The sequence below is a fragment of the Pseudoalteromonas sp. SMS1 genome (genome assembly GCF_021530565.1).
Lineage (GTDB): Bacteria > Pseudomonadota > Gammaproteobacteria > Enterobacterales > Alteromonadaceae > Pseudoalteromonas.
Map to the genome: position 1 here is coordinate 1 of NZ_JAKGBI010000003.1, position 115343 is coordinate 115343.

Below are 115343 nucleotides of genomic sequence, written 5' to 3' on the forward strand. Positions count from 1 at the left end.
AAATAGCGCCGATGATAGTGTGGGGTTTCCCATGTGAAAGTAGGACATCGCCAAGCGCCAAATAAGAGAAAGCCCGATTTGAAAGAGTCGGGCTTTTTTCGTCTAAGTCTCTCGGCAACAGCTAAACGAGCTCAATTCACCTTGCGCAAAAGAAGCGTACTCACTGTGTTCGCTGTCGCTAACCTTTTGCACGATAGCCAATGATAGTGTGGGGGCGGCCAGCGGTGGCTTTCCCATGTGAAAGTAGGACATCGCCAGGGCCCAATAAAAGAAACCCGTTGCAGCAATGCGACGGGTTTTTTGCGTTTAAGTCCCTCGGCAACAGCTAAACGAGCTCATTTCACCTTGCGCAAAAGAAGCGTGCTCACAGTGTTCGCTGTCGCTAACCTATTGTGCTTAATTCATCCCTGAAGCTGGGTTCCATCGCGCATCCATGCGCTCATCTCTTCGAGCTGTGAAGCTGCGCTTCGGTCTCATTTCGTCCATATGAAAGTAGGACATTGCCAAGCGCCAAATAAAAGAAAGCCCGATCCGAAAGAGTCGGGCTTTTTTTCGCTGCGATGCTGCGCTTCGAGCTCATGAAAGTAGGGCGAACGCCAAGCGCCAAATAAGAGCAGTCTAGTCTGAGAGGTCTTTTTCTGTGCTTTGATTTAGTAATACAAGAACACTGTATTTTGTCGCCTAAAGGCATGATAGAGAGGCTTAAGAGCCAAAAGGTGTAGATATGTAAGATAAGCTTGTCGTACTCTCTAGAGAGGTTGTAGGGAGCTTTTTAACTCCCTACAAAACGTAATTACAGGTCGAAAGGTGCTACGCCCACAGCTTGCATTGTATAGCTAGTCTGCGCTAGCTCGCTTTTAAAGGTCTCAACTTTTATCGTGCCCGTGACCGTAATGGCGTCGTAAAGGCTGTCGATCGGTACCCCATCTTTGATTTTTACATGTACTATTTGATTCGGTGGTGGAGGTGGTACATGAATACATGCGCCAAAATAAGGTACCAGTAAAAACTCGGTAATGACTTCACTATCGCCTTCTAATGGCACTACAAAGCCCGGGAGACTAACACTTTTTCCATCTAACGCCTTAACAACCGGTGCATCTAGATCGGGTTGCACCCAATCGCTACTATCATGGTTTGTGGCCTCCTGAGTGAACTTTTGAGCATAGTCGGCAGGCATAAGGTCATCCCAAAAGATTTCTTTTGGAGGCGCGGCTATGGCGGTACTAGCTATTAATAGCATCATAGCTATGGATACGCACCATGATACCAATCGAGTTGAAAACATAAATAACCTCTTAAACTTTGATACTCATACCATCGTTGAGCGAGTAAAAATATGCACGAATTGCAGGGATTGCACCTATCACTGTGCCTGACACCATGATAACGCTAAGTAGTATTAGTTCATAGCCGCTGAGCAGTGATAAAGAGATGGCAATACCAAATTGGGCTTGCAACATCCCCTTACTTACCAAGATGAGTAAATAAAACATCGCAATTCCAATTAAGCTTCCCAGCGCTGTGATTAAAATAGCCTCACTGCACATTAAAGTAAAAATATGTTTTGGTCTTGCCCCTACAGAGCGCAAAATTGCTAACTCTCTGCGGCGTTGGCTAAGCGAAGAGAGTAGGGTGGTAAGCATGCCCAATAGACTTATCAATACGACAACCGCAGAAAATAGCATCAGTATTTTCTCTACGATATCTAACATACCCCAGAGCTCTCTGAGAGTGACGCCAGGCATAATGGCTGATAATGCCTCTGGTTTATATGTATTGATGTTTCTACGCACTTGAAGCGTATAGAGAGGTGAATCAAACCCCATCAAAAATGCGGTCAGTTGTGTCGGCTCACCAATGAGGTCTCCAGGTTCACTTTCTCGTACGTTGTGATCATGATGTCCGTGTTCATGGTGTTCATGGTGTTCATGGTGTTCATGCTCGTCGTGTGATGAATCATTGTTGCGAACAATGGTCGTCGTGTTCACACGATGGGTGGGGCCATGCATCAACTCGATTGCTTTGAGTGGCACATGCAGTGTTTTATCAACGGGTGTGCCTGTGGGCGCTAAAATGCCGACAATCGTTAGCGGGTTGTCGTCATGATTGTGAAAGCTCGTATTTCCCATGCCATGTGCAATGACGACTTGTTGCCCAAGGTGGTAGTGGAGTTGCTTTGCCACTTCGCTACCTATCACAACCTCTTGTGCATTATGATAGGCTCTACCGTGTGTAAATGTAAGGCTCTGCTTTTTCCCATAGCGAAAATGTTGAAAGTAGTTCTCGTCACTTCCCAGTACTGCAAACCCTTTATGGCTGTCACCTAAGCTAATAGGGATAGTCCATGCAACCCCTTTTTGTTGTTTAATGTATTGGTAGCTTTGCCATGATAAACCATTTGTGGCATGACCGATTCGAAATACGCTAGAAAGCAGTAGTTGAATATCCCCAGTGCGTGCTCCTACGATTAAATCTGTGCCGGAAATGGTATTACTAAAACTTTGCTTAGCTTCTTGGCGTACTCTTTCAATCGATAACAGCAACATCACACTGATTGCAATGGTGAATAATGTGAGCAATACGCTGGCTTTGCGATTTGAAATACTTTTGAAGGCTAGGGTTATTAACTTCATAGGGCTGCCCCATTTATGTCTAACAGGCTAACTTTGCGGTTGAATAAGTGGGCTAAACTCGCATCATGACTTACAAATAGAATCGTCGCTTGGTAGTGGGTCGCCTGTTCAAACAGTTGGTTAATAAACACATCGCGGTTATCAGCATCGAGCGCAGATGTTGGTTCATCGGCAATGATAAGTTCTGGCTGACCAATAAAGGCGCGAGCTGCTGCAACCCTTTGCTGTTGTCCAATACTAAGTTCGCCAACCGAACGACTACGTGTTTGTGCGTCGATACCGAGCTCCTCAAGCAGTGTGTTTGCTTGATGCTGGGCGGTGGTGTTGGAAAGGCGTAGTTTCTCAACTCTGCGCTTTGAAAAGTTACAGCCTAGCATGACGTTTTCAACTGGGCTCAAATAGGGAAGAAGGTTAAAGTTCTGGAAAATCGTACCTATGTGGTCTGCCCTAAATCTATCTCTTTTGGTATCGCTTAGTTTGCCCAGCTCTTGATCTAGCATCTTAATGCTCCCCTTTTGAGGAATTTGGATGCCCGCCAATAGGCCCAAGAGGGTTGATTTCCCACTGCCACTTGGGCCATGAAGAAAAAGCCGTTCGCCTTTTGGTATACTGAGGTTTGCGATATCTAACGTGGGTTTTGACTGGCCCGGCCAGCTGAAGGTGAGATCTGAAATTTGGATCATGTAATCATCTCTTTGTACCGAGTTTCAATTATGTTATCTCAGAATGCCTTTAGACTAAACTAAGTTACGCTCGGATTGCGATGTGATGCGGTAAACAATTGTGATTTTGATTGCGCTCGACTATTATACACCCCTCTAACCCCCTCTGTATTTTGCGTCCTTTAGCAAGACGCAGCCGTTCTCTATGGAGATACAATGAGTAGCTACAAAGTTCTAGACGTCAATGACGATCTACCAATTCGCACTAAAGGTGCAGTTCATAGTGGTAAAGTACGTTCGGTTTATTGGTTAACCGACCAAGACAGTGCCAGATTAATCACTGAAAAAGGCTATGATGTTCCAACAGGAACTGAACTTGCGATTATGGTTATATCAGATCGCATTTCTGCTTTTGATTGCATCTGGCAAGGTGAAAATGGATTAAACGGTGTGCCAGGTAAAGGCATTGCATTAAATAGTGTCGCCGCTCATTGGTTTAAATTATTTGATGATGCGGGCCTTGCCGGAAATCACATTGTCGATATTCCCCATCCATATGTTTGGATTGTGAGAAAAGCGAGCACCGTGCGCGTTGAAGCCATTGCCCGCCAATATATCACTGGCAGTATGTGGCGTGACTACAGTAAAGGCGTACGCGAGTTTTGTGGTATTCAATTACCAGAAGGTCTTAAGGCCCATCAAAAGCTTGATGATGTATTGATTACCCCCTCAACGAAAGGCATTATCTCAGGCGTTGACGAAGTACCTGAAGTCGATGATGTAAATATTACTCGCAGCAACATCACTGATAATTTAGCAGCATTTAACTTTAAGTCTGAAGATGATGTTGCACGATATGAGCAACTATTGAGCGAAGGTTTCAGCCTTATTTCGGCCCAGCTAAGCAAGTTGGACCAAATCTTCGTAGATACCAAATTTGAGTTTGGCTATGTAGAAGATGCTGATGGCACTTCTCGCCTTATTTACATTGACGAAGTTGGGACGCCGGATTCTTCGCGTATTTGGGATGGGCCTGCATATCGCGATGGGAAAATTGTGGAAAACTCAAAAGAAGGGTTCCGTCAGCTATTAATTAATAATGTCCCAGATAGCGATGTCTTACTGAACAAAGATCGTATGCCTGAGCGAGAGGCACTTGCTGAGTCATACAAACTGCCACAAGCGGTTATGATGTCTGTATCAGAAACCTACGTTGGTATTGCGAGCAAAATAGTGGGTCAATCTTTAACGATTCCACAAGATCCGCGCTCAGAAGTGATTGCAATCTTAGATCAAAAATACGGTCTTATCGATTAAGCTAACTCACTAAAATGCCTAGCAGTCAGTTATTTAAAGGATTGTTAGGCATTGCGTCATGAATTCCTTGCATTTCCTTCCCAAGTCACTTTTACTTAGTATAAATACACGTACGCTCAATGCGATTGGACTGACGACACTCGATACCAAAACTTATGAATAGGTACAGAAGAATAAGGTATTCATTGGTTTGTTTAGGGGGTCATTGCTGGTCAAAAGGCGATGTCTGTGTTTGGTTATAGTCAGCAGAGAATGGCGACGTGTTATCAAAGAGTCTTCTCATTGATTGTATTGGTATTGAAATTTTATGCCTGACAGCAAGGTCTGTCATGTAGGGCATACTGATAATGATCAAAACTGAACAGTGATAGGGTTGGTTAAGGTAAGTTTATGTTGTTTTTCAGGGGCACTCTCGTGCAGCGTAAACTGAATAATTGCAGTATTAAAGGATCGCTATGGGCACGAGTTTTAAAAACCGCATTATAGTGCTGTGTGTTGGATTGGTACTGATTACCGCCATTGCAAGTTTGGCTGGTTTTTGGTGGTCAACTAGTCAGTTCAAAGAGCGCCAAGTTCAACAAGACATTCAAAAAGCACAGAGTGTTTACCAACAGTACCTTGTTGCAAGAGAGCGACTTTTAGTGACAGCAGCGTCAGTTTTGACACAGGATTTTGGCTTCAAACAAGCTGTTGCGACCAGAGATGCGTCTACCATAAGCAGTGTACTATTTAATCATAGCCAGAGAATTAATGCAGAATTGATGTTGCTATTAGATATGCGTGGCAAGCTCATTTCTACCAATCAAAACCAGTTAGACTTACCACAAGATATGCGGCCATTGGTTAAAGAGTTACTGGCACATCAAGAGCGTTCAGCCTTTGTTGTGTTAGACAAAAAACTTTATCAGGCCATTATTTTACCCGTCAAAGCCCCCAGAACGATTGCCTTTACCATCGTTGGGTTCGTGGTTGATGAGCCCATAGCAGAACAGCTTAAGGGGTTAACTGGCATGGAAATGAGCTTTATTAGCCTTGGTGAAAAAATGAAGGCGAGCTCTATCCTGTTGCCTGAAGATAGAGATCTGTTCGCTTATTTACATGAACAAAAAATCAATCGATGGTTTGGTGAATACCCGCTATATATAAATGCGGAAGTGGCATTGCCTTCTTTGTCCCAGGTCCCTGTGAGCCTTATTTTGAGTGCCGACCTCAGAAGTGAATATGAAGAGTTTGATCAGCTGGTACTGACAATTGTATTTTTGTCCTGCATCACGATGTTGTTTGGTTTTCTTGCAAGTGGCTTCTTAGCGAAAAATTTGGCGACACCATTACAGCAATTAACAGTGATGGCCAGACGGTTTGCAAAAGGGGATTACAATGCTGAAATTCATGAGTCACGTCCGACAGAAGAAATTTGCCAGTTGGTAGATGCCTTTCATGAAATGGGAGATGATATCCAAGCGCGTGAAAAGCAAATCCGTTATCAGGCGAGTCATGATGCACTAACAGGTTTTTATAATCGTACTTCAGCATTACCAATTTTGGATGCTTTGGTATCTACAGAGCAGGTTTATTACCTGCTTGCGCTGGATATCAAGGGGTTACGGCATATCAATGATAAACTTGGTCCTCGTATTGGTGACAGTTGCATTGAAGCTGTCGCCAAACGTATCGAAGTTGTCACCTCGAGTTTTCAAGGGCTTAATATCCGGTTAGGTGGCGACGAATTTTTAACAGTATTACAAGCTAAACCAGATTCAACCATGGAAAACTGTGTAGATAGTTTCCTCGCTGAGCTAAACCAAAGTTATACCATCCATAACTTTGAGATCAATTTACGTTTTAGTGTTGGTGTGGTGCATAGCCCACAGCAGGCGGACAATGCGGATGATAGCATCCGACGCGCATTAATTGCCGCTGATAATGCTGCACATGGTGTTGAGGATGTATATTTCTACCAAACGGGTGAAGACGAAGCTTATCTAGAGCGGTTAGAAATCATTGACGAACTAAAACAAGCTTTGGTCGACGATGATGGTCAGCTTTTTATGACGTATCAACCGAAATTGAATATGCGTTCTGGTATGGTGGATAAAGTGGAGTCACTGATCCGTTGGAAGCGTAAAAATGGCGATTGGGTATCGCCAGAGTTATTTATTGATTTAGCAGAGCAATCTGGGCTGATTGTGGATTTAACACAGTGGGTGCTAAAAACGGTCGTTTCCCAAGTTGCCCTGTGGGAAGCTCAAGGCGTTGCGATGAAGGCGGCCATTAATGTGTCAGCTCAAGACATTGCTGATGCAGATTTTATTCCTCACTTACAGCAAATGTTAAATGAGTTTGCTGTTGCACCTAGCCTAATTACAATTGAATTAACAGAGCGGGACATGATTGAAAATGAGGAAAAAGGTATCGCGTCATTGTTGGCATTAAAAGCGCTGGGGGTACACATTTCATTGGATGATTATGGGGTAGGACAAACCTCTTTGGGTCGTCTCAAAATGCTTCCAATAGATGAATTGAAATTAGATAAAGTGTTTATACTCAAGCTGGCGGCGTCTCACCAAGACCAATGTATTGTGCGATCTACTATAAGCTTAGGGCATCAACTAGGTTTCTCTGTGGTTGCTGAAGGTGTGGAAGATGCCGAATCATTGCAGCTGCTCAAAGAAATGCAGTGTGATTATGCGCAAGGATACTACTTGAGCCGGCCTTTAAAAGCGCCTGATTTAACTCAATGGTTGGGACAGTATCACGAGGCTGGTTGAGCGCGTTGGGTTACAGAGCAATGAGCTCGGTTAACGCGTTGTAAATTTTGTCAGGCGCAATATCTTGGATCATCTCTACTTCATCCAACGACATAGACTGATGTGTCAATGCAATAAGTTTACTGGTTTTAGGTGCAACGAGAGACCATGGCGAAGTGCCGTGGCCAACGATGGCGACACACGGTACTTGGCAAGCTGCTGCAATATGCATCGGACCTGAATCTATTGATACTACCGCATCCATTGCACCTATGTTATCTACTAATTCAGCTAAGCTCATCTTGCCTGCGAGGTTGTGAATGGCAACATCTTGATGCTGTGTCATTGCTGCGAGTTCGTCCATTTCAACCTGTTCCGATTGGTCTCCCAGCAAAAAAATCGCGATATTATTGAGCTCTGCAATCAGAGTTATAACTTGTACAGCCAAATTTTGTGGATAGTATCGAGTCCCTTTTACTTTACCGCCCAAATAAAGGGCGACATTTTTCTGTTTGCTAGACAAAGTGAGTTTAGATGTCTTGGCAATGAGCTGTGGGGCATTGAAACGCGTAAACGGTCTGCCATGCGCATCATTGACAAGTTTACAGTAGCGATAAATGTAATGATGGCATTGATTCAGCTTAAAGGCATGGCTTAAAAGGGGTCGACGAGCATTTTGCGCGTAACCGATGACATTTTTAATGCCTGCTAATCTGGCCAACAATGCATCTGTTAGTGAACCTCGGAACAAAACTGCCAACGTGAAATTCTGCTGTTTCAACTGGCTGGCCATCCCGTAAAGGCCTCGATGTTTGTTATGGCAATAGCGGTCATCGGAGATAACTTCTAATCCATAATGTTTGGCGCGTGAAAATAACGCGATGAGATGAGGCCTGATGAGAATGCAAACGCGTTGGGTCGGATAGAGTTGTTTGAGTAATGCTAAAGCTGGCAATGTATTGATAGCATCACCGATAAACTTGGGCAAAATTGCTAGCACAGCCCCATCTAGTTTATTTGAAACAATAACTTTATTACCCATTACATTGACTTGAGATACATGTTTATCCTATCTAGTATAACGTCAGCAGATTGAGAAATTAACCGGAAGCAACGAAATAAGTGCCTGAATATGACAAAAAATTTGAAAAGCTGTCAGTGGCTCGCTGAAAATGCAACCAAAGTAACTGTGCTTGATGCGGGTATCGTTAAACCAGGAGAAGAAGGTATTTACAGTCCACCGGGGGTGATCCCGGGGGCATTGCGGTTTGATATTAGCAATGTGTTAAGTGAAGCCAGCGCCACACTGCCGAATATGATGTGCTCGGCGCGTGTCTTTCAAACTGAAATGCGCCAACTGGGCATCAATGCATCAGATACGGTGGTCGTTTATGACGATAAAGGCCTTTTTAGCGCGGCAAGAGCTTGGTGGATGTTCAAATCGATGGGATTTGATCAGGTCTTTGTACTTGATGGGGGGTTGAAGCAGTGGCAGAAGCTAGGTTATGAGGTTGTGCCGCATTATGCACAAGCTACGCAAATAGGCAGCTTTACTTCTTTTGCGCGTAATCACTACTTTGTTGATAAAGAACACGTACTCGCAAGTATTGAATGCCCCGATATCCTATTACTAGACGCTCGTGGGGAAACGCGCTTTTCAGGTATTGGGCGTGAGCCTCGAGCGGGCATGCGCAGTGGACATATTCCTAACAGTGCTAACATGCCCTACACCAGTGTATTGACTGAGGAAGGCAAACTCAAACCTATCGCAGATCTAAAGATATTATTGAAAAAAGCAGGTGTTACAGAGGGCGTTACAACGCTTCAGTTTAGTTGTGGCTCAGGTATAACGGCATGTATTTTGGCACTCGTTGCCTTAGAGTGCGGATATTCGGATCTGCAAGTATATGATGGTTCTTGGAGTGAATGGGGGCAATTGTCAGATTACCCTGTGTCGGTTGGCAGGGCTTAAAAGCCAAGGACGATCATTCAGTGTGCATGTATATCAGTTTTTGTAGTCGGCTCGGAATAAATGTGGGAGAGAAATAAAGGGTTTGCATGCTTTTTTCATTGAGCGATGCATGTAAGGGGAGTGTTGAGATACCTGCTAAGACAGTGAGTTCCTGGTTTGGTACTTTAATGAGGCGCACGATGCTTCTTTCACCAAGTTGTGCAATAGAAGGAATAAAGGGTCTAAGTTCAGAAATTAATCCATCTAGGCACGCTTCACCCAAATCGCCTCCAATAATGATTGATTGTGTGTTCAGTAGTGATTCCAGTGTATGAATGGCAATGCGCAGTGGTTCTGTGGCTCTGGCTATCCAGCGTTTACATACTGCATGTTCTCTCGGATCTAGCAATTTTAAATGTATTCCACTCACTTTACTTTGCTGTTCAACATATTGCTTTAGCGAAGTGACAGAAGCGAATTGGTTGAGCGTGCCTAATTCGCCGGTTGTTTGGTTTGTTTCTGGTGTCACAAAGATCTCACCGAGTGCACCAGTGAGGCCATTTTGTCCCAGCATGATTTGGCGGTCATAGACAACTGCGGCTTCAATTTTGTGACCGATATGAATATAGGTAAAGCTGTGAAGGGTTTTTGCCTCACCGAAGAGCATTTGATAGGCGGCACATGCTGATGCTGTGGTTTCACTTGCAATGGGCATCGCTAGTTTTTGACTGAGTGCGCTTTGTAGGGCGAGGCTGCTTTGATATTGCATTAGGGTGTCACCCTCAGAGGGGTGAACACACAGTCCAGCTGCCAATATCATTTTATGCTCAATGTTATGCTGATTGATAAAATGGTTAAATTCATGTGCTATCTGCTCTGGTGTCCAGCCTTGGAGGAGATTGATAACTGACTTGGTTAAGCACTCTCCATTCAAATAGTGCACACTCAATTCCAGCGACTGCGCAGTGATGCGGATAGCCAGCGTGTAAGCTGCATGTTTGTTAAGACACAGCATTTTAGAGGGTTTGCCGGCTCCTTCTGAGCGTTTGATGCCTACCTCTGCAATTAGGTTTACACTCAGCAGCGCTTCAACCATATTGGTGATAGTTTGTTTGGTGAGTTGTGTATTGCGCGCGATTTCTGCCCGTGAGATAGGGCCTAAGGTGACGATTTGTGACAATACTAAACGTAAATTGGTTGCTTTATTCTGTTTAGCATTTGACCCTTTCAATCTAATTCTCCAGATAATGAACACGTTAGCTTTGGTTTTTGGCAAGCATCTATCTTATTACACATATGAAAAATATCGAATAGTTTATGGTATTCGATAGCATCAGTCGTAATGGCTTGATTAAGTAAAACCGATTGACAAATAGAGTGTTGCTGATTAAATGTACGAAAGTCGGTTTTGTTTAAGGAACATGCTGTGTCAAGGAATAGGCCCATTGTACGCGCCTCTCAGTCTGTACTTTTCTATATTAAAGCACTTCGCCAAGGCTTGCTGATATTGCTTGTGATGACACCTTGTTACGTACTTTCACAGGATAAGTTTGCACTTACTGTTGAGCAGTTTGACGAAATTAAAGGGGCAAAGTTGAGTGCGGCAATGGCATGGCATGGTTCAAGCCCTTGGATCCAGGCCGTGACTGCAGGTGCTAGGGAGGAATTTGAGCGCTTGGGGATAAAAGTTGTTGCGGTTACCGAAGCGCATTATGACCCGGCTAAACAGGTATCTGACTTAGAAACATTGAAAATACTGCACCCCGATATTTTATTGTCATTGAGCGTGGACGGCTTAAGTACCAAACCCAGCTACCTTCAAATGGTGGGGGCGGGTACTCGATTGGTTTTGTTGAGTAATCCAATCTCAGGGTTCCGTCATGGAGTGGACTTTGCAGGCATCGTAGAGGATGACGTAGAGAGCATGGGTAACGCGGCAGCGCAGCTAATGGTAGATGCGATATCGGGAAAAGGGCGTGTGGGTATAATTTATCATGAAGCGGATTATCCCATTACCAACCGGCGTGATGCGGCTTTTCGGCAAGCTCTTCGTCGACACGCAGGCATTAAAATCGTCAGTGAAAAAGGGTTCACAAAGAAAAGTCACACTGCTCAGCTGACCGCTGCCATGCTCATTCAAAACCCCAAGCTTGACGGGATTTATGTTTCTTGGGATGCCGCTGCGGAAGGTGTTATTGAGGCACTCAGAATGAGTGGTCACAAAGAGGTTAAGGTGATCACACATGATTTAGGTGTCAATAACCTTATTGACATGGCGCTTGGTGGCAATATGTATGGTACCGTGTCAGATCGGCCCAATGAAATGGGTAAATTAATGGCAAGAATCGGCGCAGGAGCTGCGATTGGATTAAAAACGCCATTGACCACTCAGGTTGACTTTAATTTAGTGACACGCGTAAATATCGCGGATTCTTGGCGATTGGCATTTGCTACTGAGTTGCCGGCTATACTCCAACAAGCTGTGCAACAGGGCAGCCAAGGTGGGGTACCAAGTTTATGAAGGCCATCGCACCGGTGACAGCCAAAACCTTAGTGTATTACGCATTTGCATTGACGGTACTGGTGTTCGCGTTTGTGCTTCGTGAACCGGCATTTTTTTCTGTTGAGAACTTACTTAATATTGTGCGTCAAACGGCGCCGATAGTGATCATGGCAATCGGACTTAATTTTGCACTTTCTGCGGGCTTACTTGATCTGTCAATGGGAGCCGTGGTGGCCTTGACTGGGCTGGTGGCCGCGACGCTGTTACCTCACTATGATGTGGCGATTGCGGTGTTAGCTTCTTTGACCCTAGGTGCCCTGATCGGCGCGTTGAATGGATATCTCACGGTCCGGCTGGCCATTCCTTCATTGATTGTGACGTTAGGCTCGCTGATGTTTTTAAGTGGTTTAGTACGTCAAACCTTTGGTTTGGCATCTACACCAATTTTAAATCACTCTTTTCTGGTGTTGTTCGGAAGTGGCAGTTTGTTGGGGGTACCTACGCTGCTGTGGTGGGTTGTGGGGATTGCTCTCAGTGTTTTTTGTGTATTTAACAGCTTACAGCTAGGCCGTCATTTGTTGGCAAGCGGCGCAAATATCAGTGTCGCAAACGCGGTTGGCATAAACACTGACAAGATCCGAATAATGGCCATGTCGCTGTCAGGTTTGTGCGCTGCTTTGGCCGGGTTACTTTATGCGGGCAGAATGCAAAGTGCCAGATATACGATGGGGGAATCCGAATTAATGACGGTGATCGCTGCCGTCGCTATAGGTGGCAGTAGTATATTCGGTGGTCAGGTTAATATCTGGGGCACAGTTTTGGGTGTATGGCTTATTGGGATGCTCAATAATGGGTTGATACTCGCGGGGCTCTCAAGCAATGCGCAATGGATGGCAAAGGGCCTTATTTTGATTGGCGCGGTTGGCATCACCGTTAAGGCACGCAAGCAATGATACGTACAGCGTTAGATCAAGTTGCATTAAAGGTCGTGAACTTACACAAACATTTTAGCGCATCCGCCGTATTGCAAGGGGTCGACTTTACGGCTAATCGGGGTGAAGTGATCGCTTTATTGGGGGAGAACGGTGCTGGTAAGTCGACTTTGGTGAACTGCATTGCTGGTAAATTACAACCTACGCAAGGGCAGATCCAAATACAGGGCGATACGCAATTAATCGCTTCGCCAAGCGACGCGCAAGCTGCGGGGATCGCAGTGGTCTATCAAGATTTAGCCTTAATAAACACGTTGACGGTTGTTGAAAACTTGTTTCTTAACAACGAAATAAAACATCGTAATGTGATTTTGAACCGCTTGGGGTGGTTAGACAAAGCTGCGATGCTAAAGCGTGGTAGTAAGCTACTGCAAAGGCTCACCAGTGTGACGCTTGATTTGCACGCGGCCGTATCCAGTTTATCTGTAGGAGAGCAGCAAATAGTGGCGCTTATTCGAGCGGTCAATGTCGGTGCAGACATTATTGTCATGGACGAACCGACAGCCGCATTGGGCAATGAGCAATGCAATCATGTTACTGATCTAATACGTTTATTAAGCTCTCAAGGTGTCACTATTCTCTTGGTTAGTCATAATTTGGTGCAGGTAAAGGCTTTATGTGACAGAGCTGTGGTACTATTTCAAGGTCAGTCTGTGGCTGATGTGTCAGTGTCTGATTACACTGAAGTGGAGTTGTTGTCGTTTATGAATGGTGTCACACCTGATGTCGACTCAGTAACGGTAGCCAGTTAAGTATAGAGGTAAAGGCGTGGAGTATCATGATGCATTAAAAGCATTTGCGCAGTGCTGTGGTGAGACAAAAAACGAAGCGTTATCTGTTTTGGCGAACATACCTGAGGGGCAGGGACATTATCGATTGACCGTCAAGACGTTTAAAAAGGTTTTGCAGTTGGCATTGGAAGACCAAATCGATGCAGACGATTTGGAATTTTGGGCGACGGTCTTATTGCAGCGTAATGACTATGAAGTTACCGAGTTCGAAGGCAGTTTATATGCGCTTTCAGACCCCGAAATAATGGGCGGACTGGATAAGGTCAAAATAGCTCGCCTATTAGCGTTGCTAGATTGACCTTTTTTGGTGGTTGTTACTTGTGATATGTCAAACAAGTCTCAACTTCATTTTTAGACCCTAGGATGACTGCAACACGTTGGTGAATCTCACTGGGTTCAATGTCCAAAATTCTTGCTTCACCAGTATGAGCAAGGCCTCCGGCTTGCTCTACGAGCATTGCCATTGGGTTCGCTTCATAAAGTAATCTAAGTTTGTACGGCTTTTCTGGGTTTTTGGTATCTGCGGGGTAAGTAAATAGGCCGCCGCGACACAATACTCTGTGCACGTCTCCAACCATGGCCGCTATCCAACGCATGTTGAAGTTTTTCTGGCGTGGTCCTTCATTACCAGCCAATAGGTCTGCAATGTAGTCTTTCATCGCAGGTTGCCAATGACGCTGATTAGAGGCATTAATAGCAAATTCTTGTGTATCTTCAGGAATTTTCGCAAAGTCTTCGGTTAACAAGAAGCTGCCATGGGTTTTGTCTAACGTGAATATACGAGTGCCTTTACCTGTAGTCAGTGCCAATGTCGTTGAAGGGCCATATAACACGTAACCTGCGGCAATTTGGTTTTTACCTGGTTGCATGAAGATAGCTGGATCTGCAGCATCGGACCCTTCAGGTGCTTCCATAATTGAGAAAATGGTGCCAACTAAAGAGTTGATGTCAGTGTTTGATGAGCCATCTAATGGATCAAATGAGACAATAAATTTTGCATCTGGATTACCCGCGACGGTGTAATCTTCTTCTTCTGAGGCAATCGCTTTAACATAGCCAGATTCAAGTAAAATGTCTTTGATAAGTTGATTGGACAGTACATCTAGCTTTTTTTGCGTCTCACCTTGAATATTCTCATCCAAAGTTGAACCCAATACACCAGACAGTGCACCCTGTCCTACGCGAAAAGAGATTTCTTTACAAGCGGCTAAGATAGTACGGATCAGAGAGACTAATTCTCTAGAACACCCATCTTCAAATAACACCGGCGGTAATCTACGCATATTTTAAATCCTGATAACGTTTGTCGGGCCGCAGTGAAGTGTATGTGAGAGAGTCACTGCAGGCTGCGCTGAATTTCGTCTTGATTCACTGTTTTTTGTATACAATTTTATATACTAGGTAAAAACAATCACAAAACATAAAGAACAAAGACACAATTATGATAAAGAGACGTATGACACCTTATCTCGTTTCGACTTTGTTACTGCCTATGATAACGCATGCTCAGGCAGCAATTAAGTCCATAGACGAATTTACTGATAAGTTTAATCATTTTCCGGGCTATTATTCGTTTTACAGTGATAAAAGCAACGGCAAAATTTATTTAGATGTAGATAAACTTTCACAGCCATTCTTATTACAGCATAGTTTGCCTTACGGGGTTGGTTCAAATGACATTGGTTTAGATAGAGGCCAATTAGGCGGAACCCATCTCGTTCAATTTGAACGATTCGGCGATAAAGTGATGCTTAGGGCAAACAACACTTATTACCGCGCCAGTGCCGATAACAGCGCAGAGCAACAAAGTGTGAAAGAAGCGTTTGCTTCAAGTATTTTGCACGGGTTTAAAGTCGTCGCAGAAGATTCAGACAGTGTACTGATTGATTACACGCCATATTTATTGTCGGATGTTCACGGTGTTAGTCGCAGATTAAAGGCCACCAAGCAAGGGAGTTACAGTCTAGACCAAAGCCGTAGCGCTGTGTATTCACCTCGCTCAAAGGCGTTTGTAAAAAACACCGAGTTAGAGGCTGTATTAACGTTTAAAGGCAACGATCCTGGCAAGTATGTTCGTCAAGCCGTTGCCGATCCATATGCAATTACCGTGCACCAGAGGCATTCATTAATTGCATTACCGGATGAAAATTACACACCACGTCAATTCCATCCTCAATCTGGATTTTGGAGTATCGAGCACAAAGATTACTCTGCACCGTTAGGCGAGTCGATGTATGTGCGCTATATCCCACGTCATCGTCTAGAAAAGAAAGATCCGACTGCCAAAATATCTGAAGCCGTAAAACCAATCGTGTATTACTTAGACCCCGGTGTTCCAGAGCCGGTTAGAACGGCGTTACTTGATGGTGCACGCTGGTGGGAGCAAGCCTTTGAGGCTGCTGGGTATAAAGATGCATTTCAGGTTAAAATGTTGCCAGAGCATGCTGATCCGATGGATGTGCGCTATAACGTGATCCAGTGGGTGCACAGAGCGACCCGTGGATGGTCATATGGTGCCTCGGTGGTAGACCCGCGTAGTGGTGAAATTATTAAAGGCCACGTCACTTTGGGCTCGCTTCGTGTTCGCCAAGATATTCTTATTGCAGAGGCACTTGCCGCGCCATTTGTCAAAGGCGATGAAGTGACACAAAGGTTGCACGAGATGGCTTTAGATCGTATTCGCCAATTGAGTGCTCATGAAATAGGTCACACATTAGGTATTGCGCACAACTTTGCAGCCTCAGGTGATGCGCGTGCATCTGTCATGGATTATCCGCACCCTCTGGTGCAATTCGACACACAAGGCAAACTAGATGTCAGTGAAGGCTATGCCAAGGGGATGGGGGCGTGGGATATTCAAGCCGTAAAATATGGTTACAGTGATTTTTCTGCCATCAACGAAGCAGAAGCACTGGCTAAGGTTATCCAACAGACCAAAGAGCTGGGTTTAGGTTATATATCGGATGCCGATGCAAGGCCTAAGGGGGGCGCGCACCCTAACGCTCATTTGTGGGATAATGGTGCTGATCCAGCGACAGAGTTGCGCAGAGTGTTAGGCATTCGCAAACAAGCGCTGGCACAATTTGGTGTAAACAACATTCAAAATGGTGTCGCTCTGTCTCAGTTGGAAGAGAAACTTGTACCGCTGTATCTCTTCCATCGTTATCAAGTAGAGTCAGTTGTGAAGCTTATTGGTGGTGTTGATTATCACTATGAAGTACGTGGTGAGGGGCCATTGCAAGGGGCTGAAGTGGTTGCCAAAGCAGAGCAGGCTGATGCGCTGAATGCGCTACTCGAAACATTATCTCCAGACACTTTGTCTATTCCGGAGTCAGTGCTGGCGGTGATACCACCCAAAGCCTATGGAGAGTCTCGCAACCGCGAAAGCGTACATGGTCGAACTGGGTTACCGTTGGATGCCATGGCTCTGCCTGAAATGGCGAGTTTGCACACGCTCAATCTGCTATTAAACGCCGAACGATTAAATAGAGTGGCGCAGCAGTATGCGAGAAATACCAAGCATTTTGGTAGCAATGAGTTGCTAACAAAAGTGCACTCTGCCGTGTTTAAAACGAATCCAAGTTCAGAGATGGCTAAAAAGCTGAATGAACGCGTACAGTATTTAACGGCACACAGAATGGCCACGCTCAGTGCCAGTACGAACGTCGATCCTGAAGTGCAAGCTCAGCTTCGTTTTTACTTACAGCAAATTGCTGATACGTATACCGAAAAGTCGATGTTCTCGAGTGCAGACCAATCAAAAGCGTTTGAGCAATATCTTGGAGAGCATATCCAATACTTCCTTGAGCAAGGGCAGTGGCCAGCGAGCTTTAAGCCGCTAGCAATGCCACCTGGCTCACCGATTTAAGGCACAAAAAAGCCCCGTAAATGGGGCTTTTCGCTACGAATTATCGTCAGCTAATAGTTAAGCAATTTGTTTTTCTGCCAATTGTAGTTCCATGATGGCTTTTAAGAGACGGTACAAGCTAATTGATGCGTCAATCTCTTCTTTACGGTTCGTCAAACTTTCAATATTCAAACCAAGTGGCACATCAAGTTGTGCGCAACTTCTGAGAATTAAATCTAAGTTTTCACGACAGATTTTAATCGACTCTTTTAAGGTATTGTCAGCATCTAGCATCCGCCATTTTGTGGCTTCTGGTACTGAAATGCCCAACCATTGCATAAACTCGAGTGTTTTTTCTCCACCACATGGTGTAAACGTTAAAATGATGCGTTTTGGTTCAATGCCTTGCTGACGGCATGTTCTCGCATAGCTCGTCAGTAGGTCAATTGTAGCTTGTGCATCATACACTGCTTGAGAAATAAAAAACTCACAACCTTGGGCCGTTTTATCAATGAGACGCTCATGCTCGTTGCGTTTGCTTGCATGGCGCTCAGCAATGGTGACACCACCAAGAAAAAACTCGTCTTGGTGTTCTTTGAGTGCTTGGTAGGCATCTGGAAGACCTAACTTAATAGCGCCCTTAGACGACGGGCTGCCAACCAGCACAAGGTTATTTAAACCAAAGTCTTGTTTTGTTTTGTGCAACCATTGAGTAAATTCGCCACGATCTCTTTGTGCCACACTTTTGTAGGTGATCACATCTAACTTAGATAGTTGGCTCACTACTTGGCTATATTCGCATGGATCAACAGTTTGTTTAAACGGGAATGGACGAGGCACTTCTGTGCGACTACTTTCATCTTGAATATCGTAGATAACAACACCGTCATATTCTATTTCATGCAATCGATTCAATAACTTAGTAGCAATTGTTTGCACTTGTTCTTTATCTGTTCCTAACTTCGGTGGTGTGGTTCCGATTAAATATACCCCTTGATTTGGGTCTAAGATTTTCTCTTGCAGTGATAATGCCATGGTCCTCATTCCTGCCAATTCGTCGCTTATGGTGTAAATATAGCAGCCATTTAGACGTCTAGATAGATCTTATTGATGAAAGAAATTCAATTAACTTGAGATTTATTCATGTTTGACGCTGTGGAAAGTGACTTTCTACTTAGTTTTCCAACACTTGCTTCTTGTGGTTTTTTTTCGAATATTTGTCGTGATTGTGCAGATTTATTTGGCCTTTAATGCATAATTGTGTCACTAGCAAGCGCTCACAAAAATGCGTGCATTTAAAAACATGAAAAAAAGACTAGGGACACATATGAAATTTAAGCTTTTAGCGACCAGTCTAGCGGTGACGTTAGCACTGACAGGTTGTGCATCAAACAATGCATCACATGCTTCGCCTCAACAAGGTCTTGCTGCGGTGCAACAGGAGAATAACAAAGTTTTCTCTCATGACTATGTACTAGAAGAATTAGACAATGGTTTACGTGTCATGGTGGTTAAAACTGATTACCCTGATGTTGTGTCGTTGCAGATCCCTGTGTCTGTTGGTTCAAGAAATGAAGTCGAAGCCGGCAAAACAGGGTTTGCACATTTCTTTGAGCATATGATGTTTAAAGGGTCAAAAAAGTATCCGGAGCAGGTTTATAAAGACATTATTAAAAACTCAGGTGTTGATAACCGTGCATACACGACCAATGACTACACCAATTATTACCTGAGCTTTTCAAAAGAGCATTTGGATCAGGTTTTGGAAATACAAGCTGATATTTTCCAAAACTTACACTTCAGTGAAGAGCAATTTCGAACAGAAGCATTGACGGTAAAAGGGGAGTACCTGAAGAACAATGCGAATCCGCTGCGAAAGTTACTAAGCGCTGTGCGTGATAACGCCTATAACGAGCATACCTACAAGCATACGACGATGGGCTTCTTCGAAGACATTGAAGCCATGCCCGATCAAATGGCTTACGCAGACTTATTTTTTGAACGTTTTTATAAGCCTGAATATGCAACCATCATTATCGTGGGTGACGTAGAGCCGCGATCAACGATGGACATGGTTAAAAAGCACTGGGGCGAGTGGCAGCGTGGTGACTTCCAAGCTGATATCCCAGTGGAACCTAAGCAACAAGCCGCAAAATATAAACACGTAATTAATGAAGGTCAGCCAGGCCATTGGTTGCTTGTATCATATAAAGGTCCAGCTTGGGAGCCGAGCAAAAAGGATCGCGCTGCAGTTGATTTGATTTCAGAGCTTTATTTTTCAGAAAACTCAAAGCTTTATCAGGAACTTGTGGTAGACAAACAAATTGCAACCCAGCTGATCACTTATAATGCTGAAACGAAAGACCCAGGTTTGTTGCATGTTTTTGTCAAAGTGGAAGATGAAAAAGACTTAGCAACAGTGCGAGATGCTGTAAATCGCACTTACGCGAGTGCACGCACTGAATTGGTGGATGCAGAAAAGCTCGCTGCACTGAAATCAAACCAACGATATAGCTTTGCAAATAGCATGGATTCTTCCAAAGCAATTGCTTCAACACTGGCAAGCTATGTTCACTTCGAGCGTGATCCTGAAGTCATTAATCAGATGTATGCCACAGCGGATACCATTACCCCTGAAGATATTCGCGACATAGCAAATCAATATTTTACGGATAGTGGTCGTAACACCGTGACTATGTCGGCATTGGAGGCAATAGAAGGCTTTGATAAAGAGGTTGAACTTGATGCCCTTGCTGCTGAAATGGCGAAGCCAGCAACACAGTACTTTACGGTGCTTGATAAAACCTCAAACTCACCGCTAGTGGACGTAAACTGGTTATTTTATACAGGTGCTGCGGCAGATCCAGAAGGCAAAAAAGGCCTAGCAGCATTAACCGCTGCAATGTTGGCAAAAGGAGGCAGTGCAACTAAGTCGTACAAAGAAATTCAGAAAGCCCTTTATCCGTTGGCTGGCAGTTTATCTCATCAAGTAGACAAAGAGATGATTTCATTGCGTGGCCGCGTCCATAAAGATAACGCTGAGCAGTGGTATGCATTAGTTGGCGAGCAATTACTAAACCCTGGCTTTAGAGAAGATGACTTTAATCGTTTGAAAAAGGAATTGATTGATGGCATTAAGTCGGGTCTGAAATCGTCGAATGACGAAGAGTTGGGTAAAGAAGTGCTGTATCACAAATTGTATGAAGGTCATGCTTATGAGAGTTTAAATCTGGGTGATTTAACAGATTTAGAAGCTTTAACGTTGCAAGATGTCAAAGCGTTCTATGCAGGTCAATTTACCCAAGCGAAATTAAACCTCGGCTTAACTGGTGCACTGAGTACGGAGCTAAAGACAAAGCTGATAAAAGATTTGACCAAACTACCGAAAGGTGGCCAAAAGCGCCTTGTCGTAGATGATGCCCCTAAATTGGCTGGGCTCCACGCTACCGTCGTAGAAAAAAGTGCAAAATCAACGGCTGTTTCTTTCGGTTTCCCCATTGATACGATCCGCAGTAGTAAAGATTGGACGGCGCTGTGGTTAGTGCGTTCATACTTTGGTGAACACCGAAATTCAGGTGCATTCTTGTTCGACCGTATTCGTCAAACTCGCGGTATGAACTATGGTGACTATGCGTACATAGAATACTTCCCTCGCGGTATGTTCCAAACCATGCCAGATGCTAACTTAGGCCGTTCAGAGCAGATTTTCCAGGTTTGGTTACGCCCACTTCGTTCAAATAACGATGCGCACTTTGCGACGCGCGTAGCGGTATATGAACTGGATAAGTTGATTAAACAGGGGATGACGGAGAAAGATTTTGAAGCTACGCGCAATTTCTTAAATAACTATGTGCCGCAGCTTGTCGCCAGCCAAGATAGGCAACTAGGTTATGCGCTAGACAGTCAATTCTATAACACAGATGAGTTTGTAAACTTAGTGCGTTCTCAGCTGGCGTCACTGAGCTTGGAAGACGTTAACCGTGTTATCCGTGAAAATCTCCAAACACAAAACATGCACTATGTCTTTGTTACAGGGGATGGTGAAGATATGAAACAGCGCTTGGCGAATGAGCAAATGTCACCTTTAAAATACAACGTGACTAAGCCTCAGGAATTGTTGGACGAAGATAAAATTGTGGAAAGCTACAAGTTAGCTGTACCAGCTAAAAATATTGAAGTAATTAAAGCTGAAGATTTGTTTCAGTAAGTGCTTCTAATACGTTTAAACGCCCCTTACGTCGGGGCGTTTTTTTCAATCCTGTTGTTATTCCTCTTCCCCGTTGTCGCTTATAAATATTGTTTCTAATGATATTTGTGTCCTTATTTTATAGCCAGAGACTTGGCTTATGCTCATAAATACACCATTATAGGAACCTTAGGTTATATTTAATAACGATAAAATTGCCTGAGGTGAGTGCGTTTGAGCGAAAATGCGCGTTAAGATAAGTATGAGATCGTAAATGATAGGCATGTGGTAATTATGAGACACGAAATTTGGCAGCAACTAAGAGATGAAGCGCAAGAACTGGTAAAACGAGAGCCGTTATTGGCAAGTCATGTTTATTCGAGTGTATTAAACCATGATTGTTTGGGCGCAGCGCTAAGTTTTATAGTGGCAAATAAACTGTCAGATGCCGTGGTTTCTGCGTTTACAATCCGAGAGTTATTCGATCAGGCATTTGTTGATTGTGACCGAATGCTTACGCACGTTGCCCATGATATAAAAGCCGTTAAAGATCGAGACCCAGCTGCCGATAGTTATCTTAACGTGATATTAAATCTGAAGGGTTTCCATGCATTACAAGCACACCGCCTCGCTTACTGTTTGTGGCGACAACAACGCAAAGAGCTCGCCCGCTTTATCCAAAGTCGCACCTCTGAGGTATTTGGTGTTGACATCCATCCTGCTTGTAAAGTCGGTCATGGTATTATGCTTGACCATGCGACTGGTATAGTCATAGGTGAAACTGCGGTTATCGAAGATAACGTTTCAATTCTACAATCGGTCACATTAGGTGGGACAGGGAATGAACAAGGCGACCGTCATCCTAAGATTAGAGCGGGTGTATTAATCGGCGCGGGTGCCAAAGTTTTAGGCAATATTGAGGTCGGTGAAGGCGCTCGAATTGGCGCAGGTTCTGTGGTACTCAAAGCCGTCGCACCTCACACAACCGTGGTTGGGATCCCAGCCAAGGTCGTTGGCAAGCCAAACTGTCCTTGTCCAGCTGAAAGCATGGACCAGAATTTTTTAGATGATTCAATTAGCCGTATCAACGATTCTCATACCAGTGCGATGCTGTAGCATGGCCGAGGTTTGATCTATGTTTCGCCAATTAAGCTTAATAATCGGCGCTTTTTTCCTAGGAGTGGCAGTGACACATGGCTACCACTCACAACAACTTATAGACCCCCCCACGGACTTCAAAGCCACTAACAAGCAGGTTGCTCAAGTACGGTTAGGTGACACCCTGGAAGCGCCTGAGCTGGACGCTCCACATGAGACATCGGTACAGAACATTGACGATGAGCCCACTGCCCGCGATGGCGCATTACAAGGACTCGAACAGGAAAACGAGCAGTTGCGAATGCAGTTAGTACAACTACAGCAACAAACTCGGCGAGCGAAAGCAACAGGAAATGTGGCGAAGCAACTGCAAAGGATTTTTGAATTTCAACAACGCGACGAAATGTGGGCCAGTGACGTGGAAATCCAACTTGCCGATTTTCTTTTTGTCGCCGAATTGCAGGACCTCGTTGAGATGTCTGAGGCCCAATGTAAAGCGCATGTGTGTCAATTGAATTTTCAAGCGAGCGAGATTGAAGATGGCAATAAACATTGGCAACACGTTCACAATGCTTTAATAAAAATGCCTTGGATGCGGCAATTCAAAACCATTACCGCCGTACAGAATGGCCCTTCAATGCAAGTTCATTTGAGCGTCAAGCGCAGTGATGAGCTCAAGTACGAATATTAAATTGTCTACTATTTTTTTTCTATGCTTGTCACCGTAGAGTGAATTTGACCATCATTTAGCTGCGTTGTGAGGGTATCTCCAGGTTTTGTTTCTGTGACAGAGTTCAAAACCTGTTGATTAATTTGGGTGATACTATAGCCACGAGACAATACAGCCAAAGGGCTCACGCTATCCAGTCTAGCTGCGAGTAGGGCAAGGTGATTTTGACGCTTTTGCTGGTGGCTTTGCATGTTGTTTTGCAATGCAACTTCCAACCGTGACAATTGAGACTTGGCCATATTGAGACGCTTTTCAGGGTGAAATTGCAAAAGTCTTTGATGCAGAATGTTTAGGCTATTGTGATGCTTATGTTGTTGATATTGAAAAGCACGTGCTAACCTTTGTTGCAGTTCGTCAACGCGTTGTCCTTGCTGCATTAACTGGCTTTTCGGGTGCTGTAAACTCAAGCGTTGTTGTAATCGCGCAATGTGTTGCTGTTCATTGAGTATCTTGCGGTGGAACGCTTGTAAGAGTCTGTGCTTTCTATCTTTCACATAGGCAAGTAATTCGCTGCTGTCGGGGCTGACTAATTCCGCGGCTGCTGAAGGCGTGGCGGCGCGAATATCGGCAACATAGTCACTGATTGTGGTGTCTATCTCGTGGCCTACTGCACTAATGATTGGCAGTACGCTGTCATAAATAGCACGGGCGACCACTTCTTCATTAAAGCTCCATAAATCTTCAAGAGAACCTCCACCCCGGCCTACGATAAGAACATCTACTTCATTGCGCCTATTGGCCAGCGAGATTTTTTCTGCAATTTGTGATGCGGCGTCTTGTCCTTGCACGAGCGCAGGGTAAATAAGTACTTCTAGCTGCGGTGCGCGGCGTTTAAGCACGGAAAGAATATCTTTAATGGCAGCACCTGTAGCAGAAGTTACAACGCCGACGCGGTTGATAGTGTGTGGTAAGGGCTTTTTGTGATGACTGGCAAAGAGCCCCTCTGCGGCTAACTGCATTTGTAGCGCTTCAAACTTTTGTTTTAGTAGCCCTTCACCAGCGGGAGCCATTTGTTCTACGATAAGCTGATAGTCACCGCGTGGTTCGTATACGGAGACTCGTGCTTTGACCTGTACTTGTGCACCATTTTCAGGGCGGTATTTACAGTAACGATTATTGCCTCGCCACATGGCCGCTTTGATCTGTGCTTTTTCGTCTTTTAGCGAAAAATACCAATGCCCAGATGCAGGAGCGACAAAATTTGAAATTTCACCGGTCAATTCAAGTGATGCAAAGCCTTGTTCTAATAAACTTCGGATCTCACGATTAAGACGCGAAACAGTATAAATTTTGTTGTTTTGTGGCAATGACATACCTAACTCCATAAAAAATTCACAGACACTCTACCATATTTTTTGCTAAATTTTGTTTACTCGCATAAGGAACGCTGATAAAATGCGCACGCAATTCCTTATACTCAGAATTCACTTGAGAGAAGCCGCACACATGCTAAGAATTGCAAAAGAAGCCCTTACTTTTGACGACGTACTATTAGTACCCGCTCATTCAACTGTTCTACCGCACACAGCGAGTCTTAAAACTCGTCTGACACGCGATATCGAGCTTAACCTGCCACTTGTTTCTGCGTCAATGGACACAGTTACTGAAGCACGCTTAGCGATTGCCCTAGCGCAAGAAGGCGGCATCGGCTTTATTCACAAAAACATGACCATCGAAGAGCAAGCTGACAACGTACGTAAAGTAAAAACGTACGAAGCTGGTATTGTTACTTTCCCAGTCACAGTGACAGCTGACAAAACCATTGCAGAGACTATCGCGCTTGCTGAAGAAAAAGGGTTTTCAGGCTTCCCAGTAGTGGGCGCTGATAACCAGTTAGAAGGCATTGTAACAAGTCGTGATATGCGTTTTGAAACTCAGTTAGATAAGCCAGTTTCGTCAGTGATGACGAAAAAAGCAGACTTAGTGACTGTGAAAGAGGGCGCAGGTCGTGAAGAGATCCTTGGTCTTATGCACGAGCACCGCATTGAGAAAATCTTAGTGGTTGACGATGTTTTCGCACTGAAAGGCATGATCACTGTTAAAGATTATCAAAAAGCACAAGAAAAACCGAACGCATGTAAAGATGCGCAAGGCCGTCTTCGTGTCGGTGCTGCTGTGGGTGTTGGTGCTGGTACTGATGAGCGTATCGCTGCATTGGTTGAAGCAGGTGTAGACATCTTATTGATTGACACATCTCATGGTCACTCTCAAGGTGTAATTGACCGCGTTAAAGCAACGCGTGCAGCTTACCCAGAGCTACAAATTGTTGCGGGTAACGTTGCAACAGGCGCAGGTGCCCTAGCCCTTGCTGATGCGGGTGCAGATGCCGTCAAAGTAGGCATTGGCCCAGGTTCAATTTGTACAACACGTATTGTTACAGGGTGCGGTGTTCCGCAAATCACTGCGATTTCAGATGCTGTTGAAGCGCTAAAAGATCGTAACATTCCAGTTATTGCCGATGGTGGTATTCGTTACTCAGGTGACATTGTTAAAGCACTTGTTGCTGGTGCAGCGTGCGTCATGGTTGGTTCAATGCTTGCTGGTACTGAAGAGTCTCCTGGTGAAGTTGAACTATATCAAGGTCGTTACTATAAGTCATACCGTGGTATGGGCTCTCTAGGTGCGATGAACCAAAAAGAAGGGTCTTCAGACCGTTACTTCCAAAAGAGCAACCAAGCAGACAAGCTTGTGCCAGAAGGTATTGAAGGCCGTGTTGCATACAAGGGCCCAATTGCTGCAATTATTCACCAGCAAATTGGTGGTATTCGTAGTGCAATGGGCTTAACAGGGTGTGCAACAATCGCTGAACTGAACATCAAACCTGAGTTTGTACGTGTTACATCAGCAGGTATGGGTGAGTCTCACGTACATGATGTACAAATCACCAAAGAAGCGCCTAACTATCGCTTAGGTTAAGCCGGCCAACGCGTGTTGAGCCCGCAAATGTCAGGGCTAGCAGCTGCTAGCCCTTTTTAATTCTGGTAAAGCAGCTTCGCTGTGCTTTACTAATTTTATCGTTTCCTAACTAACGAGATTATCAATGAGCAAAGACATCCATGATTCCCGTATATTGATCTTAGACTTCGGTTCTCAATACACGCAGTTAATTGCACGTCGTGTACGTGAGATTGGCGTTTACTGTGAACTTTGGGCGTGGGATGTAACGGAAGAGCAGATCCGTGAATTCAACCCTCAGGGTATCATCCTGTCTGGTGGTCCAGAGTCAACAACAGAAGAAAATAGCCCTCGTGCCCCTGAATACGTATTTGAAGCGGGTGTACCTGTACTTGGTGTATGTTACGGCATGCAAACAATGGCGATGCAGCTAGGTGGTAAAGTACATAGCTCTGATAAGAAAGAGTTTGGTTACGCAAAAGTTGAAAAAGTCGGTAACTGTGCCTTATTCGAAGCGATTGAAGATCACATTGAAGATGGCATTGGTCAACTTGACGTATGGATGAGCCACGGCGATAAAGTAGTTGAAGTGCCAGACACGTTCGTGACAAGTGCGAAAACGGATACGTGTCCACACGCAGCAATGTCTTGGGAAGAAAAACGTTTCTATGGTGTGCAGTTCCACCCTGAGGTGACACACACACAGCAAGGTACTCGTTTGTTAGAGCGTTTTGCGATTGATATCTGTGGTTGTGAGAAGCTTTGGACACCTGCGCAGATCATTGAAGATGCGGTTGAGCGTATCAAAGAGAAAGTCGGCGATGACGAAGTTATCCTAGGTCTTTCAGGTGGTGTTGATTCATCTGTTGTGGCCATGCTTATCCACCGTGCGATTGGTAAGAAGTTAACGTGTGTATTTGTTGATAACGGCCTACTTCGTTTAAACGAAGGCCAGCAAGTAATGGAAATGTTTGGCGATAAGTTCGGCCTGAATATCATCAAAGTGGATGCTGAAGAGCAGTTCCTAAATGACCTAGCTGGTCTTTCTGATCCTGAAGATAAGCGTAAAGCAATTGGTCATACGTTCATTGATGTATTCGATGCTGAATCTAAAAAGTTGAAAAATGCTAAATGGTTAGCGCAAGGTACGATTTACCCAGACGTCATCGAGTCAGCGGCATCTAAAACAGGTAAGGCGCACGTGATCAAGTCTCACCATAACGTAGGTGGTCTGCCTGACGATATGGAAATGGGTCTCGTCGAACCACTTCGCGAGCTGTTTAAAGATGAAGTACGTAAGATTGGCCTTGAGCTAGGTTTACCTTACGACATGCTTTACCGTCACCCATTCCCAGGTCCAGGTCTAGGTGTGCGTGTACTTGGTGAAATTAAGAAAGAATACTGTGATTTACTTCGTCGTGCAGATGCTATCTTCATTGAAGAGCTTCATAAAGCAGACATTTATCACAAAGTATCTCAAGCATTCACGGTATTCCTTCCAGTTAAATCGGTAGGCGTTATGGGTGATGCACGTAAGTACGACTGGGTTGTCTCATTACGTTGTGTAGAAACAATTGACTTCATGACGGCGCGTTGGTCACATTTACCATATGACTTCTTAGGTCTGGTATCAAACCGTATCATTAATGAAATTGATGGTATTTCTCGCGTTGTTTACGATATCTCAGGCAAACCACCTGCGACAATCGAGTGGGAATAATGAAAGTTAGCTTGAGCTAATTGAATGAAAAAAAGGCGAATATCATAAATATTCGCCTTTTTGTTTATAAAAAGTGCAAACAAACAAAAAAATGTATTTTTCCTCTTTACCTTTTCTAAAAGCTCTTTATAATGCGTCGACATTGCAGGGGCGTAGTTCCAATTGGTAGAACAGCGGTCTCCAAAACCGATGGTTGCGGGTTCGAGTCCTGCCGCCCCTGCCACTTCAAACTTTCTACACTTCATTGAATCTTTTATCACTTACATTTAGACTCATTAAAAAAGTGTTTTTATCATGCATCCAATTCATGCTCAATTACTCGGCGTAACACCCTTAAAGCTCAAAGCCAACTATGCCAAAGAGCAGGCATCTGATGCGCCTCAAGTAGATGCATTACCATCCCAATTGGTTCTATCACCGCAATTACTGCAAGATATTTTACTTGCCATACACCAAGATGAACTAACGTGTGTACAAGGCGAATCAATCGCGTTGCTTGGAAACCAATTGCAATTACCCAATGTGCCGTTAAATGCACAGCAGAAAAAACAATTATGGCGAGTACTTTGCGATGCAAGTTCTGAATAATGATATGCTAAGCCAGTATGCGATGTCTGACATTATGGCGGTAGAAGAGGCGAGTCATCCACACCCTTGGAGTGAAAAGACCTTAGCGTCATGTATTGGCGGGCGTTATTTCAATGCCGCTCTTACGCAGGAGGATGAGTTGGTGGGCTATTATATCGCAGAGCGAGCAGGCCCAGATTATACCCTGATGAACATATGTGTACATCCGGGACAACAAGGGCAGGGGCTAGCTGTACTCTTAATGACCTCACTGATACAACGCTGTACCGAAGAGCAAGCAGAAAACCTATTTCTCGAGGTACGTGCTTCCAATACACCCGCTATCGCTTTGTATAACAAAATGGGGTTGTCAGTGATGGGCCAGCGTAAAAACTATTACCCAACGACCGAAGGGAAGGAAGATGCAATTTTAATGGGCTTGCAAATTAACGTACAAGCCGATTAGGCTAACGCGCAGCTTGAAGCTGTACTTCTTCGTTGCTTAACGTATATTTGATGGCTTGTACTAGATTCAAGGTTGCATATTGCCACTGGGCTTTGTTGTTGTCTCTAAGGCTGCTTTCAAGCTCACCTGCAGCGCTGTGTATATTCGTAAAACCAAAACAGCCCGCACTGCCTTTGAGGCTATGTGCTAATGCGCGTAGTGACTCCCAGTCTTGTTCGCTATACAAGGACTCCACTAAATCCAATTGCTCTGGTAATTTTTCAAGGTAATTTTGGCTGATCTGAAGAAACTTTTCACTTTCAAGCAAATTATTCCATTTGGAAAGGTTGTCGTTGTCGACTTGTAAAAACTCAAGTAACACTGCACCGAGCTTTTCTCTATCAATGGGTTTGCCAAGTGTTGCATCGCACCCTGCTGCGAGGTAATTATCGATATCATTTTTCATGATGTTGGCTGTGAGCGCTACAATGGGACCATCATAGGCAGCATGTCTTAGCATCTCTGTCGCTTCCAAGCCTCCCATAACCGGCATTTGCATATCCATCAAAATCAGGTCATAGTCATTTACCAATGACATCTCAACGGCTTCTGCGCCATTATTCGCGATATCAGGTACCAGCCCCCATGTGCTGAGCAGAAGAGAAATGAGCTCTTGATTATCCTTGTTGTCTTCAGCAAGTAGAATGCTGGCTTCGAGCTGTTTTTCAGCGAGCTTCTGGGTGCTACTGATTTGATTGTGAATATAGGAATCACAATCTATCCATTCGATATTGGCAGTGTGGTGATTGGCGGCGATGCTAATTGAGAAGACGCTACCATTGCCCTGTTCACTGGCTACCTCAACATCTCCCCCCAATAATTGCGCGAGATTTTTAGAAATACACAGGCCAAGGCCGGTACCACCAAAACGCCGAGTGGTGGTGGTATCTGCCTGTTCAAACGGTTTAAAGACTCTCTCCATTTCGCTTTCTGACATGCCAATACCAGTGTCTTTAATGACGAACACAAATTGATCTGGGCCAGTCTTAAAATCTACGCCAATAATGATACTGCCTTGCTCAGTAAACTTGACGGCATTGCTGGCAATGTTGAGCAGGATCTGTTTGAGTCGAGTTTCATCGCTATTGAGTATTTTGGGCAACGGGAAATTGTAGTCGAGCATAAAGTCCAACTGCTTTTCTTCGGCCATGGGTAAAATGATGGATTCAACATCTTTGAGCAATGGCAAAAACTCGATTTCATTTTGCTCAACTTCCAGCTTTTCGGCTTCAATTTTTGACAAGTCAAGGATGTTGTTGATGAGTTCTAGCAAGTGCTTTGAGTTGCGTAATATTGTATCGAGGTGAAGCTCTGCATTTTTCGCTTGAGGGTTATGAAGTAACTGTTCAGTGAACCCCATAATGGCTGTTAGTGGAGTACGGATCTCGTGACTCATATTTGCCAAAAACCGGCTTTTAAGTTGGTTTGCTTGTTCAGCTTCGGTAATTGCCACCTCTAGCTGTTGGTTCATTTCTTCCAACGCGCGGGTACGATTTTCGACTTTTTCTTCGAGATGAAGCTTATAATCTTCCAGTTCACCTTGGAAGTCTCGAATTTGTTTGACCATGTGATTAAAGTCGTCGAACAGGGTACCAACTTCGTCATCTTCATGGGCGGGTAAATAGACTGATAAATCGCCATCACCGACTCGATGGCTCGCTTCACCGAGCAATTCTATAGGCGTTAACAACAGGTTACGAACCACGATAAAAATTAAAACCGGTAACGTAACAACTGACAGAATGACGATTAAGGCAGTGATCAAACTAATCGCCTTACCTGATTGATATAAAATACTCTTTGGGATGGTAGAGATATAGTAATAACCACCACTTAGCTGTGCGCTGTAAGTCATGCGTTTAAGTTCATCGACCGAAGGGAGGACGATAGAGTCTAGTTTACCGCGATCGGCGAGTGAACTGATCTGGGCCATTTCCTGATCGCTTAAGTAAGTTTGCGAAAAGTGCCCATCGGACGAAAATAGTACTTCACCTTGCCCCGATACGAGTAGGTTAAGTGTATTGTCATAAGGCGCTTCTAAGATGCTACTAGAAATAATGGAAGGGGCAACTTGGACAATGATGTAACCCTGTCGTTGGGGTCTTTTAAGGTGAAAATTGACACTGTAAATTTGCTGGACAAAATACAGCTGTGTACCGCCTTCTTTGGCTGGCAACATGTATTGCTGTTGACGCAAATTACTTTTTATTACCTGATCAAAAAAGGGGTATTGTTCTGGGGCAAAACTCAGGTTACTAGAGTAAAACGCGGTACTATCGCCCTGTGCATCAACGAGGTTAATACTAATAATATCGGGGTACGCCTCACTGTAACTTGCAAATACATCCATCAACGCGCCCAGCCTTTTGGTTTTTGTAAGGCTTTCATCTGGTGCTGTCAGTAAAAAATCGCTAAGTACAGGGGAGGTGGACAGTAACTTAGTGGTAGATTGATAGATCTCCATGTAATTGAACATTTTTTGCTGTTGCTGTTCAACAAAGCGGCTTACGATCAATTTAGCTTGTTTCTGAGTAGAGCTGGTTACATTGGTGAGCGTAAAACCACCCAAAAATAAGAGGGGAAGGATCACCAGTGGAGTGATATACCACAGCAATCTGATACTGAGCTTACTGGTTTTCATCTATCCTGATATCCATATTTGCCTGTATTAGCCCGAATTACTATCCGTTAAAAGTCCAAACACAGATCATATGATGGCTCGCTGAATTTCTCAAGTTTTTGCGCTGTACAGCAATGGTACACGATGAAAAAAGGTACAAAGAAATTAGTGCAAATAGGTTCGAAAAAGTTAAATAAGAAGCGGAAAAAGAGAGAAGCAGAAGCAAAATTGGGGTCCATTTCGTTTCTGCTTAAAGTCGTTACAATGCTCTAAATAATTCTATTTCAGCAAGTTGTAAAAGGTTATTGCCATTGGCATCGGTAGCTGTATGGGTAAGTTCAAATCGATAATGACTGTAAGGCGTTTGATTATCGATGCGAAATAACTTGGTTTGATTGCGGCTATCAAAACTGTTTTCGCTGCGCGTATCTAGTGTGTGCCAGTGAATGCCATCATGAGAGCCATGCAAGCGCCAACTGGCGGGATCGCGCTCAGGTGCATCGTTGCCGCTGGTGATGCTATAAGCATGCAGCACGTACTGTTCAGGCGCTGTAAATTGTAGCCAGCCACTGTCAGTAAGGGCGACATACTTATTACTTAGGTTGCCATCAAATGCACTTTCAGACCCTTCTCCCCATTGGCTGAAACCCTCATGTTCGGCGCTGATGACACCGCCCGCCAGGACAAAGTTTTCAAGCTCCTGAGGCCGTGAAGCGCTGTCTCTATCGATGAGTAAATCAATGTCCGCGATTTGAAAGACTTCTTGTCCATTGTCTTGAGGTCCACTGTTAGCAAAGTTAAATTTAAAGTGGCGGTAGGTGTTATCCAAACTGAGAGCAAATTCACGGGTTTCCAGACGACGGCTAAAGACTTGGTTTGACTGCGTATCTACCACTTGCCACTGAACCCCATCTGCTGATGCGGATAGGGTCCAGCTACTTGGATCTCTGCTCGGTTGGTTCTCACCGATGGTTAAGCGGTATCCTCTTAGTTGCCCTGCACCATAGCCTGAAAATGAGATATCGGCGTGTGGATGAATCGTTAAATACTTAGTAAAGCGGTCACCATCAAATGCATTCTCAATCGCATAAATTGGGTCCACCGGGGCTTGTAGTGTACTGACTTCTCCACCTAGTTTTACCAAACTGAGCTGGTCTTGTGGTATGGAAGGGGCTTCTGGTGCTGCCCCTAATGTTGCTTGATATTTTTGCCACAAAACATCAATGTCTTGATTCAGTATGCGCTTGAGGGCTTCTCTCAGCGTCCACTCCCAACCTTCGCGTTGACTCGTAAGGACCATCTGATTAATTTTGTATGTGAAGTCTGAATCGTAGTTATCTTGGATCCATGATAGGAAGAACCCCGTGTTGGTATAGCCTCCAAGCCAGTTTCTTGCTGGTGTAGGCTGACGTGTCGCGTGATAGCCTGCGCGGATTCTCACTAGATCAGCAATGCCCTCAATAACTGCATGAACTTCTCCCCCATCTTGCATAGCGCCGGTTGGGAAGTGTTGATAACCATGGACAAGTTCATGCCAAAATACCCCGAGCAACTCGTAGATCACTTCTTCGTCGCTTGCATTGGCTAGCGACTCAGCAATGTACTTCGTGCTGAAGGCAATTTCCATGTTACGACCAGAGCCCGCACGATAAGCCAACGTATCCATCCATTTTAAACTAAAAGTCACCGAGTCAAATTCAGGTGACTCACCATAATGTTTATATAGAAATTGGTTAACTTGCAGCGTGACGTCATTAATGGTTTTTTCTAAATCAGGAAAAAGTCGATGAATACGCTTATAGCCTGCACTTTCTGTATCTTCATGGGCGAACTTAACTTCAGGGTAACTAAAGCCCAGCCATGGATTTTGTGGGTCCACGACTTTAATTGATTGTGTAGCTAGTTCACTTTGTCCATGCCAGTTGTATGTCGTGAGTTCAACGCGCTTAATTCCCGGTGTTGTGAATAATACGCGTGGGTTTTGCGCGAGGCTTGTAGCGGGTGAGCCTTGTTCAAAGTGCCATTCAAAACTATTGGGGCTGTTTAGACTAGCGTCTTTAAAGGTGATTGGAGTGTCAACAAACACGGTGTTTGTGTCACTGGCGATGTGTGCGATAGGTAACTGAGTTTTACCAAATAAGTCTATTTCTGCTATTTGCAGCAGATCATAGCCCCAATTATCAGTCCCTTTATGGGTCAATTCAAAGCGGTAATGTTTAAAGGCGTGCGCTGATTGCACTTGGTAGCTCTTTTGTTCAAAGCGTTTTGTGAACAGTTCGCCATTGCGATTGTCCAGCGTATGCCAGCTCTCTCCATCGTTTGAGCCGCGCAAGACCCAGTTATGGGGGTCTCGACCCGGTGCATCATTGGCAGAGGTAAATTGATATTGAGATATTGTTTGAGCTTCTTGAAGGGATACTTGAATCCAACCTTGTGGTTTCAAAGTCACGTATTTAGTGCGTGGGTCGCCATCGAAAGCATTACTTAGCCCTTCACCAGCTGGAGAGTCAGCTTGTTGCTCTGTGACCACAGTTTGGCCACTGATCAAGCTCTGCAATGAGGTTGGATCGTTCTTTTTGTCATGGGGCATTTTTTCCCACACTTGGCTGGTTCCTGGCGTGTTATTCTGAGTCCACCAACGTGCTTGAAATACTTCGCCTTTATATGCAACTGTGTCACCTTTGTTATAAATTTGCGTGTCTAACCAAGGTGGGGTAATCGCAGTGCTATCGTTCACAAATTGCAGCAATTGCCATGCACCAGACTTGTTTCGGCTTGGCAGGTCCCCTTGAGTCCACCAGTTGGCACGATATAAAGCCCCTTCAAAGTGTACTCGTTGACCCTTTTTATAAGCGTTGTGAGCCTGCCAATTTACTTGTTCACTGGCCATGTGTTGATGTGTGTTTCCTAAATGCGCTTGGGTAGCTGTGGATTGAACAGCCAGCACAATTGCGCACAATACGTACTTTTTCATGACTAACTCCCATTATGTCACTTGTTGTTATTTGTTGGAACGTTCCATTTATTATTGGCATAAGTTGCCCTGAAAGCAAAGTGTTTAATAAATCAACACGGAATTATCAGAGAAAGGAATGAGATTGTGAATGGTTGGATGGGTAAAAAAGCCGACCGGGTCGGCTTCTTATGCTAATTAACTGTCCGCACGGCTCATGAATTTAACTTCAGCGGTGTTAATTTTGATTTTATCGCCTGTTGAGATGTGCTCGGGTACTTGCACTATTAAGCCTGTCGTCAAAGTTGCTGGTTTAGTACGCGCACTGGCTGAAGCCCCTTTGATTGAAGGTGCTGTTTCTTCAATAACAAGTTCAACACTGGATGGTAGATCAATAGAAACTGGCGTGCCTTCAACAACAACTACCAGTAAGCCTTTGGTGTCCTCATTGATGAACAATACCTGTTCGGAGATCGCTTCTTTGTTTAGGTGATATGGCGTGTAATCTTCTTCGTCCATAAACACATACTCTTCACCGTCGACGTATGAAAACATGGCTGGGCGGCGTGTGAGATCGGCCAGTTTTAGCATCTCTTCAGCTTTGAAGGTTTCGTCTACTTTACCGCCATTGACAACATCATACATACGCATACGATAAAGACTACCGCCGGCACGACCTTGCGGGACAGAGCGCTCGATATCACGAATAATCATTACGCGACCATTATATTCAATCGCGGCGTGTTTTTTAATTTCACTGGCCTTAGGCATAGTAAGTTCCCATTTAATTTTGTTTTGCAGAAAACTAGCATGAAGCAAGGGTGAGGCCAAGACTTGTGGAGATTTTATTGCTTTATAAAGCTGGCTCACGTTAGCATGAACACAGTTTTTAATCGCTCACCCTTAAACTGAGCGCATGATCGTGAGGAAAGTAACATGGCCGAGTTTCTTAATTTTCAGTGTGATTGTGGCAGCGTAACGGGCACAGTGGCTTGTGGTAGCGCGTTTTTTAGAAATCGTGTGATGTGCTATTGCGACGATTGCCAAGCTTTTGTTAATCATCTTGGCCACGAACAGTCATTGAATGCCTTTGGTGGCACGGATGTATTTCAGGTAAGCGCATCACAAGTGACTTTCACGTCAGGAAAAGAGCACGTAAAGTGTTTGAAGGTCACGCCCAAAGGTGTCCATCGTTGGTATACAGACTGTTGTAAGGCACCCTTGGGTAATACGATCGGTGCGGCATGGCCGCTGGTTGGGTTGATTAGGTCGAGCATAGTGCAAGACTTGGACAAAGTAGTCGGGCCGATTTCAGGGAGCGTGTTTTGTAAGTATGCAAATCAACCAATCCCACACGACATAAAAGGCCCAAGCTCACATAAACGCATTGTGGTGACGATGGTGATGAAACTGATGATATGGCGGCTACTTGGAAAAGGGAGCCCAAATCCGTTTTATAGCGCTGGCAAAGCAATCAGTAAACCTCAGTGCCTTGCCGACGAAAAAGACTGATCAGAGCGCATACAGTGCGGCCATTTCATTGTATGCCAAACCAAACTGCTTGATAAACCAGCTATTTACGAATTCATTTTTGGGGTCAATTTTGCCACATCGCAAAATATATTCACCATGCTGCGCGCCAATTAAGCCATTACAGTGAGTGTCTTCCCAAACCCGTTCAAGTTGTGCTTTAAAGTGGCTTTGCAAGACACGCATTTGTTTGTCTAAGCGCATATCTACGTCTAGAAAGGTTGCCTGTACGGGTGAAATACCGAGCTGAGGAAAGTCTGCATAGTGGCTTTGGGTATAGTGCGTTTGACTATCATCGACTTTAAACTCAAGGTGTTGTTTTGCAACAACACCTTTATAAACAGCATCAATACTGAAATGTTCTGTAAATTCAGTTACTGGGTAGCTATAGGCTTTTTTGACTTCAACCTCTAATTTATCTTTTGGATTATGTGGATTTACGCGTTCTTCAACCGTCGTATAATGTTTTTGCCGGCTGACTAATTTTACATTACGGCTATGCTCTAGGTTTGCGGTAAGGTCCAAATCAAATGTGTGTTGACCGATGGGGCTATACCACAAGCTCTCTCTAAAAATCTGCTTAAATGCTAAAGATGCGGTGTTAAGCGCGGTTGCTTGACGACTTGTTTGGTGTAGTTTTATCGTAAAATCTGGCGACAAACGAATGCGAGAGTAGCGCGTTGGGTCTTCGTTCATTGTGTGAAAATTTTGCGGCAAAGACCAAGACATACAGTATTTTTCAGCAAACTGTCGCAAATAAAAACGTGATTGGGTGGCTTGAGATACCATTTGCGTACATTGCGCATGCGCCTTACTTTGAAGTGGCGCGCGATAGTTGGCAATGAGCGGGTCCAGTTGTGCGTTACTGATCAAAAATGCATAGCTGTGCTCAAAATACCTGAATTTATCTGGGTAGTGTGATTGTGAGAGCTGTTTCGCTTGTTGCGTGAGCCATTGCGTTGCGTAACCCAGTTCTTCGCGTTGGGTACTGGCAATCGCCCCAAACGGCTCAATTTGCCAATCAATTTGGTTTCTGAGCAATGACTCAAGTTTGAGTGTGGCGCCCGTTTGGTTACCTCCAAGTCGCAGCATGCGAACGTCAATCAGACCTTTATCCAGTATTTTGTTGCGTGCCAATGCAAGCCCTTTTTGCGCCTCTACATTGTGAGGATCTTCAGTCAATGCTTGTTCATAGTACTCGGCTGACTGCGTATACATGCCTGCCTCAAAGAGGTTATGTCCTTTCTCTACTAAGCTTTTACAGCCGACAAGTGCGACAACAAATGCACTCAGAGCAAATGCTTTTTTCATGTTCTTGATTTCCTTTTTGCACCAATGACGAGGCGGAGTGACTGACTTCACGTCTACCGATCATGCAAAGATGGTAAATGTGAAATTTGCTGCTAATGATAATTGTTCACTTATTAGCGTGTCTATGATTAGGGATGAATTTTAGTTGAAACTTGTGCTGTCAATAAACGGATCATCACTTGGGGGGTATGCGCTAAAGGTGTATTTCCGCTTCAGCGCAATAAGATAGTGATTATTTATAAAGCAGTGATGAGTTCATTTACTTTGCAACAGACCTCTGAGCTTAAGGCATTAATAAAAAAATGATCGCCATTGAAGGGGGATTTTGTGATGGGGTGTGCAGATAAGGTTTGCCATGCGTCAATCTGTTCAGGCGTGATATCAATATCATCCAGACCATACAAGATATCAATGGGGACTGGTAAAGTATGAACAGCCGCTTGATAACAATCGGCAATTTCAAAGTCGGCCCGCAATAAAGGTAAAAACAGTGCCATTAGCTCACTGCTTTCGAGTATTTCTTTAGGTGTCCCATTCAACGATTTTAATTGGGCAATAAAGTCGGCATCAGGTAAGTGGTAAAACGGCTTTTTATTGCTTTTTAAATGCGGCGCTCTGCTCGCAGATGCAATTATCTTTAACGGTAAAGCACGATTTTTAATGTGTAGGTTCTTTGCAAATTCAAAGGCAATACGACTCCCCAAACTATGACCGAAAAATACACAGGGCTTTTGAGAGAAAAATGGTTGGTAAATATTGAGCTCATCAATAATTGCTGACATTGAGGCGTGTGCGGGCTCCATTAAGCGGGACCCTCGACCAGGTAATTGCACAGCAACGAGCTCTACATGAGCAGGCAACTGGTCCACCCAAGACATGAAAATACTTGGTGCACCGCCTGCGTAGGGGAAGCAGAACACACGTAAGGTCGCTGCTGGATTGGGCTTGGGGATTAAAAACAATTTATTGGTCATAACGCATCTATCTGAGTTATCTATTTTTTATATATATATCCTAACAACTTGTTGAGATTTGTATAGATAAAGCATGATGTAAATACCACTAATTTGGCATCTGTTTTCGGAGGGGGATGGACACATAACTCGGTTTGTTAACTGCCTATTCTTCAGGAGGCGAAGGTAGACACTTTTGGCTCGAGGTTAACAGTAACCTTGGCGATGGAGTTTATCAGTAAATTGTCAGCCTATAAGTTGTTAAAATAGTCAGGATCGGAGACAATATGCGGATATGTGTTCACAGTAGAGTGTACTGAATTAGCAATCACACTCCGAAAAGCCAAAAGTAGAGTTTTCAATGTCAAATAACAGTATCCAGCAAGAGGTATCGCTACGTCGAACTTTTGCCATCATTTCTCACCCGGATGCGGGTAAAACCACTATCACAGAAAAGGTGCTTTTATTCGGAAAGGCGTTACAAAAAGCCGGTACGGTAAAAGGTCGTGGTTCAAATCAGCACGCAAAATCTGACTGGATGGAAATGGAAAAAGAGCGTGGTATCTCGGTAACAACCTCGGTGATGCAGTTCCCATATAATGATGCATTGGTAAACCTACTAGATACCCCGGGACACGAAGACTTCTCTGAAGATACTTATCGTACACTGACTGCAGTTGACTCGTGTTTAATGGTAATTGATGCGGCAAAAGGTGTTGAGGATAGAACACGTAAATTAATGGAAGTTACTCGCTTACGTGACACGCCAATCGTGACTTTTATGAACAAGCTTGACCGTGATATCCGTGACCCAATGGAAGTGATGGACGAAGTCGAAACAGAACTGAATATCATGTGCGCACCTATCACTTGGCCAATCGGCTGCGGTAAAGAATTTAAAGGCGTGTACCACATTCATCGTGATGAAACGATTTTATACGCAACGGGTCAAGGCCATACCATTCAAGAAAAACGCATCATAAAGGGCTTAGACAATCCAGATCTAGATGCCGAAATCGGTGATGAGTTAGCTGAGCAGCTCCGCGAAGAGCTAGAGTTGGTGATCGGTGCATCAAATGAGTTTGATCATGAGTTATTTTTATCGGGTGAGCTAACCCCCGTTTACTTTGGTACAGCATTAGGTAACTTTGGTGTTGACCATATGCTTGACGGTTTAACAGAATGGGCACCAACGCCAATGCCACGTCAAACTGAAGAGCGTGAAGTCAAAGCTGAAGAAGAAAAGTTCTCAGGCTTCGTATTCAAAATTCAAGCGAATATGGACCCCAAACACCGTGACCGTATTGCCTTTATGCGTATTGTATCGGGTAAATATACTCAAGGTATGAAGATGGACCATGTACGAATTGGCAAAAAAGTCAGCATCTCCGATGCGGTAACCTTCATGGCGGGTGACCGTGAACGTGCTCAAGAGGCATATGCAGGTGATATCATTGGCTTGCATAACCACGGTACAATCCAAATCGGTGATACGTTTACCCAAGGTGAAAAGCTGAAGTTCAGTGGTATACCAAATTTCGCACCAGAGCTATTCCGTAGCATTCGCTTAAAAGATCCACTTAAGCAAAAGCAGTTGTTAAAAGGCTTAGTGCAGCTGTCAGAAGAAGGTGCGGTACAGGTATTTAGACCTCTACAAAATAACAGCCTAATCGTAGGTGCGGTCGGTGTACTTCAGTTTGATGTGGTGGTAGCGCGCCTGAAAGCTGAATATAACGTAGATGCAATTTACGAAAGCGTGGCAGTACAAACAGCCCGTTGGGTGACGTGTGACGACGATAAGAAGATGGCTGAGTTTAAACGTAAGTGTGAAGCAAACTTAGCCCTGGATGGTGGTGATAACTTAACTTACATTGCACCTAGCCGTGTAAATTTAAACTTATCAATGGAACGCTATCCTGATGTTCAGTTCCACCATACACGTGAACACTAATAAACGCTTAAATTGAATCGAATTTAACCTTGCTGGCTTCATGGCTGGCAAGGATCACAGGATAACAAATGAATATCAAAACTCTATTAATTGAAAAAGCCAATGCAGCAATGCAAGCTGCGGGTATTCCAGAAGGCACAAACCCAGCGGTCACACAATCTACTCGCCCGCAATTTGGGGATTACCAAATCAATGGTGCAATGGGCGCCGCAAAAGCGCTCAAAACGAATCCGCGTGAAGTTGCACAAAAGATCATTGATAACTTAGATATCGACGATGTTGCTGCAAAAACTGAAATTGCAGGCCCAGGTTTTATTAATATTCACCTAAAACCAGAGTTCTTAGCATCAAGCTTAGAATCAGCCAACCAAGATGCAAAGCTAGGTGTAGCGCAGCACGCGACCCCACATAAAGTCGTCGTGGATTACTCTTCGCCAAATCTAGCAAAAGAAATGCACGTTGGTCACTTGCGTTCCACCATCATTGGTGATGCGGTTGTGCGTGCACTTGAGTTCCGTGGTGATCAGGTTATTCGTCAAAACCATATGGGCGATTGGGGCACACAGTTTGGTATGTTGATTGCCCACCTAGAAGACCTACTAGAGCAAGGTATTGATCTTGAAACTGTGGCACTTGCCGACTTAGAAAGTTTCTATCGTGATGCAAAGAAGCGTTTTGACGATGAAGAAGGTTTTGCCGATAAAGCGCGTGACTACGTTGTAAAACTTCAAGGTGGCGATGTGCATTGCGAAAAACTATGGCAATTATTCATCGATACTTCAGTGAAGCACTCAGAAGAGGTGTACAAAAAGCTGAATGTCACGTTAGGTCGTGAAGACATCAAAGCTGAGAGTGCTTATAACGCGCGTCTAAATGGCGTTATCGAGCTATTAAAAGAACAGGGCATTGCAGTCGAAGACCAAGGTGCTCAGGTTGTATTTCTCGATGAACTTGCTAACAAAGACGGCGAACCATCGGTGTTCATCGTGCAAAAATCTGGCGGCGGCTTCTTGTATTCAACGACAGATTTAGCGGCATGTGATTATCGCTCAAACGAGTTGGATGTTGATCGAATTTTAATTTTTGTTGATGCAAGACAGGGTCTGCATTTCAATCAAGTAGAGATTACGGCGCGTAAAGCGGGCTTGCTAAAAGACAAAACAAGCTATGAACCAAGCTTGTTTGGCACCATGATGGGTGACGATGGAAAGCCTTTCAAAACGCGTACCGGTGGTACGGTCAAGCTGGCTGATTTGCTTGATGAGGCAGTAAGCCGTGCTGCCGATAAGCTTGCCGATCGTGCCTCTGAGCTTTCAGAAGAAGCGCGCACAGAGATTGCGCGTAAAGTGGGTATTGGTGCGGTGAAATATGCGGATCTATCTAAGCACCGTACGAGTGACTATATCTTCAATTGGGATACGATGTTGAGCTTCGAAGGCGCAACAGCACCTTACCTTCAGTACGCATATACACGTGTAAGAAGTATTTTCCGTAAAGCGAACGTCAATAGCAATGAGCTAGCTGGCAAGATTGAAGTTGTCGCACCGCAGGAAAAAGCGCTTGCGCTTAAGCTGTTGCAGCTAGAAGAAATCTTGGATCTGATGATCAGCGAAGCTACACCACACGTATTGTGTGGGTACTTATATGAGCTTGCGAGCTTGTACATGTCTTTCTACGAAGCGTGTCCAATCTTGAAAGATGATGTGAGTGAACAAACACGTGAAAGCCGTTTAGTTTTGTGTAACTTAGTGGCTAAAACGCTTCAGTCTGGTTTGGACCTATTAGGTATTGAGGTCATGGAGCAAATGTAACGTTTGCTTTGCATGCTTAATACTACAAAAAGCCGCCAGATTAGGGCGGCTTTTTATTATTTGATAGCGACCTGATAAAGTGTGTCAGGTGGAATAGTTAGGAATTGCTAGGGAGTCGCCCTGATGAAATTAGATGATATTCGCAGAGAGTATATACAAGGTGGATTAAGCAGAGAAATGCTTGATGAAAACCCCCTTACTCAATTTGAGAAATGGTTAGCACAAGCGGTAGAAGCGAAATTTAGCGCCGATCCTACTGCGATGGTTGTTGCAACAGTGGACGAAGAGGGACAGCCCTCACAGCGTATCGTACTACTTAAGCAACTTGATCAAAACGGTTTTGTATTTTTTACCAATACAGGATCAAAAAAGGCGCAAGATCTCGGTGTCAATAACAAAATTTCGCTGCATTTCCCTTGGCATGCAATTGAGCGACAAGTCATCGTATATGGCAAAGCGCAACCTCTAAGTACCGCAGCGGTTGCGAAGTATTTTCTATCAAGACCTAAAGAAAGCCAATTGGCAGCCTGGGCTTCTCAACAGTCCCGTCCGGTCTCCTCTCGTCACGCATTAATGCAGACCTTTCAGAGTATGAAAAGTAAGTTCGCGAAAGGCGATATTCCGCTACCTGATTTTTGGGGAGGCTACTGTGTAGTGCCACACAAAATTGAATTTTGGCAAGGTGGAGAACATCGGCTGCATGACCGTTTTATGTACATTAGGCAAGCAGATGACAGTTGGCAGATTGAGCGCTTGAATCCGTAGCTATGGATTTTATCGATACGCACTGTCATCTTGATTTTGCAGAGTTAAGTAATGAGTTAGATTTGCATATTCGCGATGCTGCGAGTGTTGGCATCACACAGTTTGTGGTGCCTGGTGTTACACTGGCGCAAAGTACATCGTTGCTTGACTTTAAAGCGCGTTATCCACAATGTTGTATCGCCTTCGGCCTACATCCTTATTTTCTAGCGTCAGAGAGTGACAAAGCGATGGATGAGCTTTGGCAACTTGCACAATTACATAGGGATAAACTCAGTGCCATTGGTGAGTGTGGTATTGATGCGAAATGTGATCACTTAGTGCGACAACAGGCGCTATTTATTAAACACATTGAGCTGGCTAACGCATTAGCGCTACCACTCATCGTTCATCACCGGCAAAGCCACCATTTAATTGCGCAAGCATTTAAAGCTGTGAAGCCAAAATATGGCGGGGTGATACATGCATTTTCGGGGTCGGTGCAGCAAGCTCACTACTATATTGATATGGGATTTAAATTGGGGATCGGTGGCACGATTACATACCCCAGAGCGCAAAAAACGCATGCGGTGGTTAAAGCGCTCCCCTTGACCAGTTTTGTGTTAGAAACGGATGCACCGTCTATGCCTGTTCACGGGTTTCAAGGCCAGCCTAATTTGCCAAAACGCTTGTTGGATATATTTGAACAATTTTGTTTACTGCGCCCCGAAACAAAAGCAGATATTTCAGCGCAGCTCTACTCGTCTTCTTGTGCACTTTTTTCAATCTGATTTTTAACTTCTCTGCGCGTCAATGCACGGCCTATCTGCCAAGTAAAGATACCGACTATGATGAGCATTAATAAAACCACGCGGCCAAGCTGATGAAAGTGATGGTGGCTCTCACTCATTGCAGCATCGGTAAGATACTCTATGCTGACAAACCCCAGAGTATGTTCATTGTCTCCAATAATACTGACGATGGCATCTTTACTGGGGTTGATCCCCGCGAGTCCATCTGGCAACCCTGAGAAATTAGGGGGGGCTGTGAGGCCATCATTGCCCATCACAAAATGACCCCGTTGGTCATATACTGCAACAGAAAGCACATAAGGATCGCTTGCGAGGTGATTGCTCAATGCCCTCAGCCTGGGCGTATCTGAACGTGACAGTGGCTCAGCTGCATTGAGCGCGAATTGGTTTACCAAACTCTGCGCGGCATGATTGGCATTGGTATGCAACAATTGGTGTGAACGGAAGCTGGTATTACTGGCTATCCAAGCTAATGCTAACAAGCAGCTGGCTGCAACCAGCAATCGCAGCATACGCTTACTTTTGGAAGATTTCAGAAACTCATTGGCTTGTGTATTTTTCATAGTTAAAAGTTGCTGGCTGACATTATCGGCATTAGATGATAAAAAGGGGCTCTACCGTTTCCAGGAGTGCGCCATGCCAATGCAAAATGTTATTGATATCAACCAGCTTGATGTCCGTCCTATTGAAAATCAACTTACCTTAGCAAAGTGGTACGCATTTGAAAATGCCCCAAAGACCGAGGGCGTTGTCTCTGAATCAACATCACGTCAGTATATTGTAATGTTTGGTGTGGAACTCATAGGCAAGCAAGTTGTGGACTTGATAACCTCGCTAGGCGGTACTATTCAATGCCATCAATTATGTTGTTATCAGGCGCATTCGACCTTACCTGCTGGGGTTGTGATTGAAGTCTCTACACAGGTTGAAATTAAAGCCATGGTACGTGAAGCTGCCCAGCGTCTCAATTGTGAAGGGGCGGTGCTAACACTATTGCCACAGCTTGATGAGCCTGGCTTGCTGGTGATGGATATGGATTCAACAGTCATTGAAATTGAGTGTATCGATGAAATAGCACGGCTCGCCAACGTATATGATGAAGTCGCTTCGGTCACCGCGCAGGCGATGGCAGGGCAGTTAGCATTTAGTGACAGTTTGTATCAACGCGTCTCAAAACTACAGGGGATACACCTTAGCTTGATAGAGCCTCTCAAAGCAGACTTACCTTTAATGCTGGGTGTTAAGCAATTGTGTGAGACGCTCAAAGCTAAAAACTGGAAGCTGGCCATTGCCTCAGGTGGGTTTACGTGGTTTGCTGATGCGTTGCAAGAGCGCCTTGGTTTGGACCGTGTTTTTGCCAACACATTAGAAATTGCTGATCAACAACTAACCGGGAAAGTGTTGGGCGAGGTGGTTGACGCACATAAGAAAGCGCACGTGTTAAAGTCTATGCAAGCTGAATATAACATAGCGCCTAAACAAACCCTTGCCATGGGGGATGGGGCGAATGATCTCGTGATGATGTCGGCCGCAGATCTGGGTATAGCTGTGCATGGAAAGCCAAAAGTTGTGGAACAAGCTGATGTTGCAATATGCCATGGTTCGTTACTACAAGTTCTGTATTTTCTAACAATCCCACGAGCTTCCCACGGCAATTGAGTTGCCACTGGCTGCAAAGCGACAAGGTTGGCAGAGTCAAATCATTTCACGAGCGCTGGTTGAGCCGCCAGCGTGTGAATACAGCATTACCGCGTAGAAAAAACATGGCTGATTTCCCTTCTTTTTAATGATGCATCACGAGGCACCCGTCATGCGGTCGCTATCTTAGCGACAAATCGCATAGAGATTTTGTCACTTTTCTGTAGTGTTAGCTTTCCCAAACCATCTGGTCTGACCATTTTTATTTTTCTTTGCAATCAATTTTAATTGTATAAAGTTTAATCTGAATGAACGCGCAAAAAGGATATTCAAATTGATGAAAAAGTGGATTTTTGACAGCGCCGCTTGATTTTGATAACTTATTGTTCAAATTTGGTATGACCAATTTACCTAACAGGTCAAAATATACTAAATTTTCAAGTAAATATTGCCAAGTTTTAAGTACTTACAGCTAATTTATGGAAGTGCTGAGACTTTGCTGGTGGATACAACCCAAATTGGCGTGTTATCAATGTCTTTGAGAATTAAAGCTGCAAAACTGTCAGATGTGATTTTAGAGCAACTGGAAAATATGATCTTAGAAGGGTCGTTATTGCCTGGTGAAAAGCTACCTCCGGAGAGAGAACTCGCAAAGCAGTTTGAAGTGTCACGCCCCTCATTGCGAGAGGCCATTCAAAAGTTAGAAGCCAAAGGGTTAGTCACACGTCGTCAAGGCGGTGGGACATATGTAAAAAACCAGCTAGAAGAAGGGCTGACTGATCCGCTTTTTGATTTGATCAGTAAACACCCTGAATCTCAATTTGATTTGTTAGAGTTCCGACATGCGCTTGAAGGTATTGCAGCCTATTATGCTGCGCTTCGTGGTACAGACAATGACATGCAAAAAGTTAAGCAAAGCTATGACAATATTGCCAATGTGGGTGATGATCTAACCCTTAAAGCTAAGGCAATCAATGCATTTCATTTCACTGTAGCAGAAGCGTCACATAATGTGGTGTTGTTACACCTAGTACGCGGAATGCAAACATTACTTGAGCAAAATGTATTGCAGAACTTAACCGTATTGGTGCAAAAGTCAGATGTGAGCGAACAGCTTGCGCAGCACCGTGCGGTGTTAATGGATGCTGTTATTCAAGGTAATCCAGAAAAGGCAAGGCTTGCGAGTAACGCACACCTAGCCTTCATCGAAGAAGCATTACTTGAAGCGGGTAGAGAACGCTCTCGTATTGAGCGGAGTTTACGTCGCACTAAGCAGCAATAAGTTAGGTAAATTCGGTCTTTTAAGCAAAATCGAGCAATCATGCTTGATTGCGTCATTGACGCATTGAATAAATTTGCATTTAAAACATAAGGAACACTCCATATGTCTGAAGTCAATAAGTTTGACGTTGACGCGTTAGAAACCCAAGAGTGGTTACAAGCGCTTGAGTCAGTTGTGAAAGAAGAAGGCGTAGAACGCGCGCAATTCTTACTTGAGCAAGTGCTAGAGCAAGCCCGCCTAGATGGCGTAGACATGCCTACAGGTATTACTACAAACTATGTAAATACTATTCCGGCAGGCCAAGAACCAGCTTACCCTGGTGATACCACGATTGAACGCCGTATCCGCTCTATCGTACGTTGGAATGCGATCATGATCGTACTTCGTGCGTCTAAAAAAGACCTAGAGTTAGGCGGCCACATGGCGTCTTACCAGTCTTCAGCAGCATTTTATGAAATGTGTTTCAACCACTTCTTCCGTGCGCCAAACGAGAAGGACGGTGGTGATTTAGTATATTACCAAGGTCATATTTCACCAGGTATCTACGCACGTGCTTTCCTTGAGGGCCGTTTAACTGAAGAGCAGTTAGATAACTTCCGTCAAGAAGTAGACGGCAAAGGTATTTCTTCATACCCTCACCCTAAATTGATGCCTGAGTTCTGGCAATTCCCAACAGTATCTATGGGTCTTGGTCCAATCGCATCAATCTATCAAGCTCGTTTCCTTAAGTACCTTGAAGGCCGTGGTCTTAAAGAGACTAACGAGCAGCGCGTATACGCGTTCCTAGGTGATGGTGAGATGGATGAGCCAGAATCACGTGGTGCAATCTCATTTGCAGCGCGTGAGAAGCTAGATAACCTATGTTACCTGATCAACTGTAACCTGCAGCGTCTTGATGGCCCAGTAATGGGTAACGGTAAGATCATTCAAGAACTTGAAGGCCTATTTAAAGGTGCTGGTTGGAACGTAATCAAAGTTGTTTGGGGTTCAGGTTGGGATACGCTACTTGCTAAAGACACAACGGGCAAGTTGCTACAACTAATGAATGAAACAATCGACGGTGATTATCAGACGTATAAGTCAAAAGACGGTGCCTATGTTCGTGAGCACTTCTTCGGCCGTTACCCTGAAACAGCTGCTCTGGTTGCGGATATGACCGACGAAGAGATCTTCGCGCTGAAGCGTGGTGGTCATGAGCCTTCGAAACTATTTGCAGCGTTCAAAGCCGCGCAAGACGAAAAAGGTCGTCCAACAGTTATCCTCGCTAAAACTGTAAAAGGTTACGGCATGGGTGAAGCGGCTGAAGGTAAAAACATTGCGCACCAAGTTAAAAAGATGGATATGTCTAGCGTTGAGCACTTACGTTCACGCCTTGGCCTTGAAGATCTTGTTTCTGACGAAGAAATCGCGAATCTGCCTTACCTTACACTGAAAGAAGGTACGGCTGAGTACGAATACCTACACGCACGCCGTAAAGCGCTACACGGTTACACACCACAGCGTCTGCCTAACTTCACACAAGCACTTGAGCTACCTCAACTAGATCAGTTCAAGCCGCTACTTGAAGAGCAAAAGCGTGATATCTCAACGACAATGGGTTACGTACGTGCACTAAACATCTTGTTAAAAGACAAGGGTGTTGGTAAAAACATCGTACCAATCATTGCGGATGAAGCGCGTACTTTCGGTATGGAAGGTTTATTCCGTCAAATCGGTATTTATAACCCGCACGGTCAGAACTACACACCTCAAGACCGCGACATCGTATCTTACTACAAAGAAGCAACGTCAGGTCAGGTACTTCAAGAAGGTATCAACGAGCTAGGTGCAATGTCTTCATGGGTTGCTGCTGCAACGTCATACAGCACCAACGACCTACCGATGATCCCATTCTACATCTACTACTCTATGTTCGGTTTCCAACGTGTTGGCGACATGGCGTGGATGGCGGGTGACCAACAAGCACGTGGTTTCCTATTGGGTGCTACAGCAGGTCGTACAACGCTAAACGGTGAAGGTCTACAGCACGAAGACGGTCACTCACACATTCAAGCGGGTACGATTCCTAACTGTATTTCTTACGACCCAACGTTCGTATTTGAAGTTGCGGTTATCCTGCAAGATGGTATCCGTCGTATGTACGGTCCAGAGCAAGAAAACGTGTTCTACTACCTAACGCTGATGAACGAAAACTATCACCAGCCAGCAATGCCTGAAGGCGCTGAAGAAGGTATCCGTAAAGGTATCTATAAGCTTGAGTCAAATGCAGGTGAGAAAGCACACGTACAACTTATGGGTTCAGGCACAATCTTGAACGAAGTACGTAAAGCGGGTGCAATCCTAAGCGAAGAGTACGGCATAGGTTCAGATGTATTCTCTGTGACGTCATTCAACGAGCTAGCTCGCGACGGTCAAGACGCTGAACGTTTCAACATGCTTAACCCTGAAGCGGATGCAAAAGTACCTTACATCTCAACTGTACTCGGTGAGTCTCCAGCGATTGCAGCGACTGACTACATGAAGAATTATGCAGATCAAGTACGCGCATTCATGCCAAGCAGCGCTTACAAAGTACTAGGTACTGACGGTTACGGTCGTTCAGACAGCCGTGAAAACCTACGTCGTCACTTCGAAGTGAACGCAGGGTATGTGGTTGTTGCTGCACTTAACGAACTTGCTCAACAGGGCAAAGTTGAAAAATCAGTTGTTGCTGACGCTATCAAGAAATTTGATATCGACACAACAAAAGCTAACCCACTTTACGCATAAGAGGCAAAAACATGTCAATTGAAATTCATGTTCCAGATATTGGTGCCGATGAGGTTGAAGTAACCGAGCTCCTAGTAAGCGTCGGTGACACGGTTGAAGTGGATCAGTCATTGATCACAGTTGAAGGCGATAAGGCTTCAATGGAAGTACCAGCAGCGGCTGCGGGTACTGTTAAAGAAATCAAAGTCGTTGAAGGTGACAAAGTTTCAACAGGTTCTTTGATTATGATTTTTGACGCAGCTGGTGCAGAAGCACCCGCTGCGGCACAAGCGCCTGCTGCAGCGCCAGCACCTGCGGCACCCGCTGCGGCAGAGCTTAAAGAAGTACACGTACCAGATATCGGTGGCGACGAAGTTGAAGTGACTGAGATCATGGTTGCTGTGGGCGACGCAGTTGAAGCTGACCAGTCAATCTTAAACGTAGAAGGCGATAAGGCTTCTATGGAAGTACCTGCACCATTTGCAGGTACTGTGAAAGAAATCAAAGTGGAAGTTGGCGGTAAAGTGTCAACAGGCTCTTTGGTATTCGTATTTGAAGTTGCAGGCAGTGCGCCAGCCGCGACACCTGTTGCAGCAGCACCTGCGCCTGCGACGGCACCTGCTGCGGTAGCAGAAGCGAAAGAAGTACACGTACCAGATATTGGCGGTGACGAAGTTGAAGTGACTGAAATCATGGTATCAGTCGGTGATTCAATCGAAGAAGAGCAGTCTCTAATCACTGTAGAAGGCGATAAGGCTTCTATGGAAGTACCGGCTCCATTTGCAGGTACTGTGAAAGAGATCAAAGTAAATGCTGGCGATAAAGTATCGACAGGCTCTTTAATCTTCGTATTTGAAACCGCAGGCAGTGCACCAGCGGCAGCACCTGTCGCTGCGCCGGCACCAACGGCAGCGCCAGCAGCGGCTCCAGCAGCAAAACCTGCTCCGGTAGCAGTCCCTGCATCTGCACAAAAAGATGACTTTGTTGCGAACGATCAGTACGCACACGCATCACCAGTTGTACGTCGTCTAGCACGTGAGTTTGGTGTCAACCTAGCGCGCGTTAAAGCAACTGGTCGCAAGAACCGTGTTGTTAAAGAAGACGTTCAGAACTATGTGAAAGAGCTAGTGAAGCAAGTTGAGTCAGGTCAGCTATCTAAAGGTGGCAACACCGGTGGTGGCGAGCTGGGTCTAATTCCTTGGCCGAAAGTAGACTTCAGCAAGTTTGGTGAAGTTGAAGAGAAGAAGCTATCTCGTATTCAAAAGATCTCTGGTGCAAACCTACACCGTAACTGGGTACAAATCCCGCATGTTACACAGTTTGACGAAGCAGACATCACGACACTAGAAGCGTTCCGTAAAGAGCAAAATGTGCTGGCTGAGAAGAAGAAAATGGGTGTGAAAATCACGCCATTGGTCTTCGTAATGAAAGCAGCTGCAAAAGCACTTGAAGAGTTCCCAACGTTTAACTCTTCTCTTTCTGAAGACGGTGAAAGCCTAATTCTGAAGAAATACGTGAACATCGGTGTGGCGGTTGATACGCCAAACGGCTTGGTTGTTCCTGTATTCAAAGACGTGAACAAAAAAGGCATCATTGAGCTTTCTCGTGAGCTGATGGACGTCTCTAAGAAAGCACGTGACGGCAAGCTGACTGCAGCTGACATGCAAGGCGGTTGTTTCACAATCTCAAGCCTTGGTGGCATCGGTGGTACGTCATTCACACCAATCGTGAATGCACCAGAAGTGGCTATCTTAGGTGTATCTAAGTCTGAGATGAAGCCGAAATGGAATGGTAAAGAGTTTGAGCCGCGCTTAATGGTGCCGCTCAGCTGTTCATACGACCACCGTGTAATTGACGGGGCGCTTGCAGCACGCTTTACTGTGACACTTGCAAACTACCTGAGCGATATTCGTCAGCTAGTGATGTAAGATGAATCAAAACCGCCCAACCTAAGTTGTGCGGTTTTGTTGTATTTTTAGTGTCCTGTCTGATAATTGGACGGGACATTAGTGAGTGCGAATGATACACTTTCGCGCACAAAAACTCTCTCTGTTGGATTTGCCTTAATTTGGCGACCAGCAGGCAAATTGGGTGCGGATACTCAGTTGAGTAGAGTCCCGTTCGAATAATAGTTAAGGTAATAACATGAGCAACGAAATCAAAACTCAAGTTGTTGTACTAGGCGGTGGTCCTGGTGGTTACTCTGCAGCATTCCGTGCAGCAGACCTAGGTTTAGATGTTACATTGATTGAATCTCGCGATACCCTAGGTGGTGTTTGCTTGAACGTAGGTTGTATTCCTTCAAAAGCACTTCTTCACGTCGCTAAGGTTATCGACGATGCAGCTGAAATGGCTTCTCACGGTGTAACTTTCGGTGCTCCACAAATCGATTTAGACAAAATCCGTACTTGGAAAGAGTCTGTAATCGGTCAACTTACTGGCGGCCTAGCTGGTATGTCTAAAATGCGTAAAGTTAACGTAGTTAACGGTTACGGTAAATTCACAGGTTCTAACACTATCGCAGTTGAAGGCGCTGACGGCACTAAGACAGTGACGTTTGATAACGCAATCATTGCAGCAGGTTCACAACCGGTAAGCCTTCCGTTCATCCCACAAGATGAGCGTATCATTGATTCAACGGGTGCACTTGAGCTTAAAGACGTTCCTGGAAAACTACTTGTACTAGGTGGTGGTATCATCGGTCTTGAGATGGGTACTGTTTACCGTGCACTAGGTTCAGACATCGACGTTGTTGAATTTGCTGATCAGCTAGTACCTGCTGCTGACAAAGACATCATCAAGGTTTACCAGAAGTACGTTAAGAACAAGTTCAACGTAATGCTTTCTACGAAAGTTGTTGCTGTTGAAGCGAAAGAAGACGGTATCTACGTTTCATTCGAAGGTAAGCAAGCACCTGAAGGCCAAGTTCGTTACGATAAAGTATTGGTTGCAGTTGGTCGTACACCAAACGGTAAGCTACTTGACGCTGACAAAGCTGGCGTTGCTGTTGACGAGCGTGGCTTCATCAACACAGACAAGCAAATGAAAACGAACGTTGAGCACATCTTCGCGATTGGTGACATCGTTGGTCAGCCTATGCTTGCGCACAAAGCGGTACACGAAGCACACGTTGCTGCAGAAGTTATCTCTGGTAAGAAGCACTACTTCGATCCTAAGTGTATCCCTTCAATCGCTTACACAGATCCAGAAATTGCATGGGTTGGTGTAACTGAAAAAGAAGCAAAAGAGCAAGGTCTTAAGATCGAAACTGCGGTATTCCCGTGGGCAGCATCTGGCCGTGCAATCGCTTCAGCACGTACTGAAGGTCAAACTAAGCTTATCTTTGATAAAGAGTCAGGCCGTGTTATCGGTGGTGCAATGGTTGGTATCAACGCAGGTGAAATGCTTGGTGAGATCGGCCTAGCGGTAGAAATGGGTGCAGACGCAGAAGACGTGGCACTGACTATCCATGCTCACCCAACACTGAACGAGTCTATCGGTCTAGCTGCTGAAATCTTCGAAGGTTCAATCACTGACCTTCCAAACAAAAAAGCAGTTAAAAAGAAGTAATTAATACTTCTTATTGAATTGAAAAACCCGGCGATAGCCGGGTTTTTTTATGCCGAGGATTGAGGCCAATCCCCTTTTTTCATATTTACTTCATTGGGGCCACATAAACGCCTGCGTTGGCAAAACCAACTACGTCCTCTGTGCCATCGCCATTGACATCAGCCATCATACGAGGGTGATTCTGTACTCGCCAACCCCCAGCGCTATAACCGAAGCTATCAACAACACGTCTAGGTGATGAGAAGCTGCTGCCATTGGATGTTGAAATGTAGACACCCGCGTTACCGAACCCAACGACATCCTTCTTGCCATCACCGTTTACATCAGCCAAATATCTTGGGTGGTTTTCAACACGCCAGCCACCAGCGGTATAGCCATAGCTATTCACCCATTGACGCATGGTGCTAAACCCTGAGCCTGTTGAAAGTGCAACATAAACGCCGGCATTTGCAAAACCCACGACATCATCGCGGCCATCGCCGTTTACATCTGCCATAAAGCGTGGGTGATTTTGAACTCGCCAGCCACCTGCTTCATAACCAAAACTACCAATCCATTTTCGTGGTGAGCTGAAAGATGATCCATTCGAAAGCGAAACATACACGCCTGCGTTGGCAAAACCAACAACATCTTGTTTGCCATCACCATTCACATCAGCCATCATGCGTGGATGATTTTCTACACGCCATCCGCCAGCTGTGTAGCCATAGCTACCTACCCATTGGCGCATCGGGCCAAAACTGCTACCTGTAGACAAGGCAACATACACCCCTGCATTCGCAAAGCCAACTACGTCTTGTTTACCGTCGCCATTCACATCTGCCATCATGCGAGGGTGCTGGTTGGTGCGCCATCCACCTGCTGTGTAGCCAAAACTACCAATCCACTTTTGAGGCGCACTGAAGCTTGACCCTGTTGATAGGGAGACATACACACCAGCATTGGCAAAACCAACAACATCGTCACGGCCATCACCATTGACATCGGCCATCATTCTCGGGTGATTTTCAACACGCCAACCACCAGCGGTGTATCCAAATGAACTTACCCATTTACGAGGTGAAGAGAATGAAGCGCCATTTGACAGAGAGACATAGACACCTGCATTGGCAAAGCCAACAACATCTTTTTTACCATCGCCGTTTACATCAGCCATCATACGAGGGTGGTTTTCAACACGCCAACCACCAGCGGTGTATCCATATGAGCCGACCCATTGACTGTAAGGAGGCTGCTGTGTTTCGTGAATGGAGTAAAGTAAGCGGTTTGGAGAACCTTTCGGATCGCCAATTTCGTTTGTCGTAGCGTTGTCTAGGATTCTCGCAGTCACTTGTGCTGGCGTCAGATTTGGCGATTGCTGTAAATGCAGTGCAGCTACACCCGCAACATGAGGAGCAGCCATTGAAGTACCACTGATCGTATTTACACTGTTGTTAATCCAAGCTGATGTGATGCTTTGTCCTGGTGCAAATACATCGACGCAATTACCAAAGTTTGAAAATCCAGCACGCTGATCTGTGTTTGTTGATGCTGCAACGGTGATTGCATTAGGCGCACTGGCCGGAGAGATGTTACATGCATCACCATTATCGTTACCAGCTGCAGCGACCATTGAGATACCCTGATTAATACTTGCTTGTACGGCATTGTTAAGTGCAGTGCTGACAGGGGTACGGAAGCTCATATTAGCAACCGCTGGGCGTGTTGCGTTTGCCGTTACCCACTCGACACCATCTATGATAGTGGCTAATGAGCTGCTTCCCTGACAGTTAAATACTCGCACCCCCACTAAATCAACATTTTTAGCAACACCATAGGTCTCTCCACCAATAGTACCAGCGACGTGTGTGCCATGACCATGACAATCATCTGCATTATTATCATTATCTATAAAGTCGAAACCACTGGCAGCGCGACCGTTAAATTCTGTGTGATCAACTTGAATACCCGTATCAAGGACATAAGCCGTGACATTAGAGCCGGTATAATTGTAAACATAATTAGAATCAAGCGGTAGCGCACGTTGATCGATTCTGTCTAGACCCCATGTTGCATTGCTCTGTTTTGCACTAACACTGGCATCTAAGGTGATGACACGGTTTGGCTCAATGAAGGCGATATTTGGATCTGAAAGCAGGGCGGAAAGCTGAGATTTTGATGCTGTTACTAGCGCGCCATTAAGGGATGCTGAGTATGTTTTTTCGAGCTTGATATTGTGTTGATTTACCAAATTTTGACTCTGAATTCTATTGAAGTCAGCTCTTGCAACTAGGGTGTCTGCTGTAATGGTTTTTGGTGTTTCAAAGACCACGATATAGCTGTCTTCGACCACCGCGCTTGACGCAGGCACCGTCACCATTTTTGGGTGAGTGACCTGCGCGAGTGCGGAAGTACTCGACAGAGTGGAAAATAAAATACCAGTAATGGCAGCGGCAAGCTGATGCTTTTTATGCATTGCAATTCCTTTTCATGTTTTTGATGGTAAAGGTGGTCACAGGACCACATGTTTATAAATTGTTATACTTGTTATAGGTACTATATATATTTGTTTGTTTTGTGATCAAGTTAAATTTTATGACAGTGTACAGAATTAAAAATTTAGTTGTTTTTTGTACAAAATAGGAAGGCATGTCTGAGCGATAGGGCTTTGGTGTACGCATAAATGAGGCACGCCCTCTGTACAGATTCAGCTTTGCGCTAAAAGATTAGGGAGACGTTAAAATTTGAGATTACCCATTGCTATATTGATTGCCGGCTATCCAGCGCTTTCACCGTGATGGCAGCTTTAAAGGCTTAGGTGAGCCCCATGGCGCTAGAGGCACAAATACCGTCGATAGCGCGAGTTGTATTAATAAATATGTTCAGACGACCTGAACGATGCCAGACATCGATCTGGTTAAGGATTTATATCTGTTTGCTAAGACTGAGGTTCAAGCAAGGGCAAATAAATCTTTGAGCCGCACAGACGTTATACATGTGTCAGGCCGCTTAATCATACCGCACATCATTGTTTTGGTGTCACTGCGAAGCGAGACTTAATGTATCTAGCAGCACGTTAAACCATAGTATAAATTCGGTCGCTGGAATACGCGGATACTTACTCGCGCGATATGCGTATTTTGACCGAAAACATACAGATTAATCGGGCACTGAGCATTGCCTTAACAAATAAGAGTAAAAATAATGTTAAATTAAAAGTGTATATATTCGATTTTATGTTTAAAAAATAATTATTATTTAATGTGTGGGAATTGTTTTTATATTTTATAAATTTATTTATTTTTTATTTATATTTCTTATTTTATAAGGCAGTTAATCATGTTTAATGAACTTTCTATAGTATTTTATGGTTCCTTTGTGTTTATAATGGGCACTAAATAGAAGCTTATATAAAATGGAAATAATATGATCCCATTCAAGAAGAACCTCTTTTTTTCTGCGTTGATTGGAGTGGCATTAGTAGGGTGTGGCGGTTCTAACGATAAAGAGCATGCACAAAGCAATGCCAGTCAAGTTAAGAGCGCAGCGCCCATAGTGTTGTCCTTAACCTCTCTTGAGCAAGAGTCAGAAATTCAGACGTTAAATACAGAGATCGCTGTCAATTTAACTGATCCAGATTCAAGAATAAAAGAATTGATCTTATTAATCGATGGCAAGGAAGTTCAAAAATTAACGAACGCACCTTGGTCTTTTGAGTGGGAAAGCTACTATTGGGCAAATACGCCTGTGCTTAATATATCTATCAAGGCAGTTTCAAAAGATGGTCAATCGTATACGCTTGAAAATGATATTAAAGTCAGTATGAGTGAAGAGATCGCGAAGCGCTTAAAGCTTGAGCGCATGAGTGACTCGCCACTGAAAGATACCGATAAAGTAGATTTTAAAATGGTCCCTGTTATTGGTGCTGCATCCTATGACGTTGCGTATACAGATAATGATGGCCAGTTAAAGCAGGCAAGCACTGATAAAGCTTCCATTATCTTATCTGACATGGCTGTAGGGACCTATCAGGTCAGCTACCGAGCTGTTAACGGCAACGGAAAATCAGGTCCTTGGTCTGACAAAGTCGAGTTTTCTATATTGCCGCCAGATCTACCACAGCTCGCAGAGCCTGTATTTACAAAATCAAACGAGGGCTATCAGCTCGTTTTTGAGCAAGCAGATTTGAGTGCTGATTCAATATTAAATATTGCGCTTTTGAATGACCGCGGGGAGAGCGTTGAGCCACTGGTTCAAGGTGCTAACAAGACAAGCTTTGAAGGGTTGAAATCTGGTAATTTTAGCTGGCGTGCAGCGATTACAAATCAATATGGGCATCAATCAAATTGGTCTCCTACAAAAGCGTTATATTTACCTGTGCCCATAATCCCTACTGTGCACTCAGTGAAAGTGAACGAAAAAGCGGATCACTTTGAAGTACAATTCGAGTGGGAAGCGCTACAAAATGCAGCGAGTTATCATCTCTTAGTCCGAAATGTACGCTCTCAAGCGTCTATTTCTATCACCGAAACTGGTTCATCATCTCTAGAAAAGCTGGCACCGGGTGAATATGAAGTAGAAATGCAGCAAGCAGATATTGCGGGTGAAGTCTCAGCGTGGTCAACACCCTATCAATTTAAGGTGGGTGAATTTGATCTTGCCTTCGCTTTGCCAGAAAAAAGACAAGCAAATTCAATTATACCGAGTGTTATTTCATTAGATGACAATAGCCATATTATTTTTACAGGAAACACCCTTGATAACCCGAATACATTCATTCGAGTAAATTTATTAGGTGAAACGGTTGTAGAGAAATCAATTGAGAGTGCTGGTAGTGGTCAGTTGGTTAAAATGATTCAGCTGTCGACAAAATCTTTACTGGCTGTTGGACATACAAAGACTGAACAACAAGCTCGTGGTTTTGCTGTGGTACTAAACCGTGATGGAGAGGTTGTGTCAGAGCAGATTTACTCAACGTTGATTGATGGAAAACTAAATTATCGCTTCATTGATGTGGTCGAAGATAATGATCGTATCTACGCATTAGGTCGATTCGATGATACAAATAACAATTTTATCGCAGATATTACGGCAGGATCTATCAATGATTTTGTGCTGATTGAACCTGATGCGAGTAATGTCGTAGACGCGCAGTATCTCAGTGTAACTGCTGAAGGCCATATTGTGGTAGCTGGTCAGACATCCTCAAAGTTGATTGTTAGAAGTTATAATCAGGATTTGCAATTTAAGCATGAATGGAGCAGTGCTCAAGATATAGACATTGAAAGCCTAGATGGATTCATTGCGAATCAAACATCTCTCTTAGTTGTAGGAATGGATAATCAGGTCCATGCAAACTACTTTAAGTTATCGAGTAGTGATCTTCAGTTGACTGCCCACTCTAGTGATTACGTTGTGTTTAATGCGGAGTTTCATCATACGATGAAGTTAGCAGCAGATGGTTCAGTGAAGAGCTTTATCCATGAAGGTGCATCATACAACTACCTTGTAGCGCGTACTTATAACAATGAACTGATTAGAAACGACCAGTATGTGCACTATGAAAATATGCCAATATCTTCAGCCCCGATTTATGTGGTGCAAGATGAGCAATTTGGCACTCTGCTAGTTGTAACGTGGGATTGGAATACAAATCAACTTAAAGTAAGTCAGAAAGCACTTTAATACTCGTATTAGGTAAGAGAAAGAGCAGTCATAGTCTGAATGTCTGCTCTTTTCTAATTTTAATGTTTATGAAAGAAAGCGGTATTAAAACGCTTGCTAATTTAGGGCTTAGGCTTTTTTGACACACATGTGATCAAGCTAAAGAATGCTGACACAAAATTAAAACTCTCGCTCGCTAATTCAGCTTCAGCGACTAATTTTTTGTTAATAAACACGTAATACGCGTTAGTTTTAACTTATCCATTTCTACTTTGATTTCTGGCCCTTTCGCACCTAATGCGATCACTTCCTGTGCTTTCACAGTGATGGCAGCTTCATAGGCTTTGTTGAGTACTATGGTTCTAGAGGCGCAAATATCATTGATAACGCGAGCAGTATTGATAAATATGTTTAGACGCTCTGGGCGACGCCAAGCATCCAGCTGATTAAAGATTTGCATCAGTGTATCAGCTTGCCAAGACTGAGACTGTAGCAAGGGTAAATTAGCCTGTAAGTCTCGCAGACTTTCAGCATAGGCTTTTGGGATCTTATGCGTTTGCTCTAAGTCGAATGCGCTCAAATCGGCTGCATATTGCCATAGACTGAACGCAGATCTAAGGTATGCGTTATGATTTTGATCTAGCTTAGATATTTGATTTGCAATGACATTGGAAGTCGTGTGATCCCACTGTGTTTGCCACGGTGTCACATGGGGTAGCGCCTTAAGATCGGATAAGACATTGGTGAAGACGTGAATCGAGCCGTCTTTCAGTGATTTTTCAATTTCCATCCAGACGCGCTCTTTAGTAAGCGTGTTAAGTTCACCCGCATCAACCATATCACTCATGAGCTGAAACGTGTCGTCTGCAATCGTGAAGCCCAAATAATGATAGCGAGCTGCAAACCTTGCGACGCGTAGGATCCTCAGTGGATCTTCACTGAAAGCAGTACTCACATGGCGTAAGATCCTATTGTCCAGATCGGTTTTACCATGGTAGGGATCGATCAGGTTCCCATGTTCGTCTTCTGCGATGGCATTGACGGTAAGGTCTCGACGGATCAGATCGTCTTCTAAGGTAACGGTGGGTGCAAAATCGCAAATAAAGCCGGTATAGCCTTGGCCTTGTTTACGCTCTGTTCGAGCCAGTGCATGCTCATCTTTGCTTTCGGGATGTAAGAACACAGGAAAGTCCTTCCCAACTTGTTGGTAGCCAAGCTTTAGCATATCTCTGATTGTGGCGCCTACCACCACATAATCGCGCTCTAATATGGGCCGGCCGAGTAGTTTATCTCTGACCGCACCACCTACCAAATATACCTTCATAGCCATCCTAAATACTTCATTGTTTCATTATTTACTATGACACTATCATCTTGAGTTTAAAATGTTTGTTCCTAAATTAATGAAAAATTCAGGGGCGATTAAGCAAACAGTGTTTTAACTTAAAGTGATTTTTTGCCATTATAGGCAGCATTCTAACAATAAAGAGACATATCGTGTATTTACGCTACTTTGGTTTAACGGAAAAACCGTTTTCAATTGCGCCAAATCCTGAGTTTCTATTTTTAAGTGATCGCCACAAAGAAGCATTGGCGCATTTAACATATGGGCTGGGAGACGCTGGCGGCTTTGTATTGTTAACAGGGGAAGTAGGAACGGGGAAAACTACCGTCACCCGCAGTATGTTGGCGCAATTGCCTGAATCGACTCAGGTCGCGTTTGTGTTAAACCCAGCATTGTCTGAAATGGAACTCTTAGCCAGTATCTGCGACGAGCTCGATATTGAGTACGATGCCAAAGAAGCAACATTAAAATCACTGACCGATGTGATTAAAGCGAGACTGCTAGACAATCATGAGCAAGGTGGGCACACCATGTTGATCATTGATGAAGCACAGCACTTGGCGGCGGAAGTACTTGAACAATTGCGTTTATTAACAAATTTAGAGACAAACCATAAAAAGCTATTGCAAATTGTCTTGGTTGGACAGCCCGAGTTGCAACAGTTACTTCAACGCAATGAGCTGCGTCAGTTAGCGCAACGAATTACAGCACGATATCACTTATTGCCTTTAACAGAATCACAGGTATTTTCTTATATTAAGCACAGACTGAAGAAAGCCGGCTGTGATGTGAACTTATTTAGTGATCAATCTATCCAATATATTCATCAGGTCACAGCGGGGATCCCGAGGTTGATAAACCTACTGGCTGATCGCTGCTTGCTGGGGGCTTACTCCTCTCAACAGCAAGAAGTCAGTAAACAGATTGCGCAAGAAGCTGCAAAAGAAGCCCTGCCGCTAAATCTTATCCCAGAGCAACAAAAAAGATCTTTGAATGTGCCCGCTTTGGTTTCTGGCTGGATCGCAGCGATGTTTGCTTGCGGTTTTGGTCTTTCATTTATATTTTAATGGTGTGCTATGTCTTACCTTGTCAATGCATTAAAACAATCACAACAACAGTCCAAGTCTGAACAAGATTATGTTCAGGCACGACAAAGTGCACAAGTGGCGTTTTACAAACGCTTAAGTATGGGTTTAGGCGGCGGGTTACTGACGGTATGTGCGCTCGGTGCGGGATACTTGGTGGGACAGTCGGTCCAATCTACCCCAGTTACTGAAGTTTCTCCGCAGGTTGCCACAACGCAAGAAGTCACAGAGGGAGCAAAAGCAGAGCCGAGCGTCGATAAAGCGACATCAACGCCAGAACCGGTGACGTCTTCAACAACTGCTCAAGTCGTGCCGGCGACAGCTGCGCCCATACAAACACAAGTTATTTTGCAGCCAGGGCAAGTGATGACGCAAACACCCGTGCAAATGCAGCCGCAGTTTAATGCTGGGGTCAATAACCAAATCAGTTATCAATGGATGTCGGTACATGTGGGGTTTGATGCCGCTGGCAGCCCTGTCTATTCACAACAACTCGTGCCCGTTAATAGTCAAGGTCAGATTATCAATGTACCGGTTCAGGGACACACGCCACAAATGCAACCGTTCGTTCCTAATCAGCAGTTTACACAGTCTAATATGGGATATACACCGCAATCTATGGTGACTACAAACAATCAAAATAGGGGGCAGTATCGTGCTGTGGGTTCATCATACAGCCGCGTTGAACAAAGTAATTTGGTTGAGCAACAGCAAGCGGATGAACTTGAAGGGGTGTCTGATGAACTCAAACAAGCCTTTGCGCAAGCGGTTGCTGAGTCAGACTACCGAGAAGAGCGCACTGACGCAGAAGTGGTTTCCAGTAGCCGTGGCACTGCCAATGCGACGCCGGTAGAGCTGTTACCACCGCGTTTGCAAAATAGTATTCCATCCTTACGTTATCAGGCACATATTTATGCCACCGAACCTGAAAAGCGTTGGATTAAGATTAATAACCGTGAATTGTACGAGGGGGATAACCTTGGTGCACTGACCATTGTTGAAATCACCCCTGAGCAGGCGTTGTTCGATTTTGACGGTATCGAATTTACGTTAAGCGCAATGCAAGATTGGATACCCTAATTCATCCTCGCTCGCTGTCTTGACTACTGGTATGGTCAAGGCAGCATCGAATGGCGGAAAAACTTGATTAAATCCAGCCCGAATTCCTCAGGCTTCACCGCGGCCTCCAATTCATCATCAATCCGTTTATCACTGAGATCTATGTCTCTGACTTCAACATGAAACATATTTTTAGCATTATAAAAAACCTTCACCACGGGTTGTAAAGGTGAGTCAGGGTTGCTGGCTGCAACAATCCCCACACGATGACTCTTAAGCTTGACTAACGTCCCCACGGGGTACATACCAATACAATGTATAAACTGATTCAGTAACACTTCATCAAATTCATCTGGGCAGCCGGCTTTGAGCTTTTTAAAAGCTTGAATGGGTGTCATGCCAATTTTATAGACGCGTTCGGCAGTTAATGCATCATAGACATCCACAATCGATATCATACGTACAAATTGTGAGAGTTCATCGCCTTGCTTGGCAAAGGGGTAGCCAGTGCCATTAAGTCGTTCGTGATGAAATCCTGCAATTTCAGATGCGATGCTGCTTAGCCCTGCTTCTTTAACGATATCATGACTGTATTTTGCATGTTCGCGCATGATGGCAAATTCGTTTTCAGTGAGCTTTTCCGGTTTTTGTAAAATCTCATCGGGAATTTTTATTTTACCAATGTCATGAAGTAGTGCACCAGTCGCGAGTTCTTCAATAAGTGCCCTGTCAAAGCCAAGGTGTTTGGCAAAAATACTCATTAAAATTGAGACGTTTAAAGAATGCTCTAAAAGGTAGCCATCTTTATCTCGGATACGAGCGATACAGGCCAGTGCATCTTGATTACGAAATACCGAGTCGATAAAGCCAGAAGCGGTTTCTTTGAATTCGGTGACATCAATTTTGCGCCCATCACGAATATCAGTAAATGCCTTCTCCTGCAGTTGTTTGGCTTGCTCATACATTTTTACTGCTTGTCCAAGCTCGGCTTCTACTGGTACCGATTTGTGCCAAGGATCAATTTGCGGCGGCTCTGCGCACTCTTCAATGACACTGTCTACTTCTTCGTTTTGATGAAGCGTTTTGTCAGGGTCAATCTCGACTTCCAGTACACCTGATTGGATCAGGTTCCGGATCCCATTTTCATCCCTTACCCAGCCTTGATTTTTTACCCTTACGTGGCCTGCTTGTTTAATCACGCCGACAACAAACATACCAGGTTCTAAATCTTTGATATTTATTGTTTTCACAGTATGAAAATCCCCCTGTAGAGAATTTAAGCTTAGCAAAGGGCGAGCAAAATGGTAGATCAAAAACAGCAAAGGTGGCACGTGTTACCTAAACCTTCAGGTATCGCATAAAATAGTTGCAATTACGGACTTTTATTTGCACTCTGATATGACTTTCTAAATTCAATAATAATAAATTTATGAAAACATTGATCACCGCAATTACGTTACTTTGTAGCGCTGGCTCCGTTTTAGCTAGTAATTTAGATCAACAGGTTACTCAGGCGATGCCAGCGCTAGAAGCGCTGTACCTTCATCTTCATCAAAATCCAGAATTGTCGCTGCAAGAACAGCACACCGGGGCGCGACTTGCTGCTGAATTAAAGCAATTAGGCTTCAACGTCACTGAAAGAGTGGGCGGGTACGGCGTGGTGGGTTTGCTAAAAAATGGCAAGGGTCCCACCGTGATGATCCGAGCAGATACCGATGGTTTGCCCATCATTGAGCAAACAGGGAAACCATACGCGTCCAAGGTGAGAGTGAAAGACGCCAATAATAATACCGTGGGAGTCATGCATGGCTGTGGTCATGACATTCACATGACCAGCTTTATTGGCACGGCAGAACAACTTGTGGCCAACAAAGATCAATGGCAAGGGACGTTAATGATGGTCGCGCAGCCCGCGGAAGAAGTTGGGGCGGGCGCAAAGGCGATGCTCAAAGAGGGGCTTTTTAGTCAGTTTGCCAAGCCTGATCATGTACTGGGACTACATGTAAGCGCTGCACTTCCGGCGGGTAAAGTGGCCATATCTCCGGGCTATGCTCTTGCGAATGTTGACTCGGTAGACATCATTGTTAAAGGGCAGGGCGGACATGGGGCCTATCCGCATACGACCATAGATCCTGTGGTCTTAGCTGCGCGCATAGTGCTTGGGATCCAGACCATTACCAGTCGTGAGATCTCACCATTAAAACCGTCGGTGATCACGGTTGGATCCATCCATGGCGGATCTAAACATAATATTATTTCTAATGAAGTGAAGTTGCAGTTGACGCTGCGATCATACGACAGGACGGTGCGAGATCAACAGATTGCAGCACTTGAACGCCTCACCAAGGGCATCGCCATGAGTGCGGGGTTACCCGATGCACTGGCACCGGTCGTGTATGTGCATGAAGCAGAGAGTATTCCGTCTACATACAATGAGCCTGCTTTGGCCAATCGTGTGGCCGACAGTATTCGTCAGGAGCTTGGTGAAACGCAAGTGGTCAAATCTGACCCTGTGATGGCTGGAGAGGATTTTGGGTTATATGGCCGTACAGCCGAGCGTGTGCCAATCACTATTTTTTGGTTGGGTGGTGTCAACCCAGAAGACTACCAGCGCGCTCAACAAACTGGCGAACCATTGCCATCGTTGCACTCTAGTCAATTTGCACCTGATTATCCATTGGCCATAAAAACGGGCGTGCGTGCAATGACGGCAAGTGCACTCGATCTGTTTAATCAATAATGTTTAGCTGCACCAGATTTAAAAGGGATCTGGTGCCTCAAAATGCATCATCTCTCCACTTATAGGATGGCTGATCTGCAACATTTGAGCATGTAATTGTAGCCTAGGTGCCGCTGTCAGTGCGTCTCCCTGAGCATAGAGCCGATCACCGAGAATAACATGTCCCAGAGACTGCATGTGAACACGCAACTGGTGTGAGCGGCCCGTGATGGGCGTCAGTGAGACACGTGTGGCGTGTGCTTCATGTTGAATAACCTCAAAATGGGTGAGGGAGGGTTTACCGGATTCATAACACACTTTTTGTTTGGGTCGATTAGGCCAGTCGCAGATCAGGGGGAGGTCTACTGAGCCTGTCGGTTGCTCTAATTTACCGTGTACTCTGGCCACATAACGCTTTTTAGTGAGCCTATCTTGAAATTGAATACTCAAAAAGCGATGCGCTTCTTTATGCATGGCCAAACATAAAACCCCAGAAGTTGCCATGTCTAGGCGATGTACGATTTTAGCCATGGGGTAAACACGATTAATGCGACTGATTGCACTGTCCGCATGCTTGGGATCTTTACCTGGCACCGTCAATAACCCGCTGGGTTTGTTGATCACCAGCATGTGATCGTCCTGATATAAGATCTCAATATACGGGTCGAGAGGTGGATTGTAATTTAGAAGCACTGCGAATTTCCAAGATAGATCAAAACTTGCCTATTTTAACTGCCAAGCGGAAAAACGCCAAGCAAGTGAGTGCACTAATCGTTGTCGACAAGCGATAGCGCTATACCTTGCGATTTGATGCTGACTTGCACGTCAGAACGAAGCCCCGCATCGGTGATGATATGGTGGATCTTGTCTGCGGCGACAATTTGATAAGTCATGGTTTTATCGAGTTTATCATGGGGGCCCATCAACACGGTACGGTCCGCTTGTTCGATGGCTGCTCTAAGTACCTCTGCCTCTTCAAAGTAATTAACACAAAATCCATGTTTAACATGGAATGCGCATATACCCATAAAAACGAAGTCGAAGCGGATTTGTTGGAGCATCTCAATTGCGCTATGGCCAACTGTGCGCATCGCGGGTTTAAACATACGCCCGCCAAGCTGAATAACTTGAACTTGTGGGTGTTGCATAAGGTCCTGCACAATGAGGGGGCAGCCCGTCACGACGGTTAGGGACACATTTGCGGGTAGGTTTTGTGCGAGGTAACGACAGGTTTCTCCTGAGTCAATCATAATTGTTTGGCCAGCCTCTAACATAGACAATGCGGGTTGAATAAAGCGCTTTTTAGTGGGGTCTGGGGTACTTAACCGATCGAAGTAATCCGGCGTATCTTCTTGGCGAACTAATGCCCCACCATGGACACGGCGAAGAAGTTTGAGGTCGCCCAATTTATTGAGATCTCGCCTGATCGTATCTTCACTGACGGCGAGCCGTTTGGCGAGATCGACAGAGGTGATCCTGCCGTAAATATTAAGCTGTTCTAAGATCATTTGATGTCGTTCGGCTAAGAGCATTGTGCACGTTCCTGCGTTTTTCTGCCGAATTTTACTTGATCTTACGGGAATGGCAAGGCTATTATTTGCATGTGTTAGCCTGTTTTTGCATTTTATTTTGCTTGTATTCATTATTTTGCATATTTAAAGGGAGGAGAGATATGGGAAGTTTTTGTGATCTGTCTGCATATAAAGGGGTGATCTTTGATATGGATGGCACTTTAGTGGACTCTGATCAAGCTATCGCCAAGGCGATTTTACCTTGGTGTGAATTGCATGATCTTGAGTTAGATAAGGTATTGACTGCGGGGCGAGGTATGCGCTTTGCGGATTTTATCAAACGATTTGTGCCACATTTAGATATTCGCAATGAAGCACAAAACTTAGAAAAGACTGAAGAGACTTTCGCCGAGCATGTCATTGAAGTGGCAGGGGCGGGTCGATTCATCAGTTATTTATGCGATATGTCACTGCCTTGGATACTTGCGACCTCAGCCGATCTCGACAATGCAATTTCTCGCATGCAAACATGTCAACTGCCTATCCCTAAGGACATGGTTACTGCGCAGGATGTAAAAAAAGGCAAGCCGGACCCTGAACCGTTTATCTTAGCCGCAAAGAAGCTAGGTTTGAGCACGCAAGCGTGTGTGGTGTTTGAAGATTCTGATGCGGGCGTCACAGGGGCATTGGAAGCCGGTTGTGACGTGGTGGTGGTTGGTGAATTTTGTCAATTAACACACCCAAGAATTGTAGCCAGAATTACGGATTATTCGCAGTGGAATAACATGCTGGAGAAGGAAATTAGAACGTGAAAAGGTTAACGTGGTCAAATTTTTTATCTAGTCATGAACGCCATTGGGATATGGCTGGCATGCTGTTTGGTGCCATTGCGAGCATTGCCTTGCTTGGTCAACTTATCACGGAGGTAAATCGCCAAGAAGCAAGCACGCTCTCGATGACGTTTTTGCTAGGATATTGGGTCGTTTTTGGTTTTTGGCTACTGTATGGCCTGCGCTTTAAGCGCCCTGCGATTATCGTGACAAATTCAGTCTGTTTACTCTTACAGTCATTGATGGCTATATTCGTACTAGTATAGAGGGGGGTTAATCCCCTCAAATTTTATCTCAATTTACAGCGTGGTCGGTCCTGCATCATGGCTAAATTTGAAAACCCCCATCCTGCCGCTTTGACAGCTTTGTCCCGCAGGGTATTGACATACTGTCACCTTATCGCGTTCAAAATGGGTCAATTCAAATACCATTTCCTGTTGCTCAATCACCGTGTGCAGCTTTCCTTCGATGATGGAGAACGTCCCTGTTCCCTGGGGCGTTGTCACGTCTGAGGTTGTATGTCCATCAGGGGTGGGCATCATGCTAAAGAGGTAGGGTGTACTGGTGCCGCCTGATTCTAAGGTCATTTTTGTGTAGCCTAAGAAACTTTCGGAAAACGCGTCGATACCTAGTTCATTTCTGCGTATGACCTTCACGATTCTTTTCCCTTGCATTTTCAAAGGGCCTTGTGGATAAAACTCGGAGTAAAAATAGAAGTTGACGTAGAGGGTATTACCTACACTTGCCAGTAATTCGTAATAAAACTGACAGCTCACATAGCAGCGCTCATCCGGGCAGTTTAACACGGTTCCGTGCTCTGGGTGATCGAGCTTTTCTCTATACAGTTGGCCTCGGTGGTCGACAGACCATTTTGATGCCGTGTGCGCAATGTTGGCAACGGCCACCTGATCGGGGTAGTAGTCGTGAAAGCGACCTGATACATGCCACTGACCAACAACTTGCTCATGAGTGAGTACAACATCTTGCTTTTCGATCATCAAGCCATGTAACCATCGCGCTTTTCGAGTTATTTTATCTCGCTGTTTGGCTACAAAACGCAGGCCTAAATCATCGATGTAATCCAATACTCTGAGTACATACTTGATTGGCTTGGTGCCACGTTGATAGTGAAGGATGAGCCTTTTTCCTTTTATGTTCCAAGTGAGCTCGCTTTGTGTGTCATCCCAGTGTTGTATCCATCCCGTCCCGTCCGCACTAAATGTGACCGAGGCAGTACTGGGGGCGTTAAACCACGGGGTATCAACATGCGTGACCTCATCAATATATTCAATTTCCCAAGTTTTATTGACCAACTGAGTTTGCCACTGTTTGAGTTGGCGTTGCTTTACAAGTACCGCACTGTTTGTTTGCGTATAGTGTCTGACCTCTTGCTGGGTTTCTTTATGCCATACTCGTATATGTTGAATATAGTGACTCTCTTGTCCAAGGTTTAAGGGGTTGAGTGTCAATGCGGTTACCTGATAGGCATGTGTTTCATGCGCGGAGATAGGTATTTCATATTGAGTAAGTGGTTGTGTTAATTGAATATGTATTTTTTCCTGAGGCAGCCATTGCCACTGGCCTAATGTATCGCCTTCTGCGGAAAGCGTAACCTGATTATTGGACCTAAATGACAGCTTGTAGGCCTGATTAACGACATCATTGTCAATTAAAAAGTAGTGACCCAGTAAAGTCGGGTTATAAACAGCAAATGCCCTGATTGACGCAGTACTCAGCAGCAGCATGCTGATCAGAAGTAAGGCCGTTGTTAGTTTTGTTTTCATTGTTGATCGTCTCCTTGATTGTATAAATCTTAATCAAGCTATCAACAGTAGGTAGGATAAACAACGGTTTTGATATGAAATAAATAATAAAAAAGAATTGGTTTATCTATGGGTAGAGTAGGGAATGGAGGACAAACAAGGTAACGACACAACAGGCCGTTACCTTGTCATATTTTCTATGCTTACTGGTTAGACACCACGATGAGGCGAATGGCGTCCAGTTTTACCTGCGCTTTGGCAATATGTTCACTTAGTTGTGCTTTTTGCTTATCAAATACCTGAACTTCTTCATCACGAATATTCGGATTGATTGCTTTAAGCGCACTTAGGCGGTCTTGCTCTTCTTCTAGACGTGATTGCATAGTGCTTTGTGCTTCTGATTGCAAAGTCTCCAGTTGCTGATTCGCAAGCTCGTTTGCTTTGGCAATCAGCGGGTGGATCCCTGATTGTAGTGCATTGGCAAGCTTACTCGCTGTCTGGCGACCAACTGCAGACAACTGCTGGTTAAATGCGTCAAATGCAACATTATCAGCCAGGTTATTTCCGGCTTTGTCCATCAATACTCGAATTGGCGTTGGTGGTAAAAAGCGGCCTATTTGCAACGATTTAGGCGCAGAGGTCTCGGCAACGAAGATAAGTTCAACAAAGAAAGTACCGACAGGCAGTTTATTGTTTTTCAACAGTGCCACGGATGCACAGCCAAAGTCATCGTCGCTGATCATGTCCATCACCCCTTCTACCATTGGGTGATCCCAACTGATAAACTGTGCGTCTTCTTGCGACAAGGACGTAGCTCGGTCGAAGGTGACGGTAATACCATCATCTTTTAAACACGGGAATGAAGGGTTGAGCATATGTTCGGTTGGTTTGAGAATAATGGTATTTTCGCCTTTATCCTCTTGATTCACGCCGAAAGTATCAAACACATTAATCATATACGCTGGCAAGATAACATCGTCATCAAGCTGCTCAATTTCATCAACGATGCGCTCCGCACGACCCTGTCCGCTTGAATGCAATTCTAGTAGGCGATCCCGACCTTGCTCCATTTTCGCGCGTAGGATTGTATTTTGCTTTGCAACTTGTTCTAACAAAGGATCCAGCGCATCTTCGTCACAATTGTGTGCGCCAATGAACTCTAATAAATCCTCGCTAAATTCTTTGTACAATAGCTGACCCGTCGTGCTGGTGGTTTCAAATGCATCTAAGGCTTCGTCATACCACCTAAGTAATACTTCTTGCGCTGTGTTGCTGAAGTAAGGTACATGGATATTCACATCATGTAGCTGACCGATACGGTCTAATCGGCCAATGCGCTGTTCCAGTAGGTCTGGGTTCAATGGTAGATCAAATAACACAAGGTGATGTGCAAATTGGAAGTTTCGGCCTTCAGACCCAATTTCAGAGCATAGCAGTACCTGGGCACTGTCATACTCGTCAGCAAAGTAAGCGGCAGCACGATCACGTTCGATAATTGACATCCCCTCATGGAATACCGCAGAGCGTATCCCTTCACGTTCGCGCAGTGTTTGCTCTAGGCTGATTGCGGTTTGTGCTTCGGCACAAATCAGAAGCACTTTTTCATGCTTCAGCTCTTTTAGCTTGTCAATTAGCCAACTAACGCGGGGATCAAACTGTGTCCAACTTGCGCTTTCTCCTTCAAACTCTTGGAAGATCTTTTCTGGAAATAGGGCGCGTAAAGCACTCTTTTCTGCACTTTGGATACCTCCAATGTTGCCTAATACAGACATAGCGGTCTTGTATTGTTTTGGCATTTCGACTGGATAGGCATGTACCTGACGGCTAGGGTAGCCATCGATACCACTACGACTATTTCTGAACAAGATGCGACCCGTGCCATGGCGATCGAGCAACATGCTCAACAACTCTTGTTTTGCATCGTGCTCGCCGCGGCTGATCTGCGCCAATAGGTCAGAAATATCGGTTTCTTTAAGTAGTTCGATGATAGTTTGTGTTGCGGTATCATCCAATTTACCATCCTGCAACAGCTTGTTGGCTGCATCTGCGATGGCTTTATAGTTGCTTTCTTCTTCTACAAATGCGTCGTAGTCGTAGAATCTATCAGGGTCTAATAACTGCAGTCGAGCGAAGTGACTGCGGTGACCTAGCTGATCTGGTGTCGCTGTGAGTAGAATAAGCCCAGGGATATCCTGGCTCAATTCTGCAATACGTTGATACTCCGTGCTCGGCTTATCTTTTTCCACGGTTAAGTGGTGCGCCTCATCGACAATCAGTAAGTCCCAATCGGCGAGCGTTGCCTGTTCAAACCAGCGGCGTTTTTTAGTAATAAACTCCAGACTAACAAGCACCAGTTGCTCTGTTTCAAACACATTAGGTGAATCGGCAAATGCTTCATCACAGCGTTCTTCGTCAAATATAGAAAAGCGTAAATTGAAGCGTCTCAGCATTTCAACCAGCCACTGATGCTGCAAGCTTTCAGGGACTACAATAAGTACGCGATTAGCGCGACCTGTTAAGATTTGCTGGTGCAGAATCATACCTGCTTCGATGGTTTTACCTAAGCCGACTTCGTCCGACAGTAAAACACGAGGTGCGAATCGTTGACCCACTTCGTCCGCGATGTATAGCTGATGTGGAATAAGGCTCGCACGCTGGCCTATTAGGCCTTTAAGATGAGATTGCTGACGGTTAAATTGGTGCTGCCAAGTTTGGTAGCGCAGTGTGTAGCGGTCGAATCGGTCAACTTGTCCTGCAAACAACCTGTCTTGTGGTTTGTTGAACTTAATAAAATGATCAAGAAACGTTTCTTTTAAACTGACCGTTTCGTCTGTATCTAGACGAACACCATGATAGCAAAGTAAATCTCCTTGCTCTTCAATGCTGTCGACACGCATTTCCCACTCTTCAACACTGCGGATCACATCCCCAGGGTTAAACGCTACACGAGTAACCGGCGCTTCTTGTACAGAATAAACTCGGTTTTCTCCACTGGCGGGAAACAGAATGGTTACTTGTCTACCTTCTAAGGCGACAATGGCCCCTAAACCCAAATCTGATTCGGTATCGCTTATCCAGCGCTGACCTAAGGAAAAATTCATGGTTTTCTCATCTTCGCAGAAAAAAGGCGGCTATGTTACCGAGAAGCAAAGCCTTGTTCAAGATTGTAAAAGCACATTAAATATGCCTTAGTACGGGTATTTATGGTGGTTTTGCACAGTGTCTTGTACATCTTGTGATTTTACTCATCGGTGATTGTTTTTGATTACGCAATATTGGTTCTTAAGCATAGTCAAAGTTTGCCGATATTGAAGATAAAATATACGAACTGGCGAGCTAAGAAAAGTCCTCCGAGTGTTAGTGTGTGCCAATAAAGTGGACGATGTCATAGGGGACAGGATTGAGAATCTTTTGTCATAAAAACGACTTTTGTGACAAATAGACTAAAATTAAGTTAGAGCTTTGTACTGTGTGGCGAGCAGTGCTTTGTTCATTCATAGAAATTGCAGACGAATAGGAATGCACTATGGGAAAAGATGACCTCGACCGGAAAATTTATGTTTTAGATACCAACGTTTTACTTCACGAGCCCCTTGCTTACCTCTCCTTTCAAGAACACGATGTCGTTATCCCGATGACCGTGTTAGAAGAACTTGACCATATTAAAGACCGCAAGCGAGATGTGAGTCGAGATGCGCGTGTGGCGATCCGTAGTCTAGATGATGTGTTAACCAACGCAACACCAGAGCAAATGCTCGAGGGGGTTGATTTACCAAAAGTACAAAGAGATCCAAATAAGCCTGCCAGCAGTGGTAAGCTCATAATCGTCAATGATCACTTGTATCCTGACAGTATTTCAGGCTTACCCGGCAATGAAAACGATCACAGCATTATTAACTGTGCGCTACAGCTACAAAAGCAATACGCAGACAAAAAAGTGGTTTTGGTGACCAAAGACATTAATATGCGTTTAAAGGCCAAAGGCGTCGGATTGAAGTTTGTTGAAGACTATCGTACTGACCAACTGATTGATGACATCAATTTATTGACTTCTGGCTATAACAAATTTGACGGCGACTTTTGGACAACCGTAGGGGAGTGCCAAACCGAGCAACAAGGCCGTTACAGCTTGCATAAAGTGCCCAAAGATCGGATGCCAGAGGTGTTTTACAATGAATACCTAGTAGATGACAGTGAACACTTTGCCGCAAGAGTGGTTGGTTATGACGAATCATATGTCACGTTGAAAGACATCAGTGTTGAGCGGCTACTTCATCAGCAGGCGTGGGGAGTAAAACCCAAAAACATGTATCAGGGGATGGCACTTGATGCATTGCTAGACCCAAATATTGAACTGGTGGTGCTCACAGGCCCCGCAGGGTGTGGTAAAACTTTGCTGGCACTCGCCAGTGCACTGGAAATGATCATCGAAAAAGGCATTTACGATAAAGTTATCGTCACCAGAAATACCCCTGAAATTGCCGAGAGTATTGGTTTTTTACCTGGTACTGAAGAAGAAAAAATGGCCCCTTGGCTTGCGGCCATTACAGATACACTGGAAGTTTTACATAAGCATGATGAAAGCCCCATATCTAGCCGTAACTACATTATGGAAAAAGCCAATATTCAATTCAAATCGGTTAACTTCATGCGTGGTCGTAGTATTCAAAATGCGGTCGTGATTTTGGATGAAAGCCAGAACTTAACGGCTTCCCAATTAAAAACGATAATCACGCGCTGCGGTGAAGGGACGAAATTGATTTGCACTGGCAACTTAGCTCAGATTGACAGTAATTATCTAACCCCTGTTACATCGGGCCTGACTTATATTGTGGAGCGCTTTAAGGATTTTGAAGGCAGTGCGACGATTAATCTAAATGGAGTGGTGAGAAGTCGTTTAGCCTCGTTTGCTGAGGAAAACTTATAGCAATAGAGGTTTTTACAGCAACGCCTTGAATATCAAAGCTGCGGCGCAGGCCGTAGCTTTTTCTGTCTAGCTAGCAGTATGCTGTCTCATAATTTAGCAATGCGGTTGAGTTTAACTTGCTTATCCTACACTGGCTCGCTAACCTTTCAAAAAACAAGGAATAATAATTAACGGGCCTTTTAATGGACATTTTGTCTGAATTCCTGCCACTAAAAACCTACCGTCGTTCTATTTGTGTCGCGCTCTTTATTCCCTTAATTTTGGCTGTCGTCCTGTGCTTTCATCTTTTCAATATTAAACTGGAACGCCAGTATGAAGTATATGAGGTGCAATTTGCATCAGCACTTGCGCAAGTTGATCAGGCGGCAAGCGCAGCAAGCACAGTGATTGGTAGTATTAAACGGGGCTTGGATACGCCGATCAAATATCAGTTAGATGACAGTGTGCAACAGCAAGTGCGTCAACAATTAGGCTACTACTATCATCAATTACCAGAGCAAGGTGGCGAGTTGATCGGGTTAGGTACTTATCAAGCTTCCCCGCGCGTGATCGAGCACTGGTTACATGTTATGGCACTGGGCCCAAGTTTTGATACCGCACTTGCGTTGATCTCTGAATTGGAAGCCGTCGCGTATTTTAATGAACATGGATTTGCCTTTGTTAAGCGTCGCGACAATGCCAAAAGCCACCTTTTGACTGCCATTGTGGAAGGGCGGTTTAGTCCAAGAAGAGGGGTGATATCGACACCGGATAGCAAGCACAGCCGTATTTTTGGTAATGAGTATTTTAGTATTACACAACCTGTCAGCAGTGGCGGAAAGTCTCATATTATCTTGATTTACAATGCTGACAAAGCCACCGCGCTATTAGATAAGTTGATTTTCAGCGGAGGGACATTGGCTTTAGTTGATCAACAGTCTCGGGTATTAGTTCAAAGCAGCGAGCGAAGTTCGCCCATTACCCCTAAAGTTCAGGAAAATGGATTGCCATGGCGCGGTGGGGTAGAGTTTCAAGGTAATACACAAAATGCACCTTACACCCTACGTTTTTCTCAATCTGAAGCGGAATTTACGGCTGCAGTATATGCTGAAGTGATGGTTGAAGTGGGCTTTTTAGTGTTGTTTATCTTATTCACTTTTTTCACCTTTACTTGGCTCAATGGACAAATTTTTATTCGTCCATTACGACACTTTGTCAATTACCTCACTAAGCAAGATCAAGTGGAAGCGCAGACCCTAGCTTACCCAGTCCCGAAAGACTGGCAACCTTGGTTCAGCGAAATTAAACGGGTGGTCTCACAGCGGCAAAACTTTATTACGCAGATGGCGTCGCACAATGCGCGGTTGGATGAACAAGTGCAAAGACAGCGCCAGGCACTGTCGCGAAGCTTTGAAGCGAAGGAGCGCCAAGCCGCCTTGTTAAATACGGTGCTAAACTCAGTGCCGGATCTGATTTACTTTAAAAATATCGATGGCTCTTTTATTGGATGTAACCAAGCATTTGAGCGATTCATTGGGGTCACACAAGGCGATTTAGTGGCAAAAGAGCATCACGAGATCAGTCAAAAATACTTTGATCTGCTCGATCTTGAGCATGCGATGGAAATCCACAGCATTCCATTGACTGAGACACTCAGTTTTGACGACAAAGCTTATTTGGTCAGTGTCTCTCCATTGTTCGATGAGCAAGGTAAGCGTATTGGCAGCCTCGGGATTGCGCGAGATATCAGTGAACAACAACAAGCGATGACAGCGCTACGTGCATCGGAACAAAACTTTAAAGCGGCCATCGAGCATGCGCCTAATGGCATATTGTTGGTATCGATTGAGTGTGTCGTTTTGGAGTTTAACCGCGCTGTGCGCAAACTATTAAAAGGCGTCGAAGTTGGTGCCCATATTGGCAGTTTGTTTGAGTCAGAAGAGTTGGAAACATTGAATAGTGTGTTACAACAGCTCCTTGAGGAGCGTAAAGGCGCCAAAGTGCTCAGTCTTGCTCAAACTGAGCCCGCCATTTGGCTACAACTGAGTATTTCATTGGTGTGGGACAAGCAGAAGAAACCTAAATACTTTGTTATTCATGTACAAAATGTCACCGCGCTGACCCAAGCGAAAATTGATGCTGAGCGCGCGAATAAAGCAAAAAGTCGATTTATCGCCAATATTAGTCATGAAATTCGCACGCCTTTGAATGCAATTTTAGGGCTGGTTGGGATATTAAAACCAGCGCTATCTAAGCCACAAGATGTTGAAAAGCTGTCACATATTGAAGGTGCTGCACAACAGTTATTGACGATGTTAAGTGACATTCTGAGCTTTGCTCGCTTAGAAGGGGGGCGCGGTAAACTGAATCACAAGGCGTTTTCATCTATCAATTTAATGAACAGCCTGAGTGCTTTAATTCAGCCTTTGAGTGATGCTAAAAACCTTGCTTTGAGGTTGCATATGGGCGCGACAGTGTGGCCAGAGTTTATGGGAGATGAGGCGCGTTTAAAGCAAGTGTTGGTTAATTTGCTCGGCAATGCGGTTAAGTTCACAACCAGTGGTGAAGTAGGTCTAAAGGTAGAGTCTAAGTGGGGTAAAGCGGGTGAGCAATGGTTGTCGTTCTCCGTATTTGATACGGGCCCTGGTATTAAACAAATAGATCAAAAAAGGTTGTTTGATGCGTTCACACAGGGTAATGAGTCTAATTCAAGAGAGCATGATGGGATAGGGCTTGGTTTAGCGATCGTAAAGCAACAAGTGGCGTTATTGGGCGGGAAAATTGAAGTACGCAGTGAAGAAGGTTGTGGCAGTACTTTCGAGTTGGAAGTTATGTTGCAAACGAAACGCATGACAGAGTTTAATCGGGACATGCCCATTTGTTTGATATCAAGTCAAGACCAACCTGCCTACTTAGCAGAGTATAAAGTACGCTACTTTGCGAACTTTGGCGAAGCGCTGCATCACCTAAATCTGTTTTCATATGTGGCTTGTGACAATCTCGATGAACTGATGTATTTATGTCATCACTTCAGCGAAGCAGACACTGTGGCTTGCAAAGGGTTGGTGATCCCCGACACCGTGAATGTTGAGAATGTGAGTATCCCGCTGCCAATATTTAAATTACCAGCACATGCATTTTATCAATCGCTGTGCCTGTCTCCATTGGAATCGAGCCACAGTGAACCCGATGACGTACAAAATTTGTCAAATGCGCTTTGTTTGGTCGTGGATGACAATGAGCTCAACTTGGATATTTCTAAAACGGTATTAGAGCAGCATGGGGCTGTTGTGGTCGCTTTAACCAACGCCAAAGACATAGTAGAAATCTGTACTCAGTTACAGCCGGATATGGTGGTTATGGACATATACATGCCACACATTGATGGCTATCAGGCAACCGAGTCACTGCGTCAAGTATTTGATAAACAAGCTCTGCCAGTGATAGCGTTGACAGCCAATGCGCATGAACATGAACGGGAAAAGGCGTTTGCAAAGGGCGTCAACGAGTTTTTAGTGAAGCCCATTTCGCCCGTTGAGCTCGGTAAGGCCTTAAAGCCATTTGTTACGCATCAACACAATGTGTTTGATAAACCATTTGCGTTTAAACAGTTGATGGAAAACCAATCCTTGGTAACAGCAATGCTCGATAAGTTTGCTAAACTGTGTGATGAGTATGTAAGTCGATTGACCAACGCGACGACGGATATAGAGGTTGCAGACGTTGCGCACAGTATAAAAGGTGCCGCAGGGGGGATTGGGCTGTTACGTCTGGCTGAATGTGCAAAAGAAGTTGAGGCCCAAGCGAGACAAAATGCAAAAAGTGCCTGTTTTGAGCGTGGTGAATCAAACGAAGCCACTCACAATTTTGAAGCCGAGTGTGCACGATTACGGGTGTTGTTAATCCAAGCTAAGCGGTTTATTTTATTTGAGATAAAAGGAAGTTAAATGCAAAAATCAGCCAATGTATTAGTGTTAGATGGAGATCCGTTAAACCGAGTTGTGCTAGAGAATACGCTCAGCGAGGAGCATTTGGTTATTAGTTGTGACAACAGCGATAAAGCATTTGAGCGATTGGCGCAAACCAAGTTTGATTTAATTATTGTCGATATATTAATGCCTGATGATGAAGGGCTCGATTTTTTGCTGCAGTTAAAAGCTGACCCAATGTGTTATCAAATCCCTGTCATAGTCATTTCAGCAAGCAATAGTTATCAAGATGAAGCGCGAGGATTAATGCTTGGTGCGGTTGATTATATTGTGAAACCTTTTAGTCCAAATATTGTGAAAGCGCGAGTGAAAATTCACCTCGCAATTAAACAAAAGAATGATTTGCTCGAGCGCCTAGCAAATATTGACGGATTAACCGAAGTGCCAAACCGCCGCGCACTGGACGAAACCTTGGCGCAACTTTGGTATCAAAGTCGTGACCAACATGTGCCACTATCTATCTTGCTGGTGGATATAGATTATTTTAAAGAGTTTAACGATTCCTGTGGGTTTAGTGCAGGAGATGAGTGTCTCGTTAAAGTGGCCAAAGCTCTGCAAAGTATAACGCAGAGAGTGGATGGATTTGTGGCGCGTTATGACGGAGTACGATTTGTTGCTTTAATCAACAAGCGGGGAGCTGAGCAGGCACTCGCTTTGGCTTCTGCAATGCATCAGGCTGTCGATGCACTGGAAATTCCGCACCATAGTTCACCAATCTGTGCACATGTAACTATCAGTGTGGGGGTGGTACATGTCAGTGATGACTTTTCAGGCGATCAAACCGAAAGTTTAGTGCAAGCCGATGAGGCATTGGTAAAAGCGCATCAACTTCAAGAAAGAGTGGTATTAGTCAACCGTTAGAGGTTGCATTGAAAAAGCCGCATTTTGCGGCTTTAGTCAGGGAAATTAATTATTAAGGATCAGCGGCTATTATAGATAATTGTCGACCGCAGATTGTCCAAAGCCAACCAATTTCTTATCTTGAAATACCAGTGGTGTGCACTCATCTTTGGTTACTTTTCCATCAGAATGTTTGCTGTTCGTTGCAAAGTACAATACTTGGTATGTATGGCCGTTTTTGGAAACTGCTTCGGTAAAATCCGGCGTGTTAAACTGTTTGATCACATCTTGGTAGTCTGTCCCCAGAGCTAGATGAGAGATTTTCTCACGGTTGCTTTTGTGTGTTTCTTCCCAGTTACTATTGTAATGGCGCATCTCGCCGTCCGAAACTGCCACAATACAACCTGATAATAAAGTGGTGCTTAAAAGCGCAGTTGCAACAAGTAGTTTTTTCATTTTTGTATCCTCTGTAACTCAACATAGGGTTGTTATGCCAAGCTATCCATGTGTATTTTATTTTGTTTAATAGGTAGCAAATGCTTTGCCAGTTTTTTTGTTCTTATAAAACAGTATCTTACATTTTATACTTGCTTGTCTTAGTGTCTTAAAAACAAAAAAGTAACAAAAATAGTCAAAATGTGGTTATTTACACCACCTTTTTAAAATGGCGTCACGCTTTAAACAACACGATTGGTTTGGCCGCCATTTAGATAGCTGGCAATATTCTCAGCAATGCCTGCTATCAGCCTATCAATGGATTCCTTGCTTGCCCAGGCCGTGTGTGGTGTAAGCAGTAAATTATCGCCCTGGTATTGAATGAGAGGGTTGTCTGCTTGTGCGGGCTCCGAAGATAAGACATCGACACCAGCAGCACCTAGTTGCTTGTTTTTTAGGGCGTCTGCAAGTGCGTGTTCATCCACAATCCCCCCGCGTGCTGTGTTAATTAAAATGGCGTGCTGTGGAAGGAGTGCCAGTGTCTTGGCGTTGAATACGTTTTCGGTTTGCGGCGTGAGTGGGCAATGAATACTGACGATGTCTGCGAGTTTTAAAGCCTCCTTAAACGCCACCCTACCGCGGCGAACATCTTTGCTATTCGGTCTTTCGGCGATGATCACCTGCGCTCCAAATGCCTGTGCAACATTCGCGACAGCCTGTCCGAGGTTGCCATAACCTACAATCACAAAACGCTTGCCTGCGATTTCATTAATGTTGTGATCTAAGCGGCAAAACATCGGACTTTGTTGCCAAGCGCCATGTCGACAATCGTCAGCATAACGGTGAATATTGGTCATTAAATTGCCCAACATAGTAAAGGTGTGCTGAACAACTGAAGGTGTCGAATAGCCTGCAACATTGGTCACAGCAATACCCGCAGCTTTGGCTGCAACTAAATCGATATTATTCGTTCCGGTGGCTGCCACGCAAATTAACTTTAACGTCGATACTTTGGAGAAGTGTTGTGCGTTTAACTGGACCTTATTAGAGATCACCACATTGGCTTCTTCAATACGACTGAAAACTTGCTCAGCGGTCGTATGTTCATAGGTAGTGACTGTGCCAAATTGGGTGAGCGGTGACAAGTCTACGCCAGCTAAAGTGGCCGCATCCAAAACAACAATATTCATATTTTTATCTCGTTATTGACCTTGGAGTTAACTCCAAGGTTTATACTTCTTATTAGCGTGAAATATGCTGAACAGTCGAGTGTTGATGATCGTCGATGTTAATACTCAATGGTCAAAGGTATCGCCATCGCTGCAAGGCTAGCAAAGTTCACAAGGTTAAGTTCGAAAACCCAGCTGGCAGTGTACCATTTTCACAGGGAAGTAGGGACATTGCGGCAACAGGTTTTGGTTGATCATGTTACAGCGGCTTTTGGCGTGCATGGTTTAATGAGAGAGGAAACAACGAGTATGTTTCGGATTGGACAATTAGCAAAGCAGTTAAATGTGTCGACAGACACTCTAAGGTACTATGAGCAACAAGGATTATTAACCGCATGTGAAAGAAGTGCCTCTGGGTATCGTCTATATGATACGCACGCAGTAGATAGACTGCAGTTTATTATTCGTGCAAAAGAAGTTGGGTTTAACTTGAAAGATATCCAAGAATTGTTGAGTATCAAGATAGACAAGCAACATTACAGTTGCGAAGAGGTGAAAGCCTTGACGTTGCAAAAGCGTGACTGGATAAGAGCGCGCATTGCGCAGCTGAGCATTTTTGAACAATCTCTCACGTTACTTGCCAACCAATGTTGTGGTGGTAGTGAACCCGCAGACACTTGTTCCATTTTAACCGCATTGGAGGATGTAGATGGCGCTCATTGATAATTTTTGGCAGCTATTTGTCGTATCAGCACCATGGTTAATGCTTGGATTATTTTTAGCTGGCATACTTAACGTATTTATTCCTAAAGACTTTTTGCAGCGACATCTCGGCAAAGAAGGGCTTTGGACAACCGTCAAAGCAGCATTAATCGGCGCACCAATGCCTTTGTGTTCATGTGGCGTGATCCCTGCTGCAATCGGGCTTAGACGTGCTGGCGGGTCTAAAAGCGCAACCACCGCTTTTCTTGTATCGACCCCTGAAACCGGTGTGGATTCTATTTCTGTTTCATATGCATTACTTGGCCCGTTTATGGCCATCATTCGACCAATCGCAGCGGTAGCAAGTGCGATTACAGCTGGGCTATTGGTAGGCAGAGACACGGCACTAAGTACGCCAGACTCACCCCAGAAGATCGGCAGTGCAGAGTCTAGCTGCTGCAACGGTAAAAAGCCCTCGTCCGCGGAGGTAGCGCCGCAAGTCGCTTGCTGCGACACGGCTGCAACGGCCACCGAGTCGGTCAAGGTAAGCGGCTGTGAAGCGGCGTCATCGCCCTCTCAGGGTTGTGATACACCACAAAACCCCTCACTTCATGCACATTCGCACGCATCAGAGTCGATAAACAGTTGTTGTGACAGTGAAATAAAAGACACAGTAACGACATCGTGTTGCGCGAATGAAACAACCCAAATGCCGCGCTTAGGCGACAAGCTTTGGCAAGCAACCAAATTTAGTTGTAACAAGCTGTTATCTGATACTATGGTTTGGCTTTTAATTGGTATATTCTTCGCAGCACTGGTACAAACATTTGTACCAACTGAATTTTTAGCACAGTGGGGGGATGGCATTCTGGCTATGCTGGTGGTGATATTGATCAGCATCCCAATGTATATCTGTGCGACGGCGTCGACACCGATTGCGGCAGGCCTTTTGCTTGCGGGCGTATCACCTGGGGCAGTTTTAGTGTTTATGCTTGCAGGACCTGCAACCAATGTGGCGACAATCGGTGTTGTGGCAAAAGAGCTCGGGCGCAGAGCCGTTGTGGCGTATATCGTCGCAGTAATCGGTGTTGCTATCGTGTTTGGATTTTTGACCGACTATTTAGTGCTACAGTTTGGGTTCGAGGTTGCCCCTTTGATGGGCCATGAACATGAAGTGGTACCTAGTTGGTTGGGCCAAATGAGCGCCTTAGTACTCGTCGCCTTGATGTTACGCTTGTTTGTAATTGACGTGAAACAACGTTTGGCTAACTAGTGTGGTCAGACTTGATATTCTTAGCATCTCATCAGAGAGCGAGATAGAATAGGCTGTTTTTTGTCACACGATCCAGATCAGTAAGAGTAATTTAGTGGATAAATACGCAGATATAAGACCTTATAACGATGAAGAAGTACCGGCTGCACTGGCTAGACTGTTAGCCGATGAGCAGTTTTTGGATGTTATTGCAGAGCATAATTTGCCTAAGTGGGTTTCCTCTTGTTCCAAGGTAAGCCGCCCATTGGTGCGTGCGCGCTTAAAATTAAAGTGGCGTACGGTCAATAATGTAGAGGCCGTTCAAAATGAGGTTGCGACCTATTTATCCATGCTAATTGAACGCACAACCGATAAAGTGACTTATTCAGGTCTAGAGCAATTAGACAAAGATAGTGCCTACTTGTTTATCTCTAATCACCGGGATATTGTTCTCGACCCAGCTTTAATGAATTGGGGCCTTCATCAAAATAATTTGCCCACTGTGCGCATCGCGATTGGCGATAATTTGCTGCAGGTGCCCTATATCACGGAATTAATGCGGTTAAACAAAAGCTTCATTGTGAAGCGCTCGGCAAAAGCGCCAAAAGAGATGCTCAAGGCGCTGTCTCAATTGTCAGGTTATATCCATGACTCTTTAGATGAGGGGCACTCTATCTGGATTGCTCAAAAAGAAGGGCGCGCGAAAGATGGTATCGATTTTACCGATCCAGCCCTGTTAAAAATGCTGCAATTACATGGCAGACGACTCAAGCTGCCATTTGCAGAGTACGTAAGAAAGCTAAAAGTGGTACCTGTTTCTATTTCTTATCAATATGAACCTTGTGCTTTGGCCAAGGCGAAAGAGCTTTATCACAAACAGCAGTTTGGCGAATACCAAAAAGCTGAAGGCGAAGACATTAAAAGCATCATAGATGGGTTTAGTGCGGATAAAGGCAATGTCCATGTTGCATTTGGTACCCCGATTAATGATGAGTTTGAAACGCCAGAGCAGCTGGCAGAGATCATCGATAAACAAATCATTGAAAACTATCACCTGCATTCTAGTAATTACTTAGCTGCGGGAGAAACGGAGCAAAGTAGCCATGAAGAAGCAGCCTGTTTCAATGACACGCTTGAGTCAATTCCACAGGAGTTGAAAGAATTTGTGCTGTCAATGTATGCGCAACCGGTTAAGCGAAAATCTTCAATTTAAGATACTGCAAATCCACGTCTAAAGTGAGCGCTCAAGGGAACACCTTTGGGCGTTTTTCTTTGTGTACCACCAGAAAATTTAATTGGGAAGAGGTGTGAAGTGTCCCCGGCTGCGCGGATGCGGATATAAGTCCTTGAACCCTAAGGTTCAAGGCGGAAGGCAACAACCCACCGTAGGCTTCTCGGTACCTGCCAAGCTTGCGCAAAAGTGAGTAAACTGCATCCCTTACAAAAGTTTATCGGCTCAGGGACATAATCCACTGTCCGGCGAGCTAGGGAACGCTTTAAGTATATAAGACATCTTGGCGTGCTTAAACCAAAATTTGAAAAAATCTCGTCTAATTGCTGCGAAAAACGACACTTCTCAAATAGTGGTCTGATTTTGTTGAATTTACGTACATAAAGAGTGGGATTTGATGCATGAAAGCACGACTGATTAGACTGCAATAGCGGCATGGCATAAAAGTTGTGCATCCATGATACAAACCACATTTGTTAGATGTAAAACAAGGGTTTTTTCTCTGTAAGTCTGACAATTCGTTGGAGTTGCTATACTTCGAATGGTAGCATTAACGCTATCAAGTGAATGAGAATTAAGCCTTATGATCGAATTAAAAGACTATCAGCAAGCTCAGTTATTGCTGGAGAAACACGGTATTTTTGTAGCACCTTCAGAAGTACATGGCACCATCAGCGGCATTCTAGCATGCGGCCTCAACATCGATGAAAAAGAGTACTTAGGTTTACTCAGTGATGTGTTTAATGATGGTCAAGGCTTTGGTGTTGAATTAAAAGTATTTTTGGCTGAGCTTTACAAGCTGGTTGTGGAGCACTTTAACGATCCTGAATACGCTTTCGAAGTGTATTTACCACAAGAAGACGAGGCGCTCATCGATCAAGCCAATGCGCTTGTGGCCTGGGTATCTGGGTTTTTACTTGGTTTTGGTTTAAAACAAAAAGACTATGGGAAGCTGTCGGCAGATGTGAAAGAAGTGATCAGTGATTTTAGCGAAATCACAAAGTTGGATACGCACTTTGATGACACTGAAGAAGACAAGCAAGCATTCCATGAAGTGGTTGAATATATTCGTGTGTCTGCGCTGCTATGCTTCGCTGAAATGGGCAGAGAGCAAGGCGACGCGTCCACCTCAAAAACAGTGCATTAATTATGATAAAAAATGAAGAGTTTGTCGCACGTCGACAGAAGCTACTGCAAAACCTTAAAAACAATTCGGTTGCAGTGATCCCGGCCGCATCTGAAATTACCCGTAGTCGCGATACTGAGTTTCCTTTTCGTCAAGACAGTGACTTTTTTTACTTAACAGGGTTTAAAGAGCCAGACGCTGTATTGGTATTGAGTAAAGACAAAGGCGGTGCGCAAAGCAGTGTGCTATTTTGTCGTAATAAGGACAAATTAGCTGAGATTTGGCACGGTCGTCGTATTGGCTTTGAAAAAGCGAAAAGTCAATTTGCCATGGACGAAACTTATGCGCTGAGTGAGCTAGACAGTGAATTACTGACGTTCATCAATGGGCGTCAAACGCTCTATTTTGCGCAAGGCACCTACAACGCATTTGATGACAAAATTTGGGGGGTACTGTCTACTCTGCGTGGAGCACCCAAAAAAGGTTATCGCGCTCCTGAAATTATTCAAGATATTCGCCCGCTCATCCATGAAATGCGCTTGTTCAAATCTGATGCCGAAGTTGAGATCATGCGCCAAGCGGGGAAAATCAGTGCGCAGGCTCATATTAGAGCTATGCAATTCGCCAAACCTGGTGCCACTGAATATCAGCTAGAAGCTGAAATCCACCATCACTACGCCATGCATGGGGCTCGTTACCCAGCGTATGGCACGATAGTGGGATCTGGCAATAATGCCAACATTTTGCACTACACCGAAAATAGTGATGTCCTAACGCAGGGTGATTTGATCTTGATCGACTCTGGCTGTGAACTAGAGGGATATGCTGCTGATATTACGCGTACCTTCCCTGTCAGTGGTCAATATAGTGACGCGCAAAAAGACGTTTATAACTTGGTATTAAAAGCGCAATTGGCTGCATTTGACGAGGTAAAGCCGGGCGGCACACTTGTGCAGGCTAACAATGTTGTGATGCGCATATTGACGGAAGGTCTGGTGGAGCTTGGTATATTGGCTGGTACAGTTGATGAACTGCTAGAAGCACAAGCGTGTAAAGCATTTTATATGCATGGCCTCGGTCATTGGCTGGGGTTAGACGTACACGATGTGGGCGAGTACAAGCTGGATGAAGCCGACCGTCCATTTGAACCTGGTATGGTCCTCACCATAGAGCCTGGACTGTACTTTGATGAAGATGCTGAAGTGCCAGCACAGTACAAAGGGATCGGGGTGCGCATTGAGGATGACTTACTTGTCACTCAAGTGGGCTATGAAAACTTAACCGTAGATGTGCCAAAATCTATCCAAGAGATTGAAGCGCTGATGCAAAAGGCCTAGCTGAATAGTTTGGGAGTATTGGGCTTGCAACACTTTGATGTGCTCATTGTTGGCGGCGGTATGGCGGGTGCAACCGCTGCTGTCAGTATTAAAAAACAGCATCCACACTGCAGTGTGGCGGTGGTTGAGGCATTTGCGCCAAAAACCAATGCGCACCCAAGTTTTGACGACCGCAGCATTGCCTTGGCTGAACAGTCCATCGACTACTTAAGTCGACTGAATTTGTTTAGCAAAGAGTGGCGCTTTGCGGAACCTATCTTAAAGGTGAATGTGTCTGACCGCGGTCACTTCGGTAAAACAAGCATTGCGCCGCAAGATTATAATGTGGATGCCTTGGGGTATGTGGTCGAGGTTAATCCTTATGGCCAGTTCTTGCATCAACAGCTACAAAGTCATGACATCACCCTGTTTTGCCCTGCAACCGTGGCAAAATTAACACAGCATCAAACACATGTCGACGTGACAATAACGCGTGAGACTGGCACCGAAGATATGACCTTGCAGACTCGTTTGCTCGTTGTAGCTGACGGCGCGAAATCGCCTACGCGTGGGTTGTTAAACATGGAATTTGACAGTTTTCCCTACGAGCAATCGGCGCTTATTGCGAACGTTAAAGTAGCGCAAGGGCATAAAGGTGAAGCATTTGAGCGGTTTACATCGCAGGGACCAATGGCACTATTACCGATGAGTGATGGGCGATATTCCGTGGCTTGGTGCATGAAACGTGAAGCATTAGAGGAAGTGCTGGGCTATGATGATACGCAATTTCTAGCGCGTTTACAGCAAGCGTTTGGCTATCGAGGCGGAGTCTTCGAGGCCGTGGGCACGCGCAGTAGCTATCCGCTCGTACATGGGCGTGTATCGGATGTGGTGCATCATCGTGTAGTGATCATTGGTAATGCTGCGCACGCCATTCATCCAATCGCCGGGCAAGGGTTTAACCTTGGGGTGCGTGATATTCAAAGTTTAAATGCATGTCTAAATCACCATGATGTAAGCGAGTGGGGCAGCCACGCATTTACCCGCGCTTATAAAGTGGCGAGAGATCACGATATCGGTAGAGTGATGACGCTGACGGATAGTTTGGTTCGGTTGTTCTCCAACCACTCGCGCACCGTCGCTTTTGGACGAAGTTGTGGGTTGTTATTTATGAGCCTGTTTACCAATTTAAAGGCACCATTAGCGAAGCAGCTAATGGGCCGAGTAAAATAAAGGACACTTTATGCAACAAGTGCAAGTTTGTATTGTGGGCGGGGGGTGTGTTGGCTTGACCTTAGCATTGGGTTTGGCGCAAAAAAATATCTCCGTCTTAGTGCTGGATGCGGGTGCAGCTCCAGCTCCTTTGGCCGAACAATACAGTATGCGTGTCAGCGCGATTAGCCTAGCCAGTCAGCAACTATTTGAATCTCTCGAGGTATGGCCTGAGATTATTGCAAGTCGCGCTACGCCTTACTCGGCCATGGATGTAAGAGATACCGACAGCTTTGGTAAAATTGCATTTGATGCCGCTTCTTTAGAACTATCTGAATTGGGTCATATCATTGAAAATGAGGCGATCCGTTTTGCTTTGTATGAAAAACTGCAAGCATATAGCCATGTGACATTGGCCTTTGATAGCCGTTATAGCACCCTTCACCAAACAGACACCGACGTACTAGTGACATTAGACTCCGGAATGCCAGTGATGAGCAAATTGCTGGTTGCTGCCGATGGCGCAAATTCTGGTGTGAGAAGGTTATTTGATATGCCACTGAGCTTTTGGGACTATGACCATCATGCCTTGGTGGCAACCGTGAAAACTGCTCTTCCCCATGAACAGGTTGCCAGACAAGTCTTTTTACCGACCGGTCCACTGGCGTTTTTACCCCTGCATGAAGACAATATGCACTCAATTGTGTGGTCAACTTCCCCTGAACATGCCGCGCAGTTAATGGCGCAGGATGCACAAACATTTAATAAGTCGTTGTCGGCGGCCATTGATATGCAGTGTGGGCTGTGCGAAGTGCAAAGTGACAGAGCGGTTTTTCCTTTGACGATGCGTTATGCACAGCAATGGCTGAAAGGCCGCGTCGTGTTGATGGGCGACGCAGCTCACACGATTCACCCGCTTGCCGGTCTCGGTATGAACTTGGGACTAAAAGATGCGGCACACTTGATACAGGCATTGTCTAGTGAACATGGTGAGTTTGCTGCGCATTCTGTATTGCGCGAGTATGAGCGCACGCGCAAGCTCGATGCACAAAAGCACATTGCCATGATGCAGGGCTTAAAAACGCTGTTTGAGGGCAATCACCCAGCCAAAAAGTTAATCAGAGGTTTGGGGCTTAGCATGGTGGATAATTTAGGGCCAATTAAAAACTTGTTTGTAAAACAGGCGGTCGGTCAATAGACCGCCCAGACAGGTTTACCCCAGTCGCAGTGCAATAAACTCCGCGAGTTTGTTTACTGCATGCGCCGACTCTTGGGTATTCTTAATTAGGCTGATGCCGATTTGCCCCAGTGCGGGCAAGTGGGGAGTATGTTGCTGATAGGTCAACTCGCCAGGCACGGTGCTTTTTGCCAATACCGTGACCCCCAACCCCTCTTTTAAGGCGGCGGTTAACCCCGTTAAGTCGGCATTGCTATAGACAATACGAAATGGACGACCGCTTTCTTGTAATGCTTCAATGGCTCTACGACGATAAATACACCCTTCGGGTGCCGTCACTAAGGTGACCACTTCCTGCTTGGCAAGGTTTAAATCACCTACCCATACCAACTGATCGCGCATAAAAACAGGGTGCGATACGGATTCGAGTTCTTCGTTTAATGCCAAAACGAGATCAAATTGATCTTGCCTAGAAACAGAAAGTAAATGCTTACTTAGTCTTGACTTTACCTCTAATGCAACATCTGGATATAACGATACAAAGTCACCAATAATCGCAGGCAGAATGCGTGCGGCAAATTCACTGGGTATGCCAAGGCGCACGCGCCCAGTTACACTTTCTGAAGTAAATTGTTGTAGTATCGCGTCATTGTATTGCAGCATTTGCTTAGCCTGCGGCAGCAGTAACTCGCCATACTGATTGAGTACTTGACGCTGGCCTTGTTTTTTAAACAGTTTGCAACCGAGCAAATCTTCTAATCTACGGATCTGCAAACTCACTGCTGGTTGAGACAATCCCAGTAATTCGCCTGCCTTTGCAAAACCTCCGACCTCTACAACCGTGACTAAGGTGCGTAGGCCATCAATTGATAAGTTCTTCATATTTAAAAAAGCTATTTATAATTCTTGAATACATTAATATTATTTATCAATTGATAAATAATTACAATTTGTTGTTGGCTATCCACCACCCTATACTTTTGCTCATCTTAATTTCACTAAGGTGGTTGTATGACGTTTTCACCCATTATTTTTGCCAAACACCGTCAGGGCACTGTCCCTGCGCAAAATGCCTACAGTCAATTGGCATGTCAGGTTGTTATTGATTTTAGTGGCTTCGAAACGACTCCTTTTCTGAACAAAGAACTGGGTATCAACCTCAACAAGCTAATTGCGCCAGGATTAGGTATACAAGGCGTATTTGCCAATGGCGATAGCTATGCTGTTTATTACTTTAGTGAAACTGCCTATCGCTTTGTGCTTGGGCAAGAAGCAGCGAATACCTTGGTTGCTTTGGTTGCTGAGCACGAGCAAGACTATGACATCGAATTAATGCGCCGTGATGACCTCGCGATTGGTCAAATCTGTGGGCAATCTGCTTTTGATTCGTTGTTGACGCATTTTTCGCTGACGCCGGGTCTGGGGATTTCAGACCTACAAACTTGCTATGGTAAACAAAGCGGCGACGTGTTTGTGACTACTTTACTGCAAGATGGCGTACAGCAGCACCAACTGATTGCGCAGGCAGAGCCACTACTCGTTTGGCAAGAGAAACTCTGCGCAGAAGGGTTTAGTGTCAATTAATTCCGTGCATTTGAGTTGCGCTGTAACTCAAGATTAACCCCGTTTGAGGTCGTGTGATCTCGATAAGTGTGGCTGGCGTATTCGTTGGTTGCATAAAATAAAAAATTGAAGGACAAGTATGACTTCTAAAACAGTACTACATGCTAAGCACCTAGAAGCTGGCGCAAAAATGGTTGATTTCCACGGCTGGGAAATGCCAATCAATTATGGCTCGCAAATCGAAGAACACCATGCAGTGCGTCAAGACGCGGGTATGTTCGACGTGTCTCACATGACTATTGTGGATGTGAAAGGTGCGGATGCGCAGGCATTTCTACGCAAGCTAGTAGCAAACGACGTTGCTAAGCTGACAGTGCCTGGCAAAGCGTTATACACAGGCATGCTCAATGAGCAGGGTGGTGTGATCGACGACCTTATCATCTATTTCTTCACTGAAACTGAGTATCGCCTAGTTGTAAACTCAGCAACGCGTGAAAAAGATCTTGCACACATCGGTACTGTTGCAACTGACTTTGAAGTGGCGGTAACGGAGCGTCCAGAGTACGCAATGATTGCCGTTCAAGGTCCGAACGCAAAAGAAAAAACAGCGACAATTCTAACTGCGGAGCAACAAGCAGCTGTAGAAGGTATGAAGCCTTTCTTTGGTGCTCAGGCTGGCAATTTATTCATCGCAACAACAGGCTATACTGGTGAAGCGGGTTATGAGATTGTTGTGCACAATGACGATGCAGCGGAGCTTTGGCAACAATTACTTGACGCAGGTGTGCGTCCTGCTGGCTTAGGCGCGCGTGATACGCTACGTTTAGAAGCGGGCATGAACTTATACGGTTCTGATATGGATGAAACGGTCTCTCCGCTGGCTGCAAACATGGCTTGGACCATCGCGTGGGAGCCGGAAGAACGTGATTTCATCGGCCGTAAAGTGGTTGAGCAGCAACGTGCTGACAAGAGCACTGATAAGCTGGTTGGCCTAGTGCTAGAGAGCAAAGGCGTACTACGTGGTGGTTCTAAAGTTATCGTAGAAGGTGGCGAAGGTGTTATAACTTCTGGTACATTCTCTCCGACTTTAGGTTTTAGCGTTGCATTGGCACGTGTTCCTCGTTCAACTGGGGAAACAGCACAAGTTGAAATGCGCAAAAAGCTAGTAGACGTTAAAGTTGTGAAGCCTTGCTTCGTACGTAACGGCAAGTCAGTGATCTAAGCTATCATTGTAACGAGTAGAATAATGGGCAGTTGCCCAAACAAATGACCAAAGGAACAAAAAATGAGCAACATTCCTAGCGAGTTAAAATACGCATCTTCACATGAATGGGTTCGCGCTGAAGGCGACGGTGTATTCACTGTAGGTATCACTGAGCACGCACAAGAGCTGCTAGGTGATATGGTATTCGTTGACCTACCAGATGTTGATGACGAAGTAGATGCTGGCGAAGACTGTGCAGTTGCTGAGTCTGTGAAAGCGGCTTCTGACATCTATGCGCCTATCACGGGCACTATCGTTGAAATCAACGAAGAGTTAGAAGATTCTCCAGAGTCTGTTAACAACGACCCATACGGCGACGGTTGGTTATTCAAAGTGAAAGCATCTGACGAGTCAGAGCTTGCAAACCTACTTGACGCTGAAGGTTACCAAAATTCAATCGACGAAGACTAATTCGTTGTAGAACGTAAAAGCCCCAACTTTTGGGGCTTTTGTTGTTAAATTAAACCGTTTTGGTTTGGTTTATCTCAAAGCATTATTTTGTGACTGCGTTACCAAGGCCTTTGTCTAGCAATGCTTGCTAGGCATCAATGCAGGACACACCCACTTAATTTGGATCATAGGAATCTGGACTAATGTCAAACGCCAAATCTCTTGAACAATTAGAGCAAAAGCAAGACTTTATTCGCCGCCATATCGGCCCGAATGCCGCACAAGTAAGCGAGATGCTTGCTGAGCTTGGAGTATCAAGTGTTGAAGAGCTGATCGGTCAAACGGTACCTGACTCTATTCGTTTAGAAACAGGTCTTAAGATTGGTGAAAGCCGTACTGAAGTTGAAACGCTAAGCTACCTAAAATCAGTAGCGGGCCAAAACAAAGTATTCAAATCATACATCGGCCAAGGTTATCACCCAACACACGTACCTAACGTCATTTTACGTAACGTGTTAGAAAACCCAGGTTGGTATACAGCGTATACACCTTACCAGCCAGAGATCGCACAAGGGCGTTTGGAGTCACTTCTTAACTTCCAAACTCTAACGATGGATGTGACAGGCCTAGACTTGGCAAGTGCATCTTTGCTTGATGAGTCTACCGCAGCTGCAGAGGCGATGGCCCTCGCTAAGCGTGTAGCAAAAGCAAAAAAAGCAAACATTTTTTTCATCGCAGATGACGTACACACACAAACAATTGACGTAGTAAGCACCCGTGCTGAACAGTTTGGTTTTGAGGTGGTGGTTGCCCCTGCAAGCGACGTGGTAAATCACGAGATCTTCGGTGCACTATTCCAGTACCCGTCAACATCTGGTGAAGTAGTTGACGTCACAGACCTAATCGCACAAGTACAAGACAAAAAAGCGATTGCCTGTGTTGCAGCAGACATCATGAGCTTAATGCTATTGAAAGCGCCGGGTAAGCTAGGCGCAGACGTCGTACTGGGTTCTGCACAGCGCTTTGGTGTGCCTATGGGCTACGGTGGTCCACACGCGGCATTCTTCGCAACACGCGACAAGTATAAGCGTTCACTACCAGGTCGTATCATTGGTGTATCTAAAGACCGTTTAGGTAACGACGCACTACGCATGGCGATGCAGACGCGTGAGCAGCACATCCGCCGTGAAAAAGCGAACTCAAACATTTGTACAGCGCAGGTATTGCTCGCTAACATGGCGGCGTTCTACGCGGTGTACCACGGTCCACAGGGTCTTAAGACAATTGCACAGCGCATCAACCGCTTTGCAAGCATCTTGGCAACGGGCCTTAAATCTAAAGGCGTTGCACTGAAGCATGACACGTGGTTTGACACCATCACGGTTGTGGCTGAAGAGGCAGACAAAAATGCGGTTGTTGGCCGTGCAGTTGCAAACGAAGTGAACTTTGCAATTAACCACGCAGGCGAGTACTCAATCGCCCTGAACGAAACAACAACACGCGCAGACATCGCTGAGCTATTCGACATCATCCTAGGCGAAGGCCATGGTCTTGATGTGGCTGCGATTGACGCTGAAGTGGCGGCAAACGACATCACAGGGGTTCCAGCGAGCTTGGTACGTGATGACGAGATCCTCACTCATCCAAACTTCAATGAGTATCACAGCGAAACTGAAATACTGCGTTACATCAAGCGTTTAGAGAACAAAGATTTGGCATTGAACCACTCAATGATTTCTTTGGGCTCGTGTACTATGAAGCTAAACGCGACAGCGGAGATGATCCCAGTAACCTGGCCTGAATTCGCTGAGCTTCACCCATTCTGTCCACTTGAGCAAGCACAAGGTTATCAAACTATGATGACTGAACTGCACGACTGGCTTGTAAATATCACCGGCTACGATGCAGTATCACTACAGCCAAACTCAGGTGCACAAGGCGAATACGCGGGTCTTATCGCTATTCGTAAATACCATGAATCACGTGGCGAAGGTCACCGTAATGTGTGCTTGATCCCAAGCTCTGCACACGGTACTAACCCGGCGTCTGCACAAATGGCAAGCATGAAGGTTGTGGTTGTTGGCTGTGATGACCAAGGCAACATCGACCTTGACGACTTACGCGCAAAAGCAGAAGAAGTGTCTGAAAACTTATCTTGTATCATGGTAACTTACCCGTCTACACACGGTGTATACGAAGAGACTATCCGCGAAGTCTGTGACGTTGTTCACCAGCACGGCGGCCAAGTATACATGGACGGCGCGAACATGAACGCGCAAGTAGGGGTAACGAGCCCTGGCTTCATCGGCTCAGATGTATCGCACTTAAATCTACACAAAACGTTCTGTATCCCTCACGGTGGTGGCGGTCCTGGTGTTGGTCCTATCGGTGTTAAATCACACCTAGCGCCATTTATGCCTAACCACAGCATCATCAATGTTGCGGGCACCACAGAAGGTAACGGTGCGGTATCGGCGGCACCTTACGGTTCAGCAGCGATTCTACCTATCTCATGGGCATACATTGCGATGATGGGCAGCGAAGGGCTTAAGCAAGCGACTGAGATTGCAATCGTCAACGCGAACTACCTAACAGCTAAACTGGCAGATCACTACCCAGTGCTATACCGCGGCCGTAACGACCGTGTTGCGCACGAGTGTATTGTTGACTTGCGTCCACTTAAAGAAGCATCTGGCATCACTGAAATGGATGTGGCGAAGCGTCTTATGGACTATGGCTTCCACGCACCGACGATGTCATTCCCAGTAGCGGGCACACTGATGATCGAGCCTACTGAGTCTGAGTCTAAAGTTGAAATCGACCGCTTTATCGAAGCGATGATCTCAATCCGTGAAGAGATTGCTAAGGTTGAGTCAGGCGAGTGGTCTGTAGAGAACAACCCACTGGTATTTGCACCGCACACGCAAGCTGACGTACTAGGTAACGAGTGGGAGCGTGCATACGACCGCTTCTATGCGGCATTCCCAGTACCTGCTGTAGCAAAAGACAAATTCTGGCCAACGGTAACGCGTATCGATGACGTATACGGTGACCGTAACCTGATCTGTTCATGTCCAGCTGTTGAGACATATGCAGAGTAATTTGTTTTAGATCGGGCCAATTCCCGACTTGGATTTTTAAAAACCGCCTTAAGAGATTGAGGCGGTTTTTTTGTGGGTGGGTTTTGGCTTCAATCACAACTTTGTCACCCTGACGGAGATCAGGATCCATTTTGCAGAGATGTCGGGTTCAGGTGCGATCTCACCTTCGTCGTCATGACGGAGGTGAGGACCTATGTTTTTCAGGACTAGCAGTTTAATAACAGGGCTGGTGCCGACAAGCCTTCAGCTAAACACTTTGTCGCGTTGGTGACGGCAGTCAGAAAAGGCCGATGCTAGCCGCTCATGTACGATCTTCGCTCTAGTGAACACCTCGAAAGAGTTCATAAATTCCAAATATATAAGGAACCCATAAATACTCAATGACTCTGGCCTGTTGGACTAAAACCTTTATTAGCGGCGCTGTAATACTTTGTAATAACGCACACCGTTTCCACACTCTACGCTTGTAATCACATTTAATGGAGAGCTTAAAACGCTTCTCAGTAATCGTTAGATGTAACTATAATCTCACTTACTTAAAGGAATTATTATGCCAATCCAGCAAGCGTTACAATTCTCAGATCTCAGTGCCCTTGATTCTAGTCCCAATGCTGTTAGAGACTGGTTTAAACACTCATTTTCAAGAAATCCAAAAGAGGTGACCCCGGATGGGATATCTGTAAACAGTGAAACCTATTTCAATGCTGTTACCCCTGCAATAACTGAACAGTATAGTCACCCCGCATATAAAACCCTCGGGTCCATTGACTATACGCAGGGCGAGACAACTGGAGATACACAGGCAGTTCTCGGTTCTAATTATGCAATAAATAAAAGCAACCAAGAGCAGACCATTACACTTACTGTGTCTGGCGCTTGGCAAGAGTCACAAACAACTTCGAGCTCAGTGACAAGTGGCATGTCATTTACCGCTGAGGTTTCGCTAGAAGGCGTGTTTAAGTTAGGTTCAACTTTTAGCACTTCAATTACAGCGGGAGAATCAAATACCAATTCGACGACTAGAACGAGCACTGCCAGCGCCACAGTGAAAGTTCCGCCAAACTCAAAGATTAAAGTCACGATGGTTGGTACAATGAAGACGCAAACAGTCAATTTTACTGCGCCTATTCAGGTTAGTGGGATGTTCGGTGCGAATTTTCCCGATCGAGTGAGTGACCATTATTTTTGGTTTGCTGGAGTAGAGCAGGTTCTTCCTAAAACCACAGGAACTCTTAGTGGTACGATTAAAAACACATCAGCTTTCGATGTACAGACAGAGATTGGTGAAGCAGAGCCTTTATAAGAAACTCTTTTAATTAAGGGGTCAGGGTTATTTGATCCCTTTCAAAAGTTAATTCTTCAAAATAATGTGGAATCAAAGGGGTCAGAGTCATTTGATCCTAATTTTTAATGAGTCTGCAATCTTATAAGAGTTTGGTTGAGGAAAGAGTACTTTTCACTTTTAAAGTCATTTACTCTGACCCCATTGATTACATCCTGCGCAAAAGTATGTTTCGCAACTAAACTAATCTTGTTACTGGTACGATGAGTTGCTACTCTCAAAATAAATAACCATAATTTGAGGCAACATCATGCAGGAGTTTTTCGAAAAGTTTGCAATTAATACAAAAATTAATGTGGTGTGGGGCGAAATGGATGCATTGGGGCATGTGAATAATGTGTCGTATTTTCGTTATTTCGAAACCGCTCGGATTGATTTTTTAAAGCAAACCGGCTTACTTTCTATTTTGTCTGAACCCAGCCATAGTCCCGTGCTACGTGATACTTATGCGCAATACAAACGACCCGTGACTTTTCCTGATACTTTGTATATTGGTTCATATATCACTGATATAAAAGAAGACCGCTTCACAATGCGCTACGAGGCGTTTAGCGAATCACAGCAAGCAGTATGCACAACGGGGTATGCTACTGTGGTGATGTTTAATATGAAAACAGGGCAAAAAGCGCCGATCCCAGACAATATGCTTGCCATACTTAAGCGATACGAGATGTAACCAATAGGGTCAGAGTCGTTTGATCCCGCTTTTTATGATTCCTTCGTCCTTAATCAATGGGCTCAGAGTCATTTGATCCCGTTGCTTATGACCCCGTGGTCCTTGTTATCGTCTGTAAAGCTGATTGTGGGCTGCGGGTATAACATAAATAATCAATGGGGTCAGAATCAATGGGGTCAGAGTCATTTGATCCCGTTGCTTATGACCCCGAGGTCCTTGTTATCGTCTGTAAAGCTGATTGTGGGCTTGAGGGTATAACATAAAAACCATTGACTCTGACCCCGTTGATTCCAAAATATGGGGTATTTTGCGGTATGATATTGATCTCAATTAGTTAGCACAGCTAGAAATGTCAAAATTAACCGCGAAGCAGAATATCAAAGCCATAGTGACTGCAATTAACTCTGAAGAGACATCACTTAGAGCGCGTTACCCTATTCTTCGTCAGCAAAATAGCATTGCCATGGTAATTTTGCTGTTGTCATTATGTTCATTGATTGGCGTTGCAACGCTTTACTATTTGGCTGTTATTCCTGCGTGGCTGTGTATTATTTTGGCTGCTGTCATTACCTCTATAGCGCATGAGCTTGAACATGACATGCTCCGCAAGCAATATTTTAGTCATCGGCCATTTATATATAACCTTATGATGCTCACCGTGTGGTTGATGCGGCCAAATACGGTGAACCCTTGGTACCGAAGAAAAATTCACTTACGCCATCATAAAGTGTCTGGCACTGCACAAGACCTAGAAGAGCGTTTAGTGGGCAACGGGATTCAATCGCCTTTTTTGAGAGCATTGGTGATTGCAGATGGGTTGCTTGGTTTAGTAATCAATGCAAAGTGTTTTACTAAAGAGATCCGAGGCTTTAAGTTTTTACGGGTATTCAATGCAGGCGCGCCGCTTGCTACGGCTTACTTTGCGATTTTATATGGTGTGATTGTCTACTATGCGCTGCAATTTGTTCAGCCATTTGAATTGCCTAGCTGGGGAGCTGAGTTACTTGCGGTTGCTGAGTTCTTGATGGTGGTGCTGATTTTGCCAAATGTTGTCCGCTCGTTTTCGCTTAATTTGGTGACCTCTTCAATGCATTATTATGGCGGTGTGAATAATGTATTGGCGCAAACGCATGTGATCACCAGTCGCTGGTTTTTACCCTTTCAATTATTTTGTTTTGACTTCGGCCGTACGCACACCATTCATCATTTTGTGCCTAATCAACCCTTTTATATTCGACAAATGATTAGTAAAAAAATACGGCCAATTATGGCTCTGCACGGTGTACGATTTGACGATTTGCAAAGCTTAAAGCATGCAAATCAGTACCGAGAAAAGAGCAGGTAGGCTGCTTTTTGTAGCCATGGGGTCTAATCAAAGGGGTCAGAGTCATTGATCCTTTTCAATAATACCTAGCTTTAAATGATTATTAAAAAGCCAAAGAGAGTGTGGTTACAATCTGAATGAGGTCAGTTCTCTAAAGCAGTCTAAGCAATCAACGACTCTGACCCCATTGAAATTAATGCACGGTTATTGGGTGATCATTCACGACCAAAGATTGGCCATTTTTCTGTGCGCGAAGAAAGCTTGATACTAGAACTTCGTTGGACAAGGTATTGATATCATCGACTTCTTCGACCATACAAAACATAATGGACTCCCAGCCTAGATCTTTAATAAATGTCTTAAGTTGGTTGATATTATCTTGATAGTTTTCATCGGTTGTTAATAGCCCGATAGAGTGCTTATTTCCGTGCTTGTACTTTCCTTTTTGAGTGGCCGAGCACTTGGCATACCCGCTTAACACATACACTGTACTTTCGCTTTTATTCATAGTGATGACATTACCAAATTGAATTTGGGTTCTCATATGCATTTTTCAAACCAAGCTTATCTCTATCTCGATATTGTATGTCTAAGTATTGAAAGTATTGAGGAAAATTATCTCTTACCTATATCAGAAAACCATGCCACATAAAGGTGTCAATTTTTTGCAAAACAGGGGGGGAAAGGGGGTGAGTCATTTGATTTCACCCAAAAGTACTCGGCTCAAGTCAATTCGCATAAAATTAAAGTGTCGATACGACATGACTTATTGCGCTCAGAAATGCTAAACGCGTAAGTCATTAATAGGGCTAACCTTATTTGGCGCCAAAGTTAGGTTAATTGCCAAGCGTTATCCAGAGATCTTTATTATCTGTGGGGGTTGATTGCGACAAAAATGGATTGTCTATCGTTAATATCGTTTTATTGTTCCATTGGCTGAGTGGAAACAGGTGCTTAGTCGCTGGGTGGGTTTTCATATAGTGATCAAAGCTTCCATCTTTTAGCGCACGGGTTAACCCTGATTTAAGGTCATTAATGAGCTGTTTGTTGTCTTTGTGCGTAAAAAAGTACATCGGGAACCGATAATGCAGTATCAAATCATCATAAACCATTAAATCGGGCATGATTTTATTGCGACTTGTCACTTCAGAAAAAGCCTCGTTTATACCTCTTGGAAATGCTTTACATCTTCCGGCATAAACTTGCTTGAACATGTTTTCGTAAATCACATTCGTAGTCACACTAAGGCCTGCCGCTAACATAATATCGGTATCAGGCCAGTGCTGCCCTTGGCACAGTGAAATATTTCTAAGCGATTTTATAGACTTAATTTCAGAGAATAACTGCGCATTGTCTTTGTGGATGGTAAAAACGCGATACCCAAGCAATCCTTTATTGAGTGGAATTCGCACGACGCCCAATTCAGATTCTCTTTGGTGATTGGTGCCAGCCCAATATAAATCAATTAAGCGCCCTGATTGTAACTCTGAGAGAGCACGGTCTTGTACCATGTAAGGAGAAGACTGAATTCTGATTGGTTTGTTTAACTTTTCATATGCGAGTTCGATAAGACCGATGTAGTAGTTGTGGGTGCTATCATGTTCAGACTGGCTGCCTCGTACGCGAATTGTCTCACTTGCAATTGAAGTATAACTCACTAGCAATAGCCAAATAAGAATGAATTTGTTCATTGGCTTCTCATAATGATGGGTTACTTATATTAGCGTAGTGCATATTTTTGACTTCCGTGGTGTTTGTCTGAACAGGAAGTGACAAGCTGCAATCAATGGGGTCAGAGTCGATGATGCTTTAAAAAAGAACATGCGCTTATCTCTGTGCAATTTATAGTTCTAGACAACGCTCAAGTGATTTATTGTAAGTTTGCGCAGTGTATGAGTGAAAGCCGTGTGATGATGCGCCGTGCGTTGTCGGCATTAGATCGAAGGCTACTTTTTTTGGGCTTTCCAAGTTCCACCGTACTGATATGTTTGCGCGTAACGCTTTTTGATAACGCGTAAACAAGGGCCACAAACAAACTGCCATTGGCTAAGAGTGTTGTAACGACAGCGGTACATCACTGCTTTACTTTGTTGGCATTGTTCACAGAGTTTATGGCGTATTCGCATAATATCTCACTGATTGAAGGTTTTGAAAAAGGACACTTTAATTACATGCTGTTAGTTTGTTTTTTAAGCTGGTAACTCAGCATAATCAAGGTACAGGTTTAAAAGCGTGATTAGCTAAATGTTCAGAACAATGCCTATCAATACGAAGTTCATTGTAGTTCGATCAGTGCCGGCCATTTAATGCATGCAATAATATTTAAAACTAATTAATACTCTAAAAATCAATATATAAGTAAAGCTATAGCCTCGAACGGCTCTGGCCAATTTAAACTGGAAAAATATTTAGTGACTCAGACTTCATTAAAATTTAGATAAAAATAAGGTGGGACAAAAGTTTTATTTTTTGTGTTGATTAAAAAATGCGCTGATGTTAGTGTTTTGTGAAATAAAAACAGAAAAGGAAATTAAAATGAAACTTAAACTAAAAAGTAAACCAATTAAAAACCTTTCGAAGGATAAAACTGCGCTTCAGGCTGATGTTACACCTCAAGTAGGTGGTGGATATACTATCGATCACACTAGACTAGCTAGCTGTTGGGTTTGTCATATTACTAAGTAGTCGCGGAATATCGCCACTAGTCAAAGGGATCAGAGTTGCTGATCCCTACATAAAATACGGCCTAACTAGATAAGTAGTTAGAGGGTTTAACCTTGCAGGTTTCAATTTACAGCTTTGCTGTTTGTAATGCGGTTTTACTTCAAATCTTTTAAAAAGATAACAGCGTGATTTGGCTCTCAGCAACATGTGTCTTTACTCCGTGTATTTAGATTGAGTGGGTTATAGGCAGTACAGCACACGGTTTATACAGATTGGTAAAGCACAAAGAGCAAGCGGAAGATATTCTTAAGCAGTTAAAGAAATATACTAAGCTTCAAGCTTTGGCAAAACACGCTCAAAGGGAAAGAATTTAGACGCAGTACAATGGTTCCTCAATTTGATAAAGTTTGCTTTTCCGCCAAAGTACTCGCACCACAGCTAGTCAAAACAAAGTTTGGTTGGCACATCATCAAAATATTGACCCGCATATAAAATATCAATGGGATCAGCGTCGTTTGGTCTCACTCTTGATAGTTTCTACTTCGACTCATACATGTTCAGTTAAACATTGATCTGCGACGTCTAATACCGAACAGCACTGACCTTAAAACCATGCCCTGCACGCTTTTTAATACCCAATTACATAATATTCCCCGAGCGTACAGTTGGGCTGTGCCTTAAGGTGTGTCTAAAGCGCAATTTACAGGATCACAACGATGGCACTAGAAGATTTATTGGTTCGCTGGTATGACGCAAATGGCAAAGCGGCGGCTACAGTTGCAGATATGGATAAAGAAGAGCTGGTTATCGGCTCATTCAAGATCTGGTTGTTGAAAGACATGGCTGTGACGCTATCTGGGCGCAGACACTTTTTTGCATTCCACGTCAGTGAGACCAACGTACTCTCAAGCAGATATTTTTGGGAGTCGAGCAGCGAAGGCTGTTGGCGTGCGGGTACCGGGCACGATGACAATGGTCGATTTAAAAAAGGTCGAGAGAGGGATTTTGGAGGTTACATTTTCGAAACGCAATTGCACCATCTACTCGAAGCCAAGCTCAATAGCAGTTTTGTTGAAAAGAGTCAGGCTGGCGACCTATTCAGTGTTGTCAATAAAATCGGTGATGCGCCTACAAAGCGTTTGGTTGAAGCTTATCTTAAAGAGGGGATTTTCAATATCTACACACCTTTGGTCAGTTATGAGAAAGCCTTGACCAATGTGTTGGCGGCTAGGCTTGATAACATTGACGAAGACTTTGTGAAAGGCCAAATCGGGGCGACAGATTTACAGCGGGAAGTAGAGTCGACAACAACGCCCACCAAGCGCAAACGGCTCAAGCAAGATGATACGTTTTGGCAAGGTTTAAACGAGTGTTTGACCCATCAGGTTGTTAATGGCGATTATCACTATAATTTAAGCACGCTGGGTGATAAACGAGTTAATATAGAAACCTATCAATATCGCGGCGACAAAAATGTCGACATCGAGGTAGCTTATACCCAAGACAATTTTCAACTATCGTTCAAGAGTAAAGATTTGAGTGTTGAAGACTCCATCAATACGTGTATTTGTTGGGTTAAATCCGTACGGATTGCAGACGCCGCGCTAACTAGCTTTGGCAATTATGCGAAATTTCCGATGGATCTTTGCTTTTTACCACAAAAAGCTATGGATTATAACGGACAGGTGGGCCTGACTTCGAAAAATCGTCAGGGACTGAATTATGGCGCTAGCGGCCAATACACCTGCCTCGCTTTGTATGATGAAAAGTATTGCCCATTAATCCAGCAATTTAAACGCGAAAAAAGCTTCTCGCTATTCACTCAAAAAGCGCTCTTGCCTGTGATTAAGGCTTACGCCGACACCTTGACCGCTAGTTTTGACCCAGCAAAAGTCACTCAATTAAAAGAGGCCATTACCGACGGTTGCGATGCATACATTGTTAAAAATGGCCAGATTAAGGGCTCAATATTCCATCGTCACGGCTCCACCGGCGTAAACCGAGCCAACGCTTTCAAAAACAAAATTGAGCGTTGTGTTACTTTGCCAGATATCACGTCAGCCATTGACCAACTGTTTCGCCTTAATCAAGTGGACGGGGCTAACCAAGGAAAAAGTATCAATCATAACCCCAGTTCGTTGATTACCTTCATCTACCAGAAGGTATTTCCATTGCTGGAAACGCCCAGTCTACAGTTGAACGACCCGAGCAATACGGTGATAAAAAAGGTGCTGAGCAAACATTTTATTGGTAGTGCTAACTGTTTGGTGCGACTGGGCGTTGTTGTGGCACTTTACAAATATACCGCAGACACCGCTACCCAAACTGATTTGGGGGTGATCCTCGATGCAATCAAAGGGTCCCTTTAATTGCATCGAGTACAATTTGATGGGGCGCAACCATGGCTTCTGCTTTAACTACTTTGTTTGCCTTTATGTAATTTGTCCACTCAGGGTTTATTAGGAAAGTGTATTACATAATCCAATCTCAATGCTCCTATTCTAAATTTGCTTTTAGTGGGTGAGCGCAGTCAGCATACGTAATAACCTGTAATGGTGATTTATATGGAGGCTGCTAGTTTGATGACTGTTCGTGAACTCAAAATTCACCAATTAAATATGATCATTACTAACTTTAGAAAGGAATTAAAACATGTGCACCGACTTTTCAATCAAAGCATTAACATTAAACCCAGATAAAAGTATTCCTGTGATAGGGCGCTCTATGGAACTAGGTCCTAACTTAAAATCACAGATATTTTTCCGACCTCAAAATTTTGAATATACGCAACTTGCAGGGCACTCATTGGATGTATTGACTGAGGATAAAACCAGAGAACATTTTATCCTACGTTCGGATATTCATAAAATAACTCCTTTACTATTAACGTGGAAGGGTAAGTATAATTTTATAGCGCTAAATGGCTTTGCGACTGAAATAAGTAACGTGCTCGACTTAAAAAACGATTTAAATGCAAATATTGCAACCAATGGAATGAATAGCGAAGGCCTGACAACAGGGGCCATGGTATTGGCGCAATCAAAATACCAGGATCCACTCGATGAGCACAATAAACCCATTGCTTCAAAAGGTGTTATCTATTATCCGAGTTTAACAACATGGATTTTATCCAACTGTGCAACTTGCCAAGATGTCATCGATGGTTTGCAATACGGGCAACTTAAAGTCAATAAACATGGCTCTAAACTGAGAGAGAGCAAGGTCGCAAAGAAAGATAAAATAGTCGTTGCCAATCCTTTTGTACCAAGTTCAGTACCTAGTGCGATGAATTTTCATTTTCCTGTTCACGATGCACTCGGGAACAGCATTGTATTGGAATATGTAGATGGGCAGTTACAAATCACGGATCTAAACCCAATTGGTGTGCTGACTAACGACCCTTTAATTAGTTGGCAGCAAGAAAATGTGGTCAACAACTATGTGAATGTAGTGCCATTTAACTTTCAAAATGATGATGGTTACCCTGATGTCCCGAATGCGGATATTGCTCGTCGCACAGCGTATAAGTTTCATTGTTTTTCTCATGCCCAAGGTACTGGGTTTTCGGGGCTTCCGGGGAGTTCGACACCGGTAGATCGCTTTGTTCGAGCAGCTATGATGAGCAATTTTTCATTCCCGGTTTTTCAACTTTTGGAGCCAAGTGAGGTAGATAATGTTAAGCGATTTAAGAAAAATGCCAGTGACTATGCAAAAGTTTACAATGAAAGGTTACCGATAGAAGCTGATATTGAGGTTGGTATAGCTGATGCGACTACACTGGCCTTTCATATACTGAATACGGTTGATATTCCATTGGGAACAAGTCGCGATTCGCAAGGAAAAAAAGTACATGATTATACACAGTGGGCAACCGTCGCCGATTTGGTCAACAAAACCTTTTCAGTTCGAATGTACCAATCAACACAGGTTTTTGAATTTAATCTAGATCAAATTCATTTTGAGGGCTTAGAATCCTACGTACATTCACTTGATGTAACGATTAAATCTGTAGACTTAACTGATGTAGTTAATCAACATTCTTCGTTTGTAAAACAGTCCCAGCAGCAGACTGTTTAATCGCATGCTTTAATGTGCTAAATCAATCTGGTCAGAATCATTGTGCTTGTCGAATCTGACCGATTTATTTTCTGTATGTGCTCTCAAAGCCAATCCAATACGAACAGTTAGCGTCCAAGTTCTCATCATGCTCACCGTATTGGTGTATTATTGCAGTTATTGAAAACGCAATAATTTAGACAGTGAGCATTGAGTCATATGGCCAGTACAGCACACGCTTTACATATATTGGTAAAGCACAAAGAGCAAGCGGAAGATATTCTTAAGCAGTTAAAGAAAGGCGCTAAGTTTCAAACTTTAGCAAAAAAACATTCGACCTGCCCTTCTGGCAAAAAAGGGGGAGATTTGGGGGAATTTAGACGCGGCACGATGGTTCCTCAATTTGATAAAGTTTGCTTTTCTTGCGAAGTACTCACGCCACAGCTAGTCAAAACAAAATTTGGTTGGCACATTATCAAAGTATTGTACCGCACATAAAATACCAATGGGGTCAGAGTCATTGATCCCAAATCAAAATACTTAGCTATAGTTAACTTACCGAACACTAAAGGATTAGTGATATTATGGCGAGACTGCCGAGATTAAATTTACCCAATATTCCCCAGCATGTTGTTCAACGCGGCAATAACCGACAGGCTACTTTTGTTGAACATGAAGACTTCAGCGTTTATTTAGATAAATTAAAACAGTACGCACTAGAGTATGGCGTGCAGGTCCATGCCTATGTTTTGATGACAAATCACGTGCATTTACTACTTACACCAACCACTACTTCTGGTGTGAGTAAGTTAATGCAATCTTTGGGGCGCTATTACGTGCATTACTTCAACAAAACGTATCAAAGAACAGGCACCTTGTGGGAAGGGCGTTATAAATCAACCTTGGTGGATACCGAACGTTACTTTTTGTTAGTTAGCCGGTATATAGAGCTCAACCCGGTGCGCGCCAATATGGTTGCTCACCCAGTAGAGTATATTTGGTCAAGCTATCAGCATAATGCTGCAGGCAAAGCGATTGAACTTATTACTGAGCATGAGTTATACAAAGCACTCGGTTTAACACCGCAAAGCAGGCAAGCGAACTATCGAGCTTTGTTTAAAATTGCAATCCCAGCAGATACACAGGCCGAAATAAAAAGTGCAACCGACAAAATGTGGGTTCTTGGTAGTGATAGGTTTAAACAACAAGTTGAAGCGTTAGCTGGCCAAAGAGTAACACCAATGCCTCGTGGTGGGGATAGAAAATCTCGTGCTTACAAGAAGCAGAATAGTAATCAATGACTCTGACCCCATTGATTTCAAGAAGGGGGTCAGCAATCAATGACTCTGACCCCATTGATTTTAGGAGGCGGTATCCAGTATTTCACTCGGCTTACCGTCCCGAATGATTTTGCCATCTTTAATTTCAATAATACGATCCATCATGGTGAGGACATCGTAAGAGTGCGCAATAGATATGACGGTTTTGCCTTTTACAAGAGCTTTAAGTGTGGAGACAAACTCCGCTTTTAAAGCAGGATCTAGCGCGCTGGTTGCTTCGTCCAATAAGAGAATTTTCTTATCTCTCAAAATAGCCCTAGCGAAAGCCAGACGCTGACGTTGCCCGCCAGATAACTGTCCACCATTCTCACCGATAAATGCGTTTAAGCCTTGTCGACCTTGGCCGTCAGTGTAGTTTTCTACAAATTCGAGTGCATTGGCTTTTTTCAGGGCGTGTATTACGGACTCTTTACTCACATTATCTAAACCAAATGCGACATTCTCAAAGATACTTTGATTAAATAGGCCTATATCTTGATTTAGAAAGCTGATCTCTCCACACACGCTGTCTGTTGAATAGTCTTCAATGTTTTTGCCATCAATGTAAATGCCGCCTTCCTCAATTTCATCAATACCCGAAAGCATATTGAGTATTGAAGATTTGCCTACACCAGACGGGCCTATAATGCCCACTTTCTCCCCTGACTTTATTTTAAAAGAGAGGTCGCTAAAGAGCGGCGGTTTATTCTCATAAGCAAACTCGACACCTTTAAACGTGATTTTTCCCCGAGTTACACTAAAGTTGCCCGTTTCTTCTGGGGGATCAACATCTTCAAGGAATTCATTGATTAGCTCCCGGCCTACACTCACCTGACCCCAAGACACAAAAAAGGCGTCAAATTCTTCTTGGCACCACTCTGATAGCGTAATGACCCGATAGACTAAAGCCAACACCATAGAAAATTCACCAATGGAAATATGGTGATTGAGCCATAACTGCAAACAGAGGGCACCCGTGCCAACAATTAAACATCCATTGAGCAAGCCAACCACGGATGCAAAACTGGAAAAAACACGAAACTCTTTAGCTACGACTCTGCGGTGCCGAGTAGCCCATTTTTGTGCGAATTTTTGCTCGTAAGCCTGATTAGACAACATTTTTACGGTGCGAATACGCGCGAAACGTTCGGTAAACTTACCTGTGATCTCCGCACAACTTTGTGCTTCTAATCGATTTGTGGTGTTGGCTTTGGGGATCCACTGATAGATCAGCAGCGCTAAAAATAGGCCAGTCCAAACGATAAAAGGAAGGGTTAGGACACCATTAATATGACCTACATATACAAGCAATCCCCCCAGAAAAGCGACTAAGAAACCAGCAACACCACAAAACTGTAATACCACATCAATGATGGCTTCAGAGGTATCGACAATCACAATTGCGGTAGAGCCCGGATCGTCTTCCTCGTGATAGCTTGCGGGGGAGCCAATTAAGGTTTGGTAGAGTTTAATGATGGTGTTTTTTTGTAGATTTGGCCCGAGTAATTGATGAAAAGTGAGGTTTTTTAACAGCGTAATTGCGGGAATAATGAAGGCGATGATGATGGCGACAATCGCTAATTCATCGCCTTTTTCATTTAGCTGTGCTTGGTTGCTCGTGGTATCGAGCCAATCGATTAACTCACCCAAAAAATCGAAGGTCGCAATTTGTAAAATGCCACTCAGTAAAGCAATGGTGAATGCGATAATTATCCAACCTGAAAACTCTTTTGAGCACTGGCGAATAAAAGGCAGGTTATGTTTAGCCTCACTTAAGTGATGATCCAATGTCTCTTTGTGGCCAATTTTCTCAAATAGCTTAAATAATGATTTCATCGCGCTGTATCGTATTTGGGTGTATCAAACGCGTTCAAGTTAAAGTAACTGAGCGCTTTATAAACTAAGCCACTGACATAGAAATAGACTGCGTGCCAGTGGCTTTGACTTTAATGTTCATGCCTAAAATGAAGTGTGGGTACTAATCTTCGCAGCCGTTAGACGTTTCTGGTGTGTAGTCATCCCAATCGCCCGCTTCAGGCATGGATAGCTCATCCACGTTTTCACATTTTATGGCCTGATTAACGTAGGCACGCATATCTTTTGATAAGAAGAAGGAGCCAAAATGTGCTTCTGGTGAATAGTATTTGGTTTGAATATCTGCCTTATCGAAACGTGATTCAAGCTCTTCAAGGGTCAGTGTGTTGATGGTACCGTGCCGGGTTGCCCAAATAAACGCATGTGAGCCACCAAAATAGTCAAAACAGCCACCTAGGTAGATGCCCGCAGGGTTATTGAATGCCTGTGTCAAACGAGACACCATCGGTTGCATCATATAGGGTTCGAAATAGGGTGTCCCACCTTGTGCAACTAAAATGCCATCCGCCTTTAGTGCGGTTAAGCAATTTCCAAAAAAAGATTGGGTGAAAAGTGTTTCTGATGCGCCGCCATCTGGATCTGCTGCGTCGAGAATGATTAAATCAAAACAATCTTGGTATTGAGAAATAATCTCAGCGCCATCGCCAATACGTAGCACAAACCTTGGATCATCAAACGCACCGTTATTTATTTCTGGTAAATATTTGCGACTTAAATGAATAATTTGTTCGTCAATGTCGACCATGACGACGTTTTCTACACTACGGTGTTTTAACACTTCACGGGCACTGCCACCATCGCCCCCGCCAACAATGAGTACGTTCTTAATATTGCCATGAAATAGAATGGGAACATGTGCCATCATTTCGTGATAGATATGCTCACCTTTTGTGGTGACTTGAATACCATCATCTATGCGCATTACTTTACCGAGGTGGCGGGTCTCAAAAATGCTGACATCTTGAAATTCAGTCTCTACTTCTGCCAAATCTTGCTCTGAACGAAGTGCAACGTGAACGCCGCTTGTCATTTGTTCATAATGCCATTTGATTTTAGTCATGTGCGTTAATACTCCGTTTGTTGTGCGGTTTTTAGGGTTGATTGCAGCTGGTTGTGCATAAGCGGTCGAAATTCGCCTAAGCGATTAACCGACCCTCCTCTTGTGAGGTCATTGACGACTATTTTGCTCGGTTGAAAGCACTTTTCGATCACCGGCAAGCAACGCTGAGGCTGTGCATCACCACACATAAAAATGTCCATCGCGGCAAAGTTGTACTCTGGCCATGTATGAATAGAAATGTGGCTTTCGGCCAGAATAATCATGCCAGAGACACCGCCATTTGTTTCAAATGGGTGTATATGGGTTTTTAAAATGGTTGCGTTTGCAGCGTGAGCACAGTTGATCATCATATCTTCGATGTGCTTCTCTCCAATTAGGTTTGAAGCATCGAAAATATCGACAATTATATGTTGCCCCAAAGGGTGCACTAACTGTGGCTCTGAAGAGGTTATCGTCATTGTTTTGCTCAGTGTTCTGCTTTAAAGGTACTTTGTAGAGGAAGCGATAGATTAATAACGCCTCACTCGAGATACGCAGATATTCCAGCATTGAAATGTGCAGCGAATGTGGAACCAATGGCGTCAGTGTCCTTGTTGCTTTTTGTCAGTGATGACGGATGGCAATCTCATGATGGTTACTTAGAGAGTATGGTCGTGAGCGAGTGGGTAGAATACATTGCCATTTTTTTTGCTAAGTGATAATTGCAATAATTTGATTTGTTTTCTTATTGGGGGCCGTCTTTCTAAGAGTATGTTATTTTTTAATGTTGATATCCGTATAATGTGATTTTATTTTAAAATTTATTTTTTTTGTTTTATTTTTAAATGTTGTATTAATAAATTAATGTTGGTATGTTTTTTAGGGTTGAGGGGCGATTAATGTAGGTTATCTTGTTTTTCAAGGTTTATTAATTTATTAACTGTGTATAAGGAATAATATACAATGAATATTTTGAAAAGTGCATTAGGCGTATCTGTTTTAGCTCTGGGTTTGTCGGCAAACTTAGCGACTGCCGCACAGGTAACAATCACTGAGCAAAATTATGGCGGTGGTGTCATCATAGAAAGAGCTGATGTGATTTTAGATCACAGTCAAGGTGGGACTTTTACGTTGACGGTGAGCGAAAATCATTTGTCAATCAACGCAACTGACAGCAATGGTCGCAGATTTAGATGCAGTATGAATGGTATTGTGTCTTACGACCCCCAAAACTTGCTAGAAAAGGTCACGAATATTGCTTCGACGATCTCTGAAAATGACAGAGTACAAATTGAAGTTCAAAAAGGCGCTTTACCTCAAAAGTGCCATATCAAAAAGCTGTTGAGCTTCTAAGCTCATTTTGAATCATAATCAAACGGGTCAGAGTCGTTGATTTTGACCCTTTTCTCACTATTTCGTAGATGCAGTATCCATTTGTAGGGGGAGTGAATGTTCACTGACATCAGCAAAAGAGCTGTTCACCTCGAATCAAAGGGGGCAGAGTTGTTGAATTCAACCCAATTCCCACTGTTGCTTAAATACGGTGTCTAGTGACTGTTGAAATCAAATAACCAAAAGGGTCAGAGTCGTTGATTCTGACCCTTTTTCCACTTTTGCTTAGATGCGGTGTCTATTGACAGGTTAAGTCAATGCTCACTGACACCGAAAAAAGACCTGCTCACCTCGAATCAAAGGGGTCAGAGTCAATGAATTCACCCATTTCCACTGTTGCTTAAATACGTTGCCTAATGACTGTTGAAATCAATGGCCACTGACGCACACTCTCCTCGGTTGAATAGAGTAGAAGTGACTTATCTAAATTACATGCTTTATATTTTGGTTATAAAATTCGATTTGTTGATATGTATATTCTGTTTTTATCAACTTGGTAAAAATCTATTTTTTAAGTGGGTGGATGTGTTTTTTTATATTTAATTGGCTTTTGTTGGGCTTGTTTGTGTTAGTAAATGTGTTTTGAATTTTAGTGTGCCTAGTTTTTGGGGTGTAAGTGAGTAAGGTGATTTTTTATCCTCTTTTTATTTAATTTCATCTCTTGTATTAATATTTTTCATTTTTATTTTAGGTGGCTGATTTATATGGTTAATTATATAAATTATGGATTTATTAATGAGGGTGAAAAAGGTGTTGGTTTATTTTTATTGGCAGTATAAAAAACAGTCTGCTAGTAATAAGTTGAACCCACAAAAGGAACTTGGTTTATGAGAATCCAAAAAACACATCTCGCAGGTTTAATATCTATGGTACTCTGCTCCAGTGTCTTTGCTACCACTGATAGGGGCTATGAACACCGCTGGCTTGACCCCAATGGTGACCCTATGTTGGAGTTACAGTGGAATCTACTTAATGCAGGTGTTTTACACAATACGCAATCGGGCATTGATTTAAATTTATGGCAAACACACCTTTGGGGTCACAAAGGTCAGGATGTACTAGTTGCTGTAATCGATACCGGTGTTGATTTGAGCCATGAAGATTTAGCCGCCAATACACTTAAAGATCCACTCATTGACGCACAGCCCGCCTCATCTTTCGACAACCACCGCACCATGGTGGCTGGGATCATCGCGGCAGCACAAAATAATATTGGCGTTCGAGGCGTTGCGCCACTCGCTAAAGTGACTTCATTCACAAACTTTGGTGGTACTTTTGAGGATCACGAGCAGTGGAAGATCAGTCATGGATTTGATGGTAACCCCTTTGATAACTCAACCGCAGACAAAATTCGTATTTTCAATAAAAGCTATGGTATGAATCCCGCGGTCAGTTTGCCTTACACTTTTTCGAAGATGATTAAAGATGCGCAGGGCAAAGACGTTGTGTTGTTCAGTATACCGGAGCAGGAAAAAATTTATGAAGCGGTCTCATTGTCTACAGAGTTGGATCCACGTACGGCAGTGTATGTGCAGGCTGCGGGAAATTCTTATCGAGACTCTCGCATTCATTATTTCACTGAGCAAGAGATCTCATTTTTAGGTTTTAGTTTACCATTTGGAAACAACCATGGTTTGCCTTGGTCGAATGGAAATTCGTTATACACTCCCGCGAACTTTTGGAACTTAACAGTCAGTGCGCTCAGTGCAGACGGGGTTCTATCAAACTACTCTACGGTCGGCAGTAATGTCTTTCTCACCGCCCCAGGCGGCAATGACAGGGGGACTCCTGGGCATGCTACCACCCGAATATCATGTACTTGGGTCATAGAAAATATCGACCCCAATGTTGATTGCAGCGAACACAATGATTTTACAGTATATATGAGCGGTACCTCATCGGCAGCACCGAATACGTCAGGTGCTATCGCATTGCTTTTGTCTGCCGCTGAGCAGCAAAAACATGATTTGACACCACGGGACATTCGTCATTTACTTGCTCGGACAGCCACAAAGGTCGACCCAACACGTGCGGATATCAAAGTGAATGGAATAACAGGGTTAGAAGGTTGGTCGACGAATGCTGCGGGTCATATGTTTTCTCCGTATTATGGGTTTGGTTTACTTGATGTGGACAAAGCGACAGAGTTAGTGAGGCGTTATGCGATTGAGGACTTGCCATCAGAGCTTGTAAAAACGCCTTGGTATGGCCTAAATATGCCCATAAATGCAACGATACATGATGATGCGACGCGCACAACGTCGGCAACTATTCGCATTGAAGATGACTTATTTATTGAGGGTGTACAGATCCGCCTCAATGCAAAGCATGAACGTATGTCAGATTTAAAGGTGGAACTAGAATCTCCAAATGGTACGCGGAGTATTCTGATGTCGCCTTTTAACAACTTAGTGGGGCAGCATCTTGATATTCCCGCACAGTCTCCCGGAAGCGCAGAAGGTTACAATGATCATCTGATGCTCAGTTATAAGTTTTGGGATGAAAAAGCCAATGCTAAAACGGGTGAATGGAAAATACATATTACGGATATGAGTCGTGAACAGTTGCTATTTGGTTTTTACGATATCGTGCACGGTGGTCAAGTTCAACGGGTAGAAAATAACACCAAGCCAGGTACTTTAGACAGTTGGTCGATACGCATTTTAGGTCACAAACATAAAGTAACCAAGAAAAAAGCACTTTAACTCCTGTCATCAATCAAAGGGGTCCAATCAAAAGGGTCAGAGTCGATGGTTCTGGCTTTTTTACTCCTTTCTTCTCTTTACGGTGGCTCGCGCTGTCTACCGTAACCTCAATAGCACTGTCATTGAGATAAACGTATCGGCTATTACGGTAATTTTCTCACCTTTGTTGGTGCTGGTGGCCTCATTTTGGCGTAAACTAAGCGTGTTATATTTTTTATGTCTATTTGAGTTCGAAGTTCGCACTTTATAGATACACATCGTTTACTCAGCCAGCGGATGGTAGGCTTGAGTATCCCTTTTTTGAAGGCAACTATGAAAAAAACATTTGAGTTAACTCACCCAAAAATTAAATTAGCAAGGCGTGTTGATGCGGTTAAGCATGAAATAAAAAAGTACTTGAGACGTGAACGTAACAAGACCTTACCTACAGGCGCTGATTTTTGGGACTTTGACTGTAAGTTTGGTAATACAGAAGCGGAAGCTCAACCTGTGCATGTGTCACAACTTAATAAATTGATTGACCAAACTCAACTTGAAAACCGTACGTCATTTTATGTCGAAATTTTAGCTAAAGAAGGGTTTAGGCAAGCACGTACTGACGCCGAGGATGCGTTTGACGACGAAGAGTAGCGAGTAGTTGGGGGAGCGTTGTCGAACGCTACCCAATGTGATCATCAAGAACCAATGACTCTGACCCCATTGGTTTCACGACGAAAAATCGCGAGTGGTTGGGGAGCGTTGTCGAGCGCTACCCCATGTGACCATCACGAATCAATGACTCTGACCCCATTGATTTAATTGACCGCTTGTGGCGACTTCGCAGCGGTTGCTAACCTATCTTCTAGACGCTCTAACTGTTCTGCAAGCGCGCTTTGTGTGATTTCCAATTGAGCAAGTGTGCCGCCTATCTCAACTTGCTTGGCGTCTCTGCCGCGTGATTGAGATTTCAATTGATCTAAATCGCTACTGATGGACGATAGCTGACCTCTAAGCGCATCAGCTGTTTGCTGTCGTTCTTCTAGAAGTGACAGCTTGAAAGCCAAGTCGGTTTGACTCTGTGACAGTGAGGCCACTTTTGTAGCGACATTTGATTGGGTGTTAGCGTGTTTATCTTGGCTGTTGGCAATACGGGTAGTTTGCTCTTTCAGCTGTTTTATTTCAGACTGATTTCTTCGCCATGCAGATGCCCATAGTTTATCCATTTGCGACCAAAGTTCGTCAGTACGCTCGGTCAATGCCACGAGTTTTACTTGGATTGCACCTGCCGATTCACCCATTTCTTCACCGGTTGCAGAGAGTGTGTGCTCAAGTTCTGCAATGCGTTTAGTCGATTCGAACAATTGTGCCTGAATGGCCTGATTTTGTTGATAAAGTCCATATGAACCAATGGCTAAGGCAATGATGGCGGCAGCACCTAACCAGGACATCCCCCCCGACTTCTTTGCGGGTGAGGTTGCCTGATCTGGGCCACTACTTGGCAAAGGAGCTGGTTTGCTCGCCGAATTGAGGGACTGTTTATAGGTTTCAACCTGATCTAAGTCGGGCGTAATACTGGGTAATTCAGGTTCAATTCTTTTATCCAACGCGCTTTCCTCGTTTGGGGTTATATGGAATGGGGCAGCTTACTTGAAAACAGCCATGGATGGAATCAACAAATGACGAGCGCCAGTGTCAAAAACGTTTTATAAAATGGGCTTGCTCGCTATATTTCTACCGAATAAGGGGTTAACCATAGCTGTTGTGTACAGTAGCTTTATCATCGATTATTGAACAATTGCATAAGGTTAACGCTTTATATGTGCTTGCAAAAATCGACTTGTATAGTGTTACAATCGTTTATTGAGTCTAAATCGGCCAGACCATAAAATGGCTGTCACCTTGCCTTGAGGGTTGGTCTCAATATTCACTTTGACCCCAGTACTTGTAGATATTAACGTGTCTGGAGCCTCGGCAATAAACTTAAACTGTCCACCTTCAAATAGGTTATGTATTTCAAACTCATCCCCTTGTTTAACTATACGCATTCTCTTTGAAGTGTCTTTTTCCCATGCATACTCGCCAACAAGATCTGCACGTTTGGCATTGTCCATAGCATAAGGCGTTACTTCAATATGGGCGGACAGATCCCAGTTAAAATGCGCACTTATTGCATTTTGAAGCTGGCCAACAACTGGACGAGCAGAATCACCATTGGTCATAATAACCATGCCATCAGCTTTATCTACATAGGCATGAAACCGGTTGCTAAAGCCTGCA

Annotated in this window: 87 protein-coding genes, 1 tRNA gene, 1 other RNA gene and 1 pseudogene (1 of these 90 running past the window's edge); 58 read left to right on the forward strand and 32 right to left on the reverse strand. The window is 44.3% G+C overall.

Translation table 11 applies throughout. The annotated features are described in order from the left end of the window. Positions 1 to 793: 793 nt before the first annotated feature. From L1286_RS03790 to L1286_RS03800, 3 genes are read right to left on the reverse strand one after another with little or no spacing between them, the layout of a single operon-like run. Positions 794 to 1246 (reverse strand): DUF3299 domain-containing protein, encoded by a 453-nt coding sequence (locus L1286_RS03790; RefSeq protein ID WP_235405588.1) that lies wholly within the window; start codon positions 1244 to 1246, stop codon positions 794 to 796. A 52-nt stretch (positions 1247 to 1298) separates the two neighbouring features. Then, on the reverse strand, positions 1299 to 2636 hold the full coding sequence (locus L1286_RS03795; RefSeq protein WP_235405589.1) for an ABC transporter permease: 1338 nt from the start codon (positions 2634 to 2636) through the stop codon (positions 1299 to 1301). Next, the gene (locus tag L1286_RS03800; protein WP_235405590.1) at positions 2633 to 3319 is read right to left on the reverse strand and encodes an ABC transporter ATP-binding protein; all 687 of its coding nucleotides are present in this window, start codon (positions 3317 to 3319) and stop codon (positions 2633 to 2635) included. Before L1286_RS03800 ends, L1286_RS03795 begins: the two co-directional genes overlap by 4 nt. Positions 3320 to 3514: 195 nt before the next feature. On the opposite strand from L1286_RS03800, the gene L1286_RS03805 reads away from it, so the two are divergent. Together L1286_RS03805 and L1286_RS03810 are read left to right on the forward strand one after the other, a co-directional pair. Beyond that, positions 3515 to 4615 carry a phosphoribosylaminoimidazolesuccinocarboxamide synthase gene (locus tag L1286_RS03805; protein WP_235405591.1) on the forward strand — a complete coding sequence of 367 codons (1101 nt, stop codon included), beginning with the start codon at positions 3515 to 3517 and terminating at the stop codon, positions 4613 to 4615. A 455-nt stretch (positions 4616 to 5070) separates the two neighbouring features. Continuing rightward, on the forward strand, positions 5071 to 7383 hold the full coding sequence (locus L1286_RS03810) for a bifunctional diguanylate cyclase/phosphodiesterase (protein WP_235405592.1): 2313 nt from the start codon (positions 5071 to 5073) through the stop codon (positions 7381 to 7383). 10 nt (positions 7384 to 7393) lie between these two features. Here the strand turns inward: L1286_RS03810 and L1286_RS03815 are convergent, their stop codons facing one another. Beyond that, positions 7394 to 8404 carry a glycosyltransferase family 9 protein gene (locus tag L1286_RS03815; protein WP_235405593.1) on the reverse strand — a complete coding sequence of 337 codons (1011 nt, stop codon included), beginning with the start codon at positions 8402 to 8404 and terminating at the stop codon, positions 7394 to 7396. A gap of 90 nt (positions 8405 to 8494) precedes the next feature. Here L1286_RS03815 and L1286_RS03820 point away from each other — a divergent pair, with 90 nt between their 5' ends. Beyond that, positions 8495 to 9334 (forward strand): sulfurtransferase, encoded by an 840-nt coding sequence (locus L1286_RS03820; RefSeq protein ID WP_235405594.1) that lies wholly within the window; start codon positions 8495 to 8497, stop codon positions 9332 to 9334. 13 nt (positions 9335 to 9347) lie between these two features. Here the strand turns inward: L1286_RS03820 and L1286_RS03825 are convergent, their stop codons facing one another. Continuing rightward, positions 9348 to 10544: an ROK family transcriptional regulator gene (locus L1286_RS03825; RefSeq protein WP_235405595.1), complete on the reverse strand. Its 1197-nt coding sequence runs from the start codon at positions 10542 to 10544 to the stop codon at positions 9348 to 9350. 195 nt (positions 10545 to 10739) lie between these two features. Between L1286_RS03825 and L1286_RS03830 the strand changes: the two genes are divergently transcribed. The 4 genes from L1286_RS03830 to L1286_RS03845 are packed head-to-tail and all read left to right on the forward strand — an operon-like array spanning position 10740 to position 13897. After that, complete coding sequence (locus L1286_RS03830) at positions 10740 to 11834, forward strand: substrate-binding domain-containing protein (protein WP_235405596.1); 1095 nt, start codon at positions 10740 to 10742, stop codon at positions 11832 to 11834. Then, complete coding sequence (locus tag L1286_RS03835) at positions 11831 to 12769, forward strand: ABC transporter permease (RefSeq protein ID WP_235405597.1); 939 nt, start codon at positions 11831 to 11833, stop codon at positions 12767 to 12769. The genes L1286_RS03830 and L1286_RS03835 overlap by 4 nt, the downstream gene beginning before the upstream one ends. Further along, entirely contained in the window at positions 12766 to 13560 is a 795-nt protein-coding gene (locus L1286_RS03840) for an ATP-binding cassette domain-containing protein (RefSeq protein ID WP_235405598.1), read from the forward strand. Before L1286_RS03835 ends, L1286_RS03840 begins: the two co-directional genes overlap by 4 nt. Positions 13561 to 13576: 16 nt before the next feature. Continuing rightward, positions 13577 to 13897: a hypothetical protein gene (locus L1286_RS03845; protein WP_235405599.1), complete on the forward strand. Its 321-nt coding sequence runs from the start codon at positions 13577 to 13579 to the stop codon at positions 13895 to 13897. Positions 13898 to 13913: 16 nt separating this feature from the next. Here the strand turns inward: L1286_RS03845 and L1286_RS03850 are convergent, their stop codons facing one another. Further along, positions 13914 to 14882, reverse strand: a complete 969-nt coding sequence (locus tag L1286_RS03850; protein WP_235405600.1) for a class 1 fructose-bisphosphatase — start codon at positions 14880 to 14882, stop codon at positions 13914 to 13916. Between the two features lie 158 nt (positions 14883 to 15040). Between L1286_RS03850 and L1286_RS03855 the strand changes: the two genes are divergently transcribed. Next, positions 15041 to 17467: a zinc-dependent metalloprotease gene (locus L1286_RS03855; RefSeq protein WP_235405601.1), complete on the forward strand. Its 2427-nt coding sequence runs from the start codon at positions 15041 to 15043 to the stop codon at positions 17465 to 17467. A gap of 57 nt (positions 17468 to 17524) precedes the next feature. Here the strand turns inward: L1286_RS03855 and L1286_RS03860 are convergent, their stop codons facing one another. Continuing rightward, on the reverse strand, positions 17525 to 18481 hold the full coding sequence (locus L1286_RS03860) for a methylenetetrahydrofolate reductase (RefSeq protein ID WP_235405602.1): 957 nt from the start codon (positions 18479 to 18481) through the stop codon (positions 17525 to 17527). Between the two features lie 292 nt (positions 18482 to 18773). Between L1286_RS03860 and L1286_RS03865 the strand changes: the two genes are divergently transcribed. The 3 genes from L1286_RS03865 (at position 18774) to L1286_RS03875 (ending at position 23421) form a co-directional block, all read left to right on the forward strand. Next, on the forward strand, positions 18774 to 21653 hold the full coding sequence (locus tag L1286_RS03865; protein WP_235405603.1) for a M16 family metallopeptidase: 2880 nt from the start codon (positions 18774 to 18776) through the stop codon (positions 21651 to 21653). Positions 21654 to 21926: 273 nt separating this feature from the next. Continuing rightward, on the forward strand, positions 21927 to 22748 hold the full coding sequence (gene cysE, locus L1286_RS03870) for a serine O-acetyltransferase (RefSeq protein WP_235405604.1): 822 nt from the start codon (positions 21927 to 21929) through the stop codon (positions 22746 to 22748). A 19-nt stretch (positions 22749 to 22767) separates the two neighbouring features. After that, positions 22768 to 23421 (forward strand): hypothetical protein, encoded by a 654-nt coding sequence (locus L1286_RS03875; RefSeq protein ID WP_235405605.1) that lies wholly within the window; start codon positions 22768 to 22770, stop codon positions 23419 to 23421. A gap of 8 nt (positions 23422 to 23429) precedes the next feature. Here the strand turns inward: L1286_RS03875 and xseA are convergent, their stop codons facing one another. Next, the gene (xseA, locus tag L1286_RS03880) at positions 23430 to 24773 is read right to left on the reverse strand and encodes an exodeoxyribonuclease VII large subunit (RefSeq protein ID WP_235405606.1); all 1344 of its coding nucleotides are present in this window, start codon (positions 24771 to 24773) and stop codon (positions 23430 to 23432) included. Between the two features lie 133 nt (positions 24774 to 24906). Between xseA and guaB the strand changes: the two genes are divergently transcribed. The 5 genes from guaB to rimI all read left to right on the forward strand — a co-directional run bounded on the left by guaB (position 24907) and on the right by rimI (position 29108). Then, positions 24907 to 26376, forward strand: a complete 1470-nt coding sequence (gene guaB, locus L1286_RS03885; protein ID WP_235405922.1) for an IMP dehydrogenase — start codon at positions 24907 to 24909, stop codon at positions 26374 to 26376. Positions 26377 to 26500: 124 nt separating this feature from the next. Next, on the forward strand, positions 26501 to 28075 hold the full coding sequence (guaA, locus tag L1286_RS03890; protein ID WP_235405607.1) for a glutamine-hydrolyzing GMP synthase: 1575 nt from the start codon (positions 26501 to 26503) through the stop codon (positions 28073 to 28075). Positions 28076 to 28221: 146 nt separating this feature from the next. Further along, a tRNA-Trp gene (locus L1286_RS03895) sits at positions 28222 to 28298 on the forward strand. A 71-nt stretch (positions 28299 to 28369) separates the two neighbouring features. Then, positions 28370 to 28663, forward strand: a complete 294-nt coding sequence (locus tag L1286_RS03900) for a hypothetical protein (RefSeq protein WP_235405608.1) — start codon at positions 28370 to 28372, stop codon at positions 28661 to 28663. Further along, the gene (gene rimI, locus L1286_RS03905) at positions 28647 to 29108 is read left to right on the forward strand and encodes a ribosomal protein S18-alanine N-acetyltransferase (RefSeq protein ID WP_235405609.1); all 462 of its coding nucleotides are present in this window, start codon (positions 28647 to 28649) and stop codon (positions 29106 to 29108) included. The genes L1286_RS03900 and rimI overlap by 17 nt, the downstream gene beginning before the upstream one ends. A 1-nt stretch (position 29109) precedes the next feature. Here rimI and L1286_RS03910 read toward each other — a convergent pair whose 3' ends face one another. The 3 genes from L1286_RS03910 to efpL form a co-directional block, all read right to left on the reverse strand. Further along, a complete protein-coding gene (locus tag L1286_RS03910; protein WP_235405610.1) occupies positions 29110 to 31788 on the reverse strand; it encodes a HAMP domain-containing hybrid sensor histidine kinase/response regulator in 2679 nt (892 codons plus the stop codon). 238 nt (positions 31789 to 32026) lie between these two features. After that, complete coding sequence (locus L1286_RS03915; RefSeq protein ID WP_235405611.1) at positions 32027 to 34741, reverse strand: basic secretory protein-like protein; 2715 nt, start codon at positions 34739 to 34741, stop codon at positions 32027 to 32029. Between the two features lie 177 nt (positions 34742 to 34918). Further along, positions 34919 to 35491 carry an elongation factor P-like protein EfpL gene (gene efpL / locus L1286_RS03920; RefSeq protein WP_235405612.1) on the reverse strand — a complete coding sequence of 191 codons (573 nt, stop codon included), beginning with the start codon at positions 35489 to 35491 and terminating at the stop codon, positions 34919 to 34921. Between the two features lie 165 nt (positions 35492 to 35656). On the opposite strand from efpL, the gene L1286_RS03925 reads away from it, so the two are divergent. Then, positions 35657 to 36232, forward strand: coding sequence for a DUF6151 family protein (locus L1286_RS03925; protein ID WP_235405613.1), 576 nt, complete (start codon positions 35657 to 35659; stop codon positions 36230 to 36232). Here L1286_RS03925 and L1286_RS03930 read toward each other — a convergent pair whose 3' ends face one another. Beyond that, complete coding sequence (locus tag L1286_RS03930) at positions 36233 to 37561, reverse strand: tetratricopeptide repeat protein (RefSeq protein ID WP_235405614.1); 1329 nt, start codon at positions 37559 to 37561, stop codon at positions 36233 to 36235. A 236-nt stretch (positions 37562 to 37797) separates the two neighbouring features. Further along, positions 37798 to 38535 (reverse strand): thioesterase II family protein, encoded by a 738-nt coding sequence (locus tag L1286_RS03935; protein WP_235405615.1) that lies wholly within the window; start codon positions 38533 to 38535, stop codon positions 37798 to 37800. Between the two features lie 340 nt (positions 38536 to 38875). On the opposite strand from L1286_RS03935, the gene prfC reads away from it, so the two are divergent. From prfC to L1286_RS03955, 4 genes are all read left to right on the forward strand, one after another. Continuing rightward, a complete protein-coding gene (gene prfC, locus L1286_RS03940; RefSeq protein WP_063355724.1) occupies positions 38876 to 40465 on the forward strand; it encodes a peptide chain release factor 3 in 1590 nt (529 codons plus the stop codon). 68 nt (positions 40466 to 40533) lie between these two features. Then, the gene (argS, locus tag L1286_RS03945; RefSeq protein ID WP_235405616.1) at positions 40534 to 42276 is read left to right on the forward strand and encodes an arginine--tRNA ligase; all 1743 of its coding nucleotides are present in this window, start codon (positions 40534 to 40536) and stop codon (positions 42274 to 42276) included. Positions 42277 to 42396: 120 nt separating this feature from the next. Next, complete coding sequence (gene pdxH / locus L1286_RS03950) at positions 42397 to 43041, forward strand: pyridoxamine 5'-phosphate oxidase (RefSeq protein WP_235405923.1); 645 nt, start codon at positions 42397 to 42399, stop codon at positions 43039 to 43041. A gap of 2 nt (positions 43042 to 43043) precedes the next feature. Beyond that, positions 43044 to 43808, forward strand: a complete 765-nt coding sequence (locus L1286_RS03955; protein ID WP_235405617.1) for a TatD family hydrolase — start codon at positions 43044 to 43046, stop codon at positions 43806 to 43808. Here L1286_RS03955 and L1286_RS03960 read toward each other — a convergent pair. Then, entirely contained in the window at positions 43775 to 44392 is a 618-nt protein-coding gene (locus L1286_RS03960) for a smp protein (RefSeq protein WP_235405618.1), read from the reverse strand. The genes L1286_RS03955 and L1286_RS03960 overlap by 34 nt on opposite strands. 79 nt (positions 44393 to 44471) lie before the next feature. Between L1286_RS03960 and serB the strand changes: the two genes are divergently transcribed. From serB to lpdA, 5 genes are all read left to right on the forward strand, one after another. Next, a complete protein-coding gene (serB, locus tag L1286_RS03965) occupies positions 44472 to 45488 on the forward strand; it encodes a phosphoserine phosphatase SerB (protein WP_442961675.1) in 1017 nt (338 codons plus the stop codon). Positions 45489 to 45999: 511 nt separating this feature from the next. Beyond that, on the forward strand, positions 46000 to 46749 hold the full coding sequence (gene pdhR / locus L1286_RS03970; RefSeq protein ID WP_235405620.1) for a pyruvate dehydrogenase complex transcriptional repressor PdhR: 750 nt from the start codon (positions 46000 to 46002) through the stop codon (positions 46747 to 46749). A gap of 102 nt (positions 46750 to 46851) precedes the next feature. Further along, positions 46852 to 49518: a pyruvate dehydrogenase (acetyl-transferring), homodimeric type gene (aceE, locus tag L1286_RS03975; protein ID WP_235405621.1), complete on the forward strand. Its 2667-nt coding sequence runs from the start codon at positions 46852 to 46854 to the stop codon at positions 49516 to 49518. Between the two features lie 11 nt (positions 49519 to 49529). Next, the gene (gene aceF / locus L1286_RS03980; RefSeq protein WP_235405622.1) at positions 49530 to 51425 is read left to right on the forward strand and encodes a pyruvate dehydrogenase complex dihydrolipoyllysine-residue acetyltransferase; all 1896 of its coding nucleotides are present in this window, start codon (positions 49530 to 49532) and stop codon (positions 51423 to 51425) included. A 217-nt stretch (positions 51426 to 51642) separates the two neighbouring features. Beyond that, on the forward strand, positions 51643 to 53067 hold the full coding sequence (gene lpdA, locus L1286_RS03985; RefSeq protein WP_235405623.1) for a dihydrolipoyl dehydrogenase: 1425 nt from the start codon (positions 51643 to 51645) through the stop codon (positions 53065 to 53067). 85 nt (positions 53068 to 53152) lie between these two features. Here the strand turns inward: lpdA and L1286_RS03990 are convergent, their stop codons facing one another. Continuing rightward, positions 53153 to 55522 carry a S8 family serine peptidase gene (locus L1286_RS03990; protein ID WP_235405624.1) on the reverse strand — a complete coding sequence of 790 codons (2370 nt, stop codon included), beginning with the start codon at positions 55520 to 55522 and terminating at the stop codon, positions 53153 to 53155. 950 nt (positions 55523 to 56472) lie between these two features. Here L1286_RS03990 and L1286_RS03995 point away from each other — a divergent pair. Continuing rightward, positions 56473 to 58731: a hypothetical protein gene (locus L1286_RS03995; RefSeq protein ID WP_235405625.1), complete on the forward strand. Its 2259-nt coding sequence runs from the start codon at positions 56473 to 56475 to the stop codon at positions 58729 to 58731. Between the two features lie 193 nt (positions 58732 to 58924). Here L1286_RS03995 and L1286_RS04000 read toward each other — a convergent pair whose 3' ends face one another. Next, positions 58925 to 60034 (reverse strand): tRNA nucleotidyltransferase, encoded by a 1110-nt coding sequence (locus L1286_RS04000; RefSeq protein ID WP_235405626.1) that lies wholly within the window; start codon positions 60032 to 60034, stop codon positions 58925 to 58927. A gap of 173 nt (positions 60035 to 60207) precedes the next feature. On the opposite strand from L1286_RS04000, the gene L1286_RS04005 reads away from it, so the two are divergent. Beyond that, entirely contained in the window at positions 60208 to 61122 is a 915-nt protein-coding gene (locus L1286_RS04005; protein ID WP_235405627.1) for an ExeA family protein, read from the forward strand. 9 nt (positions 61123 to 61131) lie between these two features. After that, positions 61132 to 62220, forward strand: coding sequence for a general secretion pathway protein GspB (locus L1286_RS04010; protein ID WP_235405628.1), 1089 nt, complete (start codon positions 61132 to 61134; stop codon positions 62218 to 62220). Between the two features lie 35 nt (positions 62221 to 62255). Here L1286_RS04010 and L1286_RS04015 read toward each other — a convergent pair whose 3' ends face one another. Further along, positions 62256 to 63449 carry an HD-GYP domain-containing protein gene (locus L1286_RS04015; protein ID WP_235405629.1) on the reverse strand — a complete coding sequence of 398 codons (1194 nt, stop codon included), beginning with the start codon at positions 63447 to 63449 and terminating at the stop codon, positions 62256 to 62258. 179 nt (positions 63450 to 63628) lie between these two features. On the opposite strand from L1286_RS04015, the gene L1286_RS04020 reads away from it, so the two are divergent. Further along, on the forward strand, positions 63629 to 64939 hold the full coding sequence (locus L1286_RS04020) for an amidohydrolase (protein ID WP_235405630.1): 1311 nt from the start codon (positions 63629 to 63631) through the stop codon (positions 64937 to 64939). Positions 64940 to 64957: 18 nt separating this feature from the next. Here the strand turns inward: L1286_RS04020 and rluA are convergent, their stop codons facing one another. After that, positions 64958 to 65611, reverse strand: coding sequence for a bifunctional tRNA pseudouridine(32) synthase/23S rRNA pseudouridine(746) synthase RluA (rluA, locus tag L1286_RS04025; RefSeq protein WP_235405631.1), 654 nt, complete (start codon positions 65609 to 65611; stop codon positions 64958 to 64960). Between the two features lie 74 nt (positions 65612 to 65685). Further along, on the reverse strand, positions 65686 to 66450 hold the full coding sequence (locus L1286_RS04030) for a DeoR/GlpR family DNA-binding transcription regulator (protein WP_235405632.1): 765 nt from the start codon (positions 66448 to 66450) through the stop codon (positions 65686 to 65688). A 140-nt stretch (positions 66451 to 66590) separates the two neighbouring features. Here L1286_RS04030 and L1286_RS04035 point away from each other — a divergent pair, with 140 nt between their 5' ends. Beyond that, complete coding sequence (locus tag L1286_RS04035) at positions 66591 to 67241, forward strand: HAD-IA family hydrolase (protein ID WP_235405633.1); 651 nt, start codon at positions 66591 to 66593, stop codon at positions 67239 to 67241. Further along, positions 67238 to 67525 (forward strand): hypothetical protein, encoded by a 288-nt coding sequence (locus L1286_RS04040; RefSeq protein WP_235405634.1) that lies wholly within the window; start codon positions 67238 to 67240, stop codon positions 67523 to 67525. The genes L1286_RS04035 and L1286_RS04040 overlap by 4 nt, the downstream gene beginning before the upstream one ends. Before the next feature lie 33 nt (positions 67526 to 67558). Here L1286_RS04040 and L1286_RS04045 read toward each other — a convergent pair whose 3' ends face one another. Beyond that, positions 67559 to 69043 (reverse strand): hypothetical protein, encoded by a 1485-nt coding sequence (locus L1286_RS04045; RefSeq protein ID WP_235405635.1) that lies wholly within the window; start codon positions 69041 to 69043, stop codon positions 67559 to 67561. Between the two features lie 182 nt (positions 69044 to 69225). After that, positions 69226 to 72123 (reverse strand): RNA polymerase-associated protein RapA, encoded by a 2898-nt coding sequence (rapA, locus tag L1286_RS04050; protein ID WP_235405636.1) that lies wholly within the window; start codon positions 72121 to 72123, stop codon positions 69226 to 69228. A 425-nt stretch (positions 72124 to 72548) separates the two neighbouring features. Here rapA and L1286_RS04055 point away from each other — a divergent pair, with 425 nt between their 5' ends. The 3 genes from L1286_RS04055 to L1286_RS04065 all read left to right on the forward strand — a co-directional run bounded on the left by L1286_RS04055 (position 72549) and on the right by L1286_RS04065 (position 78778). Further along, a complete protein-coding gene (locus L1286_RS04055) occupies positions 72549 to 73949 on the forward strand; it encodes a PhoH family protein (RefSeq protein ID WP_235405637.1) in 1401 nt (466 codons plus the stop codon). A gap of 182 nt (positions 73950 to 74131) precedes the next feature. Continuing rightward, the gene (locus tag L1286_RS04060) at positions 74132 to 77875 is read left to right on the forward strand and encodes a hybrid sensor histidine kinase/response regulator (RefSeq protein WP_235405638.1); all 3744 of its coding nucleotides are present in this window, start codon (positions 74132 to 74134) and stop codon (positions 77873 to 77875) included. Further along, positions 77876 to 78778 carry a diguanylate cyclase domain-containing protein gene (locus L1286_RS04065; RefSeq protein WP_235405639.1) on the forward strand — a complete coding sequence of 301 codons (903 nt, stop codon included), beginning with the start codon at positions 77876 to 77878 and terminating at the stop codon, positions 78776 to 78778. It abuts the gene before it with no gap. A gap of 69 nt (positions 78779 to 78847) precedes the next feature. Here L1286_RS04065 and L1286_RS04070 read toward each other — a convergent pair whose 3' ends face one another. After that, positions 78848 to 79213 carry a DUF3192 domain-containing protein gene (locus L1286_RS04070; RefSeq protein WP_235405640.1) on the reverse strand — a complete coding sequence of 122 codons (366 nt, stop codon included), beginning with the start codon at positions 79211 to 79213 and terminating at the stop codon, positions 78848 to 78850. Positions 79214 to 79434: 221 nt separating this feature from the next. Beyond that, on the reverse strand, positions 79435 to 80382 hold the full coding sequence (locus L1286_RS04075; RefSeq protein ID WP_235405641.1) for a D-2-hydroxyacid dehydrogenase: 948 nt from the start codon (positions 80380 to 80382) through the stop codon (positions 79435 to 79437). Positions 80383 to 80670: 288 nt separating this feature from the next. On the opposite strand from L1286_RS04075, the gene zntR reads away from it, so the two are divergent. From zntR to L1286_RS04090, 3 genes are all read left to right on the forward strand, one after another. Continuing rightward, positions 80671 to 81084 (forward strand): Zn(2+)-responsive transcriptional regulator, encoded by a 414-nt coding sequence (gene zntR / locus L1286_RS04080; RefSeq protein WP_235405924.1) that lies wholly within the window; start codon positions 80671 to 80673, stop codon positions 81082 to 81084. Continuing rightward, entirely contained in the window at positions 81071 to 82336 is a 1266-nt protein-coding gene (locus L1286_RS04085; RefSeq protein ID WP_235405642.1) for an SO_0444 family Cu/Zn efflux transporter, read from the forward strand. Before zntR ends, L1286_RS04085 begins: the two co-directional genes overlap by 14 nt. Before the next feature lie 94 nt (positions 82337 to 82430). Beyond that, complete coding sequence (locus L1286_RS04090) at positions 82431 to 83528, forward strand: 1-acyl-sn-glycerol-3-phosphate acyltransferase (protein WP_235405643.1); 1098 nt, start codon at positions 82431 to 82433, stop codon at positions 83526 to 83528. A 98-nt stretch (positions 83529 to 83626) separates the two neighbouring features. Here L1286_RS04090 and ssrS read toward each other — a convergent pair. Beyond that, positions 83627 to 83809, reverse strand: a non-coding RNA gene (ssrS, locus tag L1286_RS04095) — 6S RNA. Between the two features lie 320 nt (positions 83810 to 84129). Here ssrS and L1286_RS04100 point away from each other — a divergent pair. The 4 genes from L1286_RS04100 to L1286_RS04115 are packed head-to-tail and all read left to right on the forward strand — an operon-like array spanning position 84130 to position 88398. Further along, positions 84130 to 84693, forward strand: a complete 564-nt coding sequence (locus tag L1286_RS04100; protein ID WP_063355697.1) for a UPF0149 family protein — start codon at positions 84130 to 84132, stop codon at positions 84691 to 84693. Between the two features lie 2 nt (positions 84694 to 84695). After that, the gene (gene pepP / locus L1286_RS04105) at positions 84696 to 86009 is read left to right on the forward strand and encodes a Xaa-Pro aminopeptidase (RefSeq protein WP_235405644.1); all 1314 of its coding nucleotides are present in this window, start codon (positions 84696 to 84698) and stop codon (positions 86007 to 86009) included. A 24-nt stretch (positions 86010 to 86033) separates the two neighbouring features. Continuing rightward, complete coding sequence (ubiH, locus tag L1286_RS04110; RefSeq protein ID WP_235405645.1) at positions 86034 to 87221, forward strand: 2-octaprenyl-6-methoxyphenyl hydroxylase; 1188 nt, start codon at positions 86034 to 86036, stop codon at positions 87219 to 87221. 10 nt (positions 87222 to 87231) lie between these two features. Further along, positions 87232 to 88398 (forward strand): FAD-dependent oxidoreductase, encoded by a 1167-nt coding sequence (locus tag L1286_RS04115; RefSeq protein WP_235405646.1) that lies wholly within the window; start codon positions 87232 to 87234, stop codon positions 88396 to 88398. 15 nt (positions 88399 to 88413) lie between these two features. Here L1286_RS04115 and L1286_RS04120 read toward each other — a convergent pair whose 3' ends face one another. Then, positions 88414 to 89259, reverse strand: coding sequence for a LysR family transcriptional regulator (locus tag L1286_RS04120; RefSeq protein WP_235405647.1), 846 nt, complete (start codon positions 89257 to 89259; stop codon positions 88414 to 88416). Positions 89260 to 89388: 129 nt separating this feature from the next. Between L1286_RS04120 and L1286_RS04125 the strand changes: the two genes are divergently transcribed. From L1286_RS04125 to L1286_RS04155, 7 genes are all read left to right on the forward strand, one after another. Further along, positions 89389 to 89961: a hypothetical protein gene (locus L1286_RS04125; RefSeq protein ID WP_235405648.1), complete on the forward strand. Its 573-nt coding sequence runs from the start codon at positions 89389 to 89391 to the stop codon at positions 89959 to 89961. Positions 89962 to 90079: 118 nt separating this feature from the next. After that, positions 90080 to 91162 carry a glycine cleavage system aminomethyltransferase GcvT gene (gene gcvT, locus L1286_RS04130; RefSeq protein WP_235405649.1) on the forward strand — a complete coding sequence of 361 codons (1083 nt, stop codon included), beginning with the start codon at positions 90080 to 90082 and terminating at the stop codon, positions 91160 to 91162. A gap of 63 nt (positions 91163 to 91225) precedes the next feature. Continuing rightward, a complete protein-coding gene (gene gcvH, locus L1286_RS04135; RefSeq protein ID WP_065790984.1) occupies positions 91226 to 91615 on the forward strand; it encodes a glycine cleavage system protein GcvH in 390 nt (129 codons plus the stop codon). A 182-nt stretch (positions 91616 to 91797) separates the two neighbouring features. Then, the gene (gene gcvP / locus L1286_RS04140; RefSeq protein WP_235405650.1) at positions 91798 to 94695 is read left to right on the forward strand and encodes an aminomethyl-transferring glycine dehydrogenase; all 2898 of its coding nucleotides are present in this window, start codon (positions 91798 to 91800) and stop codon (positions 94693 to 94695) included. A gap of 550 nt (positions 94696 to 95245) precedes the next feature. Next, entirely contained in the window at positions 95246 to 95998 is a 753-nt protein-coding gene (locus tag L1286_RS04145; protein WP_065790989.1) for an ETX/MTX2 family pore-forming toxin, read from the forward strand. 289 nt (positions 95999 to 96287) lie between these two features. Then, a complete protein-coding gene (locus L1286_RS04150; protein ID WP_063374809.1) occupies positions 96288 to 96713 on the forward strand; it encodes an acyl-CoA thioesterase in 426 nt (141 codons plus the stop codon). Between the two features lie 349 nt (positions 96714 to 97062). Next, positions 97063 to 98058, forward strand: a complete 996-nt coding sequence (locus L1286_RS04155; protein ID WP_235405651.1) for a fatty acid desaturase — start codon at positions 97063 to 97065, stop codon at positions 98056 to 98058. Positions 98059 to 98230: 172 nt separating this feature from the next. Here the strand turns inward: L1286_RS04155 and L1286_RS04160 are convergent, their stop codons facing one another. Next, on the reverse strand, positions 98231 to 98545 hold the full coding sequence (locus L1286_RS04160; RefSeq protein ID WP_235405925.1) for a hypothetical protein: 315 nt from the start codon (positions 98543 to 98545) through the stop codon (positions 98231 to 98233). 328 nt (positions 98546 to 98873) lie between these two features. Beyond that, entirely contained in the window at positions 98874 to 99728 is an 855-nt protein-coding gene (locus L1286_RS04165) for a hypothetical protein (protein ID WP_235405652.1), read from the reverse strand. A gap of 1215 nt (positions 99729 to 100943) precedes the next feature. Between L1286_RS04165 and L1286_RS04170 the strand changes: the two are divergent. From L1286_RS04170 to L1286_RS04190, 5 genes and pseudogenes are all read left to right on the forward strand, one after another. Then, positions 100944 to 101193: pseudogene (locus L1286_RS04170) on the forward strand (peptidylprolyl isomerase). A 224-nt stretch (positions 101194 to 101417) separates the two neighbouring features. After that, positions 101418 to 103070 (forward strand): hypothetical protein, encoded by a 1653-nt coding sequence (locus L1286_RS04175; protein ID WP_235405653.1) that lies wholly within the window; start codon positions 101418 to 101420, stop codon positions 103068 to 103070. Positions 103071 to 103353: 283 nt separating this feature from the next. After that, on the forward strand, positions 103354 to 104778 hold the full coding sequence (locus L1286_RS04180; protein ID WP_235405654.1) for a linear amide C-N hydrolase: 1425 nt from the start codon (positions 103354 to 103356) through the stop codon (positions 104776 to 104778). A gap of 198 nt (positions 104779 to 104976) precedes the next feature. Continuing rightward, positions 104977 to 105255: a peptidylprolyl isomerase PpiC gene (ppiC, locus tag L1286_RS04185; RefSeq protein ID WP_039612035.1), complete on the forward strand. Its 279-nt coding sequence runs from the start codon at positions 104977 to 104979 to the stop codon at positions 105253 to 105255. 86 nt (positions 105256 to 105341) lie between these two features. Next, complete coding sequence (locus L1286_RS04190; RefSeq protein ID WP_235405655.1) at positions 105342 to 106058, forward strand: transposase; 717 nt, start codon at positions 105342 to 105344, stop codon at positions 106056 to 106058. A gap of 60 nt (positions 106059 to 106118) precedes the next feature. Here the strand turns inward: L1286_RS04190 and L1286_RS04195 are convergent, their stop codons facing one another. The 3 genes from L1286_RS04195 to speD form a co-directional block, all read right to left on the reverse strand. Next, on the reverse strand, positions 106119 to 107912 hold the full coding sequence (locus L1286_RS04195; RefSeq protein ID WP_235405656.1) for an ABC transporter ATP-binding protein: 1794 nt from the start codon (positions 107910 to 107912) through the stop codon (positions 106119 to 106121). Between the two features lie 142 nt (positions 107913 to 108054). Next, the gene (speE, locus tag L1286_RS04200) at positions 108055 to 109011 is read right to left on the reverse strand and encodes a polyamine aminopropyltransferase (protein ID WP_235405657.1); all 957 of its coding nucleotides are present in this window, start codon (positions 109009 to 109011) and stop codon (positions 108055 to 108057) included. Between the two features lie 5 nt (positions 109012 to 109016). Continuing rightward, positions 109017 to 109469: an adenosylmethionine decarboxylase gene (gene speD, locus L1286_RS04205; protein ID WP_235405658.1), complete on the reverse strand. Its 453-nt coding sequence runs from the start codon at positions 109467 to 109469 to the stop codon at positions 109017 to 109019. A gap of 117 nt (positions 109470 to 109586) precedes the next feature. Between speD and L1286_RS24090 the strand changes: the two genes are divergently transcribed. The 4 genes from L1286_RS24090 to L1286_RS04220 all read left to right on the forward strand — a co-directional run bounded on the left by L1286_RS24090 (position 109587) and on the right by L1286_RS04220 (position 113717). Further along, complete coding sequence (locus L1286_RS24090; RefSeq protein ID WP_268831985.1) at positions 109587 to 109709, forward strand: hypothetical protein; 123 nt, start codon at positions 109587 to 109589, stop codon at positions 109707 to 109709. Between the two features lie 244 nt (positions 109710 to 109953). Continuing rightward, a complete protein-coding gene (locus L1286_RS04210) occupies positions 109954 to 110343 on the forward strand; it encodes a hypothetical protein (protein ID WP_235405659.1) in 390 nt (129 codons plus the stop codon). A gap of 866 nt (positions 110344 to 111209) precedes the next feature. After that, positions 111210 to 113087, forward strand: a complete 1878-nt coding sequence (locus tag L1286_RS04215; RefSeq protein ID WP_235405660.1) for a S8 family serine peptidase — start codon at positions 111210 to 111212, stop codon at positions 113085 to 113087. A 312-nt stretch (positions 113088 to 113399) separates the two neighbouring features. After that, positions 113400 to 113717, forward strand: coding sequence for a DUF6172 family protein (locus tag L1286_RS04220; protein WP_235405661.1), 318 nt, complete (start codon positions 113400 to 113402; stop codon positions 113715 to 113717). A gap of 164 nt (positions 113718 to 113881) precedes the next feature. On the opposite strand, the gene L1286_RS04225 is transcribed toward L1286_RS04220, so the two are convergent. Next, positions 113882 to 114670: a hypothetical protein gene (locus L1286_RS04225; RefSeq protein WP_235405662.1), complete on the reverse strand. Its 789-nt coding sequence runs from the start codon at positions 114668 to 114670 to the stop codon at positions 113882 to 113884. A 243-nt stretch (positions 114671 to 114913) separates the two neighbouring features. After that, positions 114914 to 115343 carry the 3' portion of a serine hydrolase domain-containing protein gene (locus L1286_RS04230; protein WP_235405663.1) on the reverse strand. 1004 nt of this gene lie beyond the right edge of the window, so 430 of the gene's 1434 nt are visible here — the last part of the coding sequence; the start codon falls outside the window, past its right edge; the stop codon is at positions 114914 to 114916.

Coding starts and splice junctions, on each gene's coding strand:
- L1286_RS03790 (WP_235405588.1), bottom strand. CDS start 1,246: ATGATGCTATTAATAGCTAGTACCGCCATAGCCGCGCCTCCAAAAGAA.
- L1286_RS03795 (WP_235405589.1), bottom strand. CDS start 2,636: ATGAAGTTAATAACCCTAGCCTTCAAAAGTATTTCAAATCGCAAAGCC.
- L1286_RS03800 (WP_235405590.1), bottom strand. CDS start 3,319: ATGATCCAAATTTCAGATCTCACCTTCAGCTGGCCGGGCCAGTCAAAA.
- L1286_RS03805 (WP_235405591.1), top strand. CDS start 3,515: ATGAGTAGCTACAAAGTTCTAGACGTCAATGACGATCTACCAATTCGC.
- L1286_RS03810 (WP_235405592.1), top strand. CDS start 5,071: ATGGGCACGAGTTTTAAAAACCGCATTATAGTGCTGTGTGTTGGATTG.
- L1286_RS03815 (WP_235405593.1), bottom strand. CDS start 8,404: ATGGGTAATAAAGTTATTGTTTCAAATAAACTAGATGGGGCTGTGCTA.
- L1286_RS03820 (WP_235405594.1), top strand. CDS start 8,495: ATGACAAAAAATTTGAAAAGCTGTCAGTGGCTCGCTGAAAATGCAACC.
- L1286_RS03835 (WP_235405597.1), top strand. CDS start 11,831: ATGAAGGCCATCGCACCGGTGACAGCCAAAACCTTAGTGTATTACGCA.
- L1286_RS03840 (WP_235405598.1), top strand. CDS start 12,766: ATGATACGTACAGCGTTAGATCAAGTTGCATTAAAGGTCGTGAACTTA.
- L1286_RS03850 (WP_235405600.1), bottom strand. CDS start 14,882: ATGCGTAGATTACCGCCGGTGTTATTTGAAGATGGGTGTTCTAGAGAA.
- L1286_RS03855 (WP_235405601.1), top strand. CDS start 15,041: ATGATAAAGAGACGTATGACACCTTATCTCGTTTCGACTTTGTTACTG.
- L1286_RS03860 (WP_235405602.1), bottom strand. CDS start 18,481: ATGGCATTATCACTGCAAGAGAAAATCTTAGACCCAAATCAAGGGGTA.
- L1286_RS03865 (WP_235405603.1), top strand. CDS start 18,774: ATGAAATTTAAGCTTTTAGCGACCAGTCTAGCGGTGACGTTAGCACTG.
- cysE (WP_235405604.1), top strand. CDS start 21,927: ATGAGACACGAAATTTGGCAGCAACTAAGAGATGAAGCGCAAGAACTG.
- L1286_RS03875 (WP_235405605.1), top strand. CDS start 22,768: ATGTTTCGCCAATTAAGCTTAATAATCGGCGCTTTTTTCCTAGGAGTG.
- xseA (WP_235405606.1), bottom strand. CDS start 24,773: ATGTCATTGCCACAAAACAACAAAATTTATACTGTTTCGCGTCTTAAT.
- guaB (WP_235405922.1), top strand. CDS start 24,907: ATGCTAAGAATTGCAAAAGAAGCCCTTACTTTTGACGACGTACTATTA.
- guaA (WP_235405607.1), top strand. CDS start 26,501: ATGAGCAAAGACATCCATGATTCCCGTATATTGATCTTAGACTTCGGT.
- L1286_RS03900 (WP_235405608.1), top strand. CDS start 28,370: ATGCATCCAATTCATGCTCAATTACTCGGCGTAACACCCTTAAAGCTC.
- rimI (WP_235405609.1), top strand. CDS start 28,647: ATGCAAGTTCTGAATAATGATATGCTAAGCCAGTATGCGATGTCTGAC.
- L1286_RS03910 (WP_235405610.1), bottom strand. CDS start 31,788: ATGAAAACCAGTAAGCTCAGTATCAGATTGCTGTGGTATATCACTCCA.
- L1286_RS03915 (WP_235405611.1), bottom strand. CDS start 34,741: ATGAAAAAGTACGTATTGTGCGCAATTGTGCTGGCTGTTCAATCCACA.
- efpL (WP_235405612.1), bottom strand. CDS start 35,491: ATGCCTAAGGCCAGTGAAATTAAAAAACACGCCGCGATTGAATATAAT.
- L1286_RS03925 (WP_235405613.1), top strand. CDS start 35,657: ATGGCCGAGTTTCTTAATTTTCAGTGTGATTGTGGCAGCGTAACGGGC.
- L1286_RS03930 (WP_235405614.1), bottom strand. CDS start 37,561: ATGAAAAAAGCATTTGCTCTGAGTGCATTTGTTGTCGCACTTGTCGGC.
- L1286_RS03935 (WP_235405615.1), bottom strand. CDS start 38,535: ATGACCAATAAATTGTTTTTAATCCCCAAGCCCAATCCAGCAGCGACC.
- prfC (WP_063355724.1), top strand. CDS start 38,876: ATGTCAAATAACAGTATCCAGCAAGAGGTATCGCTACGTCGAACTTTT.
- argS (WP_235405616.1), top strand. CDS start 40,534: ATGAATATCAAAACTCTATTAATTGAAAAAGCCAATGCAGCAATGCAA.
- L1286_RS03955 (WP_235405617.1), top strand. CDS start 43,044: ATGGATTTTATCGATACGCACTGTCATCTTGATTTTGCAGAGTTAAGT.
- L1286_RS03960 (WP_235405618.1), bottom strand. CDS start 44,392: ATGAAAAATACACAAGCCAATGAGTTTCTGAAATCTTCCAAAAGTAAG.
- serB (WP_442961675.1), top strand. CDS start 44,472: ATGCAAAATGTTATTGATATCAACCAGCTTGATGTCCGTCCTATTGAA.
- pdhR (WP_235405620.1), top strand. CDS start 46,000: ATGTCTTTGAGAATTAAAGCTGCAAAACTGTCAGATGTGATTTTAGAG.
- aceE (WP_235405621.1), top strand. CDS start 46,852: ATGTCTGAAGTCAATAAGTTTGACGTTGACGCGTTAGAAACCCAAGAG.
- aceF (WP_235405622.1), top strand. CDS start 49,530: ATGTCAATTGAAATTCATGTTCCAGATATTGGTGCCGATGAGGTTGAA.
- lpdA (WP_235405623.1), top strand. CDS start 51,643: ATGAGCAACGAAATCAAAACTCAAGTTGTTGTACTAGGCGGTGGTCCT.
- L1286_RS03990 (WP_235405624.1), bottom strand. CDS start 55,522: ATGCATAAAAAGCATCAGCTTGCCGCTGCCATTACTGGTATTTTATTT.
- L1286_RS03995 (WP_235405625.1), top strand. CDS start 56,473: ATGATCCCATTCAAGAAGAACCTCTTTTTTTCTGCGTTGATTGGAGTG.
- L1286_RS04000 (WP_235405626.1), bottom strand. CDS start 60,034: ATGAAGGTATATTTGGTAGGTGGTGCGGTCAGAGATAAACTACTCGGC.
- L1286_RS04010 (WP_235405628.1), top strand. CDS start 61,132: ATGTCTTACCTTGTCAATGCATTAAAACAATCACAACAACAGTCCAAG.
- L1286_RS04020 (WP_235405630.1), top strand. CDS start 63,629: ATGAAAACATTGATCACCGCAATTACGTTACTTTGTAGCGCTGGCTCC.
- L1286_RS04030 (WP_235405632.1), bottom strand. CDS start 66,450: ATGCTCTTAGCCGAACGACATCAAATGATCTTAGAACAGCTTAATATT.
- L1286_RS04035 (WP_235405633.1), top strand. CDS start 66,591: ATGGGAAGTTTTTGTGATCTGTCTGCATATAAAGGGGTGATCTTTGAT.
- L1286_RS04045 (WP_235405635.1), bottom strand. CDS start 69,043: ATGAAAACAAAACTAACAACGGCCTTACTTCTGATCAGCATGCTGCTG.
- rapA (WP_235405636.1), bottom strand. CDS start 72,123: ATGAATTTTTCCTTAGGTCAGCGCTGGATAAGCGATACCGAATCAGAT.
- L1286_RS04055 (WP_235405637.1), top strand. CDS start 72,549: ATGGGAAAAGATGACCTCGACCGGAAAATTTATGTTTTAGATACCAAC.
- L1286_RS04060 (WP_235405638.1), top strand. CDS start 74,132: ATGGACATTTTGTCTGAATTCCTGCCACTAAAAACCTACCGTCGTTCT.
- L1286_RS04065 (WP_235405639.1), top strand. CDS start 77,876: ATGCAAAAATCAGCCAATGTATTAGTGTTAGATGGAGATCCGTTAAAC.
- L1286_RS04070 (WP_235405640.1), bottom strand. CDS start 79,213: ATGAAAAAACTACTTGTTGCAACTGCGCTTTTAAGCACCACTTTATTA.
- L1286_RS04075 (WP_235405641.1), bottom strand. CDS start 80,382: ATGAATATTGTTGTTTTGGATGCGGCCACTTTAGCTGGCGTAGACTTG.
- zntR (WP_235405924.1), top strand. CDS start 80,671: ATGTTTCGGATTGGACAATTAGCAAAGCAGTTAAATGTGTCGACAGAC.
- L1286_RS04085 (WP_235405642.1), top strand. CDS start 81,071: ATGGCGCTCATTGATAATTTTTGGCAGCTATTTGTCGTATCAGCACCA.
- L1286_RS04100 (WP_063355697.1), top strand. CDS start 84,130: ATGATCGAATTAAAAGACTATCAGCAAGCTCAGTTATTGCTGGAGAAA.
- pepP (WP_235405644.1), top strand. CDS start 84,696: ATGATAAAAAATGAAGAGTTTGTCGCACGTCGACAGAAGCTACTGCAA.
- L1286_RS04115 (WP_235405646.1), top strand. CDS start 87,232: ATGCAACAAGTGCAAGTTTGTATTGTGGGCGGGGGGTGTGTTGGCTTG.
- L1286_RS04120 (WP_235405647.1), bottom strand. CDS start 89,259: ATGAAGAACTTATCAATTGATGGCCTACGCACCTTAGTCACGGTTGTA.
- L1286_RS04125 (WP_235405648.1), top strand. CDS start 89,389: ATGACGTTTTCACCCATTATTTTTGCCAAACACCGTCAGGGCACTGTC.
- gcvT (WP_235405649.1), top strand. CDS start 90,080: ATGACTTCTAAAACAGTACTACATGCTAAGCACCTAGAAGCTGGCGCA.
- gcvH (WP_065790984.1), top strand. CDS start 91,226: ATGAGCAACATTCCTAGCGAGTTAAAATACGCATCTTCACATGAATGG.
- gcvP (WP_235405650.1), top strand. CDS start 91,798: ATGTCAAACGCCAAATCTCTTGAACAATTAGAGCAAAAGCAAGACTTT.
- L1286_RS04145 (WP_065790989.1), top strand. CDS start 95,246: ATGCCAATCCAGCAAGCGTTACAATTCTCAGATCTCAGTGCCCTTGAT.
- L1286_RS04150 (WP_063374809.1), top strand. CDS start 96,288: ATGCAGGAGTTTTTCGAAAAGTTTGCAATTAATACAAAAATTAATGTG.
- L1286_RS04155 (WP_235405651.1), top strand. CDS start 97,063: ATGTCAAAATTAACCGCGAAGCAGAATATCAAAGCCATAGTGACTGCA.
- L1286_RS04160 (WP_235405925.1), bottom strand. CDS start 98,545: ATGAATAAAAGCGAAAGTACAGTGTATGTGTTAAGCGGGTATGCCAAG.
- L1286_RS04165 (WP_235405652.1), bottom strand. CDS start 99,728: ATGAACAAATTCATTCTTATTTGGCTATTGCTAGTGAGTTATACTTCA.
- L1286_RS04175 (WP_235405653.1), top strand. CDS start 101,418: ATGGCACTAGAAGATTTATTGGTTCGCTGGTATGACGCAAATGGCAAA.
- L1286_RS04180 (WP_235405654.1), top strand. CDS start 103,354: ATGTGCACCGACTTTTCAATCAAAGCATTAACATTAAACCCAGATAAA.
- ppiC (WP_039612035.1), top strand. CDS start 104,977: ATGGCCAGTACAGCACACGCTTTACATATATTGGTAAAGCACAAAGAG.
- L1286_RS04190 (WP_235405655.1), top strand. CDS start 105,342: ATGGCGAGACTGCCGAGATTAAATTTACCCAATATTCCCCAGCATGTT.
- L1286_RS04195 (WP_235405656.1), bottom strand. CDS start 107,912: ATGAAATCATTATTTAAGCTATTTGAGAAAATTGGCCACAAAGAGACA.
- speE (WP_235405657.1), bottom strand. CDS start 109,011: ATGACTAAAATCAAATGGCATTATGAACAAATGACAAGCGGCGTTCAC.
- speD (WP_235405658.1), bottom strand. CDS start 109,469: ATGACGATAACCTCTTCAGAGCCACAGTTAGTGCACCCTTTGGGGCAA.
- L1286_RS24090 (WP_268831985.1), top strand. CDS start 109,587: ATGGCGTCAGTGTCCTTGTTGCTTTTTGTCAGTGATGACGGATGGCAA.
- L1286_RS04210 (WP_235405659.1), top strand. CDS start 109,954: ATGAATATTTTGAAAAGTGCATTAGGCGTATCTGTTTTAGCTCTGGGT.
- L1286_RS04215 (WP_235405660.1), top strand. CDS start 111,210: ATGAGAATCCAAAAAACACATCTCGCAGGTTTAATATCTATGGTACTC.
- L1286_RS04220 (WP_235405661.1), top strand. CDS start 113,400: ATGAAAAAAACATTTGAGTTAACTCACCCAAAAATTAAATTAGCAAGG.